Source organism: Bifidobacterium thermacidophilum subsp. thermacidophilum DSM 15837 (assembly GCF_000426425.1).
GTDB classification, from domain to species: domain Bacteria; phylum Actinomycetota; class Actinomycetes; order Actinomycetales; family Bifidobacteriaceae; genus Bifidobacterium; species Bifidobacterium thermacidophilum.
The window spans coordinates 1-115,343 of sequence record NZ_AUFI01000009.1 but is presented as its reverse complement, the minus strand read 5'-3'; the positions used below and the strand labels follow the sequence as shown (position 1 = coordinate 115,343).

The window sequence follows — 115,343 nt, the reverse complement described above, 5'->3', positions numbered from 1 at the left end:
CCGGAGAATCCGGTGAATCGCGGGTATCTGCTGGTTCGTCGCAATCCACGGAATCCACGGAATCGCCGGAATCCAAGCCGAGTGACGCCTCCCAAGCGAACGGGCGAACCGAGTCATGGGGTATCAACGAAACCGACGTGCTGTCGCGCAGGACGCGCGCCCTGCTGAACGATATGGATTTGCAACCGCAGGAATACCAACTCTCCACCGCCCCCGACGATCTTGACGACCAAGTGAAGCAGACCGCCATGCGTCTGATGGCGAACAGCCGTCGTTCGGTCACTTCCCTGCAGACGCAGGCCGGCCAGACCGACAACCGCAAGTTACAACAGTATTGGCGCGGTATGATTCGGCCGATTCCGCGTATCGCATCGCCGAGCGCCGAGGCAGGAACCCTGTTCCATGCTTGGGCCGAACAGTTCATGAACGCCTACGACGACAGCGGAATCATCGAAGACACCGATGCTTCCGGCATCGACGGACAGATGAACGACGCCGCCGTTCCGCTATCCGCCGCGACCACGCGTGAGGCGATGATCAGCGATCTCAATGCTCGCGCCGAGCTGCTGTCCGCTGCAAAGGCTGAAAACCCTGAAGGTTCTGTAGACGTCGCTCAAGGCTCTGCGGACGCTGTTCGAAGCGGTGCTTCCACTGCCGGCTCTTCCCCTGCCGGCACAAGCGCGAAAGCAGGCGCCAGTGCAACTGCAGGTACCAGTGCGAAAGGCACCGCGCTCGAACGGAAGCTCGTCACTTGGGAACGCCGATTGGTCGCATCCCGGTGGGCGAAACGTCGTCCCCAAGCCGCTGAGCGCCAAATCGTCATCTCACTGCCGCAACTGGATGACATCATCGTCCACGGCAAGCTTGACGCGGTCTTCTATGGTGGCCTCGATCCGCAGGACGATACCAAGCGGTTTACGGTCGTCGACTGGAAAACCGGTAGGAAACCGCGCAAACCAAGCGATATCGATGAGAAGCTCGCCCAGCTGGACATGTATCGGCTGCTGCTTTCGCGGGTCGAGAACATCCCGTTGAACTCCATCGACGCCACCCTGTACTATCTGAGTGAGCCCCAAGAGGCTGACCGCGAGCTGCATGCGAGCGGGAAAACAGAACAGGATATCCTTGCCGAGTTGAGCTCCGGAATCCCCGAAGAATCTGACAACGACTGACCTGCGCGTGGGCGCGGGCGGCGGTCCACGGACTGGAAAACGCGTCCGTGGACGGTCATGTCAGCGGGGCCGCGACCCTCGAGCAGCATGTGTGGGCGGGCACACGTGCCGGATGCTGAGTCGAAACGAAAGTGAGGAACATCATGGGCGCGATCCGCGACCATATCCACCATGCCAAGGCATCATCCCGGAACCATACCGATGGTGCCCGCACCGAGAACCGCAACCGCGTGTCAATACAGCGCTCACCGCAGGCCGTTGTCCCGTTGCAGACGACCCGAAGCCATGCCAAACCTGCCGTATCCGCCGCGCTCATGCCCGAGACGTCATCGGATGCCGCCACCGCAGGCGGCAACGTTGTCATTTACCGGCCGCTGACGGCAACTGACCTTCCCGCAATCATCGACGAATACGACCAGACATGGGGATTCCGTCCGCTGTCGGAGCGCCGCCCGCTGTCACAGATGGTCTCGAAACGATTTGTCATGCATTACCTCGAAGGCACTACCCGAGCGGAAGTCGCTGAACTCGACGGCCAGGTCCTCGGTCTGACTTTCGCCCAAGTGGATGGTGAACGCCCGCTGTATCCGCATGCGCAGGAAACACTCGCTGGCATCGACGATCGGCTGCGCGCCGATGACACCGGTTCCGTCGCCCTGCGTGAGACCCTGTACTGGCATCGCGCGGAAAACCGTCTCGAGCGCATCAGCCAAATCGGCAAAGTCACCCAAGCGGAACTGCGGTTGTTCCTTGTCTCGCCCAAAGCCCGTGGCCATGGCGTGGGCGGAGGTCTGTGGCGACGTCTGATGGCCTACTTCCAGCGTCAAGGCGTCAAACGCTACTTCCTGCACACGGACAACAGCTGCGATGTTGGCTTCTATGACCATCAAGGCTTGGTATGCAACGCGAAACGCATCGCCGCCGACCATCCGGAAGACCATGTCGAGAAGATGTACGGTCGCATGAACGATCTGTACATCTATTCCGGCGAACCGTCCCGAACCGTACGACATCGTCGGCGCGGCGGCAATTCCGGCGCGGGGCAGCAACCGAAACGGGGTGAGTGATTGGCCACGACGCCGTCAAGCGCCGCAACGGTCGGTCAGCAAGCCGGTTCGCCGTATTTGCGGCTGTTCCGTTTGCCGGGCGCGAAAGCCTTCTGCATCTCCGGCGCCATCGCACGCCTGCCGATATCCATGATGAGCCTGGGCATCGTGCTCGCGCTCAACCACCTGTACGACAACTGGACCATCGCTGGAACCATGAGCGCGGTGTATATCCTGGCCGTTTCGGCGGTCACGCCGTTCTACGCGCGCTTGTTCGACCGGCTTGGTCAGCGGCGTGTCGGATTCCCAGTGCTCGCTTTGCAAGTGGCCAGCATGCTCGTCTTCGCGTTCGCCGCGATGGCCCGCGTGCCGATTGCCGTGCTGTTCGTCCTCGCTGTACTCATGGGACTTTGCCAATTCTCCATCGGCGCGCTCGTGCGCACACGCTGGGCATACGCGTTGCGCGGCAATCCGGACGCGTCGTTGCTGAACACCGCATACGCGCTGGAAGCTGCAGTCGACGAAATCGTGTTCATTCTCGGGCCGATTCTTGCCGCTTTCCTCGCAACCTCCGTCAGTCCGGTCTCCCAGCTGTTCGTACCGACTTTCGCGGCCGGAATCGGGGGAGCGGTGTTCTTCTCGTTACGCAACACCGCACCGCCAGTCATCGAAGTGGTGGAGGTCAAACCCGCACCCTCCGACGACGCCGACGTGCTGCGTGCAGCCAGTTGCGGGCCTGAAACCGGCTCCGACACGGCCGTCACGCTTGACAGTGGCGGTTTGCGCACCCCGCGTCGCCACAATCGTAGCGTGCTCACCTATCCGGGTATCGGACCGCTGCTCGCCGTATTCGTTGTGTTCAACATCAGCTTCAACGCCTTCGACGTGTCGATGACCGCTGACTACAAGGCGCTCGGCATCGAGAAATTCCTCGGATTGCAGCTCGCCATGTTCGCCCTCGGCTCGTGCATCGGGGCGATTATCTTCGGCACACGCAAACTCAAAGGTTCGAACTGGTCGCATATGGTGGGCTTCCTATGCCTGTTGACCTGCGGATACGTGATGTTCCGCCTGAGCATGGATCATCTGATTGTGCTCGGTGTGCTAGAAGTCCTTGCCGGACTGTGCGTGTCGCCGTTGTTCGCGACCGGCAACCTTATTGTCAAGGACATCGTGCCGGAAGGCTCACTGACCGAAGGCCTGTCGTGGGTGACCACTGCCGGAACCGTCGGCACGTCGCTCGGCTCGACCATCGCCGGCGTGGTCGTCGATCATGCAGGTCCGCATGCCGGGCTCATGATCCCGTGGATCGCCACCGCGTGCGCCATACCGATCGCGCTGCTCGGATGGCGGCTGTCGCGGCGGGGCAGCGACAAAGCCGGCAAAGCTGTCGAAGCCGTCGAAGCGTCTCTTTAGATTCATAAGAGTAAGTATCCGTAAGGGTGTATTGATGATATTCGGGCGGTCCGATGCGATTCATGGCATACGGGCCGCCCGGAATCAGGCAAGGAGCGAACATGATCAAGGTTTCCGTCGTCGGCGCCAAGGGACGCATGGGGTCGCACGTGGTCGAAGCGGTGAACGGGGCGGAGGACACGAGCCTCGCGCTTGCGCTCGATGCAGGTGACGACCTTACGCAGATTACCTCTGAAAACACTGATGTCGTCGTCGAATTCACCGTGCCGACCGTCTCGCTGGACAATGTGCTTGCTCTCGTCGCCCAAGGCGTCAACGTGGTTGTCGGCACAACCGGATGGACCGACGAGAAACTCGACCAGGTCCGTGCTGCGCTCGCGAAGGCCCCGCGCGAAAACCAGAGCGTGTTCATCGCCCCGAATTTCGCGATTTCCGCGGTGCTGGCTGACTATTTCGCGAAGGTCGCGGCGCCCTATTTCGAATCCGCTGAGGTGATCGAGCTGCATCATCCGAACAAGGTGGATGCGCCTTCCGGCACGGCGATCCACACTGCGCACGCCATCGCCGAAGCACGGAAGGATGCCGGTCTTGGCGCTATCCCGGATAATACACAGACCGACGGCGGCTCGCGCGGCCAAGTGATTGACGGCATCCACGTGCATGCGGTACGTCTTCGCGGTCTCAACGCCCACGAGGAGGTCCTGTTCGGCAACGCCGGCGAACAGCTGACGATTCGCGCCGACAGCTTCGACCGCATTTCCTTCATGCCTGGCGTCCTTCTCGCTGTACGCAAGATCGCGTCCGGCAACTACCCCGGTCTCACCGTCGGCCTGGACCACTTCCTCGACCTCTAACCCCACTTCCCGTCCCTCTACCGACGCTGCGACCGTCCTGAGCGTCGGTAGAGGGTCCTCTCTCTGGTTCTGCCGACGCTGATCGGCGTGTGAGTGTCGGTCGAGGGTTTTGCCGACGCTGAGGCAGTCCTGAGCGTCGGTAGGAGGTTGTGTCGACGTTGAGCGCCCTGTGAGCGTCGGAGAGGGTTGTGCCGACGCTGGGTGGCTTGTAGGCCTCGAGAGGGGCTTGAGGACGATGGGGTCTGCGTCCCACCCCAGAGGTACGGTTACCAAGTATGAGTGACACCACCATGCATCTTCTTGATCCGGCCCCGTTCGGGCGTATTCTGCCCGCTATGGTGACGCCGATGAAAACTGACGGTTCCATCGATTATGAAGCAGCCCAGAAGCTTGCCAAGCAGCTGGTCGCGGATGGCGCCGACGGTCTGGTGGTCAACGGCACAACCGGCGAATCGCCGGTCACCCACATGGAGGAGAAAGTCGACCTCGTCACCGCGGTCAAGGAAGCGGTTGATGTTCCGATCATCTCCGGTGCCGGCTCGAACGACACCGCGCACACCGTACGCATGGTCGAGCAGACGCAAGAGGCGGGCTGCGACGCTGTGCTCGTGGTGGCGCCGTACTATTCTCGCCCTTCACAAGAGGGCATTTTCCGTCACTATCAGGCGGTCAACGAATCGGCGGACAAGCCGATCATCATCTATGACGTCCCGGGTCGCACCGGCGTGCACATCCAGCTGGAAACGTACCGTCGTATGGCCGAGCTGGATCACGTCAAGGCGGTCAAGGACGCGACCGGCGACATCGCTGGAGCGGTGCGCAAGCGTTTGGAGACAGGTTTGACTTGGTATTCCGGCGATGATGGTCTGTTCCTGCCGTTCCTGTCCGTCGGCGCTGTCGGCATCATTTCGGTGATTGCCCATGCGGCCGCCGGTCCGATGCGCGATTTGGCCAATGCGTTCGATCAAGGCGATATCCATACGGCACAGAAGATCGCCGTCCAGCTTTCCCCGCTGGTCGAATCGCTCAATGGCACCGGATTCCAGGCGGTCATGGCCAAAGCCGCGCTCAAGGTTCGCGGCGTGCTGGATTGCACGACGATGCGTCTGCCGAATGTCGGACCGGGCGAACCCGAGTTCGAACGCGCGCGCGAAGGCATGCGCGCCGCTGGCCTCCTGTGACGGGCACTACCTCGCCCACGTATAGGCGCGGGCACTAAGTAACAGAAACCCAACGAGGAAATGGCAAAAGAACAAGAACAGAATAAGAGCAATTCCCGCAGGCGCGGCCAGCATACCGGCCGCCGCGCCCGCATGTCGTCGGCCCGCAACACCGGCCGTACGACCACGCGCCGTGGATCGCGCCCACAGGAGTTCGCCACGGCCCCCCAGCAGGACGATGTGCTGATCGCCCCGCCGAAGTACCGCAAGGGCTCGATGCGTATCGTGCCGCTTGGCGGTCTCGGCGAAATCGGCCGCAACATGAACGTGGTCGAATACAACGGCCACCTGCTGCTCATCGATTGCGGCGTGCTTTTCCCTGAGGAGGAGCAGCCGGGCGTTGACCTGATCCTGCCTGATTTCCACTACATCAAGGACCGTCTCGACAAGGTCGAGGCCCTGGTGCTCACCCACGGCCACGAAGACCATATCGGCGGCGTACCGTACCTGCTCAAGCTGCGTCCAGACATCCCGCTGATCGGTTCCAAGCTGACGCTGGCCTTCGTAGAGGCCAAGTGCAAGGAACACCACATCAACCCGACGATGATTGAGGTCAAAGGCCGTGACAAAATCAAGGCCGGCCCGTTCAACCTAGAGTTCGTGACCGTCACCCACTCGATTCCTGACGCGCTTGCCGTATGCGTGCGCACGCCCGCCGGCTCGCTTATCGACACCGGCGATATCAAGCTTGACCAGCTGCCGCTTGACCACAAGATCACTGATCTGGTTGAGTTCGGCAAGCTCGGCGAACGTGGCATCGACCTGCTGATGATGGATTCCACGAACGCGGAAGTCCCCGGATTCGTGCGCCCCGAGACCACAATCGGCCCGGCGCTTGACCGCGTGTTTGCCGAAGCGACCCGCAAGATCATCGTCGCGAGCTTCTCAAGCCACGTGCACCGCGTGCAGCAGGTCGTCGATGCCGCCCACAAGTACGGCCGCAAAGTCGTCTTCGTCGGCCGTTCGATGGTGCGCAACATGTCCATTGCCGCCGATTTGGGCTACCTGCACATCCCCGAGGGCACGGTCGTCGACCTCAAGAAGGCCAAGGACATCCAGGACGACAAGATCGTCTACATGTGCACCGGTTCGCAGGGCGAGCCGATGGCGGCGCTTGGGCGTATCGCTGACGGCAATCACCGCGATATCACCGTCAACGAGTTCGATACCGTGATTCTGGCCAGCTCGCTGATTCCGGGCAACGAGAACGGTGTGTACCGCGTGATCAACAAACTCGTCCAGCTGGGCGCCCGCGTGGTGAACAAGGACAATGCGGCTGTTCATGTGTCCGGTCACGCGAACGAGGGCGAACTGCTGTACCTGTACAACATCATCAAGCCGAAGTGCGCGATGCCGATCCACGGCGAGAACCGCCATCTGGTCGCCAACGGCCTGATCGCGGTGAAGACGGGTGTGGCCCCGGACAACGTCGTGCTCGCAGAAGATGGCGATGTCGTCGACCTGTACCACGGCAAGGCATCGGTCGTCGGTTCCGTGCCGTGCGGCTATGTGTATGTCGATGGCGATTCGGTCGGCGAACTGACCGATGAGGATCTTGAGAAGCGCCGCATCCTCGGCACCGAAGGCTTCGTGTCGAGCTTCGTGGTGGTCAATACCGACACCGCGGACGTGCTCTCCGGCCCGAAGATCTATCTGAACGCCGTGGCCGAGGACGAAAGCGAGTTCGAGAAGGTCCGCCACCAGATCGTCGAGCAGTTGCAGGACGCGATGATGCAAGGCACCCGCGACACGCACAGGCTCCAGCAGATCATGCGTCGTACGCTGGGCAGCTGGGTCGCGCGTCAGCTGCATCGCAAGCCGGTTATCGTGCCGGTGGTCGCCGATATCGCGCAGCGCGACGAGGACGATCCGCTGCGCTGAGCAAGCGGCACAGCTTCGCGGCGATTTCGCGGCGACTATAGCTGTGATTCAACGGCAAGCCATCAGTGAGCGCCGTTCCGCCATTTCCGTGGGACGGCGCTCACTCATATATCATTGGCGGGATTGCTCTGTGATTGCGCTGTTGCTGTTCCATGATTTCCCTGCGGTCGCTTTGTGCTGACCTTGTGGTTTCCGTGTGGTCATCCTGTGATATCCCTGTGGTTGCCTTATATCTGACCCGCGTCCTCATGCACTTGCCTCGCGGTTTCCCTGTATTTTCTCTGTGATTTCCAACGGTGGCCTTACGGTCGTCTTATGGTCGTCTAGCGTTTCCCCGTGATTACAGCCCCCGCCAATATCATCTGCCGACGACTTTTCCCTTGCAGCGCACCCCGTTCTGTCGAATAATGGACATTGCCCGTACCGTGGCGTAGAATCGTCACGTTATCGACAACCAGTGCGGCAAGCACGGAAGAACAACCAACATCGCGGCGAGGCGTGGCTCACATGCCGAGCCGCGATGTTTTGCGTATACACGGCACTACGGCATCAGCCATGCGAATCTGCGATACCGGCCAGCAACCACGGACAGATACACCGTGCCAACCGGCGTATTTCTGCATGCAGCCAAAGCCGTACAAGGAAGGAGCGACATGCCAGGCGCGAACCTCACCAGAGAAGAAGCACAGGAACGTAAATCCATCGTCAAGGCGCCCATCCACTATGCCGTCAGCCTAGACCTGACCCAAGGCGCAACGGATTTCGGTTCGACCACCACCATCACTTTCGGCGCGAATACCGGAGCTCGCGCGTTCCTCGACCTGATCGCCGACGACGTCACTTCGATCACCCTCAACGGCAAGGAGCTTGACCCGGCGACCGCCTACCGCGACAACCGCATCGAACTGGCCGGGCTGCTCGAGCACAACGAGGTCACCGTCACCGCCCGCTGCCAGTACTCGCGTACTGGCGAAGGCCTGCATCGCAGCGTCGACCCCTCCGACGGCAACGTATACCTGTACACCCAGTTCGAGGTGCCGGACGCCCGTCGTGTCTATGCGGTCTTCGATCAGCCTGATCTCAAGGCGATTTTTGAGTTCCATGTGCTCGCCCCGCAAAGCTGGATTGTCACGTCGAATATGCCGGTCATCTCCGCGCAAGACGTGGACCATATCACTGCTGAAGGCACGCTCGGCGACCATTCGGCGGAAAGCTCCCGCCAGTGGACGTTTGAGCCCACCCCGGTGATGAGCTCCTACCTGACCGCGATCTGTGCCGGCCCGTATGCGCAGTGGCGCACTGAATACGCGAACGAGGACGGCCGTACCATCCCGATGGCGCTCTACTGCCGTCAGGCGCTCAAGGATGCGCTCGACAAGGACGCCGATTACCTGTTTGACATCACCAAGAAGGGCTTCGCGTTCTACGCCAAGACCTGGGGTGTGCCGTACCCGTACGCCAAGTACGACCAGATCTTCGTGCCGGAATACAATGCGGGCGCGATGGAGAACATCGGCATGGTCACTATCCGCGACCAGTACGTGTTCGAATCCAAGGTGACCGACGCATATGCCGAGCGCCGCGTGGTCACCGTGCTGCACGAGCTCGCCCACATGTGGTTCGGCGATTACGTGACCATGAAGTGGTGGAACGACCTGTGGCTGAACGAATCCTTCGCCGAATTCATGTCCACGCTCGCCACCGCGGAGGCGACTGAATGGCATGACGCGTGGGCGACCTTCAGCTCCGGAGAGAAGAGCTGGGGCCAGGCGCAGGACCAGCTGCCGACCACCCACCCGATTGTCGCGCCGATCAATGACCTGAACGACACCTATGTGAACTTCGATGGCATCACCTACGCGAAGGGCGCGTCCGTGCTCAAGCAGCTCGTCGCCTATGTTGGCCGCGACAAGTTCTTCGAAGGTATCAACCACTACCTCAACAAGCACGCGTACGGCAACGCCACGCTTGCCGACCTGCTCGCCGAACTGGAGCAGACCTCCGGTCGCGACCTTAAGGCCTGGAGCAAGCAGTGGCTGGAAGCCGCGGGTATCAACACCATCAGTGTACGCGTTGATGAAAACGCCGACGGCACCATCGCCGCGCTGACCCTCGATCAGAGCGCGCCCGCCGAGCATCCCGTGCTGCGGCCTCACCGTCTGGCGGTCGGCTTCTACAACGAGAACGCCGACGGGCAGATCGTGCGCACTGACCGATTCGAACTCGACGTGACCGGCGAACATACGACCGTCGAGGAAGCAGCCGGCAAGAAGCGTCCGGCGTTCATCCTCGTCAACGACGATGACCTGACGTACACCAAGTTGCGTTTCGACGCGCAATCCCTCGAATTCGCGGCGGAAAACCTCTACCGCTTCGCTGACCCGCTTGCGCGGTCCGTGGTGTGGCTGTCCCTGTGGGATATGACCCGTGACGGCGAATTCCCAGCTGAGCGCTTCATCAACACGAGCCTCGACGCGCTGGCGACCGAACATGAGTCCACCACCTTCCGCTATGCGCTCGCCCAGGTGTCCACGACGGCCCACCACTATGTCGTCCCTGCCCGCAGCGCCGACGTGGCGAAGAACACCGCCGAGCGCCTGTGGAAGCTCGCCGGCAAGGCACAAGCCGGCTCCGATGAGCAGTTCCAGCTGGTCGGCGCCTACCTCACCTACGGCGTGGAAGGCGACGAACGGTTCCTCGCCAACGCCGAAGGCCTGCTGGACGGCAGGGTCAAGCTTGAAGGGCTCGACATCGACAACAATATGCGCTGGACGATCCTCAAGGCGCTTGCCGGTGTGAACGCCGTCGACAACGCGCGCATCGACGAGGAGCTCGCCAAGCGCGATACGACCGAGAACCGTGAATTCGCCTACGGAGCCCGCGCGAGCCGCGCGACGGCCAAGGCGAAGGCGTGGGCGTGGGACCAGGCGCTGCACAATGGCGATTTGACCAACATGCAGCTCGAAGCGGTCGCCGCAGGCTTCGCATCCACCCCGCGCGAGGACCTTGCCAAGCCGTACGCCGCCGAGTATTTCAACCAGGTTGACTGGGTGTGGAAGAACAAGACCTTCCACATGGCCGAGGCCCTGCTCGAAGGGCTATACCCGTCCTATGCGGATCCGGCGGAACTCGTCCGGCTGGGCGACCAGTGGCTCAGCGAGCATGCTGATGCGCCGCGCGCGTTGCGCCGCATCATCATCGAGAACGTCGAATCCTCCCGTCGTGTGCTCAAGGTGCGCGCCTACAACGAGGCGCTGTGACCTTCTGACACAGACACCTTGAGGGCCGGTCGGCTGCCGTTTTGGTGTCGGCCAGCCCTCAGACGTTCGATTCGATATATATATAGCATATATGCTATAGTGGTGATATGGACACCATTGACGCATTGAAGGCCCGCCGTCTTGAGGCGGGGTTGAGCCAGCAGACGGTGGCGTCGCGGATGGGCACCACGCAATCGGCATTATCCCGGGCGGAACATGGCGGCAATCCGACCCAGGGTTTCCTGCAACGGTATGACGAGGCCCTTTTCGGGCTCACGACGACATCAGACCTCAGGGCGGCATCAAGTATCACAATGAAATCCGGCAGTACCGTCGATATCACGACGCTGAAGCTGATCACCGGTGCCATCGCAAAGAAATACGGTCTTGCACAAGTGTATCTGTACGGTTCATTCGCTCGTGGGGAGGCGGATGACGATTCCGATATCGACTTGCTGTATGTTTCGCGGGAGGCAAGCCAATCCGGCATGGGCGACCTTGCGCAATTGAAGAATGAACTGGAGCGGTCGTTTGGTAGGGAAGTCTCGCTGACCTCGCTTGCCTCATTGCGTCGGCACGCGCAGCGCAGCCGCGCAAGCAGACGGTTCTACGAGCATATTCAGCGCGATATGGTTCGGGTGGTGTGATGCAACGACGATATGCCGACCAGCGATTCAGGGATGACACGAATCTCATCCGTCTCGCCGAGCATCTGGCCCGCGCAAGCCGTGATGCCAATGCGGTTGCTTCGGCTCAGGAGCTGGAAGCGGATTATATGAGATTCAATTCGGTCGCTATGGATATGGTCCAGGCCCAGGAGGCTGTGCGCAAGCTGTCCGACGGGTTTCTCGAGGAGGTCCCGCAGCTGCCGTGGCATGAACTTCGGGGATTGCGCAATGCCATCGTCCATGAATACGACGAGATCGACCCTGACGCCCTGTACGTCACCGCCACAGTGGATGTTCCCCGGCTGCTTGCCCAGTTGCAGCCGTATCTTGACGCCATCGAGGATTGAACGCCGGTGTCGGCAACGGGGTTCTTGCGGGCATGCAAGTGGCGGGCCATCCGACCGTTGCGATAAGATGACCCGCCACTTGCGTCACCGGTACGGCTTACTTCGCGAGGGCCGCCTTGAGGGACTCTTCGAAGATCTCCAGACCGCGCTTGGTCTGCTCATCGGTCATGACGAGCGGCGCGAGGAAACGGATGACATTGCTGTCGGTGCCTGCGGATTCCATGAGCAGACCGCGCTGGAGAGCCTCCTGGATGAGGTTGGCAACGAGCTCGGTGGCAGGCTCCTTGGTCTCACGATCCTTGACGAATTCCACGCCGATCATCGCGCCAAGGCCGCGGATATCGCCGATGACGTCGTACTTCTCGGCCATCGCTTTGAAGCCCGCGGTCACCTGCTCGCCGATGTGGCGTGCCTTGGCCGGGAAATCCTCTTCCTTGTAGATCTTCATCGCAGCCAGACCGGACGCGCAGGACAGCGGATTGCCGCAGAAGGTGCCGCCGATGGTACCTGCGGGGGCGGCGTCCATGACCTCGTCACGGCCGGTGATCGCCGAAATCGGCATGCCGCCGGCGAGGGACTTCGCGGTGGTCACGATATCCGGGGCGGCGCCCGCCTCGGCCCAGTATTCGGAGGCGAAGTACTTGCCGGTACGGCAGTTGCCGCACTGGACTTCGTCAGCGATGAGCAGGATGCCGTTCTCGTCGCAGATCTTGCGCACGGCCTTGACCCACTCGATCGGGGCGGGGATGAAGCCGCCTTCGCCCTGGAGCGGCTCGACGAGCAGACAGGCGACTTCATTGGCAGGAATGCCCTGGTCGAACACCTTCTTCAGGCCGTCCACATAGTAGGCGATGGCCTCCGCCTCGGAGTAGCCCTTCGGCGCGCGATACAGGTACGGGTACGGAGCACGGGCGATATCCGCCGGGAACGGGCCCATACCCTTGGAATAGGCCTTCTTCGCGGTGAGAGCCATGGTCAGGTTGGTGCGGCCGTGGAATGCGCCGGAGAAGCAGATGACACCCTGCCGGCCGGTGTAGGACTTGGCGATCTTGATGGCGTTCTCATCGCATTCGGCGCCGGAGTTGGCGAAATAGGTCTTCTTGTGCTCACCGCGACACGGAATTGTCTCGTTCAGACCTTCTGCCAGATCCACGTAGCCTTCATGGCCGATGACGTTGAAAATCGTGTGGAAGTACTTGGTCGCCTGGTCTTGCACGGCCTTGACGAGCTCCGGACGGGAGTAGCCGATGTTGAGCACGCCGACGCCGCCAACCCAGTCAAGGAACTTGTTGCCGTCGAGGTCTTCGAACATGGCGCCTTCGCCACGCTTGATGCAGATTGGATACGTCGAAGAGCACAGTCCGACGGGGACGTTCTCGTTGCGCTTCTTGAGGAATTCTTGGGTCTTGGGGCCCGGAACGCTTTCAGTGACAATCTGGGGCGTGTCTTCAGCCAATGTCATCGCGGTATCTCCTTGACTATGTATTTCGCAACAACGGTGGCGGAATACTGCGGATTTCGTCGCCGTCTTACCTGACAAGGAAATGTTTAACACCCGCGTGTTGCTCTCGATTCGCTATTGCGAAACGACGTCGTTTCTTGGATGAAACAGGCGTGCATTCCTCGTAACATTTCCGGTTTATGACTTTCGGTGTCTTGCCGGTGACAGTGATGCCGTGTGCCTGACAATCCTTGGAATTGCGCGGATTGCCGGGGATTATCGGACGTATGGCGCAATCCGGGATCGCGGAGCGTCGCGGGCGCACGAGGCGAAACCGGCAAGGAACCCCGAATCCCGGCTGTCCGCATATTGAACATTTCAGCGAGATGACGGCAATTGCAGCTCGAACCCGTAACAGCTGCGCTCGAACCCGTACCTCTCATAGAATCGATGCGCGGCCGTACGTGGCAGACCGGAATCAAGTGTGATCGCCCGGCATCCGCGTTGTCTCGCCAGCTCGACCGCGTAATCGAGCAGCATCGTGCCGTAGCCCTTGCCTCGTTCACGCTCGTCCACAATAAGACTTGACACATAGCATGTCAGTCCGCACATCCAGAACGTCTCGAAATAATCGCCATGGCACATGCCTACATAACGCCCCTCATCGTCAAGCAGAAACACCGCGAAACTCGCGTTATCGGCAAGCACCCGCTCATACACGTTGCGAGTGGGCGTATCCTCATACGTGTTGTAATCCCATAGCGCGCGGATGAAACGCAACGCTTCAGGGAAGTCGTCGGATTCGGCGTTCTTGATACGCATGGTATTCCTTCTCCTTGAATCGTTCGGAACATGACAACACGGCGGCCGTCGTACCATGAACGCGTTCGCGTCCTCGTACGACGGCCGCCGCCCGCCGGCAACCTTTACAGCGCCTTGCGATACAGTTCGGCGATATCTTCCGCGCCGATTTCGGTGCGCGTGTTGGCGATATTGGCCGGGGAGACCTTCATGGCGTTCTGGGTGAGCCACGGGATGTCGGATTTGCTGATCCCCAGGTCGCCCAGCGTCACGTCGAGCCCGATATTGCGTTCGAACCCGCGGATCTTCCCGGCGCAATCCTCAGCCGTGTAACCGCCCATGAGCCGCGCCAGACGGCCGAACTTGAACCGGTCGCCCTGCCATGTGGCATCCACCACGGTCGGCGCGAGCGCCGCCAGCCCCTTGCCGTGCGTCACGTTCTTCAAGCCGGAGACCGGATGCTCCATGGCGTGCGTCAGCGTGATGCCCGCTGTGCCAATCACCAGGCCGCCGATTGTGGCCGCTTCGGACATGTGCTCCCAATCCTTGAGCGTGCCCGTGCCTGCGACAAGCCGTGGCAGGCTGTCGAGGATCAGCGGAAGTGCGTACAGCGCGAGCGCATCGGTGAACGGCTGCGCGTTCTTGGCTGTGTACGCCTCGAAGCAGTGGCAGAACGCGTCGAAACCGACCGCCGCCAGCTGACCCTTCGGCATGGTCATCATCGCTTCCGGATCCACAATCGAGCGTTTGGCCATGATTGCCGGGCATCGCAGGGACTTCTTGTCGCCGTTCTCCGGGTTCGTGAGCACCGCGAAACCATTGGCTTCGGAACCCGATCCACAGGTGGTGGGGATGAGCACGAGCGGCAGCGCTACATCGCTGGACTTGCGTCCATAGATGTAATCGTTGACATCGCCGTCGTTCTTCGCCATGAACGCGATGCCCTTGGCGCAGTCCATCACTGAGCCGCCACCCAGGCCGACGACCATGTCATAGCCGCCGTCCTTCGCGAAGCGCGCACCCTCCTCGACCGTCGTCGTCAGCGGGTTGGCCGACGCCTTGTCGAACAGGCCGGTGGTGATGCCCGCCGATGTGAGTGAATCGTTGACCTTGTCGTACACGCCGGTTTTCTTGGCGCTGGAACGGCCGGTCACAATAAGCGCCTTGGAACCAAGCGGTTTGGCGAGTTCGCCCGCCTTCGCCAGCGTGCCTGCACCGAAGGTGAGATTGACCGGCGCATAGTAGCTGAACGTGCGTGCCGTGGGCTCGGTTGCCGTGTCCGTAGCTGCTGCGGTGACTGCGGATATCGCCGCCGTGACCTCCGCCTGGCCGATGGTCGCGACTTTGGCTGCTGGTGCGGCCCCGACGGCCTCGCCGGCCGCGATGGAAGCGGCTGCGGAGCGCTCGCGAGCGTAATCCTGGTCAAGCTCGTCATTGGCGACTTCGACCAGTGTACCGAACTTCTTGCCATAGCGGGCCTTGCAAGCGAAGTAGAAGACCACGCCGAGCAGCGCCCACCCGCCGACGAACGCCCATTCGGTGGGCACGAGGGCCGCCGCGCTGCCGGGGATGCAGTACATGACGACCATGAAGCCGGACATGACGATGGCCATGAAGCCTACGAACTTGTAATGCTTCACCTTGTACGGGCGGGACATGTTGGGCATCTTCTTGCGCAGGATCACGAAGGAGATCGCGACCATGCAGTAGGCGACGCAGCACGCGAGGTTGCCGGCGTCCACGATCCACACGAGCATCTTGCGGCCGAGCAGCGGGGCGAGGCAGCTGAGCAGACCGATCAGGCCGATCGCCACCCACGGGGTCTTGTAGGTCTTGTGCAGCTTGCCGAACACCGGCGGGATCATGTAGGACTCGGCCATGGAGTACATGGCGCGGCTGCCGCCGATCATGAAGGAGTTCCACGAGGTCACCACGCCGCACAGGCCGCCGACGATCAGCACTTTGGCCATGACATCGGTGTGGAAGGCGCGGGCCATGGCGTCCGCGGTCACCAGGCCGCTGCCGGAATTCTCGGACTGCGCGATGGCCGCGGGGTTCAGCACGTAGCCGACGGCGAAGATGATCAGCACGTAGAACGCCACGGCGAGGAGGATTGACAGCAGCAGCATCTTCGCGATCTTCTTGAGCGGCACGTTGATTTCCTCGGCTGCCTGCGGAATCACGTCGAAACCGATGAAATAGAACGGTGTCATCATCGCGACGCGCAGGATATTGCCGAATACGCTCGCGGTGTTGCCGCCGACGAACGCCTGTCCTTCAAGGTTTGACGGATTGCCGCTGATCACGGAGCCGGCGATCAGCAGGATGCCTGCGCCGCCGATGACGCAGGTGAGCACGGTCTGTACGATCGCCGCCGTTTTCGCGCCGCGGATGTTGATATACGTGATGAACAGGGCCATGATGATGGCCACCGCGAGCCAGGAAGCGTAGATGTCGAATCCGGCGACCGTGTACAGATAGCCTTGCAGGAAGCCGGGGAACAGGTAGGTGATGATCGTCGGCATCGCGCATGCCTCGAAGCATACTACGCTTACATAGCCGAGGATGATCGCCCACGTGCATACGAACGACCCGGTCGGCCCCATGGCGCGGTGGCTGAATACGTGTTCGCCGCCGCAGTCCGGCATGGCGGGTGTCAGCTCCGCGTAGGTCAGGCCGATGAAGAAGATCATGACGCCGCCCAGCACGAAGCCGAGCATGGCGCCGACCACGCCGCCGCGGTCGATCCAGTCGCCGCTGGAGACGACCCAGGCCCATCCGATCATGGCGCCGAAGGCGATGACGAGAATGTCCCAGACGTTGAAGACCTTGTCGAATTCCGATGCTTTCTTGTCAGCCATCTGTCTCACTCCCTCTCGTCACTCGCCCAGCATCTCGACGAGCGTCAGCAGATATTTCGCGGTCTTGTCCCACCCGAGCAGGCTGGTGTCGAGCAGCAGGTCGCGTCCACGCCGGTCGCCTCGGTGGGTGCCGGTAATGTACTTGTGCCGCGAATGGTTGAGTTCGTCGTTGTATTCGACGATTTCCTTGGCTTTCTTGGCGTCTACGTGGTCCTGTTCCATGATGGATTCGATGCGCACGCTCTTCGGCGCGTACAGGAACACGTCAAGCACGTCGTCGCGTTCACGCAGCAGATAGTTGGCGGAACGGCCGATGATGACGCATGACGACTTCTCGGCAGGGTCGTTGATGACCTCGGACTGGGTGAAGATGACGCGGTTGCTCAGGTTCGCGTAGCGCGGGCCGAGCGATGTCTCGAAGGCGTATTGGACGTTCGGCTTTTGGTCGGCCTGCTCGACGAGGCCGCGGCTGACGCCCAGCTGGCTGACGACCTTGTCGACCAGGTCGCGATCGTAGTATTCGATGCCCAGAGCGTCGGCGAGCATCTTGCCGATTTGCGGGCCGCCCGCGCCGTATTCGCAGCCGATGGTGATGATGACATGGTCCGGATTGAAGTTCATCGTGCCATCTCCTTGATATGCTTGGTTTCTTTGGTTTCCGAGGTGATTGTGCCGGTCGTGTGCAGGCCAAAAGGGGGTATCGGGTTGCGGCAGGTATCGTTCGGGGTTATGGATTGCATGTGCCCGCCGGTGCCGAGCCGGGTCGATATGAAGCCTCCATTGGGTGGTACACGCGTGGGATGTGCTTAGATCTCGTCTGCCCGCGACGATCTTGTGGACCGGTGGAGGACCTGTGAAATCTTTGATTTTGTTATAAGAGCGGAAGGTTTCGGGTGTTGTGTGCCATTCATACGCCGATTACGTGGGCGGAATGCGGACGTAACATTGAGTGTGAGCAACGGGCTGATTCGTTGTCGTGATTGACTTCGCGCGGAATCGGGGGTATCCGCGGGGTGGTTCGGGAGCGTGGGAAAGCTGTTCGAAGACGTTCCACATGTTGGACATGCTCAGACTCGTGGAATGTCAGCGGCAGGTTCCGGCGGTGGACTTCGCAAATGTTCACCCACACCGGCGGCGGGTTTGGGAGCACGGGTAGGTACGATGGTGTGCAGCATATTCATGTCAAAGAAGCGAGGACTACTACCATGCCGAAAATGTTCGGAACCGATGGTGTGCGCGGGTTGGCGAACAAAGACCTTACCGCCCGACTGGCATTGGATCTGGGGGACGCCGCCGTCCGCGTGCTCGGTCAGGCCGATGCGCCGAAAACCAAGGATGATGACGTGCATTCCGAAGGACGGCGTCGCGCGTTGGTGGGGCGCGACACCCGTGTTTCCGGTGACTTCCTGTCATCTGCGCTGTCGGCGGGTATGAGCGCCGGCGGTTTCGACGTCATCGATGTCGGCATCATCCCGACTCCGGGCATCGCGTTCCTCACCTCCGTGCTTAACGTTGAGATGGGCGCGGTGATTTCCGCCTCCCACAACCCGATGCCTGACAACGGCATCAAGTTCTTCGCACGCGGCGGTTTCAAGCTTCCTGACAGCAAGGAAGACGAGATTGAAGCAGTCCTGGGCCAGGATTGGGACCGCCCGACCGGAGCCGGGGTAGGCCGCGTCAGCCACGACACCGTGACCGCCACGAACCTGTATATCGACCATCTGGTATCCACGATCGCCCCAGTCGTCGGACCGGAGAAAACCCAGCCGAAGCCGCTCGCAGGCCTGCGTCTGGTCGCTGACTGCGCCAACGGCGCCACATCCGTGGTCGCACCGGAGGCGCTGCGTCGCGCCGGTGCGGAAGTCATCGTGATCAACGCATCCCCGGACGGCTACAATATCAACGATCATGCAGGGTCCACGCATCCTGAGCAACTGCAGGCCATGGTCAAGGCAACGGGCAGCGCGATGGGCGTCGCCTTCGATGGTGACGCGGACCGCTGCCTGGCTGTGGACGAGGACGGCACCATGGTCAACGGCGATCAGATCATGGGCATCCTCGCGCGCGCCAAGAAGCGCGAAGGCAAGCTCAACCACGACACGCTCGTGGTGACGGTGATGAGCAACCTCGGCTTGAAACTCGCCCTCAAAGACATGGGCATCAAGACCGTGCAGACCAACGTCGGCGACCGGTACGTGCTCGAGGAGATGCTGCGCGGCGACTATTCGCTGGGCGGCGAACAGTCCGGCCACGTGATTAACCGCGAGTTCGCAACGACCGGCGACGGCACACTGACCGCGCTGACCTTGTGCAACGAAGTCGTCAAATCCGGCAAGAGCCTCAAGCAGCTCGCCGCTGACTTCCCACAACTGCCGCAGCAGCTGGTCAACGTCCGGTGCTCCAACAAGCAGGCGGTTACCACGAACGCTGCCGTGCAGAAGGCCGTTGAAAAGGAAACCGCGTTGCTGGGGGAGACCGGTCGCGTGTTGCTGCGCCCGAGTGGCACCGAACCATTGGTGCGTGTGATGGCCGAGGCCGCCACCCAACAGCAAGCGGACGAGGTGTGCGACCGTCTCGCCAAGATTGTCGCGGAGGAACTGGCATGAGCATGTTCACACGAGGCTCGAGTATCGATTTGGGGCTGAACCGTGCGGTTGAAAGTCTGCTCAGATCCGGCGATAGTGAAGGCATCCTCCCAATCGTCCAGGTGGGTGAGCCGGTGCTGCGCCAGCCGACGCGCCGCTACAACGGGCAACTGAGCAAGAACACCCTCACCAAACTCGTCCAGGCGATGCGAACCACCATGCTCGAAGCGCCAGGTGTCGGTCTTGCCGCCCCGCAAATCGGGCTTGGCATCGCGCTCGCCGTGGTCGAGGACCATATCCGTGACGACCAGGACGATCCGCGTGAGATATCCGAATTCCCGTTCCACGCAATCATCAACCCGTCCTACCAGCCGATTGGTACCGAAACGCGCAGCTTCTACGAAGGTTGCCTGAGTTTTGACGGCTATCAGGCGGTGCGCAAGCGTTGGCGCAATATCACCGCGCGTTGGCAGGATATGGACGGCACGTGGCACGAGGAGCAACTGCACGGATGGCCGGCTCGTATCTTCCAGCATGAGACCGATCATCTCAGTGGCGAGCTGTACATCGACCGGGCTCAGATTCGTTCGCTGGCAACCGATGAGAACGTCGAGGATTACTGGTGCGACGATCCGGTGCCGATTGCCGCGGCAAAGGAACTCGGCTTCAAGCTCAACTGAGCCAAGTGACACGCGCGTCTTGCCGCACGGCTCACTGCCCGTGCGCGAGCTCGTATTGTGCCAGATCGAGAATGGTGTGCCATTCGTCAGGGGCCAGCTGCGGCGGAATCAGCGCCATCTGCTGGTAGGGGTCGTCGGCGAGCACGCGCCCGGCGAAGTCCCGCAGCTGCCGCCACTGTCCGCGCCTGATGAGCTGCGCCGCATACGCGTCGGCCATCGGCTCGATGTCACTGTGCTCGCTGAGCATGCGGTCGGCCTGCTCGTCCTCCCCGCACATGCGCAACACGTCATGCCGCAGCATGAGCATCGACATGTCGAACTGCTCGCGGATGCCGCCCGCCGACACATCGACAAGATTCCCCTCGGAATCCATCATGAGATTGCCTGCCGGGTCGTCCTTGTCATTGGAGCGGATATCGCGCTCGACCGATGCCATGGTCGCTTGCGCCCGGTCGATCGCATCGTAGACAAATACCCGCGTGTCATCCCATTGTGCAAACGGCAGTGAGCACGAGATAAGCTGAACCATCTGCACCGGGTTGAACCGGAAATCATCCTGACAAGCCGCTGATACGATACTGGAGAGCGCTTGCCCGCCGGTGACCGGATCCGCGTGCTGGGCCACGCTGTCGAAGTAAATGCGCGTCTCATCAATCAGGCGCTTGAGATAGGAGAGTCCTTCGCCTTCCCGGTCGGCGATGCTACCGAGGAACGACGACGTCGTAATCAGCGCGGTGGCGAGATTGCCGGCCGCGTCGCACCACCTCGTGCTCATCAGCGCGTTTCCGACGACCGCCTCGACCCCGGACAGCGCTCCGGTGCTGTAGTAGAAGGTCGGCATGTCCGTGCGGTTGATCCCGTCGGTGCCGTCGGCTTGCGGAGTCGGGCTGAGCGAATCCATGGCGCGCAAATACCAACGAATCGGCGCGTCGATGGTCTGCTCCGCCTCCTCAGGGGGAGCCACGGGTATGTCTTCGCGCTCGGCGTCATCGCTTTGCGCGTCATCATGAATGGAACGATCCCACAGGAACGTCGGCCCTTGCAAGCCGGAATGGCTCAGCAGGTCATTGGCGAAGTCCCGTAATGCTTCGAAATGTTGGGGTGGTGTGGTGGGTTCGGTCATGCCGGTCCTTCTCATGTCGGTTGGTTCAAGCATAGCCGACTGGTGAGCATTGCGCGATGGTTCGCTTGTCTGTGACGGCTGGCGGGCGTTGGCGCATTACAGTGGTGAGGATACATGTGGTGAGGATATACGACAAGGAAAACGGAGATGTGATGGCTGGAACACCCAATTCGTCAGCGCCTGCGGTGAAGCCGAAACGTAAGCGCGTGCTTTCTGGCGTGCTTGCGGCATTGCTGATGATTGTCGCCGTCTTGGGGACGATTGCGCGGGCGCTGCCTGCTGATTTGCAGTCGCTGCCGTATGTTCCGGTCGTCGTCTCGCTGACCCCGTGGTTCGTGCCGCTCGCCGTGGTGGCGTTGCTGCTCGCACTGTTCTCGAATCGTTGGTTTGTGGCGCTGATTGCGTTGGTGTGCGTCGCGGCGCAGGTGTGGTGGCAGGCGCCGTTTTTCCGCTCCCAGGCCGCGTTGTCACAGGATGCGGTGACGGCGGTCGGTCAGGCGCATGCGGTGACCGGCGACCATTATGCGAGGGTGATGACGCTCAACGTGTTCAAAGGGCAGGCCGACCCGCAGGCTGTGGTCGATTTGGTGCGTGATGAGCGTGTTGAGGTGCTCGCGTTGCAGGAGACCACGGATGCGTTCGTTAAACAGCTGGAAGCGGATGGTATCGGCGATTATTTGCCGTATTCGCAGGTCTCATCGTCTGACGGCGTGTACGGCAACGGCCTGTGGTCGGCGGTCGCACTTGACGACCCCGTGGATGACGAGGTCCATTCGAGCGCCTCGTTCATGCCGGCGGGAACGGTTGATATGGGCGGCGTGCAGGTGCGGTTCATCTCCGTGCACACCACGTCGCCGCAGCCCGGGTATTGGTCCCAGTGGAACAGAGCGCTAAACGAGCTGTCCCTGATGCAGCAGAAAACCGGTACGGCGTATGTGATGATGGGGGATTTCAACGCCACATACGACCATGCCGCTTTCCGCGGTATCCTCGGTTCGAGGTTCTCTGACGCCACACGCCAGGCAGGGCATGGTTTGGTGTTCACATGGCCGGCGAACCATACCGGCGTGCCCGCCTTCGCCGGCATTGACCACATCCTGATTGACCAGGGCATGGTCGCCGGGCAGGTGCAGTCCAAGCATGTGGCCGGTTCGGACCATGCGGCGCTGCTCGCCACATTGCAGGTGGCATAACAGCGCATTCACAGGTGGCGTGACGGCGCATCGCACCGGGTATGGCGATGCGCCTGCGGGGTGTCATCTGTGGGGCGTCGCGTGTGGAGTGATTGCGGTTGCGCATGGTACGGCAGCGTAGACGCGCATCGGCTCACGTTGCTTGGCGGGCCCCGCAGCTAGACGGGCGCGCACCCGGCGGACGGCCATTCGGCTAACGGCCGCCCCGCTTCGGCTTGCCGCCGCACAGCTTCGGCTGGCCCCGCCTGCAAAACGCCCGCCAAGCCGGCGGTCACTCAAGGTTGGACTGGGTTCCCGCGGTGTCGGCGGAAGTCTGCTGCTGGGCCTGCGCGGCGTCAAGTTTGGCGCGGACTTGGTCGAGCAAGGTCTGGGCGCGCTTGGCAAGCGCTTCGCCGAGCTCCCACTGGCGCATGGACTGGTCGAGGTTCAGCCCGCCGGCTTCGAGCGCCTGTACCGCTTGGATCAGCTGGTCGCGCGCCTCCTCATAGGACATGGACGCGATGCGCTCGCGCTCCTCTTGGGTCAGGCTGGAAGCCGTGGTGTCGGTCTTCTGGGGGTCCTGTGCTTCAACTGTCATCGGTGTTCCTTCCATGGGTGTTGATGATTGATAGTGGTGATTGATGTCGATGATTGATAGGCGGATTGTCGGTTGCGTTGCGCGGGCGATGCTGTGCCTGCTGGTGGCCATATGGCGGCAGGCACCAAACAAGCACCACACGGGCACTGCACGGGCACGCCGCAATCGCGTCAGTCGCCGGTGTCGATGTGGTTTCCGCCCGCCTGCCCTTTGACTTCGGCGAGCAGGGTGCCGTGGTGCAGGGTGATCGACAGTTGCTCTCCCATGCTCGCATCGGCCGCGTTGTCAAGCACATGCCCATCAGCGGTCTGCACGACGGCGTACCCGCGGTTCAAGGTCGCCTGCGGGCTCATGGCGGTGAGGCTGGCGTGGAGCTTCTCGACGGTCATGCCGGCGTCGTCGATGATTCGGGTCAACCCATATCGCATGCGTTGCACGGCGTCGTCAACCAGCCGCTGATGCGGTTCGAGCATGGTACTCGGGTTGGTCAGGCTCGGCCGGTTCGCATAGCCTTCGATAAGCCGCTGCTCGTTGCCGACCAAGGCGTCCATCCGTAGGTTCATGCGTTGCCAGGCGTTGGTGATGAGCTGCCACTGCTCACGCACGTCCGGTACGACCTTCTTTGCCGCATCCGTCGGCGTCGAGGCGCGAAGATCGGCGGCCAAATCGATGAGCGTCCAGTCGTCCTCATGCCCGATTGCCGAGACGATTGGTTTGCGGCATGCCGCCGTGGCACGTACCACGTTTTCGTCGGAGAAGCCGATGAGGTCTTCGAAACTGCCGCCGCCACGCGCGACGATGATGACGTCCACTCTCGAGTCGTCGTCGAGCTTGCGGATCGCTTGGACCACCTCCGGCGGGCACTGCGCACCCTGGACGTGCACATGCTCAATCACGAAGTCCACCGCCGGCCAACGCAGGTTCACGTTGGTGATGACATCGCCTTCGGCGCGGGCCTGGGGCGCACAAATCAGGCCGATGCAACGCGGGAATTCCGGAAGCGGAATCTTGTTTTCGGCGTCGAACAGGCCTTCGCCTTTGAGCTTCTTGCGCAGTTCGTCGATTTGCGCCTTGAGGTCGCCGGCTCCCACGCGGCGGATGTCGTCGGCGATGAAACTCAGGCGTGTCGCCTTCACCCACACTTCCGGCTTGCCATGGATGACGACGCGCTCGCCCTGTTTGAACTCGCGGGCCATCGCGACGAAGTTCCTGAACCCCATGACGGACATCGAGATGTCCTGGGTGTTGTCGCGCAGTGTGATGTAGCCAGACGTACTGCGCCGCATGTTGATTTCGACGATCTGGCCTTCGACCCACGACGCCGGCCAGCGTTCGACGGCATCATGGTATTTCTGGCTGACCACGCTGACCGGCCAAGGGTTCTCCGCGGTGGTGTCGCGCGCCAGGCGCGGCAGCTGGTCGAGTGGCTTGGGCGCGCCGGCGTTGCCGGGGGCTGCCACGGCATTGCCATAGCCGTAATTCGCTTCCTGATACCCGTACTGCATATGCCTTCCCTTCGCGCCGTGGGCGTGGCGTGCCGCTTGCGTGCGTGGCGTGACTGCCCTACCCCGTCCGCCGTCGGCTGACGTAGCCTGACGGATGTTTGATGGCCTCTACTGTTGCGCATCGAACGGACAATTTCATTGCGCGCGCGCCCGCGTATATCACTCTTTCATGGGTGGTGGTGGCGTGTCGGAAACGACACGCTGAGGTGCTCGTGTAATCCTCATCACATTTGCCGCTTATCGGCGGAACGATGCGGATTGCTACTATATCTTGGGCAACACGCGGTGATTGTGCACTATATCTCGTGGTACAGTCGATGTGGCAAATACAGAACGATGAAGGCCGGGAGGCGCCCGGCCAAGGGAAAGGACGGAACTCAATGGACATGCAGGTTCTTGATGTGCCTCGGACCGCCACCCCGGACAGCGATGTGGCAGACACCGTCGCGGAAGGGAAGTCGGATATGGGCAAGGTGCTCGTCGAGAAGCGTGACGGCCGAATCGTCGAATTCGACCCGATTAACATCATCAGTGCCGTCAAGTCCGCCTTCAAGGATCTCGACAAGGAGATCGGCCCGGAGGAGGAGCAGCTGATTCGCGACCTCGCCAACCAGGTCGAAGGCGAAATCAAGGAACGCTACAACGGTCCTGCCAAGATCGAGGACATCCAGAACCTGGTCGAGCACGGCCTCATCGAAGACCATCTGTATGAGGTCGCCCGCAACTACACGACCTATCGTCTGAACAAGGACATCGAGCGCGCCAAGGCCACCGATATCAACGAAGCGGTCAGCCGTCTGGTCAACCGCGACGAATCCCTCGTGCGTGAGAACGCAAACAAGGATTCCAACGTCTATGCCACGCAGCGTGACTTGCTCGCCGGCGCCGTCTCCAAGGCGTCCGCGTTCTCCATGCTGCCTGACGCCGTGTCCAACGCCCATATGAAGGGCGACATCCACTTCCATGATGCCGATTACTCGCCGTTCACTGCGATGACCAACTGCTCGCTGCCGGACTTCGGCGACATGCTCGCCCACGGGTTCGAGCTTGGCAACGCGATGATGGACTCCCCGAAGTCCATCGGCACCGCCGCCACGCAGATCACGCAGATCATCAAGGACATCGCGGGCGCACAGTACGGCGGCCAGACCGTCAACCGCGCCGACGAGATGCTTGAGCCGTATGCGAAGCTCGACTATGAAAAGCATCTGAAGATGGCCCATGCCATGTTCCCCGACGATATGCCGGTCGAAGCCGCGAAAACCGTCGTGCGCGGACTCAAGGCCCAGGAGCCGTCCGGTCTGCATTTCGAGAACCGTGCCCCGCTGCCCGACGACGTCCCGTTTGACACGGATGCCGAGCCTATCCAGCAGATTCGCGAAATCTATGCGAAGATCATGACCCGCAAGGCGATTTATGACGCCATGCAGACCATGGAATATCAGATTAATTCCAACCGTGTGTCCAACGGCCAGACCCCGTTTGTGACTGTCGGTTTCGGCCTGGGCACCTCGTGGTTCGCCCGCGAAATCCAGCGTTCCATCCTGCTCAACCGTATCCGCGGCCTGGGCAAGGACCGCCATACCGCGATTTTCCCGAAGCTCGTGTTCACCATCAAGCACGGCATCAACGCCGACCCGGGCGACCCGAACTACGACATGAAGCAGCTGGCGCTCGAATGCTCCACCAAGCGCATGTACCCGGATGTCGTTTTCTATGACAACATCGTCAAGATCACCGGCTCCTTCAAGGCCCCGATGGGCTGCCGTTCCTTCCTGCAGGGTTGGATCGACCCCAAGACCGGCAAGGATGTCGAGGACGGCCGCATGAACCTCGGCGTCGTCACCGTCAACGTGCCGCGCATCGCCCTTGAATCCCACGGCGACAAGGACCGCTTCTGGAAGCTGTTCGACGAGCGTATGGAAGTCGCGCACCAGGCGCTGCAGTTCCGCATCATGCGCTGCAAGCAGGCCACCCCGGTCAACGCGCCGACCCTGTTCCGCTATGGCGCCTTCGGACGCCTCGGCGCCAACGACAACGTCGACCAGCTCTTCCGCAACGAGCGTGCCACCGTTTCTCTGGGCTACATCGGCCTGTACGAGGCGACGGCTGTGTTCTACGGTAAGGACTGGATGCGCGACCACAGCTGGGATCCGGAAGGCAAGGAGTTCGCGCTGTCCATCGTCAAGCGCATGAACCAGCTGTGCAAGCAGTGGTGCAAGGCCGAAGGCTACCATTACTCGGTGTACTCCACGCCGGCGGAAAGCCTCACCGACCGCTTCAACCGCATGGACCGCGAGAAGTTCGGCCGCGTCGAAGGCGTGACCGACCACGACTTCTACACCAACTCCTTCCACTACCCGGTGTGGCTGTCCCCGACGCCGATGGAGAAGCTTGACTACGAGAAGGACTTCCCCTACTACGCGTCCGGTGGCTTCATCAACTACTGCGAGTTCCCGTGTCTGCAGGACAATCCCAAGGCACTCGAGGCCGTGTGGGATTACGCCTACAAAATCGGCATCGGCTACCTGGGCACCAACACCCCGATCGATCACTGCTTCGTGTGCGGCTTCCAAGGTGACTTCGAGCCGACCGAAGAGGGCTTCAAATGCCCCGAGTGCGGCAACTCCGACCCTGACAAGTGCAATGTGACCAAGCGCACGTGCGGATACCTCGGCAACCCGGTCCAGCGCCCGATGGTGCATGGCCGTCACGAGGAAATCGCCCATCGCGTCAAGCACATGAGCGGCGAAACCGGCCATGTGACGCTCAAGGACGGTTCCGAGCGCGAATGGTTCGAGGAGACCAAGTAGCCCGGAGCGCATAATCCGGAGCGCAACATCCGGAAAACATAGCCCGGAAAATACCGGGAGCAGGCCGCCAGACGGATATCCGGAGGCGGCGAACCGGGAAACAATGATGACGGCCGTGATGCACGCTGCACACGGCCGTCATTGCCGTGCGGGCAAGCTTCGGCGGCGTGCCCGGAATACAACAAGAAGCTAAGGAGCAGGGGAGTACAGATGGCAGCAACGACATTGCACGATTTCGCGGCGGGGGAGACCGACCGCGGTCCGTTCATCCCGACCAACCGGTCGAACAACCCGAAAGCCGGGCAGTGGACGAACCGGATGAGCCACAATATGATCGCCGACTACAAGCGGTTCCTTATGACCGATGGCGAAGGCATCCGCTGTTCCCTGTACGTGTCCGGATGCCCGTTCCACTGCGTGGAATGCTACAACAAGTCGATCTGGGATTTCCAAGCAGGCCATGAATACAATGACGCGCTCGAGGCGCAGATCATGGACGACCTGTCCCAGTCATACGTGCAGGGCATCACCTTCCTCGGCGGCGAGCCCTTGCTCAACACGGGCGTGTTGCTGCCGCTGGCACGCAAAATCCGCGAACGTTTCGGCCATACGAAAGACATCTGGTGCTGGACCGGCTACACGTGGGAGGAGCTCATGCGCCCCGGCGAAACCCCGGACAAACTCGACCTGCTGCACGAGATGGATATTCTCGTCGACGGCCGGTATATCAAGGACCTGCACGATTCTTTGCTGCAATTCCGCGGTTCGAGCAATCAGCGGATCATCGACGTGCAGAAATCCTTTGCGGCGGGCGAGCCTGTCATCTGGAGCAAACTGCACGACCAGGAGCGCTTCATCCCGGAAATCTATGGCAAGGATCGCGCCGCCGGGGAAGGTAACGACAGCATCTCCGCCGAACAGTAAATCACCCGGCGTGCGTCCGTCTTGCGCCTGTTTCCCACAAACTGTCTACGCTGGGAGGGCTGTTTGCTTAGCTGGTTTGTGAGGGATGGGCGATTGCAGTGGCGAGGGTGATGAAACGAATCAGGTACGCGCTGTAATGCGGCGTCGCTGAGCGTGATCGTCCTTGCGATTGCTGTGCTGTTCCTCGTGGTGGAGAACACCGCGGTTACGCTGATTTGGGAGGTGCGGGCGGTCCGTGTGCCGTCGCGATGGGCGTACGCCGTGTCGGTCGCGGTCGTGGGCACCCTGCTGCTGGTCTGGGGCAAACGACGCTGGGGTGACATTCCACACACCACGCGTGATGTTCTCGGCGCCCTGAAACGCGGGGAAGCTATCAACTATCACACCGCATGGCGTGACCTGCTCATCGCGCTGATTATCCTCGCCGCCGGCGCGGGCGTCGGCCCGGAAGCCTCACTCATGGGCGCGGTCATCGCGTATTCCGTCTGGCGATGCGACAAACTGCGGTACCTGCGCACGCATGCCGACAGCGTCCGCGCCACGCCGATACCTACACGGTTGCGCATGCTCTACCATCCCACGCGATGGATTGAGCCAGCCACGGCGACCGCAACTGCCGCTGAGCCTGCAAGCGACTCGTCCGGCCCCGCCGATGCCGCATCCTGCGATGCATCCGCCACAACCTCCGAAACCGCGCCCACCACTGCCGACACCAAGCGCACCATCCGCGCGCTGTCGGGGCGCATCGACGTGCCGATGACCGTGCGTCTGCTAGTCGGCGGCGTGCTCGTCGCGCTCGTAGTCACCCTGCTCGCCTGGGGCGCTATGCGGGCGACCGCCGCGGTGTCGGCCGCGGTGAAACGCCGGATGCCGGCAAAGACACCGGCACGCTCCTGACCGGGCATGCGCGTGTTCCAACTCGCGGGTAGCACAAATCCGCGGGACAGATACCCGACATCTGTCCTGTTTCGCTGGGGGCGAGTTCTGCTGACGTCCGTATGCGTTAGCATTCACTAGAGGAAATTCGGCGGGGCGGGCAGGTGCACGGTTTGATGTCGGCACCGCCCGGCACTCCGCCGACAATGGATATGAGGTGCAGATGGTGGAACAGGGAGAACATGTCATGACCGGCGAACACGGGAGGAAACCGTTGCGTGTCGGTCTCGACATCGGATCGACCACGGTCAAGGCGGTCGTGCTCGATCAGGGCGACACGCTTGACGATGTGTTGTTCTCCGATTATCGGCGCCATCACGCCAACGTCCGCGCCACAGTGGCCGGGCTGCTTGAGGACATCCGCACTGCGCTCGACAAGCTCGGACGCGGGAATGAGCCGATTCGGCTCGCAATCACCGGCTCCGGCGGCCTGACGCTCGCCGACAACATCCACGTGCCCTTCATCCAGGAAGTCATCGCCGAAACCCGCGCGATTGACCAGGAAATCCCGCAAGCTGACGTCATCATCGAACTCGGTGGCGAGGATGCAAAAATCACGTATTTGAAGCCCACCCCTGAGCAGCGCATGAACGGTTCGTGCGCGGGCGGCACCGGCGCATTCATCGACCAGATGGCCACCCTGCTGGATACGGATGCGGCCGGCCTCAACGAAATGGCCAAGCATTACCAGACCTTGTACCCGATTGCTTCGCGTTGCGGCGTGTTCGCGAAATCCGATTTGCAGCCGCTCATCAACGACGGCGCGGCGAAACCCGATCTGGCGGCTTCGATCTTCACCGCCGTCGCCACGCAGACGATCGCGGGCCTCGCTTCCGGCAGGCCAATCCACGGCAACGTCGTCTTCCTCGGCGGGCCGCTGTTCTTCATGTCCGAGCTGCGCGAAGCCTTCCACCGTGCGCTCGAAGGCAAGGTCGACGAGTTCATCACTCCGAGCAACGCCCATTTGTATGTCGCGTTCGGTGCCGCGCTCATCGCCGGCGACGACAACGACGACGATGACGACACAAGCACCGCCACGGTCGCCGAACCACGCACTTGCACGCAGATTCTTGATGATTTGGAGCGACTGAAGAACCTGCCGAGCAATACGAAGACCATGCCGCCGCTGTTCCCCACCGAGGCGGACCGCGAGGCGTTCAATGCCCGTCACCATCGCGAACACGTGCATGTGGGCACGCTCGAAGGGGCGTCCGGCCCGCACTTCCTTGGCATCGACGCGGGTTCGACCACCATCAAGGCGACCCTCGTCAACGACGACCGCGAAATCGTATGGTCCTCCTACGCCACGAACGAAGGCAGTCCGCTGACCGCCGCCGTGGATATCGTCAAACGCATCCAGGCTCGGCTGCCGCCTGAAGCGTGGATTGCGCGTTCTTGTGCGACCGGCTACGGCGAAGGCCTGATTTCCACTGGCCTGCATCTGGATGAGGGCGTTGTCGAAACGATGGCGCATTACCGCGGTGCCGAAATGGTCAGCCCCGGTGTGACGGCCGTCATCGATATCGGCGGTCAGGACATGAAATACCTCGCCATCACCGACGGGGTTATCGACTCGATTGCCGTCAACGAGGCCTGCTCGTCCGGCTGTGGGTCCTTCCTGCAGACTTTCGCCCAGTCCATGGGGTTGAGCATCGAGGAATTCACGCAGAAAGCCCTGAACTCCACACATCCGGTAGATCTGGGCTCCCGTTGCACCGTGTTCATGAACTCCTCGGTCAAACAGGCTCAGAAGGAGGGTGCCTCCATCGAGGACATCGCCGCCGGCCTGTGCTATTCGGTCGTGCGCAACGCACTGTACAAGGTCATCAAACTGCGTGACGCCGACGCGCTCGGCGACACGGTCGTCGTCCAAGGCGGCACCTTCCTCAACGATGCCGTGCTACGCGCTTTCGAACTGCTCACCAAACGCGAGGTCACCCGCCCGAACATCGCCGGTCTCATGGGCGCGTACGGCGCCGCCCTGACCGCCCGCATGCATTATGTCGACGCTGCGGACGATGATCCGGCCGCCGAGCATACGCGTTCCGGCATCCTGAGCGGTCAGGCGCTTGACAATCTGTCAATGACCACGTCTCGTGACGTGTGCAAGCTGTGCCAGAACCACTGCAAGCTCACCATCACGACCTTCCAGGACGGTTCGCGCTACGTGACCGGCAACCGGTGCGAACGCGGCGGCGACGCGAAGAAGAAGCGTTCCGACCGGCCGAACCTGTACGACTACAAGTACAAGCGCTGCTTCGCCTACCGCCGCCTGACCGACAAGAAGGCGACCCGCGGCGAAATCGGCATTCCGCGCGTCCTCAACATGTACGAGAACTACCCGTTCTGGTTCACCCTGCTCACCAATCTCGGCTTCAAGGTCATCATCTCCGGGCGTTCCAGCCACGAACTGTTCGAAACCGGCATCGAATCCATCGCCTCCGAGAACATCTGTTATCCGGCGAAGCTGGTGCACGGCCATATCAAATGGCTGCTCAACAAGGGTGTCAAGACGATTTTCTACCCGTGCGTGAGCTACGAGGAGAACCTCGTGCCCAACACCGACAACCACTACAATTGCCCGGTCGTCGCGAACTACCCGGTCGTCATCGGCGCGAATATGCCCGAACTGCGCGAACCCGGCATCCGCTACATGCGCCCCTATTTCAACCTCGCCAACCATGAGCTTATGGCTAAGCGCATCGTCGAGGAATTCGCATGGGCGAACGTGACGATGGACGAGGCCCAAGAGGCGGTCAAGGCCGCATACGCCGAGGATAAGCTGTTCAAGCATGACGTGCAGCAGGAAGGCTTGCGCGCGCTCGCGTACATGAAGGAGCATGATTGCCGCGGCATCGTGCTCGCCGGGCGGCCTTACCACATCGATCCTGAAGTCAACCACGGCATTCCCGAGACGATTTGCTCGCTGGGTATGGTCGTGCTTTCCGAGGATTCGATTTGCGAGCTGCAGCCCGGTGAGGACTTGCATCTGAGCGACTATCTGGCCGCGGGGGAGAAGAACCCCCGTGCCAAGGATTCTGCGGGATTCCGCGAGGTGGGCGACCGCAAGGTCACACGCATGCCGTTGCGCGTGCAGAACCAGTGGGCTTACCATGCCCGCTTGTATGCGGCGGCGCGCTTCGTGTCCTCCTATCCGGGGCTTGAACTCGTGCAGCTCAACTCCTTCGGCTGCGGCCTCGACGCCATCACCACCGACCAGGTCAGCGAAATCCTCGCCGACAAGGCCGACGTGTACACCGTGCTCAAAATCGACGAGGTCAGCAACCTCGGCGCGGCCAAGATCCGTCTGCGTTCGCTGAAAGCCGCCGTCGAGGAGCGTGAACGCAACTCCGAATTGCGCGACGGCCACAAGTCGTCGGAATCTCCCGAATCGCTGGGATCTCCTGAATTGCTGGAACCGCAGCCCGCGCAAACCGCATCAGACAGCGGCTTCCGCCACACCGGCGGCTCCGCTCCGACCCCGGGACGTCAGGCGATGCTCGACGCCGTGATGGCCGAGAACCCGAAGCTCACCGAGGCGGTCAGGAAGGCCGCGCGCCGCAATGCCCAAGCATCGCAGCAGGACGGCGCGAAGACTGGCAAGCGCGGCGGATCCGCTCGCAACGAGGCCACCATGAGCCGGTACGCGCACAAGGTCCGCTTCGAGAAATCCATGCGCGACTACACCATCGTCGTACCGCAGATGAGCCCCGTCCACTTCTCGCTGGTTGAATCCGTCATCCGCTCAGGCGGCTACAAATGCGACGTACTTAAGCACGCGAGCAACGAGGACGTGGAAACCGGCCTCAAATACGTGAACAACGACGCCTGCTATCCGGCGATCATGGTCGTCGGACAACTGGTGGATGCCATCATCCAAGGTAAGTACGATCCCAACCATGTGGCGCTCGCCATTTCGCAGACCGGCGGCATGTGCCGAGCCACCAACTACTACGGTCTGATCCGCAAGGCGCTGATTGACGCCGGATATCCACAGATTCCGGTCATTGCGCTGAGCTTCCAGGGGCTGGAAAGCAACCCGGGCTTCAAGGCGACACCGGCGATGCTGGAGCGTGCCGGCAAAGCGCTCGTGTACGGAGATTTGCTCATGAAATGCCTGTACCGCGTCCGCCCCTACGAGGCGGAACCGGGCAGCGCGAACGCCCTATACGAACAGTGGGATACGATCCTGCGCGAGACCATCGAACACCACGGGTATTCCAAGACCGCCAAACGCGTGTACGGCAAGGGGTATTGGGTTTATCCGCAGCTGCTCAAGAAGATCGTGCGCACTTTCGACGAGCTGCCGCTGAGGGATATCCCGCGCAAGCCGCGTGTCGGTGTGGTAGGTGAGATTCTCGTCAAATACCATCCGGACGCCAACAACCATGTCGTTGACCAGATCGAGGCGCAAGGTTGCGAGGCTGTGGTGCCGGGCATTATCGAATTCATGACCCAGCACCCGTACACCGACAAGTGGAACGAGGACCATCTGGGCACCGGCGGTAGCCAGACTATGGACGCGATCATGCGGTGGGCCCTTAATCGCGGGCTTAATCCGGTGCGTCGCGCCATCGCCACCGCGCACGGCAAGTTCAGCCAGGACGAACGCATGGAGCAGCTTGTCAAGACCGCCGACGAGGTTACGTCAGTCGGCGTGCAAGCGGGCGAAGGATGGCTGCTGACCGCAGAAATCATCGAGCTGATCGAATCCGGCTGCCCGAACATCGTGTGCGCCCAGCCGTTCGCGTGCCTGCCTAACCATGTGACCGGGCGAGGCATGTTCGGCAAGATCCGCCGCCTGTACCCGCAGGCCAACATCGTGTCGATCGACTATGATCCGGGCGCGTCCGAGGCGAACCAGCTCAACCGGCTCAAGCTCATGATCGCCGCCGCCAAGAAGAACCACAAGGCTCATCTTGACGAGCCGATGCACGGTGCTGCCGGCAACCGGCCGGGGCAGGGAAGCGATGCGCAAGCTCCGCTGTCCACCGCGGACTGAAGCGAGCGAACGAACTGAGCCGGATGAAGCATACAACCCGCCCGACCCGGCTCAGCGTTCAAACCTGCCCAACCGTATAACAACCCGCCCGACCCGGCATCATCCGAACGGTCTGTACGCGCCCTGAGCAAGCTGAACGGCATGCTGAACGTGGCGGACAATCCGGAACGGTTTGCAAGCCGCCATCAGTTTTTCGTAGAGCGTACGGCGCGGCAATGCGCGCGTGACGACGGTATTTCGCCTACGATGGCACCATGAGCACACCACGCATCAGCTATGCGCATATGAATGCCACCGTCAACCCCAAGCACGTCGACAGCCTGGTCCGTTTCTTCGAAAGCGGTGCCAAGCCGGAACGCGATGACGGCTACGGGGTGGAAATCGAGCATCTGCCCATACGCAACGGCACCGACCAGGCGGTCAACTATTACGAGCCGAACGGGGTTGAGGAGTTGCTCAACCGTATGCGACCGTATTATGACGCCGACAAGGAATATTGGGAGAACGGTCGGCTTGTCGGACTCGCCCGCAAGGGTATTTCAATTTCACTGGAGCCGGGCGCCCAAATCGAATGCTCGATCGGCGTGCTGCACAGCCCCGAGGAACTGGCTGTCGAATACGGTCGGTTCCGCCAGGAGATCGATCCGATCCTCGATGCGCTTGACTTCCGCCTGGTCAACTACGGCTACCAGCCGAACACCAGTTACGCCGATATTCCAGTGAACCCGAAAAGTCGCTATGAGGCGATGACCGATTATCTGGGACGCGTCGGCCAGTACGGCCTGTGCATGATGCGCGGATCCGCCTCCACACAGGTGAGCATCGACTACCAGAGTGAGCAGGACGCAATCCGCAAGCTGCGCGTGGGCACGGCGGTCGGACCGATTCTGGCGTGGTTCTTCCGCAACACCCCATATTTCGAAGGCGTGGAGAACCCGTTCCCGCTGTTGCGTCAGCGGATGTGGGATTTCCTCGACTGCCAGCGGACCAACCTGATCCCTGGGCTGTACGATGACCGTTTCGGTTGGGAGGATTACGCGGTGGACGTGCTGAGCACGCCCATGATGTTCGCCGATTTGACCCACACCCCCGAGGCTGAGGGCCTGCCCGAGGCGCAGAAGCACCGCGCCGCGTTCCGCGATAACGCCGGCGAGATCTACCCTGACCGCGAACTCAACGCGTACGAGGTGAATCACGTGCTGTCCACGCATTTTAACGATGTGCGCTTGAAGAACTTCATTGAATTGCGTCATTGGGATTCGCTGCCGGTTGAGCGCGCCCAACGGTTGACGGAAGTCATCGGCGCGCTGTTCTACAACGATGCGAACCTCGATCGTTTGACATCCTACTTCGATGGGCTCAGCGACTTGGATGTGCTTGAGGCGAAGGCGAACCTGCAAGCCCATGGCGCCGAATCGACGCCCTACGGCCAACCGCTGGACTTCTGGCAGGAATTCCTCGGGCTGGAAGGCCTGCTCGCCGACGTGCCGGGCGACCCCGCCCACCCCGACGTGTTCCAGGCCTGAACGACACGCCTGTTGTTGCGCGGCCGGCTATGCTATCCGGTAAGACCGGCCGCAGCATGGCGGCATCCACGTCGGAAAGCGAGGAAGCATGGACGCGACAACAGGCACAAACAAGGCACCGGCTCCGGCACAAGCGCGGCAGGGGAACGGCCGTGGCGGCAATGAAGGACGCAATGCTTCCGAAATCCGCCACCGTGTTGACGACCTCACCCTGGAACAGAAGGCATCGCTCACCTCAGGCGCTGACGCATGGCATGTGCAAGGCATCGACGAGTGCGGCATCCCCGGTTACATGATTACCGACGGCCCGCACGGCCTGCGCAAGGCGCGACCCGCCGAGGAGCAGAAGACGGGACTTGGCGATGCCGTGCCGGTGACCTGCTTCCCGCCTGCCGCCGGATTGTCCAGTTCTTGGGATCCGGGGCTCGTCCGTGAAGTCGGCGAAGCGATGGGTGAGGAATGCATCCAGGAGAAGGTCGCGGTCATCCTCGGTCCGGCCGTCAATATCAAACGTAATCCGCTCGGCGGCCGCTGCTTCGAATACTGGTCCGAAGACCCGTTCCTCGCCGGGCATGAAGCCGTCGGCATCGTCGAAGGCGTCCAATCCAAGGGCGTTGGCACATCACTCAAGCATTTCGCGGCAAACAACCAGGAAACTGACCGGTTGCGCATCAGCGCCACCATATCGCCGCGCGCACTGCGGGAAATCTATCTGCCGGCCTTCGAATACATCGTGAAAACCGCGCAGCCGTGGACCGTCATGTGCTCATACAACCGTATCAACGGCGTCCATTCCGCGCAGAACCGCTGGCTGCTGACCGACGTGCTGCGGCGTGAATGGGGATTCCAGGGCATCGTGATGAGCGATTGGGGAGCCGACCATGACCGCGTTGCCTCGCTGAACGCCGGACTCAACCTTGAGATGCCGCCATCCGGCACGGACGACCAAATCGTCGCCGCGGTACGCGACGGGCGGATTGCGCCTGAGCAGCTGGACAGCATGGCGCAAGGCATGATCGACCTCGTCGCCAAGGCGCAGCCGGCCATGAGCCGCGACGGATACCGCTACGACCGCGACCGGCATTACGACATCGCGCGGCGCGCCGCCCGGGAATCCATGGTGCTGCTGAAAAACGAGCAGGGGACACTGCCGGTGCGCCCGGGTGTGCGAGTGGCGGTCATCGGCGAATTCGCGCGCACCGCACGCTATCAGGGCGGCGGATCATCGCATATCACGCCGGACAGGATGTCCTCGTTCCTTGATGCCACTGCCCGTCGCGGCGAACAGGTTGATTTCGCGCCCGGATTCACCCTCGACCTTGACCCTGCCGACCCGGTGCTCGAAGCGCAAGCCATCGAAACCGCGCGTCACGCCGACATCGTACTCATGTTCATGGGGCTCCCGGAAGCCGCGGAATCCGAGGGGTTCGACCGCACCAGCCTCGACATCCCCGCCAAACAGACCAGCCTGCTGCACAAAATCTCTGCCGTCAACCCGCATGTTGCGGTCATCTTGTCCAATGGTTCGGTGGTCTCTGTGGCCCCGTGGTGCGATGACGCCCAGGCGATCCTTGAATCTTGGCTGCTCGGTGAGGCCGGCGGGGATGCGCTCGCCGACGTGGTATTCGGCGATGTTAGCCCGTCAGGCAAGCTCGCGCAAACCATCCCGCTTGATATTAACGATGATCCGACCATGCTCAACTGGCCTGGTGAGGAAGGGCATGTCGACTACGGCGAAGGCGTGTTCGTCGGATACCGCTATTACGACACGTACCGCAAGCCGGTCGCCTACCCGTTTGGGTTCGGGTTGAGCTACGCCACCTTTGACGTGCATGACGCTCGCGTGCGGCGTTTGGGGGTGGATGACGCAGCGCGGGTTGCTGCTGAGCGGGCTGCCGGCGACGCGGCGCAGGGGAACGATGTTGCGCGAGCGGATGGTGCCGCGCATGTGGATGGTGCGTGTGGAGCCGTCGTGCGGGTTGACGCGACGGTGACGAACACGTCAGATGCACCGGGTGCACAAGTCGTCGAGATCTATGTCGCCCCCGGCAAGTCGCAGGTCGCACGGCCGGTTCACGAGTTGAAAGGTTTTGCGCGTGTCGATCTGGCGCCGGGGGAGTCCAAGGCGGTGTCCATCACGCTCGACGAACGTGCGTTCGCCTACTGGTCGCAACGGTTCGACGACTGGCATGTGGAGGCCGGCGATTACACGGTCGAGGTGGGTACGTCGAGCCGGGATATCGTCGCGCGTATTCCGGCGCACCTTGACGGGGACGGGAAAACCATGCCGCTTGACGAATGGTCTACGTTCGGCGAGTGGGCTGCCGATCCGGTCGGTGCGCGCGTGGTTGAAGCGGTTGGACGGGAAGCGGATCAGGGGAGACTACCCCGGTTGCCGCAGAATGGGGTCATGCGGATCTTCCTCATGGCCGCGCCGGTCAACTCGCTGCAGATGATTCTCGGCGAGGAAGGATTGGAGGTCGCCCGGTTCATGCTCGACGAATACCGGCGCATCCGCGGGTGACGGTTGTTGGCGGGTGCGCTGTGGTCGGTGGTCGGTGGTTGGTTGCCGGTTGTCAGTGGATAGTGGCGCCCCAGTGTTCGGTTTGTTGTACCTTCTACCGACGCTGAGGCAAATCTGAGTGTCGGTAGAAGCAGTTCCGTAACCTTCTACCGACACTGAGCGCCAGTCAGCGTCGGTAGAAGCGGGGCGCGGGGTATTTGCCGGCGGTGTGCGCTCGCAGCATCGTGCAGTGTCGGCCGTCCACACCGTGACACGCTGATTGTTGCATATACAACAAATGCCTATGCTGGACGGTATGAGCACGTTACCATCGTCACCATCGTCGCCAGCGGAATCGTCGTCACCATCATCCGTACCCGCACCCGCCACGCCGGTATCTGCGGGCAAATCCGGTCCTGCACGCCGTCAGACCATGGGTGAAAAACGGCTCATCGTCGTTGTCATCGCCTTGTCCGTCCTCACCTTCCTCGGCATCCTGTCGGAGACGTCGCTCAACATTTCGTACGCCACCCTGATGAGTGAATTCTCGCTGTCTGCCGACGTGGTGCAATGGCTGACCACCGGGTATCTGCTGCTGTTGTCGGTGGCGATCCCGACCTCGCCGTTCCTCGTGCGCACCTTCCCCACGCGTGCGTTGTTCGTCGCCGCCGTAGCTCTGTTCGGCACGGGCACGCTGATCGGTGCGCTCGCCGTGAACTTCCCGATGCTGCTCGCCGCCCGTTTGGTCATGGCCTTGGGCACCGGCGTTTCGCTGCCCCTGCTGACCACCATCATTCTTGATCAGGCCCCGTTCGACCGACGCGGTATGATGCTTGGCCTGGTCAGTCTGGTCACATGCGCGGCGCCCGCAATCGGCCCGGTGTTCGGCGGGCTGGTTATGGAATTCCTCAACTGGCACTGGATTTTCTACACCATGATTCCGTTTCTGGTGGTCTCGCTCATCCTCGGCTCGGCGACCGTGCCTGATGTGCGGCACGGGGAGCGGGGGGTATCTATCCCTGCCATCCCTGCTGTTGATCGCCTTGGGATTGTCCGGACTGATTCTTGCGATGAGTTGCTATACGCAATGGCGTGGCGATTGGCGCTTCTGGGTGATTCTGGTCGGCGCAATCGCGGTGTTGGCCGTGTTCGCCGCGGTGCAGCTGCGCATGGAACATCCGCTGATTCAGGTGCGTACCTTCGCATACCCTGGATTCACGCTCGGTATGCTGATTCAGCTGATGGCATCCGGCTGTGTGCTCGCCGTGAACTTCCTGTTGCCGATTCTGTTGCAGCGAGGACTTGGTCATTCGAGCATGATTGCTGCGCTGATTCTGCTGCCTGGGGCAGTTGCCGGGGCGGTGTCCGCGCCGCTTGTCGGTGGCTTGTTGCGTGACCATTTCCCACCCCGGTTCATTGCGGTTGGCTTCATGGGCATCGCGCTGATGGATGTGGACATGATGTTCGGATGCCGGCATGAATTGCCGGTCGCGATATCGTATGCGCTGTTTTCCGCGTTCGCCAGATGCGTGCTCGTGCCCGACCAGACGCACGCGCTCAACCAGTTGCCACAACGCATGAACGCAGACGGGTCGGCGGTGTTGAACACCGTCCAGCAGATGGCTGGGGCGATCGGCACGGCGCTCGCATCGGCGCTGATCGCCAGCGGATCGCAAGCTGCTGCTGCCAGAGGATTGGGACAAGCGCAGGCATATATCGCCGGATTCTCCTCCAGTATGCGCGTGTTCCTTGGCATGGCGGTCGCCGGCGAAATCATGGCGCTAATTATGTTCCGTGTGACCCGATCCTCGCGTGACGCCGCCTGATCCAACCGAACCGGCCTGCTGGAGCAGCCCGGGCCGTGATTGTGTGAGTGGATCCTCGCACAACCGCACCCAGCCAGGCTGCATTGCCCGTCCGGGTGTGCCTGGACCGTGATTGTGTGAGTGGATCCTCGCACAACGCCGTCTATCCCGACCAGACCAGTCTCCCGGAGTTGTCCAGACCGTGACTGTGCGAGCGAATCCTCGCATGATGACGCTCGACCCAATCGGGCCAGTCGCCAGCCACCGCTCGGACCGTCACTGTGTGAGCCAATCCTCACATGGTGCCGTCTATCCCGACCAAATCACCCGCCGTGCAATCCTCGGGCCGTCATTGTGTGAGCGGATTCTCGCACAACGGGCGGGCCTCGGGAAGTCGGTGCGGGCGACGTCATGATTCGGTCTGCTGACTGGCGTCGTCGTCGGTTGCCCGTGAAGCATGCCGCGGGTTCGTATCTCGTTTATCTGTAGTACTTCCTGAAGCGCATCTCCGCTATCTGTGTTCTTGGTGGCCGCAACCTCGAAGTGCGACCCGCAGAATATCAACAGCGCTACCGCGGGTATCGGACGTCGGCGAACACAAATACGCGAGATAGTCTCCAGCAGGTACTGCAGATAACGCAGATAGCAGTGTCCGGCACGTGATACACAGATGTACCAGCCGGCGGCTCTCGATGGATACCGATCAAATGCCATTGCCGACCGATCTCAAACAATGAGTGCCGGGGATGCGTCGCGAGCGTGATGTGGTCGTGCCTAAGCTCGATGCCGACCCATCTGATGAGCTATGTATGTCGGCGGATGCATGGCGTGAGTGGTGCGATGTGGTTTCGGTGGTATTGCTGAGGGTCTGTTGTGTTGTGTGTGTCAGGGCATGCGTGATGGGGGTGATGTCGTGTGGTTGGGTCGGTTGAGTGGTGCGGTTGTTGTTTGCGTATGCCGTGGGATGCGCGGCGGCCGTGATGCAGTGGGGGTTGGGGCTCTGAGTAGTGCATCTGCTGCGTCATGTATGTCGTGGCATGCGTGATGGGGGTGATGTCGTGTGGTTGGGTTGGTGGGGCGATGCATCTGTCGTGTTGCGTATGTCGGGACATGCGTTGCAGGCGCGATGCTGCGGGATGACTGGGGCTTGCCGGGGTGCGTATGCGATTGCATACATGATGCGGCGGAGGCGCGCGCGGCGTTGGCATCAGGGTGAATAAGGGAGCCGACTACCAGCAACAAACCGGTTCGACACGCCAAATGTTGCATATACAACTGTTGTATGAGCTACCTATTAGGATGTGATTCCAAGACGGCGCATAACAATCGACGGCAGTCGTCAATTGCAAGCCCGGCCTTACAACAATCAGACAGGAGCAGGTCGCATGGTCACAGGCACCGATTCCATGGATGCGCGCAATCCTGCGGATACGCACGTTACCGCAGACGACGGCGCATATCCGCGGCAACGCACCGCATCGGAGACTACCCAGCCGCCAGATGCCGATGCCTTCCCCAGCGGTGCCCTCCCGAAGGCCATGGCCTCGCCCGGTTGCGATCCGCTTCCGCTGGCCATTGAAATCCAAGGACTCAGCCGGGTTGTCCGCCGCTATCTTGGCCTGACCATGCCGGCCAACGCGCGCGTGGCAACCGACGGCAACGCCAATATCATCATGTATCTTGACCGGCACCGCGACCGCGAGGTGTTCCAGCATGACATCGAATCATGCTTCCGCATCACCAGGTCCACCGCCTCCCGAGTACTGACCCGCATGGAACGCAAGGGGCTGATTGTGCGCCAGCCGGTCGCCCGTGACGCGCGGCTTAAGCGCATCGTGCTCACTGAACAGGCCGACCGGATTGTCGCCGACCTCGCCGCCAACGGTGATCGCACCGAAGACATCCTCGCCGATGGTTTCACGCCCGGCGAACTTGCACAATTGAGGGACTATCTCGGCAGGCTCCGTCATAATATGGACGCCGCGCTTGATGTCGCCGCCCGCGCCCAGCCCACACGGGCGCCGTCGCAGCAGCCGATCGAGAACCAAGAACCTCAGTACCAAGAACAGCGACAGCCCCAATACCAAGAGTCTCTGCGGATTACCCGCGGCAAATCCATTGGCCGCCGGCCGAGCCAAGAGCCCCTCTAATGCCCGCAGAACACCAAGGAAGGAAAGGAACGCAACCAGTGACCACGAGCACACCCGCGACTACGCGCGCCGCCGCCGATGCACCGGCGAAACCCACGCACGTCATCCGTACCCTGCTGCACAGCCTGCGCGAATACAAGAAGGAAAGCCTGCTTACACCGCTCGCCGTCGCAGTTGAGGCGATTATGGAAATCGTCATCCCGACGGTCATGGCGAACCTCATCGACCAGGGCATCTCCGGCGGCTCCATGCCCGCCGTGTGGAAATTCGGCCTGATCCTGTTCCTGTGCGCGCTCGTCTCGTTTGCCGCCGGCACGCTTGCCGGCCGGTTCGCCGCCGTCGCCTCCGCGGGCTTCGCGAAGAACCTCCGCCACGACGTGTTCGCCAAGGTGCAGGGCTTCAGCTTCACGAATATCGACCGTTTCTCCACCGGCTCGATCATCACCCGCAGCACCACCGATGTGACCAACCTGCAGAACTCCTACCAGATGATCGTCCGCATCGGCGTGCGCGCCCCTGTCATGATGATCGCCGCATGGATCTGCTCGTTCCGCATCAGCAAGCCGATTTCGCTGGTATATCTTGCAATCATCCCGATTCTCGGCATCGCGCTGTTCGCGATCGTCCTTCTGGTGCACCCGATTTTCGAGCGCGTCTTCCATACCTATGACAAGCTCAACAACGACGTGGATGAAAATCTCCAAGGCGTCCGCGTGGTCAAGTCATACAACCGCGAAGACCATGAGATCGAGAAGTTCGGCCGCATCTCCCGCGCCATCTACCGTGATTTCGTCAAGGCGGAACGCATACTGAGCTTCAACGCCCCGCTTATGGACGCGTGCATCTACATCGCCCTGCTCGCGGTGTCCTGGATGGGTGCGCAGCAGATCGTGGCCTCCGGGAACAATGCGGCGCACGGCCTGACCACCGGCGGCCTGACCGCACTGGTGACCTACGCGCTGCAGATCCTCATGGCGCTCATGATGATCTCGATGGTGTTCGTCATGTTCATCATCTCGCAGGCGTCCGCCGAGCGTATCTGCCAGGTGTTGCAGGAGCGCAGCACCGTCACCGACCCCGACCACCCGATTGAGCAGGTGCCGGACGGTTCCATCGAATTCGACCATGTGACCTTCCGCTATTCGCGCAATTCGGAAAAGCCGGTGCTTGACGACATCAATCTTGATATCCCCTCAGGTTCGGTGGTCGGCATCATCGGTGGCACGGGCTCGTCCAAATCCAGCCTCGTGCAGCTGATTCCGCGTCTATACGATGTGACTGAAGGCTCGCTGAAGGTCGGCGGGCATGACGTGCGTGAATACGATCTGCAAGTCTTGCGCGACCAGGTCGCCATGGTATTGCAGAAGAACGTGCTGTTCAGCGGCACCATCGCCGATAACCTGCGTTGGGGCAACCCGGACGCCACCGACGAGCAGATTCGACACGCCGCTCAGATTGCGCAGGCGGATGGCTTCATCCAGGAATTCCCCGATAAGTACGACACCATGATCGAACAGGGCGGTACGAACGTGTCCGGTGGTCAGCGTCAGCGCCTGTGCATCGCCCGCGCGCTGCTGAAAAACCCGAAGATCCTGATTCTTGACGATTCCACCAGCGCGGTGGATACCAAGACCGACCAGTTGATTCGCGAAGGCCTGCGCTCCGAGGCGCCGGATGTCACGAAGATCATCATCGCCCAGCGGTTGAGTTCCGTGCAGGACGCTGACATGATTCTGGTCATGGCGGACGGCTGCATCATGGACAAGGGCACGCATGAGCAGCTGTTGAAGACCAGCGATGAATACCGCGCGATCTATGAGCTGCAGACCAAGAACCACGGCGAAGCGGATGCTACGGAAATAACGGATTCCAAGGATTCCCAGGCTTCCGCTGATTCCCATGCTTCCGCCCCCGCCGCCGCCGAGGCAACCGCAAGCACCACCCAGGAAGGAGAGGCACGATGAGCACGCAGAACACCACGCAATCCACGGATACCAAGCCAGTCAAGCCGTCTGACGCGTCGGCGCAGCCAGGCGTCTCCGACACTGCGACCCCCGCAACCGGCACCGGCCGCAAGCCGCGCCCGAAAGTCACGCGCGGCACCGTGAAACGCCTGTGGGGCTACATCTCCCAATACCCGGTGCGTCTGGTCATCGTCGTCCTGTCGATCATCGTGTCTGCCGCCGCGCAGGCGCTGTCCATCGCGTTCCTGCAGCGGCTCGTCGACACGTACATCATCCCGCTGGTCACCGCCACCCACCCCGACTGGGGCCCGCTGATCCGCGCGCTCACGCTGCTGTCCATCATGTACGCGGTCGGCACGTTCTGCGCGTGGCTGTGGGGCTGGCTGATCATCGACATCGAACAGGGTACGCTCAAGAAGATCCGCGACGACATGTTCGCCCACCAGCAGCGTCTGCCGATCCGCTACTTCGACACCCACGAGCACGGCGACGTGATGAGCCGGTACACCAACGACACCGACACCTTGCGGCAGGCGATTTCGCAGTCCTTCCCGCAGATGTTCTCCTCGCTGCTGTCCGCGCTCGCATCCCTGATTGCGATGATGTGGCTGTCCGTGCCGTTCGCGCTGTTCACCCTCGCGTTCGCGATTATCCTGTTCGTGTTCGTCAACAAGCTCGTCGCCCGCTCCGGCAGCCAGTTCGTGCGTCAGCAGCGCGTGCTCGGCGATGTCAACGGTTTCGTCGAGGAAGCGGTCAACGGTCAGAAAGTCATCAAGGTGTTCAACCACGAGGACGCCACGCAACGCGAATTCGACCGCCGCAACGCCGAACTGTTCGATGCGGCCGCCAAGGCGAACACCTACGGCAACATCACCATGCCGATCGTGAACAACTCCGGCTACCTGCTTTATGCCGCCACCGCGATTCTCGGCGCGTGGGCGGGCCTGTCCGGCATGCACAACTTCGGCTTGGGCGGCGCCGGGACCATGACTCTCGGCACGGTCATCGCCATGCTCACCCTGTCGCGCGGATTCATCAACCCGCTCGGCCAGGTCTCCATGCAGTTCACCATGGTCATGATGGCGCTCGCTGGTGCCTCGCGCATCTTTGCGCTCATGGACGAACCGGTGGAAGCCGACGGTGGGCACGGTCACACTCGTCAACGTCGAACTCAGCGAAGACGGGCGCACGATGACGGAAACCGACCGGGAGACGCAGCATTGGGCGTGGAAACGTGCCGCGGATGATGACGGAACGCGTTCGCTCGCCGCCGCAGCGAAACTGCGCGGCCAGGCCCGTGAAGTCACCGCCAAGGCCAAGGAGAGTGCAATCACTTCGCCGGACGGCCGGTACACGCTGCTGCGCGGCGATGTGCGCTTCACCGATGTGACCTTCGGTTACGATCCGTCCAAGCCTGTGCTGCATGACATCACGTGGTTCGCCAAGCCGGGTCAGAAGGTCGCGCTGGTTGGTGCGACGGGTGCGGGCAAGACCACGGTCACGAACCTCATCAACCGCTTCTACGACATTCAGGAAGGCCAGATCCTGTATGACGGCATCGACGTGCGCAACATCCGCAAGCCGGATTTTCGCCGTTCGCTCGGCATCGTGCTGCAGGACGTAAACCTGTTCACCGGCACGGTGATGGACAACATCCGCTACGGGCGTCTTGACGCGACGGATGAGGAATGCATCGAGGCGGCGAAACGCACGAATGCGGACGGGTTCATCCGCATGCTGCCGGAGGGCTATCACACCGTGCTGTCCGGTGATGGTTCCGGTCTGTCGCAGGGCCAGCGACAGTTGATTTCGATTGCGCGCGCTGCTGTGGCCGATCCGCCGGCGATGATTCTGGATGAGGCGACCAGCTCGATCGATACCCGCACCGAAGAGGTCGTGCAGGCGGGTATGGACGCGTTGATGAAGGGCCGCACGGTTTTCGTGATCGCGCACCGGTTGTCCACTGTCCGCAATGCGGACGTGATCATGGTACTCGACCACGGCCGGATCATCGAACGTGGCAACCACGATGAGCTCATCGCTCAGCGCGGCGAGTACTACCAGCTGTACACCGGAGCGCTCGAACTCGAGTAGTCTCGGGTTCGCCGCCGCCCGCGCCGCCTCCTGCACCGCACAGCCCCGCGGGCGAGCACACACAAACCGTCTGCAGCACTGACACCCCGCTCAGCGTCGGTAGACGGTTTTCTTTCTGTTTCTGCCGACGCTCAGCACCCCGCCGTCGTCGGTAGAAGGTGGGGGAGGATGGGGCGAATCGCGTGTTCGCGGTCGGTTGCGGTCTCGTCCCGCCCGCGGTGCTATCATGGCGGCTGTATGAGACGATGATCCGTTATCAGCGGGGAGTCTTCGGAAGAACAGGGCCCGGCAAATCGACGAATCGGCGAATGCCAAGCTCCCAGTAGAACCGACGGGTCCGGCCCGACACAGCCGGACACAAGCGGTCGCGCACAACCGGCAATCCGGCGATACGCGGCAAGCGAGGTGGTACCGCGGCGCGGGCACAAGCCCCGTCGTCCTCGTGGCAATGTCAACCAGCCAGTCGAGGAGAATATGGTGAGCGAAACCACCGATCACGTGTATCCCAAGGCATCAACCGGCGATCAGAGCGCCAAAGTCGCGCCGAACCCGGACTTCCCCAAACTCGAGGAATCGGTCCTCGATTATTGGGACACCGATGACACCTTCAACAAATCCGTGGAACGCCGCCCGTCCGGCGACCACAGCCAGAACGAGTTCGTGTTCTTCGACGGCCCGCCGTTCGCCAACGGTCTGCCGCACTACGGCCATCTGCTGACCGGTTATGCGAAGGACGTCATCCCGCGCTACCAGACCATGAAGGGCCACAAGGTCAACCGCGTATTCGGTTGGGACACGCACGGCCTGCCTGCCGAGCTCGAAGCGCAGAAGGAACTCGGCATCGACTCGGTCGATGACATCAACAAGATGGGCATCGCCAAGTTCAACGACGCCTGCCGCGCCTCCGTGCTCAAATACACCAACGAATGGCGTGAATACGTGCACCGTCAGGGCCGCTGGGTGGACTTCGACCACGGCTACAAGACGCTCAATATCCCGTACATGGAATCCGTGATGTGGGCGTTCAAGCAGCTGTACGAAAAGGGCCTGGCCTATAAGGGCTACCGCGTGCTGCCGTACTGCCCGAAGGACCGCACCCCGCTGAGCAACCACGAGTTGCGCATGGACGCGGACGTCTACCAAGACCGTCAGGACACCACCGTGTCCGTCGCCGTCAAACTGCGCGACGAAGACGACGCCTACGCCGTGTTCTGGACCACCACCCCGTGGACCGTGCCCACCAACCTCGCCATCGTCGTCGGCGCTGACATCGACTATGTCGAGGTGCGCCCGACGCAAGGCAAGTTCGCCGGCAAGAAATTCTATATCGGCAAGCCGCGTCTCGATGCCTATGCCAAGGAACTCGGCGACGACTACGAGATCGTGCGCGAGTTCAAGGGCGCCGAGATGGAAGGATGGCGCTACTGGCCGGTCTTCCCGTATTTCGCCGACGACAAGGCGCTCGCCGAAGGTGGTACCCCCGGCCCGAACGCCTTCCAGATCTTCACCGCCGACTACGTCGACACAGTCGAAGGTTCCGGCCTTGTACACCAGGCGCCATACGGCGAAGACGATATGAACACGCTCAACGCCAAGGGCATCAAGTCTGTGGATGTGCTCGACGAAGCCTGCGTGTTCAACGCGCTCGCCCCCGACTATGAGGGCATGTACGTGTTCGACGCGAACCTGCCGATTCTGCGCAACCTGCGCGCCGGAGACGGCCCGCTCGCGCGCATCCCCGAGGAGCATCGCGCTCTGCTGTTCCAGGAGAAGAGCTACGTGCACTCCTACCCGCACTGTTGGCGTTGCGGCACCCCGCTGATCTACAAGCCAGTGTCAAGCTGGTTCGTCTCGGTCACGAAGATCAAGGACCGCCTGCTCAAGCACAATCAGGAAATCAACTGGATTCCGTCCAACGTCAAGGACGGCCAGTTCGGCAAGTGGCTCGCCAACGCGCGTGACTGGTCCATCAGTCGCAACCGCTTCTGGGGCTCGCCGATTCCGGTGTGGGTGAGTGACGACCCGAAGTATCCGCGCGTCGACGTGTACGGTTCGCTTGACGAGCTCAAGGCTGATTTCGGCGATTACCCGCGCGACGACAAGGGCGAGATCAACATGCATCGCCCGTATATCGACCGCCTGACCCGCCCGAACCCGGACGATCCGACCGGCAAGAGCCATATGCACCGCATCACCGACGTGCTCGACTGCTGGTTCGAATCCGGCTCCATGCCGTTCGCGCAGTTCCATTACCCCTTCGAGAACAAGGAGTATTTCGAGCAGCACTTCCCGTGCGACTACGTGGTCGAGTACATCGGCCAGACGCGCGGCTGGTTCTACACGCTGCACATCATGGCAACCGCACTGTTCGACAAGCCGGCGTTCAAGAACGTCATCTGCCATGGCATCGTGCTCGGCTCCGACGGCCAGAAGATGAGCAAGCACCTGCGCAACTACCCGGATGTCAACGGCGTGTTCGACAAGTTCGGTTCCGACGCCATGCGTTGGTTCCTCATGAGCTCCCCGATTCTGCGCGGCGGCAACCTCATCGTTACCGCGGACGGCATCCGCGACACCGTGCGCCAGGTCATGCTGCCGGTGTGGAGCTCGTACTACTTCTTCACGCTGTACGCGAACGCGGCGAACGGAGGCAAGGGCTTCGACGCACGTCGTCTGCGTGCCGACGAAGTTGACGGTCTGCCTCGCATGGACCAGTATCTGCTGGCCCGTACGCGCCTGCTGGTTGAACGCGTCGAGAAGTCGCTGGATGATTTCGCGATTTCCGATGCGTGCGAGGCGGTCACCGATTTCATCGACGTGCTGACCAACTGGTACATCCGCAACACGCGCGACCGCTTCTGGAACGAGGACGAGAACGCGTTCAACACGCTGTACACTGTGCTGGAAACCTTCATGCGCGCACTCGCCCCGCTCGCCCCGATGGAGGCGGAAACCGTGTGGCGGGGTCTGACCGGCGGCGAATCCGTGCATCTGGCGGATTGGCCGTTCCTTACTGACGAGAAGACCGGCGAGTCTACGGAGCTTGGTCTTGTGCTCAAGGCCAATGATGCGCTTGTGTCCGCGATGGACCAGGTGCGCGAGGTGGTTTCCGCGACCCTGTCGCTGCGCAAGGCGGAGCAGATTCGCGTGCGTCAGCCGCTGAGCAAGCTCACCGTCGTGGTCGCCGACCCGGAGGCGGTTGAGGATTACGTTGAGATTCTGAAGTCCGAGCTCAACGTGAAGTCCGTGGACTTCTCGACTCTCGAGGATGCGCCGGAACACGGGCTGAAGATCATCCACCAGCTCAAGGTCAATGCGCGCGCCGCCGGCCCGCGCCTGGGCAAGCAGGTGCAGTTCGCCATCAAGGCGTCCAAGACGGGTGCCTGGCATGTGGATGCCGCGACCGGCGCTCCTGTGGTCGAGACGCCGAACGGCGATATCGTGCTCGAGGATGGCGAGTTCGAGGTCATCAATCGCGTGGAGGAGCAGGATGCCAAGCAGGCCGCTAATTCGGTGTCCTCGGCGCTGCCGTCCGGCGGGTTCGTGATTCTCGACACCGCGCTCGACGACGATCTGCTGGCCGAAGGCTACGCGCGTGACGCGGTCCGTGCGGTGCAGGATGCCCGAAAGGAAGCCGATTTCAATATCTCCGACCGGATTGTGCTAACCCTGACCGCACCCGCGGTGGATGCGCCGAAGCTTGAGCAGTTCCGTGACCTGATCGCTCACGAGACGCTCGCCACGACGCTCGACATCAAGCCGAGCGATACCGCCAAGGAACTCGAGGTCGCCGTCGCCAAGGCCTGACGCCTCGGGGGCGCCGTGCCTGTGGGCGTGATGCCCGCTGGTTCGACACCCCAAGGGGTGCATCTTGTTGAGTATCGACGCTCCCAACCTCACAAACTGGTTACGCTGGTGAGTCCGCTAGCGTAGCCAGTTTGTGTATCTGCCCACCCGCATCCCTGTTTCTACCGACGCTGAGACCACTGTCAGCGTCGGTAGAAGGTTGGGGGAGAGACAGGAGTCGGGGGCGGCGGGTACACCGGCAGCGATGACGCCGTGGCGTCCTACCATGGGGAAGTCGGGCGTCGCCCGGCGCTTTCCACCGACCGACAGGAGCATGATGAAGCAGATCGTCGCGGGCGTGCTCGCCCACGTGGATGCGGGCAAGACCACACTTTCCGAGGCGATGTTGTACGTGTCCGGCGAAGTGCGTCGGCTTGGCCGCGTCGATCATGGCGACGCGTTCCTCGATACCGACGCGTTGGAAAAACGACGTGGCATCACCATCTATTCCAAAGACGCGATCATCGACTATCCGGGTATGCGCTTGACCCTGCTCGACACGCCCGGGCACGTGGATTTTGCCGCCGATATGGAACGCACACTGGGTGTGCTCGATGTCGCTCTGCTCGTCATCTCAGCCGTCGATGGCGTGCAAGGTCATACCGAGACTCTGTGGCGATTGCTGGAGCGCTATCATGTGCCGACCTTCATCGTCATCAATAAAATCGACGCGCTCGCTCCCGGCATTTCGCGCGATGACGTGCTCGCCGGCATCCGCAAGCGATTTGGCGAGGTGTGCGTGGATACCGGATTGCCGCAGAATTCTGCCGATATCGCTGAGAATGCGGATACCCCGGTCACTGCGGACACCCCCGTACCTTCGGATGCTTCAGTTACCGCAGACGCCCATGCAGCCACGGGCGCATCGACTGGCATGATTGTCGGCGGCTCGTCCGCCCACGCCCAGATTTCCGCCGGTTCCCGAATGGAACACGATGAAGATGTCGCCGCGCTCGACGAATCCGCGCTCGACGAATATTGCGACACCGGCCGCATCAGTCCTGGAACCATCAGCCGGATGATCGCGCAACGCAAGCTCGTCCCATGCCTGTGGACGTCGGCGCTGCAATTGCAAGGCATCCGCTATCTGCTGGATGCGCTTGCCGCGTACGCTCCTGAGCCGCGCTATGACGGATACGGCGACAACTCTTCCGACAACACTTCCGTCAATCATGGCAAAGATAACGCCGATAACAGTAGTGATCGCAGCAATGACAAGGATTTCGGCGCCCGCGTGTTCCGCATTTCGCATGACGCCCAGCACAACCGGCTCACTTGGCTGAAAGTGACCGGCGGCGAATTGCCTGTGAAAAGCGAGATTGAACCGTACGGAAAAATCGACCAGATCAGGCGATATTCAGGCGCGAAATACGATATCCTGCAATCCGCCCCCGCCGGAACAGTATGTGCGGTGACCGGTCTGGAAGGCACGGTGCCAGGTCAGGGGCTCGGCATGCAGACGGACGCCTCGCATCCGCTGCTTGAACCTGTGCTCACCTACACGGTTACGGCCACCGATGGCACGGATACGCACAAGCTGTTGGGTGCGCTGCGTGAACTCGAGGACGAGGAACCGCTGTTGCACGTGCGGTGGATCGAGCGTCTTGAGGAGATTCACATCCAGCTCATGGGCGCTGTCCAGCTGGAAATCGTGCAGGAACTGCTGCGCACGCGCTTCGGCATCGAAGTCGCGTTCGATCGCGGGGGCATCGTATACCACGAGACCATAGACACGCCGGTCGAAGGGGTGGGTCATTTCGAACCGTTGCGGCACTACGCGGAAGTCCACCTGCTGCTGGAGCCGCTCGAGCGTGGCCGCGGACTCCAATTCGCCAGCGATTGCAGTTTGGATGTGCTCGACCGCAACTGGCAGCGCCTGATCATGACGCATATGCGCGAACGCGAGCATCTGGGCGTGCTTATCGGCGCGCCAATCACCGATATGCAGATTACGTTGCTGACCGGTCGGGCGCATGACAAGCACACGGAAGGCGGGGATTTCCGCCAGGCGACGTATCGCGCAATCCGCGAAGGGCTCATGCAGGCGCGTCAGGGCGGGCATTGCCATGTGCTTGAACCGTGGTACCGCTTCCGTCTGGAGCTGCCCGCCGATCAGGTGGGGCATGCGATGGCTGATATCCAGCGGATGAGTGGTACGTTCGACCCGCCTGACAATGACGGCACGACGGCGGTGCTGGAGGGCGAGGCGCCCGTCGAAGGCATGCGTGATTACGCGATGGATGTCAACGCGTACACGCACGGACGCGGGTCGCTGACCTGCGTGTCGGCGGGCTACCGACCATGCCACGACGAGGACGCGGTCATCGCTGCAGCCGAGTATGATCCCGAAGCCGATCTGGAAAACACTCCGGATTCGGTATTCTGCGCGCATGGTGCCGGGTATCCGGTCAAATGGTACAAAGTGACGGAGTTCATGCATCTGCCGTTCGCGTGGCAGCAGGCGTAGCAGGGTGGTTATTGCGGCCGGCGGAACTGCGGGATGATGAGAACGTGTGTCTCGTGGTCACATGACTTGCGCGCCGAACGGCCACAACGCGAGCTTCGCCATCTTGAATGACTGGATGCCGAACGGCACGCCGATGACGGTGATGCAGTTGAGTACGCCTGCGATCACGTAGCCGATTGCCATCCAGATGCCGACCAACACCACCCAGATGATGTTGGCGAGCAGTGAGCCGACGCCACCGCCATACACCACGGACTTGCCGAACGGGGTGAGTGTCAGGCCAGCCATTTTGAACGCTTGGATGCCGAGCGGGATGCCGACGATGGTGATGCACAGCACGATGCCGATGATCGCCCATGCCACAGCCAGTTCGAGACCGCCGAGAATCAGCCACAGGATATTGCCCAACGTATTCATGCGCCCATTATGCATGCGGTGGGTGACATGGGGGCATTGGCGTTGGCATTGGTACCGGCGTTGGTGTAGCGGTGCCGCTTGACGGTGATGACGTAGGGACATTCATGGGGTGTTGGCCTTGTTGTCCGGTCTACAGCGTGCCTTTCTCGGATGCGGGAATCCGGTCTCGATGGCCCGGGCGGGCGTATGGTCCGGCTGCGTATGCTTGGGCATGCGCAACTCGGCGGAACCGTATTGGCGGCCGCGTGCCCAGGTGGGATGCGACGCGTCGTGTATGCCATGGCATGCGTGGGCGGGGCAAACGCCACGGAAGACGGCGGTGTCCGGTGGTATCCGTCAGGTTGTGCATGCCCGCGCATACGAACCCGGGTGTATCGTCCTGTACGGCGGGGCTCCGGGCGGTATCGGTCGGGTTCCGTATGTCCGGGCATGCACAACCCGGTGTTGCATGGCAGGCGGGTGTGTCGCGCTGGCCTGACGTCCCGGTGGGCCGGGATTGATGCGCGAACCGATTGACCTCCCCGCGACGCCTCCACTCCTGTACTCCCGCAAGAACCCAGTCACATCGGAAGCACCATGATTTTCCTATGTGTCATGTCGCTGGATGGCAATGCCGGTGCTCGCATGGCAAGCTGAGTATTCCCTGTATGTATCTCAGGGTATTCACAGGGAAACGTATTGTGAACCCAAGGTGACATCCGTATGCTGATTCAGGTCAGCGGAAGTTGGCGAGATTCTCTTGTGAATCCCATAATTCAATCCCTTCTCTCTTCTTTTCTCTCCTTCTTCGGGGCCCGGTTTCCGCCGGGCCCCTTCTCTTTTGCGAAAGCCGGCGTTGAGTGCAGTGTTGATTGTCGCGGTGCGGATACTTACCGTCCGGTGTTTGCGATCCGGTCGATGGCGGTAAGCTCGTCATTGGTGAAATCGGCCGACTGCAGTGCGCCGATGCTGTCAAGCAGCTGCTCGGGTCGGGACGCGCCCACGAGCACACTGGTCACTTCGCTCTTGCGCAGCAGCCAGGCGAGCGCCATATCCGCGAGACTCTGCCCGCGCGCAGCGGCAATCGTATTCAACGCGACAATCGCGTCATGCGTGCGTGCCACGTCGGCTTCGGTGAGGAACCGGCCGTCCCTGGCCACGCGCGAATCCGTTGGAATCCCGTCCAGATACCGGTCGGTGAGCAGTCCCTGGTCGAGCGGGCTGTAGGTGATCAGCCCCTTGCCCAGCCGGCTGACGGCATCGAGCAGGCCGTTATGTTCCACGGTCCGGTCAAGGATGTTGTAGCGGTTCTGCGCGATGATGAACGGCACATGCAGTTCGTCAAGGATCGCCTTGGCCGCTTCGAGCCGCTGCCCGTCATAGTTCGACAGGCCCACGTACAGTGCTTTGCCGCTTGTGACCGCCTGCGCGAGCGCGCCCATGGTTTCCTCGAGCGGTGTGTCCGGGTCGGGGCAGTGGTGGTAGAAGATGTCGACGTAGTCAAGGCCGAGTCGCGTCAGACTCTGATCGAGGCTGGCGAGCAGGTATTTGCGGCTGCCGTGGTCGCCGTATGGGCCGGGCCACATGTCGAATCCGGCTTTGGTGCTGATGACCAGCTCGTCGCGGTGTGCGCCGAAATAATCGTGCAAAATCCTGCCGGCGTTGCGTTCGGCGCTGCCGGGTTCCGGCCCGTAGTTGTTGGCGAGGTCGAAATGCGTGATGCCGTGGTCGAATGCGGTGAAGCACAGCTGTTTCATCGTGTCGTATGACGAGAAATCGCCGAAATTATGCCAAAAGCCGAGGCTGATGGCGGGCAGTTTCAGACCGCTGCGGCCACTTCGCCGGTAGGGCATGGTCTCGTATCGGTCGGGGGATGGCGTGTATGTGCTGATACCGGTGGTGTTGGTTGATGATGGCATCGTTACCTCCTGCGTGCTGAGTTCGTGCACTGGGTTCGTGCGTGGTGTGCGGCGTGCGGTGGGTGGGTGGCTGGCGTTCGGTTGCGAATGCCTGACCGTGCCGTGTCGTGCCGCTGGTTGCGTCCTCATCATAGGCTGGAGCCGTGAAGTTTCTCATTGCGATGGATTCGTTCAAGGGCTCGCTTGATGCCGTGGCGGCGTGTCGCGCGGTCGTGCGCGGGGTGGAGGCGGCTTGCCCGACGGCGTGTTGCGATATCGCGCCGATGGCTGATGGGGGAGAAGGCACGCTGGATGTGCTGCTGGCTTCGGTAGGCGGACGACGTCGCAGTGCGATGGTCCGCGATCCGCTGATGCGGCTGGTCCGCGCGGAGTACGGGCTGTTGGACGCAAGGGATGTCTTGGATGCCCGGGATGTCGGGGATATGCAGGGTATCGAAGATGTGCTGCATACCGATGGTGTACGAAACACAGGGAACGCGAATCGCGTAGCAACAGCCGAGCCCGGGCGTGTCGCCGTGGTAGAGATGGCGCGTGCCAGCGGCCTGCAATACGTGGATGAGCATACGCGCGACCCGCTGCATGCCAGCACGTTCGGCACTGGCGAGCTGATCAGACACGCGCTCGATGACGGGGCGCGCACGATTATCGTTACGCTCGGCGGCAGCGCGACCAACGATGGCGGCGCCGGCATCGCCCAGGCGCTTGGCGCCCGATTACTGGATACGAACGGGCGGGAACTGGAACCGGGAGGTGCGGCGCTCGCGCGACTCGACCATATCGACACCGCCCGCATGGACCCGCGACTCGCGCATACGGTGATCCGCATCGCCACCGATGTCACCAATCCGCTGACCGGGCCGACCGGCGCATCCGCAGTATTCGGCCCGCAGAAGGGCGCGACCCTGACGATGGTCCGGCAACTCGATGACGCGCTCGGGCGGTTCGCACAGGTCATCGAACGCGATCTGGGACGTTCTGTCGCCGCGGTTCCTGGAGCCGGTGCCGGTGGCGGAACCGGAGCAGGACTGCTCGCCTTCACGAACGCGACCATCGAACCCGGCATCCAGCTCGTCGCGACGGCATCGCGGCTTGCGGACCGTGCACGGACGGCGGACGTGTGCATCACTGGCGAAGGGCGGATTGACGGGCAGACCGCCTACGGCAAAACCCCGGCCGGTGTCGCCCACATCGTCAAGCAAGCCAATCCGCGCATCGTGGTCGTGGCGCTCGCCGGAGCGGTCGCCCGCGGTGTCGCCGCAGTGCCGCAGACGGTTGCCGGGAGCCGGGGTGCGGATGGGTGTGCCGATGGCTCAGCCGCTCGGACTATTCCTCGGGATGATGCCGATGATTCGGCATCCGCGGATCTCTACGCGTGCGGCATCGACGCGGTGTTCCCGATTATCCGCGAACCGCAATCCCTTGCGGACGCGTGCCGCGAGACCGCCGACAACCTCTCTGCCACTGCCGCAAACGTCACACGGCTGTTCGCCGCTGCGGCGGGCGCAGACAGGTGAGAGCTCGCCGCGGGCTCCTTCGCAGACGGGGCGCCGTTGTGCGAGGACTGACTCACACGGTGACGGTTCCGTTGGTCGGAATCAGCCGATTGAGTTGATCAGGCACCCGCTGTGTGAGGATTGCCTCACACAACGGGCGGTACGGCGGCTGAAATCGGCTTCTGAGACGAGTCTGACCGTGGGTTTGTGAGGATTGACTCACACAACAGCGCTGTCCCAATAATGTTCTGAATCTACGTGAGTACCTGTATCGTCGTGCAACACCGCAACTCACGTCATCAAGCGAAAACCAGAGTGCCGTTGTCGCTGACGGTATACGTACCGTCGTCAAGCCGTTCGATTTCCTTGTGGATGAAATCGGATACTGTGAGATTGCCGCGATTGACGTATTGATATTCACAAGTCAGTGCCATTGAATCCTTGACTTCGGGATTATGACAATCAATGACTACTTGTGGCAAATCGGTGTTATATACAGTGAATGTAACATCCCAGAGGCACATCGCGCTAGTTCCGCCGTTGAAATCGGCGATATCTGTTGCATGCATAACGTTTGCCGGGAAAGGGGCACTGTTTTCGAACGAATCCCAGAGCGCGCACATCCGCTCAGTGAGTTGGAATGCAACGGACAGTGGCGGGAATCCCGATTCGGCAAAAATACCATACGAGCCATCGCATTGGTGATCGGGATTCCCGGGGCAGTAGGGGAGGGTGCCTTCGCCGTCATGCCACATCCACACGGCAAGCGCGTCCTCGGTGAGCGTGACGTCATACCCGGCGGCGATCCGCTGGGCATCCTCACGGGTGAGCCCTGGGCGGAGCCGGCGAACCGCGGCGCCGCCTTTTTCGGCGACCTTGGCCTCATACTCGCGCAATGCCTCGGTGACCTCATTGAACGCCATGACCGTCTCCCTCCTGAGCATCGTCAGCATTTCTGTCCGCTGCCTTATGGCTATGCTGTAACTTGTCTTGTTGCGCGGCTGCGGCAAAGCTCAACATCTCTTGGAGCGTGATACCTTTGCCGGACTGGTCGCCGGAATACACGGGATCTTTAATCGGCTTGCCGCCGTTGCGTTTGACACGTTCATGGTAAATGCTCATCTGCCGTGTACGATCGACCCTGATTTGCCCATCGGGGTAGATACGCCACAGGCCGGATTCGATGCATTGCTCGCACATGCTGATGAAATCAGGCAATGTCCAATATTCCCCGCGATACAGCGCATAGGCACCGTTCGCTCCGCCTCCGGGGTAGATGACGCATTGGCGCTTGATCGGCCAATCCACTATGGCGAGACGCGCCCCAAGAGAGTAATAGGCAATCGGTATCGCGTCACGTACGTGGTGTTGTATGCCGGCCTCATCGTCTCCGGGCAGGCTCAGCGGTGTTTCGCGGTCGGGACATTCTTGTTCCAGCATGGTGAGTGTGGATTCGAGGCTGGGGAAGGAATACCAGGCGACGATGCCGGGCTGGCCGGTCCACCCGTTGTCCTCCCATGGGCCTGCGGTATCGCCGTCATGCCACATCCACAACGCGCGCGCATCCTGCGGCAATACCGCGTTATGCTGCCGGCACAGGTCGTCGATCCGCTGCCTGTCCAACCCCGGACGCAGCCTGCGTACCACATCAGCGCCATGCGAGGCGAGGAAATCCTCATACCCGCGCAACGCATCCAACGATTCACTCATCGACATCACACACACCTCCCCGCGCGCCTGGCGCCGATACCGCCATCACATGTTTAAACTGTGTCCACGCCCCCAGTGTCCGGGCGGAACCATTGTGCCGCATCATCGCCTCCGATCCGCAACCGCGCGCCGCGACGCCGAACACTCCCGACCCCGACCCCGGCCCCGACCCGGGGCCATGCCGTGCCGGCCGCTCCCACGCGACCTTCTCTCGTCGCCTACGGCATACCGACCACCTGGAACGCGCACGGGGCGCACAGGGTGTTCCCGGGATGACGCAAGGCTGGTTCCAGTCTACGCCCGGGACACCGTCATACCGGCAGCGACACGCACCGAAACCAACAATCCACGCAAACGGCATGCCGACGGCCACGTCCGGTGCGCGGGGACCGGATCCGATTCCCGCATCCGATTCCCGGACCGGTCCATTCGGCCGGCCGCCGCCGCGCGTACCCGCGAACCGAGCCCAACCAGGCAAGGCGGAATATCATGGTTCGTTGATGATGACCGGCCGGTCGCACAGCAGGGCACACACTGATTCCAGTGTTCCCCTCGTACCGAATCCGATTTCGGCGCCCGATTCGCGAACCGATCCATGGAAACAAGCAATCCGGCAGACGGACACAATCCGCACCCATCCGGAAACGGCGGAATCCCAATGCTTTCGGAATCCGGTCAATCAGGAACGCAGCCGATTGCGCAGCCATGCACGGATCGAATCCGATTTCGATGTCCAATCTCCGAATCAGTCCACGGAAACAGGCGGTCCGACAGGCGACCGCAATCCGCACTCATCCTAAAACGGCGGAATCCCGCGGCCCCCGGACCAAGACCAGCCAGCCGCCGAACCGGCCACGGCCCCGAAGTCGGACCAAATCCAATCTTGGCCCCCGATTCCGGGTTCAGTCCACGGGAGCCGCCCCTGCCGCAAACCGCCACCGCCCGCAGCCAGCCAGAAACAGCGGAATCCCGCGGTTCGTTGATCATCGCCGACCAACCGCGCAGCCGGGCACTCATGGATTCCAGTGTTCCCCTCGACCCGAAGCCGATTTCGGTGTCCGATCCCCGAACCAGTTCACGGAAACAGGCCGTCCGGCAGCGGTAGCAATCCGCATCAATCCGATAACGGCCGAATCCCGCGGTCCCCGAAACCGGTACAAGTCATCGCATCGCCAGTCACCAACATCCCACGCGGACCCAATCCAATCTCGAGGTCCAATCTCCGAACCAGTCCACGACGGTGGTCCTTGCGGCAGACAATAACAACCCGTATTCATCCGGAAACGGCGGAATCCCGCGGTCCCCGAAACCAAGACAAGCCATCGTACCGGCAATCAAGACACCCTGCACGGACCAAATCCAATCCCGGTCCATGATTCCCGGTTCAGTCCATTGATAGGCCGGCACGGCTGTGGTCACAATCCAAAATCACACAGGAGCCGCGGAATACCAAGGCTTCCGCGATACGGCACATCGAAAAGACCATCGATTCCACCACCACCCGCAGACTGTATCGGATTTCGGCGTTCAATTCCCGAATCAGTCACGGCCATAAGCGGTGTCACATGCAAATCCAATCCTCATTCCCGGGAAACCATGGTATCGTGCGATTCCTTGCTGCGCACGGCTTGAACCCCAGGCTGTTCATTGACACGTTGATCCCCACTCATCGCCCTTCACCCGCCCCACTCGCCTCCCGCGTGTCGCGCTCGCCGGACCCCATCCGCCTAAGAGCAAAACCCCAATCGCTGCAACGGTTGTTAGCCGCATATAAGTATCCCGTATGCCTTGCAGTTTGTATCTGCGAGCCTTGCGCGATTAGGTTCGTAACCAACGCGAGGCCGAAAGGTCCCGCCGCCGGCAACACGGCAAGCAATCAACAACCAAACCAAACAATCAACCAAACCAAACAATCAACACAGCCAAACCAACCATCCGCCCGGCTTGCCCGCGGCGCTTGCGACACTACCTAGGGGGTGCACTATGACGAGGTTCAACACTCAGCTGGTCCACGGACTGCCGGTGAACGATAACACGACCGGGGCCGTGAATCCGCCTATCTACAACTCATCCACGTATGCTTTCGAATCGGTCGAGTCCATGCCCCGCTGGGATTACGCGCGCAGCGGCAACCCGACGCGTGACTTCCTCGAGCGCCAGATCGCGCAGCTCGAACACGGCACTCGCGGCTTCGCGTTCGCTTCCGGGCTCGCCGCCATCCACGCGGTCCTTTCGATCTTCAAGCCGGGCGACCGGATCGTCGTCGGCAGCAACGTCTACGGCGGCACCTACTCGCAGTTCAACGAGCATTTCACCCGCTGGGGCCTGGTCAGCCAGCCCGTGGATACCAATGATTACGAGGCGCTCGAAGCGGCGATCAGCGGTGTCGGCGTCGCCGGCGACGAGGATGGTGCCAGCGAACCCGCCAAGGCCGTCTATTTCGAGACCCTGACCAACCCGCTGTTGCAGGTCAACGATGTCGCTGCGATTGCGCGGATTGCCCACAAGTACGGTGCCATCGTGATTGTGGACAACACCTTCGTGACCCCGTATCTGCAGCAGCCGCTGGATTTGGGCGCAGACATCGTCCTGCATTCGGCGACCAAATACTTGGCCGGGCATTCGGATGTCATCGCCGGTCTCGCCGTCGTGCGCGACGACAAGCTGGGCGAGCGTGTCTATTATGCGCAGAACCGGCTGGGAGGCATCCTTCCGCCGGCTGAATCCGACTCCGTGCGTCGCGGTATCCAGACGCTCGGCCTGCGCATCGAACGTCAGCAGAGCAACGCCGTCGCCATCGCGAACTGGCTGCTGGACAACCCGCTCGTCGCGACCGTCCACTATCCGGGCGTCGCAGGTGGCCGCCAGCCCGGCGACACCGAGAAGGGGCTCAAGGGCTTTGGCGGCGTGCTCAGCCTCGAAGTCGTCAAAGGCATCGACCCGGCGGAAATCCTCAACAACCTGCACCTGTTCCGGCTCGCCGTCAGCCTCGCCGAACTGCCGTGTCGCATGACGCATTTCGAACTGCCGCGCGAGGAACGCCTCAAAGTCGGCATCACCGACGAGCTCATCCGCCTGTCCATCGGCATCGAAGACGTGAACGACCTCATCGAGGACCTCGACCAGGCGTTCGCGGTCGCGGCGAAGGCGGTGCAGCCGGAGCTCGCGGAGACGGTGCGGTAGGCGGGACGGCATAGGGAAACGCCCAGAATCAGCCGGACATCAGATTGGCCTGGTGACGCATGGTGCAATACCATCTGTCGCCGGGCCGATTGCTGTTCTGTCGGTTGGGTTGCCTCCGTCGAAAAACTTGTGATTTCGTGAACGGAATCCGGCATCATGGTGCAACTCGTGCGGTATTGCCTGCGCTGAAGCCCCAACGGTTTCTGAAAGACAGGCAATCGCACGCATCGTATTGCACGTTGCCGAATCGGACTTTCGCGCTTGATTTCCGATTCAGTTCGAGCAAACAGTCAACGCAGCGGATACGCAATGCTCGTCCAAGACCAGGAACGGCGGAATCCATCGGTTCCAGAAACCGGGAGAGTTGCCTTTCAACTCATCGCTGGTACTAGGCGCGGACCAAATCCAATCCCGTGCTTTAATCTTCGATTTGGTGCATAACAGGAGCATCCGCGGAAAACGGAATAATCCTGCGTGTGTGTGAAAATGGCCGATTGCCAAGGCATACGGAATTCGGGGCGCTTGGTCGCACGTCGGTTCCAGTGTAATCCATTGGGCTGAATGCGATTCCGTAGCCCAATCTTCGATTTGGTGCATAACAGGAGCATCCGCGGCAGATGATATACACCTGCATCTGTATGAAAATGGCGGAGTACCAAGGTTTCCATGATTCCAGCTACCGGGTGTGCAGCCAATTCCGCCGCCGCCTATTGGACTGGATCCGATTCTGGTGTCCAATTTCCGGTTCGGTCCGCGTGACAGACGACAACAGTGTCCGGGCGCACGCATGATATGCCGTACATCGGCGGAATTCCAAGCATCCACGATAAGCCGGGCGAGGTGTTGCATACCGTGTTGTGGACTGAATCGGATTTCGTCATCCAATTCTCGATTCAGACCCATCAACAGAGCTGGCAACAGCGTGGAAGGACATATCCGTGTTGACCGGAATGCTACGGAATACCACGGCATGCTTCTGCTTGCTTGGACAGGCAGATGGCGCAGCACACGCTCTTGGCCTGCATCCGATATCGACCATCGATGTACGGTTTGGGTCAAGGGCAACGACCTAAAAAGACCTGCGCGCCACGCCCAGGTCATAGAATCGGTCAATCGTCCCAGAATACCGGTCACCTCAGCTAACAAAGCAATGCTCCCGGAACGGTCGGACCCCAAGTATCCAATCATTCCGGGAACATCATCATGCAGCTATAGCAACCCGCGCCGTGTCATGCACACATTCACTACTACAGTGGCCCTGACCTCTGCAGCGGATGTGCGCATGACACGGCGCTTGCTATCACCTACTCCTGCCTACTGTGCCAGCGCGGCATCCCGCAACGCATCCGCCTTGTCGGTGCGTTCCCAGGTGAATTCCTCGCCAGTCCGACCGAAATGCCCGTATGCTGCGGTTTTACGGTAGATTGGCCGGCGCAGGTTCAGCTCGTCGATGATGGCGAGCTGACGCAAATCGAACACCTGCTCCACAGCCTTCTGGATCGCTTCGCGCGCAACCGTCTCGGTTCCGTAAGTTTCCACGTTGATGTTGACCGGAGCGGCGACATTGCGGAAGTATCCGAGCGAAACCTGCACGCGCCGCGCAAGTCCTGCGGCCACGATGGTCTTGGCCACCCAGCGTGCCGCATATGCCGCGGAACGGTCGGGTTTGCGCGGGTCCTTGCCGGAGAACGCGCCGCCGCCGTGAGCGGCGAACCCGCCGTACGTGTCCACGATGATTTTGCGCCCGGTCAGTCCCGAATCGGCTTTCGGCCCACCGGTGTGGAAGGGTGAGGCGTTGATGACGACATCGATGTCATCCGCCGCGATATTCGGGAAGGTCTTGAGCACGGGGTCGAGTACCTGTTCGCGCACTTGACGGCGCACCTCTTCAACGGAGATCTCGGGCGAATGCTGGGTGGAGATGAGTACGTGCCGGAAGGCGACAGGTCGCAGATCGTCGGTGTATTCCACGGTGACGAGCACTTTGCCGTCCGGACGCAGCTGCGGAATGACGCCGTTCTTGCGCACCCACGCGAGCCGTTCGGCGATACGGTTGGACGCGTAGGCGGGCAGTGGCATGAGCGCGTCCGTATCATCGTTCGCGTATCCAATCATGATGCCTTGGTCGCCGCCGAAGGTGTTGTATGCGGTTTCCTTGTCGGTGATTTTGTCGGTATCGCCGTAGTCGCCTTGTGGATTGTCGAACACGCGTGGCCGGATGTTGTTGATGATGCCGCAACCATCCGGGTCGATGCCGGATTCCGCTGTGGTATATCCGATGTCGTGCAGTGCCTGGCGCACGATAGCCACATGGTCGAGCACGCGCGGGACGCTCACTTCGCCTTCGACGACGACGAGCCCGTCTTTTGCGGTGGTTTCGACGGCGACACGGGAATCCGGGTCCAGCGTGAGATATGCATCGAGGATGGAATCGGAGATGATGTCGCAGACCTTGTCCGGGTGGCCTTCGGTCACCGCTTCCGAGGAGAAGAATCGTGCCATGGGTGGGTTCCTTTCATTGGGATTGACTGTGGGACTTCATGGTCTCAGGGTGTCGATTCATGGATAGTGATGTTGAGTGGATGATGGGTGGATTTGTCGTGTGCTTGTCGTGTGTGCTGCCACGTCAAAGCAGGAATATTGCTCAGTTCCGATTGAGTGTCGTTGCGCCCGGCTCATGCCTCGGCGATAATAGCGACATAGTTGCCGCTCTGATAACCGGGTACCGGATCATGTGGTTCATCATTGTGGTACGGCAGGTTCTCCAGCAATGTCTGCCAGTGGGAGATGCGGGAGAATCCAGCCGCGCGCAGAGCCTTGTCATACCAGGGGATTTCATGCCAGTATGGCTTGTAGATATGCGTGTCCACATTGAAGAATGCTGTGCCCTCCAGCAACGGCTTGACGAGCGAATCGTCCAATCCTGCGGCCTGACGCAGACGCAGCACGATGCCGAGCGCTGATTCCGCTGGCACATCGGTAAGCACAATCCGCCCATTCGGCGCGAGTGCTTCGCGATTGCGCCGGAATGCGGGGATGATCTCATCATCTGGGATGAATCCGAATGATGAGCCGTTGTACACGATGGTGTCGTACGGCGCTTGACTGTAATCGAATTCCTGTGCGGTCGTGGCGACGATGTCGAGGCCCTTCGCGCGTGCCTGCGCCCCGAGCGCAGGTGATGGTTCAATAGCTTGTCTGACGCGAATGCCATAGCGTTCGGCGAGCAGGGTTTCGAAGATCCCGCTGCCCACGCCGATGGACAGGATGGACCCAGGGTCAGCGTCCTCGCCGTCGGGCGTGGTGGTCAGGGCTTTGTGCAGTAGTCGCAGCCGGGATTCGTAGATGTTGGGGCGCAGTCGTTGCGTGTCGTCGAGGACGGTGTCATAGCCGGCGTACAGGTCTTCCTGTGGTTCGGTTGTACTCATGGTTCTCTCTCCTTGTTGTTGATGGATTATTGGGTGGTTGACATGTTGGTTGAATGTGTACTGATGTATTGGTGAATGAGCAGATCATTGAATTTGAAAGATGAGCTGTTGACTCACAATCGCGTATTGGCAGGTAAGAAGACTCCCGCCGGCGGGACAGTACGAAATTCGCAGACCTTCCCGCCGGCCGACCCAAGCCCTGTCGAGACGTCACGCCTGCCCATACGCCGCCTGGAATCCACGTTCCAGGTCGGCGATGAGATCTCGGGAGTCCTCCAATCCGATGGACAGGCGGATTGTGGTTGGTTCCACACCGATGGCGCGCTGTTGATCCGCGTTGAACTCGCGGTGGGTGGTTCGCGCAGGATCGACAATCAACGACTTGGAATCCCCGATATTTGTCAGATACGTGAACACCTGCGTCGCGTCAATAAACGCGTTCGCCTGTTCGACACCGCCTTCGAGCGTGAAGGCGAGCACTGTGCCGACGCCGCGCGGATAATCACGTTCCGCGAGCGCATGGTCGGGTGAGTCCGGCAAACCGGCGTAATCTACGCGCGTGACGTGCGGATGCGCATCAAGGAAACGTGCGACGGTGAGGGTGTTTGACACCGCCCGGTCGAGCCTGACATCAAGCGTTTCCAAGCTTTGCAAGGTCAGATAGCTTTCGAACGGGCCGGGCTCGGCACCGAGCAGCCGCAGGTATTTCAGCCGTAGCCGTTGGATGAACGCCTTGCGTCCGTAGGCGTCCACGAAGCTTCGGCGCTGCCCGTGCGCTTCATCGCTGATGTTATGCACGAAGGAGTTGAACTGCGGGTAGCGTGGTTTCACGCCTCCCTGGGTGGAGCGTTCCTCGTCATCGACATGGTTGTCCGGCCCGTAGTCGAGTTTCCCTGCATCCACCACCGCGCCGCCTACGGCATTGCCATGCCCATTGATTGCTTTCGTGGTGGAATAGACGACGATATCCGCGCCATGCTCGATTGGTCTGAACAGGTATGGCGTGGGCAGGGTGTTGTCCACGACGACGGCGACACCGTGCCGGTGAGCGACGCGGGCGACCAGATCGAGATCGGTAATCCGCGTGGTCGGGTTCGACACGCTTTCCAGGAAGACAAGGCGGGTGTCGGGACCGATTGCCGCTTCAAGCTGCTGTTCGTCATCGACTGTATCCACATAATCCACTCCTACGCCGAGCGCGGGGAGCAGATTGTTGATGAAATCGAAGGTGCCGCCGTACAGGTCGCGGGTTGAGACGATTCGTCCACCGTGGTCGGCGAGATTGAGGATCGTGGAACTGATGGCCGCCATACCGGAGGAGAAGGCTACGGCGGCGATCCCGCCGTCCAGCGAGGCAAGACGCCCCTCAAGGACTTCCGGTGTGGGGTTGCCCACCCTGGAGTACAGGTGCGCGCCTGGTTCCAAACCGTTGGCCGCACGCGATCCGCGGGCTGCATTGTGCAGGTCGTATCCCGCGGTCGCGTAGATTGGCACTGAACTGGAGTCCAGATGCCGAGGGGCGTCATAGCCGGCATGCAGCTGCCGGGTGGCGAATCCTTCATCTCCTTCACTCTCTTCGCGTCCTTCACCGCCTGCGACGCCGTCGCCTGCCAAAGCGGGATTATCGGTGATTTCATTGATGTTTCCCATACGGTCTCCTTAAATTTGGTCTCCTTGCCGATCGGATGCTTTGCCCGGTCGGTTGCGCTTGATGCTGCGAGCTGATCTGTCGCAGAGTTGTCCTCAACGGTATGCGCCAAATCGGCAGACACGCATATTACGGGTTCAACACGTTTGTTGTGCGATTCCATAACCCGGCTCTATAACGGGGTGTCTGCGCGCGGACGGCAACGCTTTTTGAACTTCCTATAAGCATCTTGTATGCCGTCATCCTTGCTTTCGCACACGGCGTGCGATTAGGTTCGAGGCTAATGCGGAACGGCCACACCATCACAGCCGAATCTGCCGCAGCGGAGAATCAAGGAGAACATATGTTGAACATCCACGGACGCGTCGTCAAAGGCGCGGCGATCCTATGCACGTTGATCGCCGTATTCGCCTTTGACGCATGCAGTGTCAAGACGTCCGGGTCGTCGTCGGCAAGCGGCGACTCGAAAGCTACCAGCACTACGTACAAGTACGGGACCATCGAGTTCCCGAAGTCGAGCTCGTTGTGCAGCTCGCCGATCGCCATCGCCTTGGAACTCGGGTATTTCAAGGCCGAAGGCATCAACGCGAAATTGGTGACCGCCGATGCGGAAACCCGCAAGGTCGGCCTGAACTCCGGGCGCTTCCCGGTCACGAACGGCGATTTCCAGTTCTTCCCATCGATTGAGGAAGGCGTGTCCGCCAGTGTGGTGGGCGCGCTGCATAAGGGCTGCATCGAGATCGCCGTGAAGAAGGGGTCCAGCATCAAGACCGCGAAGGATTTGAAAGGCAAGAAAATCGGTGTCGACGAAATCGGCGGCACCCCGTACATGGCAGCGAATATGTGGCTCGGCCAGGCGGGTCTCAACGTCGACAAGAACAACAGTGATGTGACCTATCTGCCATATGACGATTCGAGCTTGGAATTCCAAGCCTTGCAGAACGGAGATATCGATGCCGCGGCATTGTGGGACCCGCTGCCTACCGTTGAGGAGCAGAAGGGCACGGTCGACATCATCTTCGACCTCGGCTCCGACCCGACCTTCGCCAAGCACTTCTGCTGCTTCCTGTACGGCTCGAACAAGATCATCAAGGAGAAGCCCGAGGAGATGGCTGCCATCCTGCGCGCGTTGAATAAGGCCCGCAACTATATCGCGGCGCATCCGCAGCAGGCGGCGAAAATCATTGCCGAGAAGAAATACTCCTCGATTACCGATGTCACGCTCGCCACCAAGCTGTTCAAGGACTACGACTACAAGGTCCAGGATAACGAGGATGCGGCGATCAAGAGCGATGTGCAGTATTTCACTGATCAGCTCAAGAACATCGGCTTCCTCAAGACCAACGACACCACCAAGCTGGCGGACACAATCTACCAGAAGATCGACCTGTAAACCCAGGCGCAGGCCGGCCCCCGTAAGGAGGTCGGCCGCGTCGCCGGTCCCGGAAGCTCCCAGGACAAACCGGTTCGCATGCTCAATCATGCAAGGAAAGAAGACCCATGAGTAGTTTGATAACAGACCTGACTGTGCCACCGGCAGTACGGGCGACCCGACTGACGGCACGCGAGGCTGCGGATGCACACGGCACGCGGCGTCAATCCGCGGAAAATCCACGCATTGCCACCATGCCGTATCCGATGACCATCGTGTTCACCGTCGCAGGTTTCATCATCGCCGAGTTGGTGAGTCTGTTCTTCCCCCAAATCGCCCACGTGAGCTTCCCACAAGGGCAGTTGTGGATTTTCCTGCTCACCGGGCAGGAGGCATATCGAGCGCTGCTGGTCATTCTGGCTGTTGTCTATGCGATTGCCGGCATCGTTGACCTGCATGCGGCTGACAAACGCGAGTACTATCGCAGCCGGGCCCCGTTCCGTTTCGCAATGGGCGTGGCGCTCGCCTTGTGGGATATCGCGGGCACCAAATTGCAGACGCTGCCACAGCCGTTCTTCCCGGGTCCCGCGAAGGTGATGGAGGCATTCGTCACCGATGGCGGGTATATCGTGCTCAACACCTTGTATTCGACACGTCTGTTCATCGCCGGATTCATTGTCGGCGTGGTGCTCGGCGTGGTTACCGGCGTGCTGATCGGCTGGTTCGACAAGGCGTATTATTGGGTGTTTCCGGTGTTGAAAATCACCGGTGTCATCCCGTCGGTCGCATGGATGCCGTTCGCGCTGACCCTGATGCCGACTCCTTTCGCCGCAGCCGTGTTCCTGCTGGTCATCGCCTCGTGGTTCCCTGTTGCGTTCCTGACCGCACAAGGCATCAAGGGAACGCCGAAAATGCTGGTTGAAGCCGCCCGCACGCTCGGCGCATCCACTCCGTACATCCTGTTCCATGTGGCCATTCCAAATGCGACGCCGAGCATTTTCACCGGTATCGGCATGGCGAACAGTCTGTCGTTCTTGACCTTGGTGATTTCCGAGATGATGGGACAGCCCGGTGGCTTGGGCTACTACATCGACCAGGCAAAAGCATGGTCCTCCTACTACAAGATTCTCGCGGCGATTGTGGTGATGGCAATCCTGTTCTCTCTGATCATGAAGATCATCGAAGTGGTTCGCGGCCGTATGCTGCGTTGGCAGAAAGGACTCGTACGATGAGCGACACTGAACTTGACCATCTCACCGTAGCAAGTGGCAGGCAGACATTGGCGGATGTGCCCGCAGGCGTGAATCCTGAGCTGTTCATTGAGCATGTGTCCCGTGAATTCACGGCTCCTGACGGAAGTGTCGTTCATGCACTGTCGGATGTCAGCCTGTCCATCTATCCGGGCGAGCTTGTGTCGATTATCGGGCCGTCCGGGTGTGGAAAGACCACGCTGCTTCGCCTTATCGCAGTGCTTGACCATCCGCAGAGCGGAACCTTGAACCTTGCTGGTGAACCTATCGAGGGGCCGAATCCCAAGCGGGGCTATGTGTTCCAGCAGGGAAGCCTGTTTCCGTGGCTGACCGTGGAAGAGAATATTGCGTTCGGCCTGAAAGCACAGGGCATTTATAAGGAGCATAAGGCCGATGTTGCCCGGTATATCGAGATGGTCGGTTTGCATGGTTTCGAGCAGGCGTATCCGCATCAGATTTCCGGCGGCATGGCCCAACGTGTGGCGATCGCTCGTGCGCTGATTGACCATCCCGATGTGCTGTTACTCGATGAGCCGATGGGTGCATTGGATTCGTTCACCCGCGCGGATTTGCAGGACCGGCTGCTCGATATCTGGGAGCAGTACCACATGACGATGATTTTGGTGACGCATGACGTGGACGAGGCGATTTATCTTGGCAGCCGCGTGGTAATCATGACACCTCGACCGGGGCGGATCAAGGAAATCGTGCCAATCAATCTTGATGCGCGAGATCGTGTGTCCGACGAATTCGCCGCCTACCGCAAGCAATTGCTGACGAAACTTCATTTCGATGCGCGTGAGGAGCACGCGGGGGATGCCTTTGTTGGGGACGCGCAGGAACTGTTGCCAAACGAGACACCAGTGGACAAGGAGGATTAATATGGCCGAGGACGCGACAGACATTCAAACACAACAGGAGGCAGTGGAATTCACCTCGCGGCTGATTCAGTTCGACACGCAGAACGCAGGCGACAACCGGGCGCGCGAAACTGAAGCCGCGCAATGGGTCGCGGCCCGGCTTGCAGAAGTGGGCATCCGTTCCACGCTGGTGGACAGTGCCCCCGGACGCACGAATCTCATTGTGGATATTCCGGGAGAAAACCCTGATCTGCCGGTCCTGTTAATCCATGGGCATTTGGATACGGTGCCTGCGCGTCTCGAGGACTGGAGCGTCGATCCACTCGGGGGAGACATTCACCCGGATGCCGATGGAGTCGAATGCGTCTGGGGGCGCGGCGCCATCGATATGAAGGATATGGTCGGCATGTCGTTGGCTGCGTTGCGCGCGATTCTGCGTTCCGGAGGAAAGCCGCGCCGGTCGGTGCGTTTCATCCTGTTCGCCGATGAGGAGGCCGGAGGATTCAAAGGATCCGAATGGATTGCACAGCATCATCCCGAATGGTTTGACCATGTCGGTGCCATCATCAGCGAGACCGGCGGATTTGGTGGATACGTGGATGGGCGCCGCGTCTACTACGTGCAGGCAGGTGAGAAAGGCACGCAATGGTTCCGGCTCAACGCGCAAGGAACCCAATCGCACGGTTCGCAGATTAACAGGGACAATGCGGTGGTAAAGATCGCAAAAGCCGTCGCCCGGATCGCCGACTACTCGTGGCCTGCTGATGCCGGGCAAGTCGGGCAATTGCTGGTGAATCGTCTGCAAGATATCGTCCGTCAAGAGGAAGGACAACAGGCGAAATACGACACGGCAGCACTCATCGACCGGACCGGTCCGGCCAAGCCGTGGGTCGCTTCCTCGGTGCGCAACACGTTCAACGTCACATCAATTGATGCAGACAGCACAGTCAATATCGTCCCGGCGAAGGCGAGCGCACTGATTGACGGCAGGGCGTTGCCAGGGCAGGAGGACACGCTGCTGGAACGCTTGCATGAACTCGCAGGTCCTGAGGTAAGTGTGGAGAAGATTCATCGCAGTCGCGGCTACATCACGGATGTGCATGGCGAGCTGTTCACGGCGATTGAGCGTACGCTGAGCCAAGTCGATCCGGATGCCGTGGTCGTGCCGTTCCTGTCGTCGGGCGGTACGGACAGCAAGGCGGTGTTGAAGGTCAATCCGGATATCGAAGTGTGCGGGTTCATCCCGTTGCGGGTGCCGCAGGGGTTTGATGTCATCGGGAATTTCCATGGTGTGGACGAGCATGTGCCGGTTGATGCGCCCAAGTTCGGGCAGGACGTGCTGCAGCGGTTCATTGCCACGTTCTAGCCGGCTTGTGTGCGCACATGCGTGGTGTCGATGGCATGCGCGGGTGCGCGTGTTGTCATGAGAATGAAAGGGATTGAATAGGGAATGGAAAAGGATATGGGAACAGTATCGGGAATGCGACAGCGGGCGATGTCGGAGAAGCCGCGTGCAGTCGGGCTCGGATGGGCGGCGCGGGTGCTCGCGTCGGCGGTGTGCGTGATGGCGTTGACAGCTGCGGCAGGCTGTGGCGCTGCGGATAGCGCGGTCATCGTGGGCAGGAATGCGGGTGGTTCGACGAGCCAGTCGACCACGAAGAATGCGCATGGCTCGGGCGATACCACCGATTCTGCGGATTCTTCGGATTCCGATGATGCGGCTGATACTTCGGGCAACTCGATGGACGATATGACGATGGACAGCAACGCAGACAGCGGCAATGGCAACGACCAAGGGACTTCCGCCGGCACGTCGTCTGATACTTCTGCTTCCCCATCCCCATCATCCTCGTCATCATCGATGGATATGGACGGTGATTGCTGCCACCACTGAACAGGGGAGGTGCAAGCACCTAGTCCAATCCCGAACCCCGCATCCAACACTACGGATTGATACGCCGTGCCGGATGTGGGGTGTTCATCTGTTGGCATATGAGTAGTATATTCTTGCTTATCATATGTTATCATTGTTGACATGCAGGTTCGTGAATGGGCGGAACGGGAGCACCTCAACCCGTATACCGTGTGGAAGTGGTGCCGGGAAGGCAGGATGCCCGTCCCGGTGGAACACACGCCCACGGGCATGTGGCTCATCCACGACCCCAATTACGAGACCACGCCCAGCCCGATGGCCGCAGGGCGCACCGTATGTTACGCGCGCGTCTCATCGAGCGACCAGAAGGCCGACCTGCAACGTCAGGCCGACCGGCTCAAGGCGTTCGCCGTCAACCTTGGCGTCAAGGACGTGCAAGTGGTCACCGAGATCGGGTCCGGCACGGACGACAGGCGGCGCAAGCTCAACCGCCTGCTCAAGGACCCGACCGTCACCACGCTCATCGTGGAACACCGTGACCGGCTCGCCCGCATGAACGCGGGACTCGTCGAAAGCGCGTTGGAAGCATCCGGGCGCAGGCTTGTCATCGTGGACGACACCGAACTCGACGGCGATCTGGTCCGTGACATGACCGAGGTGCTGACCTCGTTCTGCGCCCGCCTGTACGGGCGCCGCTCCGCCAAGCATCGCGCGGAACAAGCGTTGGAGGCGATACGCGATGACCGCGTATGAGGCCGTCAAGGTCAGGCTCGACCCCACGCCCCGGCAGGAGAGGATGCTCGCAAGCCATGCGGGGGCCGCCCGGTTCGCGTACAACCTCATGCTCTCCCGTATTTGCCGGCAACTGTCCCTCGGCGAACGGCCGGACTGGACGATGTACGCCATGCGCCGCTGGTGGAACGAATGGAAGGACGAGATCGCCCCATGGTGGCGGGAGAACAGCAAGGAGGCGTACAACAGCGCCTTCGAATGGCTCTCCCAGCGTTGAGGAACTGGTCGGACAGCCGCAAGGGCCGGCGCAGCGGGCGTCGGGTGGGCTGGCCGAAATACAAGTCGAAGAGGACGAGCATCCCGCGGTTCGCGTACACGACCGGGAGCTTCGGGCTCATCGACGGCGACCCGAAAGCCCTGCGCCTGCCGCGCATCGGGCGCGTCCACTGCATGGAGGACACCGCAAAGCTCGTACACGGCAGGCGTATCGTGCGCATGACCGTCAGCCGCCGGGCCGGCGCATGGTACGCGGCGCTCACCGTCGAACAGCAGCCCGGCGCCCATCCCGCGAGGAAAGCGCGCCGCCGCGACTACCCGGTGGGCGTGGATCTGGGCGTCAAGACACTCGCCACCCTGTCCGACGGCACCGTGCTCCCCAACCCGCACGGGTATGTCCGCGCGCGGCACAGGCTCCGCCACGCCCAGCAGACGCTGAGCCGCCGCGACAAGGACACGAACCACGGGCGCGGGTCGAACCGGCGGTACAAAGCATTGGACCGCGTGCGACGCATCCACGCGCGTATCGCCGCGCAACGCGCCGACCGTATCGGCAAACTCACCGCATGGCTCGCGGCTGCCTACCCCGACATCAGCATCGAGGACCTCAACGTGCGGGGCATGACCCGCAACCACAGGCTCGCCAAGCATGTCCTCGACGCGGGTTTCGCCGAATTCCGCCGCCAACTCGAATACAAGACCGCACGCGCCGGCACGAGACTGCATGTCATCGACCGGTGGTATCCAAGCAGCAAGACATGCCACCGCTGCGGGACAGTGAAAGCCAAACTGTCCCTAGGCGAACGCGTCTACCATTGCGACGGGTGCGGCCTGACCATGGACCGCGACCTGAACGCGGCCATCAATATCATGGTCGCCGGGAGTGCCCCGGAGACTTTAAACGCGCGTGGAGGGGACGTAAGACGACCCGGCTCGTCCGAGGCGACGCAGACCCCTGTGAAACGCGAACCAAGCGGGCATGAGAGTGCCGTGAGACTTGGAGCTGCCCCGGGCGACCGGGGCATGTAAGCACGGGTTAACGATAACCAACATGCTTACAACGGTTTCGTATATGTCAAACCGGGTGAGTGCGGGACGTGGGGTTTGTGTGTCGCGAACGGGTGTGTGCTGAGGAGGAGAGGTGCATCATCGCCGATGGCGGATTCGGCCAATCTGTCTGCCGGACGGGTCAAGTGGTCAAGTCTGTCGTTGTGTGAGTGAATCCTCGCATCGTGCTCCTCATGCCATCTGTCCCCACGTACCAAAGGCAGAACACCGAACCCTACCTGCCGTAGCTACTGCTGTCGCAGGCATGGCCACTGCCATCACACCAACAACGCGGGGGTGCCGCCGAGTTCAACCTCAGCGACACCCCCGCGTCTTGCGCTTCAAGAGTCTTTATCTCGGCTCACCACACCGGGATTTCAGCTCCCTTGGAGTCCTTCTTCATATAAGACCGCACGTTCGCCTGCTGGTAGGCCTTGATAATCGCCTTGTAATTCGCGTTGTCCTTGTCGGCGGTCCGGGCGACGATTACGTTGATCCACGGCTTGTTGACCGTTTTCTTCGGATCCGGATTCACCGCGAAAATCGCGTCACTGATGCTCTTGCCGTAATCCACGACGGCGTTCGCGTTCGCGATGCCCGCGGCCGCGTCATCCAGTGAGCTCATGATCAGGTTGCGGTCGGTGGGTACGATCTGGATGTTCTTCGGGTTCGATGTGATATCTTCCTCGGCAGGATACACACCATTCGCCGGATTGTTCTTCTTCGGATCAATCTTGATCACTCCCGCTTCCTGGAGTACAATAAGCGCCCTGCCGCCATTGGTGACGTCATTGGGAATGAGCACCTTGTCGCCCTTCTTCAGCTGTGAGATCTTCTTGATGGAATTCGAATAGATATTTAGCGGGCTGATATATGATTCGCCAATCACGGTGAACTTGTATTTTTTCTCTTTGATTTCACCGTTGAGGAAGGCATAATGCTGCTGGGCGCTCAGATCCACGTCGCCCGAGGAAAGGGCTTGATTGCCGAGCACTGCGCTTTTCATGGCCACGGTCTTCACGCGGACTTTCGATCCGGCTTTTTCAAGATTCTGGTTGACCAGCTTCCACAGTGGTTCATCGGTGGCGGTGGTCAACGCGACTTTGACGGTCGTGGTGCCCGCGGACGACGATCCGCAAGCACTTGTGGAAACGACCAGGCCAGCAGCGGAGACTACAGCGAGAATCGCGGCGATCGCCTTGCGGCGGATACGGTGTTCAGTGTTCATTCTTCCTCCCTATGATGGTGCCGATGGTCTGGATGATGGTGATGAAGACCAGCAGCGTGATGACGGCGGCGACGGTGATGTCGAGCTGATTGCGCTCGAATCCATACCGGTTGGCGTAGTCGCCGAGCCCTCCCGCCCCGATTGCGCCGATGACGGCGATTTCGGAGTTGAAGCTAATGCAGGTGATGGTGGTAACCCGTGCGAGTGCGGAGATGCTCTCGCGCAGGTAGACGCTCCAGATGATCGACCACGGTCCGAGTCCCATCGCCTGCGCGGGCTCGATGAGCACGGGGTTGAGACCGTTGAACACGGATTCGACTTGTCTGGAGAAGAATGGGGTGATACCGACGATGAGCGGGAAAATCGCGCCCCTGACGCCGATCGCAGTGCCACTGATCAGCCGGGTCAGCGGGAACAGCAGCGCGATCATGATGACGAACGGGATGGATCGGCACAGATTCGTCAGCTTGTCGAGAAACTGGAAGACCGCCCGGTTCTCCCACATGCCGCCGGGCTTGGTCAGTGCGAGCGTCAGTCCGAAGACAATGCCGAGAATGAACCATTCCGGGGTCGCAATGAGGAACATCTGCAGGGTTTCGAGAATGGATTGGACGAAGACATCCGGATTTTCGAAAACGTGTGGGAACAATTGCTCGAATATGGTCATGCGATATGCTCCTTCGGGGTGGATGCTGTTGTGTTTGAGGCTGCATCCGTGGTTGTGGCCGCGCTCTCGACGGTGTTCTCTTCGCTATCGGTTTGGACGGCGGTGATGCGTATTCCTTTGTCTCGCAAGTAGTCCAGAGCCTGGCGGATATGTTCCGGATCGCCGGAATATTGGGCGACGATGCTGCCGAGCGGATAGCCATCGACGATATCCAGCGATGCGAACAGGATGTTGACGATGACGTGGAATCGTTCGGTGATCGCGGAGACCAGGCCTTCGGCGACGGTCTTGTTCGCGTAGCTCATGTGGATAAGCTGGCCGTTTGGATCAATCCCCGCCGTCGTGCCCTGCGAGCGTAGGGTTTCGATGACATGGTTGAGCCCGGTGTAGTCGCCGACGAAACGACGGGTGAGTTCGGCTTGTGGATTGGCGAATACGTCAAAGGCTTCACCCTGTTCGACGATGGTCCCATGATCGATGACGGCGACATGCGAGCAGATGGATTTGACGACATCCATCTGGTGGGTGACCACGATGATGGTCAGATGCAGCTCACGATTCAGCCGTTTGACAAGTTCGAGGATTGTTTTGGTGGTGTCCGGGTCGAGTGCGCTGGTCGCCTCGTCAAGCAGCAGGATACGCGGGTTGTTGGCGAGCGCGCGGGCGATGGCGACTCGCTGCTGCTGTCCTCCGGACAGTTGTGAAGGGTGGGATTCGGCGTGCTTCTCGAGTCCTACCAGGCTGAGCAGTTTGCGTGTCTTGTCGCGCTTTTCCGCGGAGCTGAGCCCCGAATGGCGCAAGGCAAGTGCCACATTGCCTTCCACAGTGCGTGATGGCATGAGATTGTACTGTTGAAAGACCATGCCGATGGATTTGCGCAGTTGCCGCAGCTGCTTGGCAGACAGGTCAGGGACGGATTGGCCGAGCACGTTGACTGTCCCACCGGAGATGGGTTCAAGTCCGTTGATGCATCTGACGAGCGTTGATTTTCCGGCTCCGCTCAGTCCGATGATTCCGAAGATCGATCCTTCTTCGATGCTCAGGTTGACGTCATGCAGTGCGGTGTATGCGCCTTCGGGGGTGTCGTAGCGTTTGCTCAGTTGGGTGATTTCGATGATCGCGTTGCCCACGGGTACCTCCTTCGCGGCTTGGTGGAGAGCGTCACGGCAGTGGCAGTGCTGTGGTTGTTGCATTGCTGTGGCGCTGTTGATGATGTATTGCTGCGAGTCTATTGGCTCATCGCAGGCCAATCGCGGGTTTGCTATCGGTGTCGGTTATCGCCGGTTACAGTGTGGTGCGGCAGTAAGTAACTGGGGGATATCAACGGTGGTTATCGCGGGCATATCATGTGGCGCGCCGAGGGACACGGATAATGAACTTGTGCCACAGACAAGGAAAGGGTGGCGAACCCCGGCAGTTGTCGGTGATCGCCACCCTTTCCTGAAGCGTTCGCGGATGAGCGGTTGTGCCACTGGTTGCTTGCGGGTTGCCCGGCTCACAGATCGTGGTCGAAATACACCACGTCCGGACGTGTCTTCCAGCCCTGATGTTTCCAGAACCGCTTGCCGTCCTCATTATCGGCGACGACGAGGATACCGACTTTGACGATGCCGACCGCTTGGAACGCGTCTTCGATGCGGTGGACGAGCGTGCTGCCGATGCCTTGGCCGCGCCATTGCTCGTCGACGGCGATGTGGTACAGGTACCCTTTCCGCCCGTCGGTAGCCCCGAGGGCGGTCGCGACGATGGAGTCATTCCCGTCGACCGCTACCAGACAGGTGTTGGGATTGGCATCAAGTAAACGCACGATGCCCCCGTAGGTGTTGTTGAGCGAGTGCAGATGCATGCCGGGCGTGCGATCTCACAGGGCGTATGCGTCGTCGTAGTCCTCAGGTGTCATGCGGCGGATCCGCCATGTTGTGTCGTTCTTGGAATGTGCGGTGTCGGTCATCGTGCTCTCTTTCTCATTGCTGGATATGGATGTTGCCCGTGTATATGTGCCGGATTGTGTTGAAGGTCAGTCGAGGTGGATTTCGTGTTCGCTGGTGCCGCCTTGAATGATGGTGAGCGCGTCGTTGAGCGACTGCTGGGCCATGTTGCGTACGGCGATGTCGGTGAAGAACGCAATATGCGGGGTGATGGCGACGTTCGGCATCGCGGCGAGCGTGTCATACGCCGGATTCCCGGTCGGCTCGCCCGGTTTGAGCGTATGCCCAAACAGTGTCGCTTCACCTTCGATTACGTCCAGCCCGGCTGCTGCGATTTCATGGCGTTGTAGGGCGTCAATCAACGCCTGCGTATCCACGATGGGTCCGCGCGAGGCATTGATGAAAATCGCCGTCGGCTTCATCTGGGCGAACCTGTGCGCGTCCATGAGATGGTAGGTGGTCTCGTCAAGGTACGTGTGCATGCTGACCACGTCGGCTCGTGCCAGCAGATCGTCCTTGCTAGTGAAGGTGACGATGCCGTCAAGGTCGTTTCGTTCGCGGATATCGTTGCCAAGTACGGTCACGCCGAGCGCGTGGAGCATCCGCGCGAGTGTCGAACCGATGCGACCGACACCGATGATACCGACCGTCAATTCGCTCAGTTCCCGGGACATGAGACCGGTGGCTGCGAAATCCTGGTGCGTATTGCGCTCACGGTATTGGGGGACATGTCTGAGCAGTTGCAGGATGTGGGTGAGTGCAAGCTGAGCGACCGCGCTGGGGGAGTATGAGGGGACGTTGGTGATGCGGATGCCGTGCTCGTTGGCGGCTTTCACGTCGATGGAGTCGATACCGGCGGAGCGCAGCGCGATTTGGCGTATGCCGTAGTCATCGTGTAGCTTGCGATAGAAATCGGGGTTGTTGCTGGGACGGAAGCGTTGTTTATAGGAGATTCCGTCGAAGCCATCGACGGTATGCAGTGTTTCATCGGTCAGCTCGAACGGGAAGCAGGTGACGTCAACGTGGTGCTCCTCGGCCCACTGTTCGGCAAACGGCTGCTCTTCAGGCAGGGTGTGATAGAAAACGATGGATGTCATGATGATCTTTCGGTATGAGGTTGATATGTACGTAATGTGGCGTGTTGCCGTGTGGCGATTGCCGGGTCCGGAGTGTACGGACCGGTGTGTCGGGTCAACGGTCCTGGCGGTTGTTGTCCTGCCTATCGGCGAACGCGCGAATCCTGTCCGCAGCCTGATGCAGGGTGTCCAGGCTTGCCGCATAGCTGAATCGCACGTATGGTGAGGGGCCGGCGGCGAAGGCTGTGCCGAGAATCGCGGCGACTTTGGCACGTTGGGCAAGATCACGGGCGAATTCCAGACCGTTGGCATACCGTTCGGGCGCTCTCACGTACAGGTAGAACGCGCCTTGGGGGTTTACGGTCCGGTATCCGGCGGCGTTGAGCGCCCCGGCAAGGAAGTCCCGGCGACGCCGGTATCCCTCAACCATCTCATCAATGGCGTCGTCCCCATGCTCGTAAGCTTCCTGAGCGGCGTCCATGCTGAACGTGGCCGCGCAGGAGACCGCGAGCTGATGGTACTTGAGTATCGCCGGTGTGAGCCATTCCGGCGCGGCGAGCCAGCCTAGGCGCCAGCCGGTCATCGCGTACGTTTTCGATGCGCTGTCGATGACGACGGTGCGTTCCGGAATGAATTTGGCGATGGAAGGCGCCGGCCGGTTTTCAAAACTGATTTCCGCGTAGACTCCGTCGCTGACCACGATGGCGTCATGACGGTCGATGACACGCGCGAGATCGCGTAGCTCATCCTCGTTCAGGACTGTGCCTGTCGGGTTCGACGGCGAATTGAGAACAACAACCGCAGGTCCACGGGTCTGGCCGAGTACACGGTCAAGGGCTGCAGGATCAGGTCGGAACTCGTTGCTGGTAGTGTCGATAGCAGTGAGTTTCGCCCCATGGATGCGGGCGAGTGACGCATACTGACCGAATGCCGGCGTGAACTCGATGAGTTCTGCCCCCGGCGCCTCCAGGAGCGTGCCGAGTGTGCTGCTGAGGGCTTCGCTTGCCCCCGTGGTCACAATGATGCGATCCGGAAGGACGCCAAATCCGCGGCGCCTTGAGAGGTACGCGCTGATGGCGGTTCGCAAGCCTTCGGTTCCCGCGTTTGGCGCGTAGTGGGTGCGGTTGGCTTCCAATGCGCGCACGGCGGCCTGCTTGATGAACTGTGGGGTGGGGAAATCCGGTTCGCCCAATGTGAGCTTGATGATGTCCGGAATCCGGGAGACTTCCGCATCGAAGGCGCGAATCGCGGATGGGGCAAGATGTGCGATGGCCTGCGGAATGACCCGGTCGGGGGACGGGTGGCTAAGAATCTCCCCAGTATGGCTGGTGAGGTCGGGGAGCTTGGTTGGATTGGCGGGGCCAGCTGGATGTGCGGGATTTGCTTCGTCGTGAGCGAAGGTTGCCGTCGTCGTTGGTGTTTCTAATGTCGTTGGTGTGCTCATCGTTACCTCGTTGTCCATGCGGTTGCGGTCTCGCTGCTGTGGTGCGTAGGATCGCCTGTTGTGCCGGTGTCTTCGGTTTCGTTCGCGATGGTTGTCCCACTGTCGGTGGTGGGATAACCATCCCCATCCGCCCCCTCAACCCGCACAATCTGCGGTTCGTCGATATCCAGCCCCCATGCGATATCCCGCACCTGCCGGTAGGTCACGTCGTCGATCGGCACACTGTCGTGGTGCTGGGCGATTGCGGCGCGTTCCTTGTCGCCGGGGAACAGCACGGGATGCCCGTCGCTGGAGGGCAGGGAACGCAGGCGTTTGGCGAGTTGGGAGACCCGCGCGGCAAGCGCATCGCTGCCTCCGTAGGCTTCCGGGGAAATCACGAGGATGCTGTGGCTGATGCGCGTGCCCTTCAAGTCGATGGATGCGGGCGCGTCTCCGAGCAGTCCGGTGAGCAGTTCGACCGCAAGCCCCAGGCCGTAACCTTTGTACCCGCCGCCGTTTTCGCCTGGCCCGCCGAGCGGGGTCAAAGCAGCCCGGCGTGGATTGGAACGTATGCCGTCCATAATGGCCGCCGGATCGTGAGATACGGTTCCGCGCGCGTCGACCGCCCAGTCGGCGTCGATGGGCGTGCCGGTCTTTTCATGCACCTCGACTTTGCCGAGCGACACCGTGCTGGTCGCCGCGTCGTAATCCAGCTGGTCGTCCCCGTATCCGGCGGCCACGGCGATTGGGTTGCTGCCTAGGGCGGGGACGGCGGTGTGTGTTGGCGCGACGATCGGGTTGGAATTCGTCGAGACGATACCGATGAACCCGGAATCGGCGGCTTTGCGCGCGTATTGCCCGGCGGTGCCGAAATGGTTTGAATTGCGCACGGTCACCAGACCTACACCGTGCGATTGTGCCAGGCCGATGGCCAGATTGGTCGCCTCACGCATGGCGAGTTGGCCCATGGCCGCGTGGGCGTCGATGAGCAGGCTAGCCCCTTTGCTGCGCACGATGCCGGGGCGTGCGTGCGGGTCGATGATCCGATGTCGGATTTTCGCGTCGTACATGGCCATGCGCTGCGTGCCGTGCGAGCTGATCCCCCTCTGGTCGGCGTCGATGAGCGTGCCGGCCAGATACAAGGCGTCAGTCGAATTGAAGCCTTGCTTGCGGAAAATGGAGGACAGCGTGACCCGCAGGGACGGAACGCTGACCTGGAAGATACGTGGCATGCGGAACCTCCTTGGATGGGACATGCGGCGTGCCGGCGTCACGGTGCGATGATGCGCGCCGCATCCGGCAGTGCGGTATGGCTGTGTGACCGCAGATGGCTGCAGTCAGTGTGAATGCGTTGATTGTCTTTGACCCTAACAACCTGCACGCTTTCGTGTGGTGGCGTTGCGTTCGCAAAAATCGATAGCCGGCTCTCAGCTTTTGGGAAGCGTGTCTTGAAAATGGCCGGATTCCGGCATTCTGTTCAGTTTCTGATACGATGGAGACGGCTGTTCGCGCAAAGATTGCGCGGAATCGGATGAAAGGAATCCCCCATGCCGTTTGCTATCGCTTTGATTGTCATCGTGCTGCTTTTGCTGTGCTCGGCGCTGTACGTGGTCCCGCAGCAGCAGGCCTATATCATCGAACGATTCGGTAAGTTCCATAAGGTGCAGTATGCGGGCCTGCGTATGAAAATCCCGTTTGTCGACCGCATCGCCATGAAAACGAATATGCGGGTCAGCCAGCTGAATGTGAAGCTGGAAACCAAGACCCTTGACAACGTGTTCGTCACCGTGGTCGCCTCCACACAGTTCCGTGTGGCTCCGGAATCCGTCGCCACGGCATACTATGAGCTGCAAGATCCGGCCGGCCAGCTGCGCAGCTACATGGAGGACGCCCTGCGTTCCGCAATTCCGGCGCTCACCCTTGATGACGCATTCGCCCGCAAGGACGATGTCGCCGCCGACGTGCAGAAGACCGTCGGCACGGAAATGAGCCGTTTCGGCTTCACCGTCGTCAAGACCCTCATCACCGCGATTGACCCGAGCCCGCAGGTCAAGAACGCGATGGACTCCATTAACGCCGCCCAGCGTGAGAAGGAAGCCACCCGCCAGCGCGCCGAAGCACAGCGCATCCAGATCGAAACCCAGGCCGCAGCAGAAGCCGAGAAGACCCGCCTGCAGGGCGAGGGCCAGGCGAACTACCGCCGTGAAATCGCCAACGGCATCGTCGACCAGATCAAGAGCCTGCAGGCCGTCGGCATGAATATCGCCGATGTCAACAATGTGGTCCTGTTCAACCAGTACCTCGACGTGATGCGCTCGCTGTCTGAGTCCCGCAACGCGAAGACCGTGGTGCTGCCTGCCTCCACACCTGGCGGATATCAGGATCTGTATGAGCAGGTCACCAAGGCCATGCTCACCGCCAGCGAAGTCCCGTCCGATGCGGCTGCTGCTGCGTCCACGGCAGCGGCTTCCGCGCGCCCGGCCGGTATGGCTCCGCTCAATTAGTGCAGAGCACGGATGTCCGCGCCCTCGCTCAAATTCGGGCGCGACGCGGATTCCTTGCCAGTGGCGGGTTCCAGACGCTTGTGATGTCTGGAACCCGCCACTTGTCATGTGTGCCGATTCATGTGTATCGGTGTGTGCCGGCGTGTGCCGCGTCAGACTCGGCGCCTCGCTCGCGCCTATTTCGGGTCAGCTGATTGCGGGGCGGCCGATTCCATGGTTGTTGATTCCGGTGCCTCGCCTTCCAGATTGCGCTGGCGGGTTGTCAGGATTTTTCGTCACCAACCCGCCAAATCGGCCTCCATCAGCCGGGCGTGATCAGGATTCGCAGCGCTCAGCTCTCCAGGAACTCCGGAATTGCCTCGGCGGCGGCATACCCGGCACGGTACATGCGTTCCAGCCCCTCGAATTTCTTGGTCAGCGTGGACAGCCCGTACAGGGATTCCGGTGCGATGATCAGCGCCTTGCCTTCCTGCTCGTACCGTTTGGCCAGCGCCACCTCGTCGTTATACGTCTGGTACCGGTTGAGCAGCCGGTCGGCTGCGGCCGGGTAGGTGCGTTCCAAGATGCGCGAGGGCATGATGTCTTTCTTCTGCTCGCGCAGCACATCCTTGAGCCGGGTGAGAATCACCACGACCCGGTCGTACCCGTCGTCGATGGCTTTCTGCACGGGGATGGGGTCGGCGATGCCGCCGTCAAAATAGGGGACCCCGTCAATCACGTACGGTTCGCAGGCCACAGGCACGGCAGAAGAGGCCTTCATGATGTCGAAATCATCGAAATGGACATCGGACTTGTCGAAATACTTGGGCTGACCGGTTTCGGCGTTGCATGCGACGACGGTGAAACCCGTCGGGTTCGCCTCGAACGCTTCGAAATCCACCGGATACTCGCCGTCATGGTTCGACAGCGTGCCGTACACGTAGTCAAGCGCGACGAAATTATGGTTCTTCCTGAAGTTTTGAACGCTTGCGTATTCCTTGCGATTGGCGTACTCGGTGTAGAACTTGTGGCTGCGGTAGGGCTGATGCGCGATGTACCCGACCATGTTGGTGCTTCCCGCGGAGACGCCGTAGCAGTGGTCGAAGTCGATGTGCATTTCCATGAGCCGGTCCATGACGCCTGCCCCGAAAATCGCACGATACCCTCCGCCGACATCGATAAGCGCCGTTTTTGCCATTTCGTCTCCCTCACACCTGGTAATCTCACCGGGCGCATGCTTGACATGCGCGCATATTGGCGAGCTTACGGGTGACGCGTGGACAAAGTGACGACCGATGGCGGAAACCGGGCAGATGATACTGAAGTGTCGCATAGGAGCGCATGGAGGTGCACGTGGTGCATCGGGATGTATGTGGTGGGCCGACTGATGACCACGGTGTTGCGGCTGGTGTCGCCGCTTATCTGCTTGTGGTGCGGCTGCGCGGTTGCACGGCCGGGTGATATGGCGGCGGTTTCGTCGATTGCCCGGGCTATCTGCCCGTGGTGCGACTGCCTGATCGCATAGCGGACAGATGCTTCGTTCAGCAGACAGACAGCCGTTGCGGCCCGTCCGATACGACTGGGCAACTGCCCCGGCCATCCGGCCATCCGGCCGCCATGCGGCTCACTGGTTGATAACTACCGTGTCAACAGTTGATGCATCAACGTGGTCATCCGTTCGCTTGGGTCCGAATTGGACAGCACGATTGTGCCTTCCGCATCTTCGGGGGCGAGCTGGCCGAGCGCTTCGAGCACCACGCGCAAATGGTTCACGGTTCCCACGTTTCCGTCGATGATCGCCGTGCTGCTGGGCATGAGCCGACGGAAGTAATCGCGGAAGAACGGGAAATGCGTGCAGCCGAGCACCACGGAATCAATCGTCTCGAGGTCATATCCGTCAAAATACCCGTGCAGCGTGCGTTCGACCAGCTCGCTGTCGTCAAGCTGCCCGTGCTCCACAATCTCCACCAGCGCCGGGCAAGGCTGTTTGTAAATGACGTTGGTCGAGTTGAACCGAGCCATGAGTTTGGCGAACTTCTGTTCACGCAAGGTCAGTGGGGTGGCGGCAACGATGACATGCTGAGGGACGCCGTGCCCACGGTCGCATGCGACCTTCAACGCCGGTTCCATGCCGATAATCGGGATGGCGAACTGTTCCCGCAGCGCATCGACCGCGGCGGATGTCGCCGTATTGCAGGCGATGACCACGGCTTTGACGCCTTCGCGAATGAAGTTGTTGACAATGGCGAATGCGAGTTTCCGCACTTGTTCGGGAGTTTTCGTGCCGTACGGGGCGTTTGCGGAATCGCCGAAATACAGGACTTGCTCATTTGGCAGGTCTTTCGCGATTTCACGCACAACCGTGATGCCGCCCAACCCGGAATCGAACACGCCGATCGGTGCAGTGGAAGTCATGGTTCCTCCTCAACGATTCATTCAACGACGATGCCGCGTGTCCGCAATCCGAACTGCACGCGCTACCGCAGATAGTAGCATCGTTCCCCAACGGCGTGTTGTAATTGACGTCTGATGATATGGGCGGATTGGACGGTGCCGCTCGGTACAATAGCGCATGGATATGCGCAGATGGGTGAACCCGGCTTCGCATGTAGCGAGAATACCTTCGATACAGTGAAACTCTGGGCGTGTCGCATTGATAATGTCGAATTATCGGCTTTCGGATGTCGTCGTATCCGGGCCATAATGAGTGGCAGAGCAGGACATTGCCAGGTGAAGACATTCTCGCCGGCAAGTGATAGGGGGAAAGATGAAGCACATCAGGTACGTTATCGCGGTTGTCGCGGCCATGGCGTGCATGCTGCCGGGAACTGCGTTCGCAGCGGGATTCGGAGAGAAGGCAGGCAAGGGAACCTCTGAAGTTCCGCCGTTATCGAGTGTGTCGTCGGAGAGCACGTCATCAGATGCGAAGAGCAACGCCAAAGCCGCGGACAGCGCCTATGAATCTGCGAAACATGACTTGACCGAGGCCCAGAGCGCCTATGATCAAGCAGTTACTGACAACAAGAATGTGAAACAAGCCGCAGATGCCGCGCAACAGCGTGTGACTGCCGCATCAAAAGCGGTTGCCAGCGCGAGCGCAGGGCAGAGGCAGGCCGCCGCAGCCGCGGTGTCGTTGGCAAGCGCGGCTGCAGCATTACAAAGTGCCGAAGCTGCGTATGCGAGGGCTTTGGCCAATGATGCCGCAGTCAGGCGGAACAATGCCGCGGACAGCGATGCCGTCAAGCAGGCGGATACCCAATTGCAGCAGGCAACGCAGAATCGTGATTCCGCACAAGCCGCCAATGATGTGGCACTGGCTGCCAAGCGCGCTGCGGACAGCCAGAGGGACGCCGACGCGCCCGCGCTGCGTGCGGCAGCAGCTGAACTGGCAGATGCCACCAAAGCAAAGGCCGATGCCGATGCCAAGCTTGTCAAGAGTGCTGCGACATTAGCGCAGAGCAAGGAACAGTTGATGAAGGCCAAAGCCGCGCTCGCCCAAGCGGCGACAAACAAGATCGCCGCTGACGCGATGGTCAATCGCGAAAACGCGCCAAACAATAAGACATCATCGAAAGGCACGGTGAACGCCGCTGCGACGGCTGCTCCGTCTTCCGCCACAACGAGCAACGGCAAGAGAAGTGCTGCGTCTTCCGATGCCAAGAAGACTGCCACATCAACGCCCGGTGGCATCGCAGGGGTTTTGGCGAAAACTGGTATCAGTGCATCAGTGCTGGTGCTGATCGTTGTAGCGCTCGCCGGCGCGGTTGCACTCATCTGGTACGCGCGCAAGATCGGTGTGATGCACGCGCAAAGCAAGGAGCACGGCGAGCTCAAACACGCGTGACTGTGGTATGACTGCTGGACCGTCTGCTCCCGGGGGGTCGGTTCGCGCAAGTTCCGGGGCAACGGTTCCATTAGATTTTCGCAAGACGTTGCCGACGATGAAATGTATTACGCGGTGTTCATGTGCAAACAGACCATGAACAAGCCGGTGAGTATCGGGGTGGAGGATGCCAATGGCTCCGGCCATACCATTCTTCAGGAGGACTGGTGCGTCGAGGGTGTCCAGGCGACTGGGTTGCCTGCCTCGCTGTTCCCGGACGGCACGGCGATGACCGTTACTGCGGCAGGGGCCACCGAAGTCGTCATGATTGTGTACAAATTCAAGGCGAAACTTGCCAACCATGAATAAGCGGTATGTCGTATTCCTGAAGTTGCTCGCTTCTCGATTGTTGGATTGTGGCAACCATTGCGATGGGCGCGGGGCACAGGGACTGTGAATGAAATTCACGTCATCCGAGATTACCGACTGGCAACCGTTGTGACACCCGACGCTGCAGTGCTTCTCGTCTGTCTATGCTCATTAACATCCCCATCGCCCGCCATGCGATGCGCTGTCAGCAATCCTCGCGTCGAAACGCTACAGTGATGGCATGAGCATTCCACACACGGTATACAAAGCGCACGCCACCGGTAATGATTTCGTTATATACGCCGATCCCGACGGTGAATTCGAGCCGACGGCAGACGAGATCCGTTTCCTGTGCGACCGGCATTTCGGCATCGGCGGAGACGGCCTGCTGCGCCTGACCCACCCCGAGCATGTGGGAGACGTTTCCGCTGATACCGCCGCAGACCTTCATGCCCAAGGCGCTGAATGGTTTATGGACTACCGCAACGCGGACGGTTCCCTCGCTGAAATGTGCGGCAACGGTACGCGTGCTACGGCCTTGTTCGCGCAACGGCTCGGATATGCGCAAGGTGTAGGCGGCGAGCCATTTCGTCTGGGAACCCGTGCTGGGGTGAAAACGCTCGTCTCGCTCGGCGATATGGCCCCATGCGGTCACGATGTGTTCCGCGTGGACATGGGCCCGTGGAAACGCGGGGAGACGGATGCTTTCAACGTGATGATTCCGGGGACTGACGGGTCCGCCCGCGGAACATTCGTGGATATGGGCAATCCGCACGTGGTCAGCGTGCTTGAAGACGGGGAATCCACCCTGCCAGCGGTTGAAGTGCTGGATCTTGCGACCAAACCGGTGGTGGCTCCGGTGCTGGGGTCCGATCAGAACGCTGAATTCGTCGGCATCGATTCCCAAGACACCGGTACGGATACCGGCAAGGCCACTATGCGCGTCAACGAGCGCGGAGTAGGGGAGACCCTGTCATGCGGAACCGGGTTGTGCGCCACAGGCATCACCTTGTTGGCCAAAACCGGCATCCACCATTGGACGATTACCGTGCGCGGCGGCACCCTGCAAGTTGATGTCCACGACGACCGGGTGTTCCTCACCGGTTCGGCGACGCTGGTCGGTCGCATCAATCTGCTGTAACTCGCCTGGTGTGCTCCTCTAATCCTCGCAACGAGCGGAAGCAATCATAGGGCGCATTCAGCACGCACGCTTGAGATTGGGGCAGCCCATGTGCCCGACGACAACCGTGCGATACTGCCGAATACGGCTCAGCTTACCTGAAAATTGCGCTGCCGTCCTTCACCAAAATCAGCGCGATAATCGCCAGCACCCACACGACATCCGCCATCAGGTCATAATTCAGACGGTAATAGGTGCGCAAACCGCGTTTGTCATGGGGGATATCCTGCACCGTAACCGTCGCATGACTCAACGCCATGAACTGGATGGTCGTCGAGAACATCAGAGCCAAGCACCACGGGCACAACGCGTGGATCACGAACAACGACTGCGTGGTCAGCCAGTAGGAGAACAGCAGCGCGGCAAGCCCGCCGAGCCACGTGCAAGTCGCGAACCAGCGCGGCACGCGCACACGAGCCAGACCAATCACTGCTATGGTCACGAACACGCTTTCCGCCGCAATGCCGAAGAAGGCGTTCGGGAAGCTCAAATCGCCCAGTTTCACCAGCTCCGCTTGCCAGGATTGCGCGACCTGCGAGCAGGAAACCACATTGTTGATATCGCAGGCGAGCAGCTGATTCGGCCGGCGTGCGAGTCGAAGCGTCTCGGCGGACAGCATGAACGAAACAAACAGTGCCGACGCAGAAGCGATCAGCATGATCAGATACGTCCATGTGCTGCCGTGTCGCCAGCCGGGAATCACCGCGTCCTGCTCTGCCGAAGCGCTCGAATTCCGCTGCTGTTGTGGCTTTGGTGTCGTCTGTTCGCTCACGATGCCGCCTTCCTCGCTGGTTACGCTGATTACCGATGTGCCGTGCGCGCCGCGCTTCTGCGCGTGTCGTTGGCCGGTTGCGAATATCCAGCTTACGATGGTGATATGACTCTTGCACATATCGCTGATAATCCGCCATCCGAGGGGTGGGATTTGCACTGTCACACCGTCTTCTCCGACGGGCGGCAGACACCTGCGGATATGGTTCGTGAAGCGTGCGCATTGGGGCTGCACGGGGTTGCGATCACTGATCATGACACCACCGCAGGTTGGAATGATGCGGCAACGGCTGCCACGGAGTACGGCCTGCATCTGGTGCGGGGCACTGAAGTGACGGCGGATGCGGATGGCGTGTCGGTTCATATGCTCGCATACCAGTACGATCCACACAATCGCGAAATCAGCGGATTGTTCGCCAAACTTCGTCGAGCCAGACTTGAGCGCACGAAGCGTATGGTCGAGCTGATTTCCAAGGATTACCCGATTACTTGGGATGATGTGCTCGCTCAGATTCGCGAAGGCGATGAGACGACAGTCGGCCGGCCGCATATCGCGGATGCGTTGGTCGCTGCGGGGGCGTATCCGGATCGCTCGGCGGCGTTCGACGGCGCTGTCGGTTCGCGCAGCCCTTACTACATTCCCACTCCGTCGCCGGATGCCGTCGATGTGGTTCGTGCCGTCAAGCAAGCTGGGGGAGTCAGTGTCATCGCGCATGCCGGCGATCCCAGTCGTAATCCCGTGCTGTTGTCGGACGACCAAATCGGGCAGCTTATCGATGCCGGACTGGACGGGCTTGAAGTGTGGCATCGCGGCAATCCGCCCCAGCAGCGTCGGCGGCTGCTGGATATCGCCTCACGCCACCATCTGCTCGTCACCGGCGGCTCCGATTGGCATGGGCAAGGTGGCAAACCGAACCGATTGGGGGAGAACCTGACCGATGATGAAACAGTCAGGAGCATCGTTGAGCGAGGCGCGATTCCGTTGATTTGATTCGTGGCCCAGAGTGTCGGGGGCAATGGCGGCGTGCCTGTGTCCGTGGCGACCCAAGTCCAACGTCCGATTCAATTCGACGGCAGGATGGCGGAAAAACAACGACGTAACGCAATGATGCGAGGCGACAACGTACGGTAATGACAATGCCCGGCCTCCCGGTGAGGAGGTCGGGCATTGTTGTCATTGCTGTGCAACCACGGTCTGCGCAATACCGTCCGCGCAACGGGGGTCGCATAACACAATCAGCGAAGCCCCGCACAGGCCCCGCTGCAGCCCAGCCCTGCAGCAGAATGCGTACCGTATGCCTACTTGAATTGTGTGATTACGTACCTTGCGCAGCTCACGTATATCCAGAAACTATGCGCGCCGCATGCCTCGGCGCTAACTCACAGCGCGCCGAAACCGACCGCGTGCTTGGTCTCGGAACCGATCAGCGCATAGCCGAGCGCCGCGCCCGGAACCACGATATGCCGTCCCTTGGTGTCCACGAGGTCGATGATCTTGCCATTGGCGACCGCGTCGTCGATGATCGCGCTGATATGCTCGGCGGTGTCATCGGAAGTGAAGCTCACCGGCCGTGCCACGTTCTGGATGCCCAGTTCGATGTCCATGTCTGCTCCTGTCGTTGATCCGCGCGCCCATCCTGTGCCTTCCCGGAAGGAAACCGGGGTGTCGTGCGGCTATGTCCTGTGATTCTTGTGTTCTATTGTGCCCGTTGGCGTGCGGTTACGCTTTCGGCGTGGTGTCGGACTGCCCGGCGGCAGCCTCTTCGTCATGGTTGGCATCGGTCGGTTGCCCGGCTGGGAGGTCTTGCTGATTGAGCTGTTCCTGCTCGGCCTGATCAGCTTTGTCTGCCTGGTCGGCATGGCCATGGCTGTCGTCTGCGCCGCTTGAAATAACGGGTTCGCTGTGATCGTCACCGTTGTCGTGAGCGTCCGATCGCCCATCAGACACCTGATTGCCGGCATCTTGCGGCTTGTCGGAAGCATCGGATGCTTCGTCGCGGTGGCGTTGCTGACGGGACGCGGCCTCAAGGCTTTCCCGGGCGTCCCGCATCGCGCGCTCCTCACGCTCAAGCAGGGGGATGAGAATGGTTTCCGGAGCATGCTCATCGTCGTCGGACTGCCCGTTCTGCCTGTCATCCTGCCCGTTGGACTGCTGCCCGGCGGGCCGGAACGCCACGGTTTCGGCGTCGCTGTCGGCGAACCTTTCGACGTTGGCATCACCGTCTTTGCGTACCCGGACGCTAGCGGAAACATACGACTGCGTTTCGCTGATCACATTGCCGTTCTGCCCAATGTGCCGGGTCGCTTCCTGCACTTGGAACTGCGCTGATTGCGCACTGCGTGCGGAGGGCTGTGCCAACTGCCCTCCACGACCTTCCTCCGGGCGTGCTGCATCAGTGCCGCCATCGTTCGTCTGGTGTGCAGTTCCGGCTTGGACATCGTCTCGGGCAACGCTTTGCGTGCCCTGGGCGTTTGCAACCGTGATTGTCTCGCTGCGTGTGTCGTCGTCGATGGTCTGGATGGTGCCCGACGCGTTATTCACCTGGATGCCGCGAATTGCGAAGCTCGGTGGTTTGATGGCAATCGTCGGTGCCTCGCTGTGCGGGTTGGTAACAGGGCGGCTTGCCGTGCTGTCACCGGTGTCTTCGCTACCGTTTCTGGCGTTTCCGGCGTGTGCCGGTGAAGATTTCGTGCTGTCCGCTGTCTCGTCGCGTTTGATGGTCGCACGCGCGATTTGCGCTGAACCGGTGCGGTCGGTCTCATTGGTCTGGTCGCCTGGCTCACCGTTGCCGGCGTTCCCGGCTTGTGCCAAAGCATCATTGGTGTTGTCCGTTTCCTGCGCAGCCGCCTTGCGTCGGGCTTCCTCGCGCAGCATCGCGTCACGCCGCTCCCCCGCATCCAGCAGAGTGCCGACTGTGATGGTGCTCGGCGGCTTGCCATCGGAACGGTGAATCGACGCGGCAGGGGACCGTGATCCGGTCGCAAGGCTCAGCTGGTGGGCGAGCCGCTCGACTTGAGCCTTGAACTGGATGATTTTCTGGCTATCTGCATCGCTGAGCGCCTGAATGAATTCGCCGACCTGCTCCATTTGCAGCCACAGATTGGCCCGCAACATGATCAGGCTATCCAGACGCGAACCGAGTATCCGTCCGTATGCCGCCAACACCGCATTGCGATGCGGTTCGTCAAGCTTGCCGAAAATCCATGCAAGATCGCGTGCCGGATCGTTGATTTGCATATCCTGCCAGTTGACGATCGAGGTGATCGTCGAGCCGGAGAACAGAATGTCACCATCATGGAAGCCGCCATGCACCAGGCAAGTGGAGAACGACCACAGGCCATCCGTATCGAGTACCGCCGTCCAGCTTGACGTGATTTCCTGGGGGATATGCCCGGCTTGCCTGAGACGCTTGATCCACGCGACCAGTTGCGCCCTGATTTGGCCGGTTGCATACGCTGGATAATGCTCTTGCGGAATGAACGCCGGATTGAGCCGGTGAATCGCGCCAATCGCCGTGCCGACGCTGGCGCAATCATCCAAGGTCAGCAGGTCAAGTGGCCGTGACATGCCATCGAAATGCGGCGAAACCATGACCGCGGTCGTGCCGGTCGGGCCATGCTCGTCGTCCCCGTCGGAGCTGGCGAGTACACGGTCGACGGCGAAACCGAGCGCAGCAGGCTCCTTCGCCCGCTGCAGCGCCTGAGCTGCCTTGATACGCCCGCGCAGATGCTTGCGACCCGCTTCGGTGTCGCTGGCATGCACGTCATACAGGCGTCCTGAGGAGTCCTGTACGACGGCATGATCGATGCCTCGGGCTTCGTCGGTGGCGTTGCCTTGGTTGCTGGCGCGTACGCCTGCCACGGAAATGTCCGGCATGACGGCCGACGCCAAGGCCGCCAGCATAAAATCGCTTCGCTGATTCACAGTTCCACAGTAATACAGGCAATCGCCTGAATCGAGCAGGATTCGGCATGTTGGGCGGAAAAACCGTGTACGGGCATGCGGGCGCGGCATGGATGGAATGACTTGATGGCGATTGTCGGTAAAGTCCGGTTTGGCGTGGTATGGCTCAATTGCGGTCTGCCGGCTCGGCCGGGTATGCATCGATGATTGTCATTCGGCTGGGCTTTCCCTAGGTATTCCGGCTTTTTTCAAGTCGGATGCCTTACATGTATGGGTTCCGTTCTGTTTCTGTGGACTGGATTCATGTTCGGCCGCCGATTTCGGATTCAGTCCTGATACATGTCCTGCCGCGGAATGGCCGGCGGGCTTCATATGTTGGTATTCCGCCGTTTTCCTATGCCCGGCATTCTCGCGCATACTGGTTTGTGTCCTGTTCTGCGGACTGGATTCATATTCGAGCCTCGATTTTGGATTTGGTCCAGCCGCATGCCCTGCCGTGTGATGGCCGGCGGGCTTCATCTGTTGGTATTCCGCCATTCCTTATGGTCCTGTACTCCCGTGTCCGCGGGTCTCTCGGACTGGATTCATGTTCGGCCGCCGATTTCGGATTTGGTCCTGGCACATGTCCTAGCATGGAATAGCCGGTGGATCTCATCTCTTGGTATTCCGCCATTTCCTGGGGTCGGCGCTCCCATATCCGACGATTTGCGCCCTGCTGCCCGGACTGAATCGCTGATTGGCATTCGACAACGGGTATAGTCCAAGATTCCAACTGAGCGCCGCTTCAACTCTTGGCTTCCCACCGCCCGCCGTGCGCCAGCTCGCAATCGCCATGCGCAACACCAAGCAGGGACACCATCCACCATCCCGCCATCCGTGTCAAGCTTGCACGCGGTCCCGCCGGCTGACACAATAGCGAGGTATGAATGGTTCGGTTGAGGATGATGCGCTCGCAGGCCTCGATGATGCGCAACGCGAAGCTGCCACGGCGTTGGACGGCCCGGTGCGGATCGTGGCATGCGCCGGCGCCGGTAAAACGCGCACCATCACGCGGCGCATCGCCTACGGCTGCCGAACGGGCGCCTGGGATGCCCGAGGAGTCCTCGCCGTCACCTTCTCCGTGAAAGCCGCCGCCGAGATGCGTGCCCGGCTCGGCACGCTTGGTGTCGGCGATGACGTGACCGCGGCGACATTCCATTCCGCTGCCCTCCACCAGCTTCGTCGCGTATGGCCGGATGTCTGCGGCGCGCCGTTCCCTCATGTCACCGACCGTCCGCAGGAGCTTACCGCGCGGGCGTTGCGTCGCACGGTGAATCCGGAAGGTCTTGACCCCACCCAGACCGGATTGCCCGCAGTACGCGATGTGCTCGCTGAAATCAACTGGTGCAAAGTGCAGCTCATCGCACCCGACGATTATGGCAGGGTTTGTGCCGCCACTCACCGGCAGCCGCCTATCGGCTTGGAACCTGACCGTTTCGCTGACGTATATACAGCGTATGAACAGGAGAAATCGGCGACAGGGCATATTGATTTCAATGACATTCTGCTCATGGCGTGTCATGTGATTGACGATGATGCGGATGCCGCGCGTGCCATCCGCCGTTCAATCCGGTGGCTGACCGTTGACGAATATCAGGATGTTTCGCCGCTTCAGCATCGTCTGCTGACCCGCTGGCTGGGCGACAACCGGAACATCTGCGTGGTGGGGGACCCGGCGCAGACCATCTACTCGTTCGCCGGGGCGAGCAGTTATGACCTGTTGCATTTCACCGAGGAATTCTCGCCTGTCGCTGCGGATATCAGTTTGCGCACTGATTATCGCTCGACCCCGCAGATTGTGGGGTATGCGAACCGGATTCTTGCCGCTTCTCCCGAACGCGAGCACTACTTGCGTCTGGAATCCGGCCGTGGTGCGGGGGTGCGCGTGGTTCGTACCCAATACGATGACGACGAGCAGGAAGCCCAGGGTGTCGCCGCCCGGATTGCAAGGCTTGTCGCGCAAGGCGTGTCGGCGTCTGATATCGCGGTGCTGACGCGCATCAACGCCCAACAGCAGCATGTATGTGCCGCGTTGCGAGCGCAAGGATTGCGGTTCCGTGTACGACGTGATGCCGGTTGGCAGTCGTCGCCGCTTGCCGATGAAACGCAGGAACAAGCGGCGCTGCTTGAGGCCAAGGGGATTGTGAAGGATTCCTCCGCTGTAACGGTGTCCACGATTCATGCGTCGAAAGGTCTGGAATTCCCGCACGTGTTCATTGTCGGCTGCTCGGAGGGGCTGTTGCCGTACGGGTCTCCGGCGCCCGGTGAAGCGCTTGAGGAGGAACGCCGGTTGATGTACGTGGGGGTCACTCGTGCTGAGGATACATTGCACTTGTCGTTTGCAGCTCGGCAGTCGAGCGATACGGGCGCACGGCGACACCCGAGCCGTTTTCTGGTCTGACTGCCGACATATGCATTTAGACGACCGGCGGCTGACCAGCTGCGGCAGGTAAAGGTTGATGACGCCTCAAGACTTGACGGGATGATGCCGCCGAACGGTCAAGCGGTGGGCTGTGACCGCAAGTGACAACATCATCCCGTCTATCGTTATGGTCGCCGGAGTCTTAGGAATTAGTCGTCCTCGCCGGTGTCATTCCCATTGTCGGCGCCGCCTTGAGCGGTACCACTTTGAGCATCACCGCCTTGAGCAGTGCCCCCCTCACCGGCGCCATCCATGTGATTGCCGTTGTCCTGGGCCGGATGCCCCGGATTCTGGCCATCCTCGCCATTTGGGCTGTGCTGATTGTTCTGGGCGGATTCCGCGTCCGACCCCGCTTCGGATTGGTTCTGGCTGCGCGCGTCCTCATCCAACAGTTTGGACAGTTCCGTATCCCAATCGATTCCTGTGCTCTCAGCTCCTTGAGCACCCGTCTGTCCTGCAGCATCCGTATCAGCGCCGGAAGCCGTGGCACCCGACGTAACTTCGTCGCCGGCATGCTCGCCGGGCAGTTTCGGCAGCAGATCAGGGTGCGACCACTTCGCGTCACGGCGTTCCATACCGAAATCCGCGTCGATTCGCGCCCACAGATCCGCCGCTTCCCTGATGCGCTTGGGGCGCAACTGCAATCCCAGCAGCGATTCGAAAGTCCGTTGCGCCGGCCCGCCGACCGCGCGCTCGCGACGCATCATTTCACGCAATTGATCCAAATGCGGCAGGTGCGCCATGCCGGCCTTCCACGTGACGCAATCGGTCCAGCCCTCCACGAGCGTCAGCAGCTCCTCGAGACTTGCCAGCGCCTCACGCTGCTCCGGTGTATCGGGGATGGCCACGTTGGTGAGGTTCACCGCGCCGGAGAAGGAATCCGGGTTCATGATTTCCGCATCGCGCAGCTGCTCCTCCATCGCGTCCAAATCAATGCGTGTTCCGCGTGCGTACTTGCCGATAAGCGCCTCGAATCGAGGCATAAGCCAAGGAACCGAAGCGAACAGCCTGGCATGCGCTTCTTCCTGCAACGCGAGGAAGGCGAGCACTTCGCTTTGGTCGATATCAAGCGAACGCGCGTATTCAATGGCGTTTTGCGCGATCAACCCGCCCGCCGGATTATTGAGCAGCGGCACGCCCTGGTCGAAACTGCCGCGGACTTCATGCGACAAATCGCCGGCGGCATGGCCCAATTGCATGGCGAATGACGTATTCGCCAGTAGTTTGACAATTTGTGACGGATTCTTGAGATTTTCTGGAATCGGCAGCGGAATCGGGCCCGCGTAAATGCCTGCGATATCGCCGTCGAACGCGTCCCCGAGCCGTTCGGAAACCACCGATGCCAGGGCCTCGTTCATCGCGGATGCGACTGGCCCGGCGAATTTCGCCCATGAATCAAGCGTGCCGTTGACCCAGTCGGCACGGGTGAGCACTTCGGTTTCGCCCGGAGCGGGGTCGAATGCGCAGGCACTGTCCAGCCACAGGTTCGCCTCGCTGGCGGCACGCCGAACGCTGGCGGCGTCTTGCGCGTTGACGGATTGCCATGATGATTCGTCGTTTGCGCGGTCGAGCGCGATGGTGGCCGCGAGCTTCACATTGATCGGTCCGCGCTCGACGGTCTGCTGCATTTCGGCCAGTGAATTGAGCCCGCCTTCTGTGAAGGCTTTCATCATCGCCCGCACTTCGTCAGGCTTCGGCAGCTTCTGTGGATCCTGCTGCGCCAGTTGGTCACGGATCTCCTGCGGCAGTTGGGAAAGCTGCTGCCAAGCCATCTCTCCCTGGATCGGGCCAAAACAATCGATGAGCCACTGGTGTATCGCGTGTTCGTCCATGACCTGCCATCCTTCGGTTGAGAGTGGGCGCGTAAGTATCCCTAATGATACAGTCAGCCGCCTCATTGTTCGCTGATGGTGAGGGGATTGCGGCGAGAGCTGTGAAATGCCGCCATGCGGATGGTGATGGACAGCAATTCATGGTGGTCGGTGGAGGAGCCGGCGTTTGGCAATGGCAATTGCCTGCCATGCCGCCCGCATATGGCAATGACGGCAGGTGACTGGCTAGTATGGCGGTATGAGTTTCACACGCGCCATTCAAGCCGCCGCAGCGTTCCTGCGTCGCGCACGCAACGATTTCGACCGACGCAGCCTCGGCTATTATGTAGGCGCGTTCTGCGTTCTGCTGTGCGGGCTTGTCCTGCTCATGCCCAGTCCGTATGTGATTGAAACGCCTGGTCCTACACGTAACGTGCTCGGCACGTCGTCAGGTAAGCAGATCATCGCGATATCCGGCGCTCGCACACACAAGCAGTCGGGCAAACTACTCATGGTAACGGTCAACGCTTCTGGCGTGCCGGGGTATCCGGTACCCAATATCGCGACGCTTGTCATGTATTTCCGCCCCGACACGACCGTGCTACCAAGCGAGGCGGTGTTCACTCCCGGCCAGACCTCCGAGGAATACGATAAGGAAGCCAATAAGGAGATGTCCTCGTCGCAGAAAGCGGCCACCAAACAGGCGCTCGCGTATGCCAAGAAACTCGGTGTGGATGTTTCCGGCGTCAACGTTGATATGCATATTGACGATATCGGTGGTCCGTCCGCCGGCATGATGTATACGCTCGGTGTAATCAGCAAGCTGACAGCCCGCGATGAGACGGTCGGCAAGACGATCGCGGGGACGGGGACCATGGAAAGTAACGGCAAAGTCGGTGCTATTGGCGGAATCCGGCTGAAAATGCAGGGTGCCAAGCGTGACGGCGCGACGTGGTTCCTTGCTCCCGCGTCCAACTGTGACGAGGTTGTCGGCCATGTGCCGTCGGGGCTGCGCGATGTGAAGGTGTCCACACTCGACGAGGCGTACAAGGCGCTTGTCGCCATCGGTGAAGGCAAGGGGAACAGCCTGCCGCATTGCACGGTGTGAGCTGCGATGTGCGGTGACATGGCAGGTGACTTGGTAGGTAAAGTGTCCAAAAACAGCCGTAAGTAACCAATAAGTTCGCGTGTCTTGCTATATTGTGCAACGTGATTGAAACGGCATTTCAAAACGCTGAAGAATTCGGGTTCCGTTCCGGGGACATCGTGCAGGAATGGCTGTGGGATGATGACGTCGACGATTCGATTCGTGAGAAGATCGAACAGTTGACGGGTGAGGAACTCGTTGACGAGGATTATGATTCCGCGGTTGATGGGGTCATCATCTGGTGGCGTGACGGTGACGACGAGGACGAGCTCGCCGACACGATTGTCGATGCGTACGCGGTGCTTGGGGATGACGGCCCGATGTGGGTGCTGAGCCCGAAGCCAGGTCGTGAAGGCGCTCCGAATGCAAGCACGGTGCAGTCCGCAGCGCAGACCGCGGGCATGAATGCCGCTACTCCGTTGACGGTCAGCAAGGACTGGAACGGCATTCAGCTGCGTGCCTTCGGCAAAGGCTCCTCCCACTGATTCCTAGCGAGCAACTGCGCCAGCGGCGTCTTAGTCATAGCTGGTTCGTGGTCATATCCAAACTGGTGACGCTGGCGAGGTCCTTGGCGTAGCTAGTTTGTGGAAGTGGCGGATGAGACGTGGGTGCGTGTCCTGCTCTTGGAATTGCTTGTCAGCTGACCTTTCCCGGGCGCTTGCCCGTGCCTCTCCTCCTGCTTCTACCGACGCTGAGAGCGTTCTGACCGTCGGCAGAAGCTCTACCGACGCGAGGAGACGGAAATCCGTAAATCATGCAATCCCAATGTTTGCAATGGCTGCGGGAAAGTGGGCGATGAGGGGCTCGAACCCCCGACATCCACCGTGTAAAGGTGGCGCTCTAGCCAACTGAGCTAATCGCCCGCAAATCTCCACTCTACTGCATGACACGCCGCGAGTGCCGCATCCCGGCGTGTTCCCGTCCGGACGCACCGCTGGGAGCGTGCCGAAACAACGCGCTTTTCGGTATGGTTTATGGGTTTTCCCAGCAAAAGAGTCTAAACAATCACGTACAGTTGAGCCTAGGAATATACGTCTAGGAGGTCGGTAGTCAATGGCTAAGAAACCTGAAACCGAACAGGGTGCGTCAGGTATTGCGCTCGTAAGCAAGCGCAAGTGGGGCTATGACGTGCCCCAGGTCGACGAGTTTCTTGAGCGTGCGCACAAGCTGTATGACAGTGAAGGCATGCAGCTGACGCAGAAGGACATTCAGAACGTATCCTTCGAAATGCGCAAGGGCGGCTATGCGATCGCCCAGGTGGACGCCGCGCTGGCGAGGCTTGAGCGTGCGGTTGTGGACAAGCAGACGACGTGGGAAATCACCCAGCATGGTCGTGTGGCATGGAAAGCCCAGACAGAAGATCTGTACCGCCAGATCGCCACGCATGCGCAGCGGCCTGAGCGTAAACGTTTCGCTGCGGGGGAAGGCAAGCAGCCGTCCTATGACCGCAAGCAGGTGGATCGTCTGGTCGACCAGATTGTCGACAAAGCCGCCGCAGAGCTTGGCGTTGACGGTGCCGATCGTGATCAGCCCAAGAAAGACATCGATTTGAACGCCCAGCGTGTCGCGAACGTGATTTTCACCCAGCGCCGCGGCAAGCGCGGGTATGACGAGCGACAGGTGGATTATTACATCAACGCGTGCGTTCAGCTGCTCAGCCGCATTGAATCCTATGCCCGTGTCGCGGATTATGTGGGAGGACCGGAAGAACAGGCCGCTCAGCCGCGAGCTGATGGCGGGGTCAAGCCGTTGTTCGCGCAGCAGGGTGATGCCGCTCTGCCGCAATTCGTCCCCGGCTCAGGCGCCGCAGCATATGCCGCCGCGTCCGCGACCCCGCAGTCGTTTGACGCGCTGCATGAGGCCGAACAGGCTATTTTCACCCCAAGCCAGACTGATCAGCCGGCTTTCGGCGCGGGAGCATCGGCAACGCCGGTGTCCCCGGTCACGCCTCAGGGTCAGCAGAACACCCCGGCCGGTGGTGCGTTCGCCGATTCAGGTACGGAGTATCTGCCGGTATTCGGCGCATCATCCTTCGGCGCTACCGGTGCAGGGCAGCAGGCGGGCGTGCAGCAGACCAACGGCTCGTTGTTCGGTGCGACGGCAAGCCCTGCGTCTCAAGCCGTTGCATCCGTGAACGCCCAAGGCAGCCCGTCACTGGCGGCGTTGGCCAGCAGCAACCAGTCGATTTTCTCCCAGAACACGCAGCAGACAGCCCCTGCCGCGGCGCCCGCCGAGCAGGGCAATCCGGCACCGGCATATACCGATTCTCCGGCAGTCGTACCGCCGTCATTCCAACCGACGTCGCCGTTGGCGGCTCAGTTTGCCCAGCAGACCTCTGGCTCTGTCCAGCCGTCTGATGCATATGCCGTTGCAGCAGGTTCGGTTCCTGCCGCACAGCCCACGCCGGCTCCCTCGATATTCCCATCCGGGAATGCCTCCGGTTTCGGCGGTGCTCCCGCCGCTGCCCCGGCATCCGCAAGTGCATCATCCTCCACAATTCCGGCTTTCCCGGTAGGGGATTTCTCAGCAGGAACCCAATCGCAGTCTGCTGCACAGCCGAGTGTGTTCTCCGGTGCAGCCGCTTCGACACCAGCGTCGGCAGCGCCTTCATTCGCGCCTTCTTCCTCGTTCGAACCCGCGCCGACCGCTGCTGCGGCCCCGACACAGACTTCCGCGGCGCCCGCAGCTGGGACTCCAGCATCGTTTGCAGCGCCTCAAACCGATGACCACGCTGAAACCGCGACACCTGCGCCTTCCGTGAATCTGTTCCCGGATGCCGGTGAAGAAAATTCCCACGGTACTACACCCGCATCGGGTTTCGGCTTCGATATCCCCGATTTGTCGTTCCCATCCTTGGGTGACGACGACCAGCCGGGAAGCAAGCAGGAGTAACGAGAATCGCCGGATTCGTTCATCGAACCGGGTGCGCAGGAATCCATATTCGTCGCAAGTGAAGTGAAGGCGATCTGCGATGCATTGCGGAGATACCGTGAGCCAATCAGGGGTGGGGCATTCTGATCGACAATATCAGGAATGACACATCCTTGGATTGGTTTGCGTGCGGTGATGGACTGACTGCGTTGTTCGAAATCCCATGCCCACCATCCCGCGCCGCCGTTGGAAATCCTTGATTGATGGCCATCTGAGTGTATCATGTGAAACGGTAGGGGAGTCGTGCACTCCCGGAGGCGAATACCGACCTGCTGGCGCCGAACATGGAGCTTCTAGCCGGTCATGAGGAGTAGGAAGCACCAACTGTGATCAGACAATCCACTGTCATCGTGCTAGGGTCAACAGGATCGATCGGCACGCAGGGGCTTGACGTCATCGCCCGTCATCCGGACCGGTTTACGGTGACCGGTCTTGCCGCAGGAGGTGGTCATATCGACCTGTTGGCCAAGCAGGCGGCGGCATTCCACGTCCCGCAGGTCGCGATCGCGGACGAATCCAAGGTCGGGGCGCTGCGTGAAGCCCTCAAACAGGCTGGTGCCTCGAATACGGCCATTCACGCCGGGCGTCAGGCGGTTATCGCACTTGCCGGGTGCGGAGCCGATACCGTACTCAACGGCATCACGGGATCCATTGGCCTTGAGCCGTCCATTGCTGCATTGCAAGCGGGATCGCAACTGGCGTTGGCCAACAAGGAATCCGTGGTCGCAGGCGGGCATCTGCTCTTCAGCGCCCAGGTGCGTGACCAGCAGATCAACCCGGTTGATTCCGAGCATTCTGCGATTTGGCAGTCGTTGCGTTCGGGGCGCCACAGCGAAGTCTCGAAGCTTATCGTCACCGCTTCAGGCGGGCCGTTCCGCGGGATGCGCCGCGAGGATATGACCGAAATCACCCCTGAACAGGCGTTGAACCACCCCACGTGGCATATGGGCCCGGTGGTGACGATCAATTCATCGACCCTGATGAACAAAGGCCTGGAAGTCATTGAGGCGAGCCGGCTGTTCGATATTCCGCCGGAACGCATCGAGGTGACGGTACACCCTCAGTCCATCGTGCACTCCATGGTCGAATTCTGTGATGGCGCGACCATTTGTCAGGCGTCGCCGCCGGACATGCGCCTGCCGATTGCGCTCGGACTGTCCGCGCCCGAGCGTCTCGGAAACGTGGCTGCTGCGTGCGATTGGACGCAAGCCGCGCAATGGACTTTCGAACCTCTTGACAACGAGGCGTTCCCCGCGGTGAACCTTGCCCGGCAGTGCCTCGCCGCCTCCGAGAAACATACCGCGGTGCTGAACGCGGCGAACGAGCAGGCTGTTCATGCGTTCCTCGACGGCCGGCTGCCGTATCTGGGCATTGTGGACACGGTTAAGGCGGTGATCGACCAGATGGATGCGGAGCTTCGCGGCGATCCGCTGTTCGCATCCGTGGAGGAAATGGGGCAAGTTGAGCATGAAGCGCGCCAACGTGCCGATGTTTTGATAAACAAGCAGGTGTGAAGGAAAGCATCAGCATTCAAGACGATGAATTGACCGCAAGCGGCGAGACGGGGTTCCGCAAGACAGGCGCCCCTGATATCAGCGAAAGCCCGTTGCATCCGAGGCGCAAGTCCCGCCGCATTATGGTCGGTCCGGTGCCCGTCGGCGGCGGCGCCCCGATTTCCGTGCAGTCGATGACCAACACCCCGACGGTGGACGTGAACGCCACGCTGCGCCAGATCGGTGAGCTCGCGCAGGCGGGTTGCGACATCGTCCGCGTCGCCGTGCCCAGTCAGGATGATGCGGACGCGCTGCCCGCCATCGTCGCGAAATCCCCGCTTCCGGTGATTGCCGACATCCATTTCCAAAGCAAGTATGTTTTCCAGGCGATTGATGCCGGGTGCGCCGCGGTACGTGTCAACCCGGGCAATATCCGCAAGTTCGACGAGGTCGGGCCTTCGATTTGCAAGGCGGCCACGGATGCGGGCATTTCGCTGCGTATCGGTGTGAACGCCGGGTCGCTCGACAAGGAGCTGTATGCGAAATACGGCGGACCGACCCCTGAGGCCCTCGTCGCTTCGGCGTTGAAGGAAGCCCGCATGTTCGAGGATGTTGGTTTCCACGATTTCAAGATTTCCGTCAAACACCATGATCCGGTCACCATGGTCCAGACGTACCGTCTGCTCGCCAGCAAGGGCGATTGGCCGCTGCATCTGGGCGTGACCGAGGCCGGGCCTGCGTGGCAGGGCACTATCAAGTCGTGCCTTGCGTTCGGTGCGTTGCTCGCTGAAGGCATCGGGGACACGATTCGCGTGTCTCTGTCCGCGCCTCCGGTCGAGGAAGTCAAGGTTGGCTGCAAGATTCTTGAGTATCTTGGTCTTCGCCAACGGCATTTCGACATCATCTCCTGCCCGAGTTGCGGGCGCGCGCAGGTCGATGTGATTGAGCTCGCCAAGCAGGTGACGGAAGGGCTGAAAGATATCAAGGCGCCGATTCGCGTGGCGGTCATGGGCTGCATCGTCAATGGCCCAGGGGAGGCGCGCGAGGCTGATTTGGGCGTGGCCTCCGGCAATGGCAAGGGTCAGATTTTCATCAAAGGTAAGGTCATCGAAACCGTTCCGGAAGACCAGATTGTTCCCACACTGCTCGAGCATGCGCGCGAGATCGCCGGACGGATGGAGAGCGAAAGCGCGGCAAGCGGCACGCCCGTCGCGAAAAGCGGCCCGGTCGTCATCCCGATTACCGGCGGGACCCACCCTAACGCGTAAGTGAATGGAGCGTCCCGGTCGCATACCCAACACACCGTCGACCCCCACCTTCTGCCGACGCTGAGGGTGTCGTGAGTGTCGGTGGAGGCTTCTGCCGACACTGAGTGTGCTGTGAGTGTCGGCAGAGGGTTGTGGTTCTGTTTCTGCCGACGCTGAGGGTGCTGCGAGTGTCGGTAGAAGGTTTTGCCGACACTGAGGCACTGCTGAGCGTCGGCAGAAGCTGAGGGGGAGCGCGGGATTGCCGATTTAGGTGATTCCGGTCTGGTTCTTGCGACCGGCTGAACGGCCATGGTCCTCGTTAGAATAGTCGATGTGTCGAATCAGGAAGAACGCCAGAGCAGCTCCGCAACCGGCCAAGAAGCCGTCCATCGGTCCGATATGCATGCCGCTGAACCGACTGCTCGCCAGACCGGCACACTACCCGCCGACACGCTACCCACCGATACAACCGCCGAGCGCGCCCGCCAGCCCAAGCAGGAGCCCGTCGCATGGTCCCGCGGGCATCGTCTCGCCGTCAGCGTTCCCATTTTCATCATTCTTCTCGGCATTCTCGTAGGCGTCTCCCATATCACCGCAGTGAGCGCGAATATACAGCCCATCGGTCAAACCATGTCCATGCTGACCAGCGACACATCGGTCACCTTCAACAACACCACAGGCAAAGCCCTGCCGTCCGTCGGCACCTACAAGGTAACCAAGCATTACATCACCATCAGAGCGAAGCGGCCGTCCACCGGCGAAATCCAGAACATCCGCGTGCTGATCCGCGAACCGAAAGGCGCCGGATCGAACCGTCCTGGAGTCGTGTTCATGCATGGCGCCGGCTACGGCACGTGCGACAACTCCTTCGGCGATGTCGCCTATGCGCTGTCATCAGCCGGTTTTGTGACCGCCGTCATCGACAAGCCCGTCTGGTCGACAACCGACATCACCAGGGATTACCCCGCTTCTGCGAGGATATACGACCAGACCATCAATTATCTGCGATCGCTCGACCAGGTCGATGCCGCCAAAGTCGGGATTTACGCGACATCTGAGAGCACATGGATCAGCTCGTACCTGCTGCAGCAGGACCCGAAGGTCGCCTTCCAGGTGCTGCTCAGCCCAATGGTGTTCTCTCCGAGGCAATCTCTCGGCTTCCTCGCATCGCAGGACTTCACGCTGGTGGGCGCGCATAACGGGTATCAGTCGATTGTGCGGCGGGTTCTCGATATGGACGGTACGGTGTTCGGATTGACGAATTTCGACCTTGACATTGAGAAACCCGCAGCCTATTCGATACCCACTTTCGTCGCGTACGGTTCGAAGGACGTGATGACCGCGCAGGTCGAAGGCGCGCGCGAGATTCTTGATTTGGCGCATAAGTCAGACAATTGGGATGTGACCATCCGCAGCTACCCTGTGGCGAACCATGTGCTGCGATTAGGCAACGAGGCAGATTCGGGCACCGGATTCGCTGACGATTACGTCAACGATATGGTCTCGTGGGCGGTCGGAACCGCCGCCGGGCTTGACCAGACCAGCGAGCGGGCAGCCGGTTCGATGCTGTACCAGTCGATCGCGGTGCCGAAAGACCTGCACGCTGACCGCGGACTGACCATCTACGGGGCATGGATTCACATCGCGATGCTAATCACCTTGCTGCTTACACTGATCATTGCTCTGGCGGCGTTGGTGCGTAAAATCGTGTTCATGATCCGCCGCAAAGGCCCGGCGCTCGGCTTCAAATACGGGTTCGGCGGGGCGCTGCTGAGCCTGACGATCACTACGCTGGCCACATTCCTCCTGTTCTGCGGCGGCTTGGGCCAAGTGGTGATGGGTATTGTGCAACTCGCGTGGGGCGGCGCTCCGGCGGAGAATCCGGGCATGATGTTTTGGAGTTGGCCGGTCATCCAAGTGGTGTGTACGTTGGTTGTGTGGGCGTGGTCCCGTGTGTTCACGCGGCTTATCGAAGTCATGCAAACCCGCGGTCTTGCCCAGTTTCCGCCCCGCAAGGGCGCAATCGGTGATGTCGTCAGCGGTCGTGAACCGGTGCTCGCCTCGACGCGTTTCGCGCGCGTGTTGTTCTGGGTGACGGCGTTCGCCATGTTCCATGTGCTGCTGTTCTTCGCGTTCTGGGGACTGTTCATCTACTGAGATGTCACAGATTGCTGATTATCGCCCGAGCGGGCGGGCGCGCGCCGCTTGCCGAACGCTGAAAGGTCGCCAACATGCCGCTGTATCGTGACGAGGGCGTGGTGTTGCGCACTATCAAACTCGGCGAGGCGGACCGCATCGTCACCATCCTCACGCGTAATCACGGCAAGATTCGGGCGGTAGCCAAGGGTGTCCGTCGCGTGAAATCAAGATTCGGCGGCAGACTCGAGCCGTTCATGCGCGACGATCTGCTGATTGCTGAAGGCCGTTCGCTTGATGTCGTTTCGCAAGCGGCTTCGATTTCAGCGTATGCGGCCGGCATTGTCGGCGATTTTGAGGCGTATGCTGCGGCGTGCGAGATAGTCGAGACCGCGGACCGCCTGATCTCCACGGAAAATGAGCCTTCGCCCGCCCAGTATCTGCTGCTGGCGGGGGCGTTGAACGCATTGTCCCGTCATGCGCACCCGTGCGCGGCCATCGGCGACTCGTATGTGCTGCGTGCGTTGTCACATGCGGGCTGGACACCGCGGCTTGACGCGTGCGTCGTGTGCGGTGAACGTGACAATCTGGATTTCTTCTCCGTCCCCGCGGGCGGCGTGATGTGCGTGAAAGACCATGTCCCCGGCTCGCAGCGTATTACGCTCGACACCCGCGAACAGCTCCAGGCCTTGGTTGAAGGTGATTGGGCGATTCTCGACATGGTCGAAGAGCGTGCCGACACGCGCAAACTTGTCGAGGAATGGGGTGAATACTACATGGAACGCCCGATTCGTTCGCTGCGCTTGTTAGATTCATAACTATGGCTTTCGAACATGTGGATTACAAGTCGCTGGATGTGCCGGCGGCTCCGTTCTCAGACCCGTCAATCATCCCGGATTTCCCGAAGGACAAAGTGCCGCGTCACGTGGGCGTGATCATGGACGGCAACGGCCGCTGGGCCAAACAACGCGGATTGATCCGCACCGATGGTCATCAGGCCGCCGAACCGGTGGTATTTGACACCATCGCTGCTGCAATCGAATGCGGGGTGCGGTATCTGAGCCTGTATACGTTCTCCACGGAGAATTGGAAGCGCTCGCCGCAGGAAGTGCGGTTCCTCATGGGCTTCTCCCGTGACATCATCCACCGCCGCGTCGCCCAGATGGACGAGTGGGGCGTGCGTGTGCGTTGGGCCGGCCGTCGTCCGAGGCTGTGGAAGTCGGTGATTGACGAACTCGAAATGGCCATGGAACGCACGAAGAACAACAAGGTCATCGACGTGGTGTTCTGCATCAACTATGGCGGGCGTGCAGAAATAGCTGATGCGTGCGCGGATATCGCGCGTGAGGTGCGCGCCGGCAAAATCAAGGGCGATCGCGTCACCGAGAAGATGATCGCCGAGCACCTGTACAACCCGGATATTCCGGATTGTGATTTGGTGATCCGTACGTCGGGCGAGCAGCGTACCTCGAATTTCTTGGCATGGCAGGCGGCTTACGCGGAATACGATTTTGTGCCGGAACTGTTCCCGGACTATGGGCGTGAAGCGTTCTGGCGGTCAATCGACCATTACATCCACCGCGATCGCCGGTTCGGCGGGGTAAAGAAGTAAGCTGCGGCGTTCTCTCTCACAAACTGGTTACGTTAAGCGGTGCCTGAGCGTAGCTGGTTTGTGAAGGGGCGTGTGTCGGGCATCCAGCGCAAGCCGTGGGACGGTGATTTCGTCGAATCGTTGAGAACATGGGACCGGCGGATCGCGCGATTTGGAGGTTCCGGGAATTCTCGCCAGCATGCCCCGGAAATCCAAAACTTCCGTATGACACCTCAGACCCTTAGAAAACCAAGCCCTACGAGACTTCTCCGACAACCGACTGTTTGGCAATGATTGCGCAGGGGATGAGCGCCGGCGATTTGTCCCCGCTAACTGTCGGGATGGTGACAGCATGGTAAGCGGGTGTTGCGCGATTTTCGGTAATCGGGTCGCCGCCTTCGATCATGGATATGACTTTGCAAGCTCCCCAGAACCCCATCTCGTAGTGGGGAAGTTCCACGCTGGTCAGCGCAGGCACCGTGGTGTCACAGATGACTTCGTGGTTGTCCACACCAATCACTGACAGGTCGCTGCCGATGGTGAGTCCATGTTTGAACGCATAGTCGTACACGTACACCGCCCGGGCATCGTTGAATGCGAACACGCCATCAGGTTCGGTCTCATCAAGCAGCCGTTCGACCGCCCCGAACGCTGGCGTGCCCTGCGATACCCGGACAATGAGTCGATTGTCAAACGGAATTCCCGCGTCGTGAAGCGCGTTCTCGTAGCCAGTCATCCGACCGGTTTGTGCAAGCGTTCCGACGCCGACTCCGATGTAGGCGATGCGCCGGCAACCGGCGTCGAGTAGATATTTCGTTGCGCTATAGCCGATGCCGACCTCATCGGGTGCGATGCTTGGATGTGCGCCGTTGCATTCCGTAGCGTTGACAACGACCACGGGCCGGTCGTTGAGAGCATGGGGAACGGATACCAGTCGGTTTGCGAATTTCGCGTAGATGTATCCGCCGACGCCCCAACCGAGCATGTGACTGAGGTCCTGTTCGAGATTCCGTTTGCCGTCCGCGTCGATGATGAACATCATGTAGCCGAGCTGGCGTGCGGCATCTTGCGCTCCGTGAATGATTTCGCCGGCGTACGGCGTAGTGGCGACTTGATCGCTGATGAAGGCGATAGTATGCGTGGCACCTTTGCGTAGGGACGCCGCGAGTTCGTTGTAGTGGTATCCCATTTCCTCGGCAGTACGTAGGATATCGCGTGCCAGATCAGGCCGCACGCGCTTGTCGTAGCGGTGATTCAGCACAAGCGACACCGTCGATGTCGATGTGTGCATCTTTGCTGCGATATCTTTGATTGTTACCACAGTCCTATTGTACTGAAATTCCGAGAGGGAGCATGGAGAATCCTGCGGAGTTTCGTATGATGACCACGTGTTGGACGACCTGTGACATCCTGCCCGCTCCGGCACAGATGGTGGCCCGCTGTTGTGCGACTATGGCGTCGCACAACAGCGGGATATGGCTTCCTGGCGCCGACGCTCGGCCGTCACTTGCCTTGGTCCTGCTTTCCGTCGAGAATCTCGTTGACCAGCTCCTGCTTGGCGTGAATCTGCCCGCTGAATCCAGGGCGAATATCCAGCCGGATGACCACGTCGGTGCGGTAGCCCTGTCCCGCGAGCTTCATCGTCGCATCGCGAATGGTGGCGAGCACCTGATCAAGATCGCCTTCGATGTTGGTGAACATGGCGTTGGTCTCGTTCGGCAGTCCCGACTGACGAATCACATCAACCGCTTGTGCCACATACGTTGATTTCTCAGGGCTCGCTCCGGCCGGGCTGATGGCGACAGCTGCGACCGTGTTGATGTACGGCTTGCCGGTTTCCGGGTCGACCGGCACTTCCTGACGTTCCGCGTTGCGATCGAGGGTCATAGTGATAGTGTTCCTTTCTGTTGGGTTCTGCTCAGGAGGCATCCGTGCTATCCGCGGGATCCCTCCGTCGATGCCTCATATGGTGGATTACCTGATGTTACTTTCTGATTATCGCCGGTCACAATGACGAGTCACTCGGCGTCCTGCGGACGAAGGTCAGCGCGTCCGCCACCGCCACGCGTGATCCATCGGCCCGGACCCGTGCCCGAGGTCCAGCCCCGCGGCGATGGCCCCGGTCAGATATGCCTTACCATCGCGAATCGCCGATGCCAGCGTCTCTCCGCGCGCCAAAGCGCTCGCAATCGCGCTGGACAACGTGCAGCCGGTGCCATGCGTATTGGGATTGTCGATATGCTCGCCACGGAACCACACCAAATTCCCGTCCGTGTCGGCGAGTACGTCGCTTGCACCCTGAACGCTGTGCCCGCCTTTGACGAGCACAGCGCATCCATACCGCGAAACCAGATGCCGGGCGGCATGAGCCATGGCATCCGGTGTGCTGATGGAACCCTCGCCGAAGTCCTGCCCGCACAGCACTTCCGCCTCGGGAATATTAGGGGTGATGAGCCGGCACAACCCAAACAGTCCGGTCAACGCGCTCTCGGCATTCGCGTCGAGCAAGCGCGTGCCGCTGGAGGAGACCATGACCGGATCGAGCACCACATTCGGTGCTTGGTACTTGCGCAATGCATCACCGATGACCGCGATGAGTCGTGCGTTGGAAACCATGCCGATTTTCGTGGCTGCCGGCGGAATATCGGTGTATACCGCATCCAGCTGGGCAGCGAGGATATCCGGGCTCACATCTTCGACCGCGCTGACGCCTTGCGTGTTCTGCGCGGTGATGGACGTGATGGCGCTCATGCCGTAGACCCCACACGCGAGCATGGTTTTCAGGTCCGCTTGAATTCCCGCCCCGCCGGAGCAGTCGCTGCCGGCAATGGTGAGTACTGCGGGCACCTCATCGGCGTTCCCCACGGATGATGTCCCCGCTGCCGGGGCATGCGAGAGCGTACGCGCCGCATACCCGTGATGTCCGCTCCCGCGAACACTCCGCCATGCATCCACCATGGCTTGTGTGGTGGCTTTCGGATCGTCCGCCCCTGCAATCGCCGACACCACGAACCAGCCGGCTGCCTTGGATGCGGCCAAATCGCGCATATCGGCAAGCGTCACGCCACCGCCGATAACGACCGGATAATCGCTGGCAGTACAGATGGTGTTGATCAAGTCGATGCTCAGGAAATGCTTGCTACCGTCATCCTCGACGACGATGGCATCAGGCTTGGTGGTGGAGGGGTGCAGCGGTGCGGCGCCGATGTAGTCGATGCAGCCGCTCGGCAGTTCGTTGATGAGTTTGACGAGGCTTTCGGTTTCCGCGCTCAGGCCGATGATGGCGTCGTCGCCGAGCAGTTGTCGCGCCTCGCGCGGGTCCATGTCGTCCTGCCCGATATGCACGCCGTCGACCTTGATACCCAGATTGCGGCACTGCCAGACGACGTCCACGCGGTCGTCGATGACGAAGGCGACCGTGTCGGACTTGCCGTTGTCTTCGATAATCTGCGCGATATCCCGTGCTGTTTCGGTGAGCTGCTTGGCGTCCGCGGTTTTGTCTCGCAACTGGATGAACGTGGCGCCGCCCTGCAGCGCGTCGTCGACGATATCGCCGACCGGGCGTCCCTTGGTATCTTGCGACCCGAGGATGCAGTAGGCGGTCAAGTCGAAGGTATCGCGCATGGAGACGTAGGGGTAGTTGGTCATGGTGTTTCTTTCTGTTATTGGGCCGATTGTGACCCTTGGTTCTGAAGTTCCGAAGTATCGTACTGGGGCATACTGCCGAATGTATAGATACTATGCAAACGATTCATTCGTTCAATATCAGCAATATCTCACTAAAATATGCCGGTGGGATGATTACGTTTGCGTAATCGTTGCTCGCCGCTGGTCTCACCGCGTCGGTGTTGCGGGCATGCCGGGCGTGCCTCTTGACGGTGGAGCAACGTCTACATTCTTGGCGCGGTTCGATTGCGACTTGTGTCAGGCCGTGCCCGCGGTGTCTGACGATACGCTGTTTTGCGACGCAGGGACTTGCAACACGATGATTGGCGATGCGGCGATGTCTTCGGCGGTGACGTTCCACAGCGCGTCAAGGAATCGGGTTTGGAAACTTCCCGGTCCGGTGCAGCCTTCCGCAGCCTGCTCGGAGGCACGGTTGTACAATGCGCTCGCAGCCAGCGCGGCGGTAAGCGGATCGGCTACGGCGAGATAGGTGGCGGTGACCCCGCCGAGCGAGCATCCGGCACCGGTGATTTTCGTCATCATCGAGCTGCCGCCGGGCAACCGGTACACGGTGTCTCCGTCGGTGACAAGATCCGTGGCGCCGGACACGGCGACAGCGGCACGGTGATTTGGCGCGTAGTTGCGCAAATATCGCGCCATCACGATTGCGGCATTTGTGGCGCTGTCCACGTCATCTACGGCTTCGACGCCTGCCGGTCGTGTGGTTCCCTTCTTGGCTCCTGTATCGGAACCTGCGGATGGGACGTTAAGATCCCAGATTCCCGCCAACGCGATGATTTCTGATGCATTGCCCCGCACAATGGTCGGGGGAGCGGAGCGGAATGACCACAGAATGGCAGAACGGGTGCGCCCGATGCCGGCGGCGACGGGGTCAAGCACCCACGGGTGGTGCATGGCTTGCAACGACCGCGCAATATTGCCGAGCACGTCCCTGAAGAACGGCAGCAGGGTGCCGACGTTGATGTAGGTGGCCTTGGCGATTGCCGCGGTGTCGATGATGTCGTCCGGCAGGTAGCTCATCGCCGCGGTGCCGCCCGCCGCGAGCTGCGCGTTGGCGACGAGGTTGACGGTCACGAAGTTCGTGAATGATTGGGCGAGCGGAGTGGTTTCCTTCACTTCACGCACAGCCTTCGCAATCAGCTGGCGCTCGGGGTCGTCCGCTGACAACGGTGTTCCGTTCAGGGCTGCGCTGGTACTGCCGGTGATATCTGGTGATGCGTCTGTGCTCATCATTGCTCCCTACGCTGGTTCTAACCAACAGGTTCTAAGGGTCAGGCACGGTGCCTTTCTCAGCCTTGCCTTGCGGCGGGCTCCCCTGCATTGGATTACTCGAGTCATCGTATGGATGCCCGTGGACACGGGGTGGATTCAGGGCGGATTGGCGCGTGCAGGTTGCACGCCGCTGAGGTTCAGGGTTCCGGATAATATTAAGAGGTTACGTATGTCCTGCCGAGTCCGAATGACGTAGGTCTTTTCCAGGCGTTGCTGACAGCGCTGAGGCTCCCCGGGGCGCTGACACGGTTGTCTTCCGGTCGCCTTGCGCCGCCGTGGATGTGTGGTTGCTGTCGGTCTTGGGATTGCCGCCCCTGTTTGGCCGAGACCCAACATGTACGACAGCGGTTTGGACATGCTTGTGGATTTCCCTTTGCCCAGTGCGTGGCAGATGGTGTTGCGCTTCTGGTTCTGCCTGCCCTCAGAAATGATGTTCACTTCAGTGTTTTCAGATGCCATGATGAGTTTTATTTCCGCATCCATCTGGGAGTGGGTAATGATGGTCGTCATCTCCAGTCTCGTCTGGGCGGTGTTTATCCATCTTGCCTATCGACGCAAGGAACTTGGTCTCCTGCTCTTCCCATATGCGATGATGAGTGTGCTGGGAGCTCGATATTTTGCCGCTCATCATGAAGGAATCATACTTGGGTTCTTCATCATGATGTTGTGTGTCCTATACCGTGACAGCCCTTTGAATACGGATGATGTTCCGGCATGGATGAAGGCCCTGGGAGCCCGCGCATTCGCACACATGAGTGAACACGATCGTGCGCTGGTAATTAATGCCGGCAAATGCGTGGGAGTGCTTCTGCTCAGCATCAGCGTCTACTGGAATGTCTACGCCTGCGTTACGGATGTGCTGTACCCGTATTCCCAGGCACGTGCCTTGAGCTCGCTGATTGAGCGTGGAAACCTGCAGAACGAGAGAATGATGTCCGGATGGACGCGATTGGAGGCGACGAAAGAGGAAAGGCAGAAATGGGAGGGCGCCTACTGCGGCGGCGGAGACAAGTGCATCGATTTCACCACATGGTATCCGGCCGACCTCATTGTCGCGAATCCGTATTTCAGCAAGAATCTGATATCGAATTCGCAAGACGGATCAAGCTATCTGTTGTGGTATCAGCCTGCGGGACAAGCCAAGAAAGACCTCGAAACGTGGAAGAACGAGGAAGAGCCGGCGCTGTATTTCACGCTATATCAGCCCTTCTATTTTAAGGATCTGGGATACAACCGTGCCGATTACATTGAGGTACGGTACGTGCACTTGGTACGTCCATGGAAGGACCAGTACAAAGCCTCGACGTGCAGCGTGTATATGCGTCGCGATGTGTATCGCAAAGTGTTCCACAAGGAGGCGCCGAAAGGGATGGTCGTCGATATCAGTTGATGTCGACGACTGATTGCTCCGGTGTTGGTCGTCAGTGTTGATTGGCGTTGATTGGCATGGTCGGCGGTGGCCGGCGGTGGCCGGGCGGGTGATGTGTCGTGTTGCGCATGCCGGCGCATGCGTGTCGTGGGGTTGGTCATGATGGTGGGCGTGACACGCGTGGGTTCTGTTGAGTTGCGCATGCCGGCGCGTGCGTGGCCTGGTGGCGTATGTGGTATTGGGGCTGCGGATGGTGGGTTCTGTCGAGTTCCGTATGCCGTGGCATGCGTGTGGTGACGGTTTGTCATGGTTGGCGATGGTTGGATGGCCGTTGTGTCGTGTTGCGTATGTGGGGACATGCGCTAATTTCCCGATATTGTTCCGGGCGTCGGTTTGTGAGGATTGGCTCGCACGATGGCAGTCCGGGTTGCCGGGGGTATGGTTCGGCCCCCGCCCGCATGGTGTGGACGGGGGCCGAAACCGGATTGGGCGCCGCTAGGGACTCAGACGCCGGGGCTCGGTAGGAGACACGTGGCTCCTACCGCCGCGGCTCAGTAGGCGACGCGGGATTGGACGAGTTTCTCGAACTCCTTGCGGTCCTGGCACCGCTGCTCGGCCACGTCGAGCTGCACGTCGCCGCGGTTGACCAGCCGCGCGAGGTCCTGGTCCAGGGTGTGCATGCCCAGGTCGCCGCCCGACTGCAACTGCGTGCGTACCTGGTGCGTCTTGCCCTCGCGGATCAGCGCGCTGATCGCCGGCGTCGCGTACATCACCTCGGTCGCCGGGACACGCCCGTGCCCGCTCGCCTTCGGCAGCAGCGTCTGCACGATCACCGCCCGCAACGTGGACGCGACCTGCACGCGGATCTGCTGCTGCTGGTTCTCCGGGTACACGTCGATCAGACGGTCCACCGTCGAGCCCGCGTCCTGCGTGTGCAGGGTCGCGAACACCAGGTGACCGGTCTCCACCGCCGTCAACGCGGTGCTGATCGTCTCCAGGTCACGCAACTCGCCGACCATGATGATGTCCGGGTCCTCACGCAACGCGTGCTTGAGCGCCTCCGCGAAACTCAACGTGTCCGTGCCGACCTCACGCTGGCTGACCACGCAGTTCTTGTGCCGGTGCACGAACTCGATCGGGTCCTCGATCGTGATGATATGGTCGTGCCGCTCCGCGTTCGCCTTGTCCACGATCGCGGCCAGCGTGGTCGACTTGCCCGAACCCGTCGGCCCGCACACCAGCACCAGGCCGCGCGGCAGGAGCGCCAGGTCCGCGATCCTCTGGTCCAGGCCCAACTGGTTGACCGTCTTGATCTCCAACGGGATCGTACGCAACGCCGCGCACACGCCGTTACGATCCTGGTACACGTTCACACGGAACCTGACCAGGTCACCGATCGCGAACGACACATCCAACTCGAGCTCCTGCTCGAACCGCTGCAACTCCTCATCCGTCGTCATCACCTGCACCGCAGCCAACGTCCGCTCCTTATCCCAGAC

The 115,343-nt window shown here is 60.8% G+C and carries 78 protein-coding genes, 1 tRNA gene, 3 pseudogenes and 1 riboswitch (1 of these 83 running past the window's edge); of the genes and pseudogenes, 49 read left to right on the top strand and 33 right to left on the bottom strand.

Features of this window, described 5'->3' with window-relative positions:
• The 9 genes from K315_RS0105980 to K315_RS0105940 all read left to right on the top strand — a co-directional run.
• Nucleotides 1–1,172, top strand: the 3' end of a protein-coding gene (locus tag K315_RS0105980; protein ID WP_029576632.1) for an ATP-dependent DNA helicase. It extends 3,265 nt beyond the left edge of the window; the window shows 1,172 of its 4,437 coding nt (coding positions 3,266–4,437); its start codon lies beyond the left edge, outside the window; it ends in the stop codon at nucleotides 1,170–1,172.
• A gap of 143 nt (nucleotides 1,173–1,315) precedes the next feature.
• On the top strand, nucleotides 1,316–2,239 hold the full coding sequence (locus tag K315_RS0105975; RefSeq protein WP_029576631.1) for a GNAT family N-acetyltransferase: 924 nt from the start codon (nucleotides 1,316–1,318) through the stop codon (nucleotides 2,237–2,239).
• The gene (locus tag K315_RS0105970) at nucleotides 2,240–3,634 is read left to right on the top strand and encodes an MFS transporter (protein WP_029576630.1); all 1,395 of its coding nucleotides are present in this window, start codon (nucleotides 2,240–2,242) and stop codon (nucleotides 3,632–3,634) included.
• Nucleotides 3,635–3,735: 101 nt separating this feature from the next.
• Complete coding sequence (gene dapB / locus K315_RS0105965; RefSeq protein ID WP_029576629.1) at nucleotides 3,736–4,488, top strand: 4-hydroxy-tetrahydrodipicolinate reductase; 753 nt, start codon at nucleotides 3,736–3,738, stop codon at nucleotides 4,486–4,488.
• Nucleotides 4,489–4,763: 275 nt separating this feature from the next.
• On the top strand, nucleotides 4,764–5,669 hold the full coding sequence (gene dapA / locus K315_RS0105960; protein ID WP_029576628.1) for a 4-hydroxy-tetrahydrodipicolinate synthase: 906 nt from the start codon (nucleotides 4,764–4,766) through the stop codon (nucleotides 5,667–5,669).
• Nucleotides 5,670–5,729: 60 nt separating this feature from the next.
• Nucleotides 5,730–7,589: a ribonuclease J gene (locus K315_RS0105955; protein ID WP_029576627.1), complete on the top strand. Its 1,860-nt coding sequence runs from the start codon at nucleotides 5,730–5,732 to the stop codon at nucleotides 7,587–7,589.
• A gap of 653 nt (nucleotides 7,590–8,242) precedes the next feature.
• Nucleotides 8,243–10,849, top strand: coding sequence for an aminopeptidase N (gene pepN / locus K315_RS0105950; RefSeq protein WP_029576626.1), 2,607 nt, complete (start codon nucleotides 8,243–8,245; stop codon nucleotides 10,847–10,849).
• Nucleotides 10,850–10,956: 107 nt separating this feature from the next.
• The gene (locus tag K315_RS10015; protein WP_029576625.1) at nucleotides 10,957–11,496 is read left to right on the top strand and encodes a nucleotidyltransferase domain-containing protein; all 540 of its coding nucleotides are present in this window, start codon (nucleotides 10,957–10,959) and stop codon (nucleotides 11,494–11,496) included.
• Nucleotides 11,496–11,864, top strand: coding sequence for a HepT-like ribonuclease domain-containing protein (locus K315_RS0105940; RefSeq protein WP_033520618.1), 369 nt, complete (start codon nucleotides 11,496–11,498; stop codon nucleotides 11,862–11,864). Before K315_RS10015 ends, K315_RS0105940 begins: the two co-directional genes overlap by 1 nt.
• 97 nt (nucleotides 11,865–11,961) lie before the next feature.
• Here K315_RS0105940 and K315_RS0105935 read toward each other — a convergent pair whose 3' ends face one another.
• The 4 genes from K315_RS0105935 to K315_RS0105920 form a co-directional block, all read right to left on the bottom strand.
• A complete protein-coding gene (locus K315_RS0105935; protein WP_029576623.1) occupies nucleotides 11,962–13,326 on the bottom strand; it encodes an aspartate aminotransferase family protein in 1,365 nt (454 codons plus the stop codon).
• A 357-nt stretch (nucleotides 13,327–13,683) separates the two neighbouring features.
• The gene (locus K315_RS0105930; protein ID WP_029576622.1) at nucleotides 13,684–14,127 is read right to left on the bottom strand and encodes a GNAT family N-acetyltransferase; all 444 of its coding nucleotides are present in this window, start codon (nucleotides 14,125–14,127) and stop codon (nucleotides 13,684–13,686) included.
• A 104-nt stretch (nucleotides 14,128–14,231) separates the two neighbouring features.
• On the bottom strand, nucleotides 14,232–16,967 hold the full coding sequence (locus K315_RS0105925; protein WP_029576621.1) for a bifunctional amino acid transporter/iron-containing alcohol dehydrogenase: 2,736 nt from the start codon (nucleotides 16,965–16,967) through the stop codon (nucleotides 14,232–14,234).
• Nucleotides 16,968–16,985: 18 nt separating this feature from the next.
• On the bottom strand, nucleotides 16,986–17,588 hold the full coding sequence (locus tag K315_RS0105920; RefSeq protein ID WP_029576620.1) for a cytidylate kinase-like family protein: 603 nt from the start codon (nucleotides 17,586–17,588) through the stop codon (nucleotides 16,986–16,988).
• Between the two features lie 584 nt (nucleotides 17,589–18,172).
• Between K315_RS0105920 and glmM the strand changes: the two genes are divergently transcribed.
• Both glmM and K315_RS0105910 read left to right on the top strand, forming a co-directional pair.
• Nucleotides 18,173–19,573 carry a phosphoglucosamine mutase gene (gene glmM, locus K315_RS0105915; RefSeq protein ID WP_029576619.1) on the top strand — a complete coding sequence of 467 codons (1,401 nt, stop codon included), beginning with the start codon at nucleotides 18,173–18,175 and terminating at the stop codon, nucleotides 19,571–19,573.
• Between the two features lie 2 nt (nucleotides 19,574–19,575).
• The gene (locus tag K315_RS0105910; protein WP_029576618.1) at nucleotides 19,576–20,232 is read left to right on the top strand and encodes a peptide deformylase; all 657 of its coding nucleotides are present in this window, start codon (nucleotides 19,576–19,578) and stop codon (nucleotides 20,230–20,232) included.
• 31 nt (nucleotides 20,233–20,263) lie between these two features.
• Here K315_RS0105910 and K315_RS0105905 read toward each other — a convergent pair whose 3' ends face one another.
• On the bottom strand, nucleotides 20,264–21,355 hold the full coding sequence (locus K315_RS0105905; protein ID WP_052316559.1) for a hypothetical protein: 1,092 nt from the start codon (nucleotides 21,353–21,355) through the stop codon (nucleotides 20,264–20,266).
• Between the two features lie 152 nt (nucleotides 21,356–21,507).
• Between K315_RS0105905 and K315_RS0105900 the strand changes: the two genes are divergently transcribed.
• Nucleotides 21,508–22,548: an endonuclease/exonuclease/phosphatase family protein gene (locus K315_RS0105900; RefSeq protein ID WP_081666415.1), complete on the top strand. Its 1,041-nt coding sequence runs from the start codon at nucleotides 21,508–21,510 to the stop codon at nucleotides 22,546–22,548.
• 271 nt (nucleotides 22,549–22,819) lie between these two features.
• Here K315_RS0105900 and K315_RS0105895 read toward each other — a convergent pair whose 3' ends face one another.
• On the bottom strand, nucleotides 22,820–23,125 hold the full coding sequence (locus tag K315_RS0105895; protein WP_029576615.1) for an exodeoxyribonuclease VII small subunit: 306 nt from the start codon (nucleotides 23,123–23,125) through the stop codon (nucleotides 22,820–22,822).
• A 170-nt stretch (nucleotides 23,126–23,295) separates the two neighbouring features.
• On the bottom strand, nucleotides 23,296–24,630 hold the full coding sequence (gene xseA / locus K315_RS0105890) for an exodeoxyribonuclease VII large subunit (protein ID WP_029576614.1): 1,335 nt from the start codon (nucleotides 24,628–24,630) through the stop codon (nucleotides 23,296–23,298).
• 464 nt (nucleotides 24,631–25,094) lie between these two features.
• Here xseA and nrdD point away from each other — a divergent pair, with 464 nt between their 5' ends.
• From nrdD to K315_RS0105830, 13 genes and pseudogenes are all read left to right on the top strand, one after another.
• Nucleotides 25,095–27,443, top strand: coding sequence for an anaerobic ribonucleoside-triphosphate reductase (gene nrdD / locus K315_RS0105885; protein WP_412170976.1), 2,349 nt, complete (start codon nucleotides 25,095–25,097; stop codon nucleotides 27,441–27,443).
• 210 nt (nucleotides 27,444–27,653) lie between these two features.
• The gene (gene nrdG / locus K315_RS0105880; protein WP_081666414.1) at nucleotides 27,654–28,367 is read left to right on the top strand and encodes an anaerobic ribonucleoside-triphosphate reductase activating protein; all 714 of its coding nucleotides are present in this window, start codon (nucleotides 27,654–27,656) and stop codon (nucleotides 28,365–28,367) included.
• Between the two features lie 153 nt (nucleotides 28,368–28,520).
• Entirely contained in the window at nucleotides 28,521–29,264 is a 744-nt protein-coding gene (locus tag K315_RS10010) for a hypothetical protein (protein WP_029576611.1), read from the top strand.
• A 202-nt stretch (nucleotides 29,265–29,466) separates the two neighbouring features.
• Entirely contained in the window at nucleotides 29,467–34,305 is a 4,839-nt protein-coding gene (locus K315_RS0105870; protein WP_029576610.1) for an acyl-CoA dehydratase activase-related protein, read from the top strand.
• A gap of 254 nt (nucleotides 34,306–34,559) precedes the next feature.
• Nucleotides 34,560–35,831, top strand: a complete 1,272-nt coding sequence (locus K315_RS0105865; protein WP_029576609.1) for a glutamate-cysteine ligase family protein — start codon at nucleotides 34,560–34,562, stop codon at nucleotides 35,829–35,831.
• Nucleotides 35,832–35,919: 88 nt separating this feature from the next.
• Complete coding sequence (locus K315_RS0105860; protein ID WP_029576608.1) at nucleotides 35,920–38,355, top strand: glycoside hydrolase family 3 C-terminal domain-containing protein; 2,436 nt, start codon at nucleotides 35,920–35,922, stop codon at nucleotides 38,353–38,355.
• 277 nt (nucleotides 38,356–38,632) lie between these two features.
• A pseudogene (locus tag K315_RS10720) lies at nucleotides 38,633–39,283 on the top strand (MFS transporter); the annotation flags it as partial.
• A 121-nt stretch (nucleotides 39,284–39,404) separates the two neighbouring features.
• Nucleotides 39,405–40,160 (top strand): MFS transporter, encoded by a 756-nt coding sequence (locus K315_RS10715; RefSeq protein WP_238556491.1) that lies wholly within the window; start codon nucleotides 39,405–39,407, stop codon nucleotides 40,158–40,160.
• Nucleotides 40,161–41,524: 1,364 nt separating this feature from the next.
• Complete coding sequence (locus tag K315_RS10005; protein ID WP_029576607.1) at nucleotides 41,525–42,289, top strand: MarR family winged helix-turn-helix transcriptional regulator; 765 nt, start codon at nucleotides 41,525–41,527, stop codon at nucleotides 42,287–42,289.
• A 185-nt stretch (nucleotides 42,290–42,474) separates the two neighbouring features.
• A complete protein-coding gene (locus tag K315_RS0105845) occupies nucleotides 42,475–44,253 on the top strand; it encodes an ABC transporter ATP-binding protein (protein WP_238556488.1) in 1,779 nt (592 codons plus the stop codon).
• A pseudogene (locus K315_RS09550) lies at nucleotides 44,250–46,347 on the top strand (ABC transporter ATP-binding protein). The gene K315_RS0105845 and the pseudogene K315_RS09550 overlap by 4 nt, the downstream one beginning before the upstream one ends.
• Nucleotides 46,348–46,821: 474 nt before the next feature.
• On the top strand, nucleotides 46,822–50,154 hold the full coding sequence (gene ileS / locus K315_RS0105835) for a mupirocin-resistant isoleucine--tRNA ligase (RefSeq protein ID WP_029576605.1): 3,333 nt from the start codon (nucleotides 46,822–46,824) through the stop codon (nucleotides 50,152–50,154).
• A 316-nt stretch (nucleotides 50,155–50,470) separates the two neighbouring features.
• Nucleotides 50,471–52,660 (top strand): elongation factor G, encoded by a 2,190-nt coding sequence (locus tag K315_RS0105830; protein WP_029576604.1) that lies wholly within the window; start codon nucleotides 50,471–50,473, stop codon nucleotides 52,658–52,660.
• 57 nt (nucleotides 52,661–52,717) lie between these two features.
• Here the strand turns inward: K315_RS0105830 and K315_RS0105825 are convergent, their stop codons facing one another.
• Both K315_RS0105825 and K315_RS0105820 read right to left on the bottom strand, forming a co-directional pair.
• Nucleotides 52,718–53,077, bottom strand: coding sequence for a YccF domain-containing protein (locus K315_RS0105825; protein WP_029576603.1), 360 nt, complete (start codon nucleotides 53,075–53,077; stop codon nucleotides 52,718–52,720).
• Between the two features lie 869 nt (nucleotides 53,078–53,946).
• Nucleotides 53,947–54,975, bottom strand: coding sequence for an aldo/keto reductase (locus K315_RS0105820; protein WP_029576602.1), 1,029 nt, complete (start codon nucleotides 54,973–54,975; stop codon nucleotides 53,947–53,949).
• A gap of 143 nt (nucleotides 54,976–55,118) precedes the next feature.
• On the opposite strand from K315_RS0105820, the gene K315_RS0105815 reads away from it, so the two are divergent.
• On the top strand, nucleotides 55,119–56,489 hold the full coding sequence (locus tag K315_RS0105815; RefSeq protein WP_029576601.1) for a glycerate kinase: 1,371 nt from the start codon (nucleotides 55,119–55,121) through the stop codon (nucleotides 56,487–56,489).
• Nucleotides 56,490–56,767: 278 nt separating this feature from the next.
• On the opposite strand, the gene K315_RS0105810 is transcribed toward K315_RS0105815, so the two are convergent.
• The gene (locus tag K315_RS0105810; RefSeq protein WP_029576600.1) at nucleotides 56,768–57,391 is read right to left on the bottom strand and encodes an SMI1/KNR4 family protein; all 624 of its coding nucleotides are present in this window, start codon (nucleotides 57,389–57,391) and stop codon (nucleotides 56,768–56,770) included.
• Nucleotides 57,378–58,178, bottom strand: coding sequence for an SMI1/KNR4 family protein (locus tag K315_RS0105805; RefSeq protein ID WP_155804621.1), 801 nt, complete (start codon nucleotides 58,176–58,178; stop codon nucleotides 57,378–57,380). Before K315_RS0105805 ends, K315_RS0105810 begins: the two co-directional genes overlap by 14 nt.
• A 1,983-nt stretch (nucleotides 58,179–60,161) precedes the next feature.
• On the opposite strand from K315_RS0105805, the gene K315_RS0105795 reads away from it, so the two are divergent.
• A complete protein-coding gene (locus K315_RS0105795) occupies nucleotides 60,162–61,361 on the top strand; it encodes a trans-sulfuration enzyme family protein (RefSeq protein WP_029576597.1) in 1,200 nt (399 codons plus the stop codon).
• Nucleotides 61,362–62,675: 1,314 nt separating this feature from the next.
• Here the strand turns inward: K315_RS0105795 and metK are convergent.
• The 3 genes from metK to K315_RS0105775 form a co-directional block, all read right to left on the bottom strand.
• Complete coding sequence (metK, locus tag K315_RS0105785) at nucleotides 62,676–63,863, bottom strand: methionine adenosyltransferase (protein ID WP_029576596.1); 1,188 nt, start codon at nucleotides 63,861–63,863, stop codon at nucleotides 62,676–62,678.
• A gap of 173 nt (nucleotides 63,864–64,036) precedes the next feature.
• Nucleotides 64,037–64,789 carry a class I SAM-dependent methyltransferase gene (locus tag K315_RS0105780; protein WP_029576595.1) on the bottom strand — a complete coding sequence of 251 codons (753 nt, stop codon included), beginning with the start codon at nucleotides 64,787–64,789 and terminating at the stop codon, nucleotides 64,037–64,039.
• A gap of 210 nt (nucleotides 64,790–64,999) precedes the next feature.
• Nucleotides 65,000–66,439, bottom strand: a complete 1,440-nt coding sequence (locus K315_RS0105775; protein ID WP_029576594.1) for an O-acetylhomoserine aminocarboxypropyltransferase/cysteine synthase family protein — start codon at nucleotides 66,437–66,439, stop codon at nucleotides 65,000–65,002.
• A gap of 341 nt (nucleotides 66,440–66,780) precedes the next feature.
• Between K315_RS0105775 and K315_RS0105770 the strand changes: the two genes are divergently transcribed.
• The 7 genes and pseudogenes from K315_RS0105770 to tnpB all read left to right on the top strand — a co-directional run bounded on the left by K315_RS0105770 (nucleotide 66,781) and on the right by tnpB (nucleotide 73,829).
• Nucleotides 66,781–67,830 (top strand): ABC transporter substrate-binding protein, encoded by a 1,050-nt coding sequence (locus K315_RS0105770; RefSeq protein WP_029576593.1) that lies wholly within the window; start codon nucleotides 66,781–66,783, stop codon nucleotides 67,828–67,830.
• A 107-nt stretch (nucleotides 67,831–67,937) separates the two neighbouring features.
• Entirely contained in the window at nucleotides 67,938–69,041 is a 1,104-nt protein-coding gene (locus K315_RS0105765; RefSeq protein WP_152571493.1) for an ABC transporter permease, read from the top strand.
• On the top strand, nucleotides 69,038–69,940 hold the full coding sequence (locus K315_RS0105760) for an ABC transporter ATP-binding protein (RefSeq protein ID WP_052316558.1): 903 nt from the start codon (nucleotides 69,038–69,040) through the stop codon (nucleotides 69,938–69,940). The genes K315_RS0105765 and K315_RS0105760 overlap by 4 nt, the downstream gene beginning before the upstream one ends.
• Before the next feature lies 1 nt (nucleotide 69,941).
• A complete protein-coding gene (locus K315_RS0105755; protein WP_029576590.1) occupies nucleotides 69,942–71,285 on the top strand; it encodes a M20/M25/M40 family metallo-hydrolase in 1,344 nt (447 codons plus the stop codon).
• A gap of 96 nt (nucleotides 71,286–71,381) precedes the next feature.
• Nucleotides 71,382–71,813, top strand: a complete 432-nt coding sequence (locus K315_RS10430) for a hypothetical protein (RefSeq protein ID WP_152571492.1) — start codon at nucleotides 71,382–71,384, stop codon at nucleotides 71,811–71,813.
• A gap of 141 nt (nucleotides 71,814–71,954) precedes the next feature.
• Nucleotides 71,955–72,545, top strand: a complete 591-nt coding sequence (locus K315_RS0105745; RefSeq protein ID WP_029576588.1) for an IS607 family transposase — start codon at nucleotides 71,955–71,957, stop codon at nucleotides 72,543–72,545.
• Nucleotides 72,532–73,829, top strand: a pseudogene (gene tnpB, locus K315_RS09540) (IS607 family element RNA-guided endonuclease TnpB). Before K315_RS0105745 ends, tnpB begins: the two are co-directional and overlap by 14 nt.
• 379 nt (nucleotides 73,830–74,208) lie before the next feature.
• On the opposite strand, the gene K315_RS0105735 reads toward tnpB, so the two are convergent.
• From K315_RS0105735 to K315_RS10000, 7 genes are all read right to left on the bottom strand, one after another.
• Nucleotides 74,209–75,075: a MetQ/NlpA family ABC transporter substrate-binding protein gene (locus tag K315_RS0105735; RefSeq protein ID WP_029576587.1), complete on the bottom strand. Its 867-nt coding sequence runs from the start codon at nucleotides 75,073–75,075 to the stop codon at nucleotides 74,209–74,211.
• Nucleotides 75,065–75,742 (bottom strand): methionine ABC transporter permease, encoded by a 678-nt coding sequence (locus K315_RS0105730; protein WP_029576586.1) that lies wholly within the window; start codon nucleotides 75,740–75,742, stop codon nucleotides 75,065–75,067. The genes K315_RS0105735 and K315_RS0105730 overlap by 11 nt, the downstream gene beginning before the upstream one ends.
• Nucleotides 75,739–76,872 carry a methionine ABC transporter ATP-binding protein gene (locus K315_RS0105725; protein ID WP_052316557.1) on the bottom strand — a complete coding sequence of 378 codons (1,134 nt, stop codon included), beginning with the start codon at nucleotides 76,870–76,872 and terminating at the stop codon, nucleotides 75,739–75,741. Before K315_RS0105725 ends, K315_RS0105730 begins: the two co-directional genes overlap by 4 nt.
• A 365-nt stretch (nucleotides 76,873–77,237) precedes the next feature.
• Nucleotides 77,238–77,588, bottom strand: coding sequence for a GNAT family N-acetyltransferase (locus tag K315_RS09535; protein ID WP_202962327.1), 351 nt, complete (start codon nucleotides 77,586–77,588; stop codon nucleotides 77,238–77,240).
• Between the two features lie 171 nt (nucleotides 77,589–77,759).
• Nucleotides 77,760–78,767, bottom strand: a complete 1,008-nt coding sequence (locus tag K315_RS0105715) for a D-2-hydroxyacid dehydrogenase (RefSeq protein WP_029576584.1) — start codon at nucleotides 78,765–78,767, stop codon at nucleotides 77,760–77,762.
• Nucleotides 78,768–78,861: 94 nt separating this feature from the next.
• Nucleotides 78,862–80,190 carry a pyridoxal phosphate-dependent aminotransferase gene (locus K315_RS0105710; RefSeq protein ID WP_052316556.1) on the bottom strand — a complete coding sequence of 443 codons (1,329 nt, stop codon included), beginning with the start codon at nucleotides 80,188–80,190 and terminating at the stop codon, nucleotides 78,862–78,864.
• 2 nt (nucleotides 80,191–80,192) lie between these two features.
• Nucleotides 80,193–81,401 carry an Ldh family oxidoreductase gene (locus tag K315_RS10000; RefSeq protein WP_029576582.1) on the bottom strand — a complete coding sequence of 403 codons (1,209 nt, stop codon included), beginning with the start codon at nucleotides 81,399–81,401 and terminating at the stop codon, nucleotides 80,193–80,195.
• Nucleotides 81,402–81,716: 315 nt separating this feature from the next.
• Between K315_RS10000 and K315_RS0105700 the strand changes: the two genes are divergently transcribed.
• On the top strand, nucleotides 81,717–82,673 hold the full coding sequence (locus K315_RS0105700; RefSeq protein ID WP_029576581.1) for an SPFH domain-containing protein: 957 nt from the start codon (nucleotides 81,717–81,719) through the stop codon (nucleotides 82,671–82,673).
• Between the two features lie 331 nt (nucleotides 82,674–83,004).
• Here K315_RS0105700 and K315_RS0105695 read toward each other — a convergent pair whose 3' ends face one another.
• Nucleotides 83,005–83,850, bottom strand: a complete 846-nt coding sequence (locus tag K315_RS0105695) for a patatin-like phospholipase family protein (RefSeq protein ID WP_029576580.1) — start codon at nucleotides 83,848–83,850, stop codon at nucleotides 83,005–83,007.
• A gap of 440 nt (nucleotides 83,851–84,290) precedes the next feature.
• Nucleotides 84,291–85,067 (bottom strand): glutamate racemase, encoded by a 777-nt coding sequence (gene murI / locus K315_RS0105690; protein ID WP_029576579.1) that lies wholly within the window; start codon nucleotides 85,065–85,067, stop codon nucleotides 84,291–84,293.
• Between the two features lie 352 nt (nucleotides 85,068–85,419).
• Between murI and K315_RS0105685 the strand changes: the two genes are divergently transcribed.
• From K315_RS0105685 to dapF, 3 genes are all read left to right on the top strand, one after another.
• Nucleotides 85,420–86,496 carry a hypothetical protein gene (locus tag K315_RS0105685; protein WP_029576578.1) on the top strand — a complete coding sequence of 359 codons (1,077 nt, stop codon included), beginning with the start codon at nucleotides 85,420–85,422 and terminating at the stop codon, nucleotides 86,494–86,496.
• 120 nt (nucleotides 86,497–86,616) lie between these two features.
• A complete protein-coding gene (locus tag K315_RS0105680; RefSeq protein WP_152571490.1) occupies nucleotides 86,617–86,844 on the top strand; it encodes a hypothetical protein in 228 nt (75 codons plus the stop codon).
• A 241-nt stretch (nucleotides 86,845–87,085) separates the two neighbouring features.
• Nucleotides 87,086–87,985, top strand: coding sequence for a diaminopimelate epimerase (dapF, locus tag K315_RS0105675; RefSeq protein ID WP_029576576.1), 900 nt, complete (start codon nucleotides 87,086–87,088; stop codon nucleotides 87,983–87,985).
• Between the two features lie 133 nt (nucleotides 87,986–88,118).
• Here the strand turns inward: dapF and K315_RS0105670 are convergent, their stop codons facing one another.
• Nucleotides 88,119–88,916, bottom strand: a complete 798-nt coding sequence (locus tag K315_RS0105670; RefSeq protein WP_152571489.1) for a vitamin K epoxide reductase family protein — start codon at nucleotides 88,914–88,916, stop codon at nucleotides 88,119–88,121.
• Here K315_RS0105670 and K315_RS0105665 point away from each other — a divergent pair.
• On the top strand, nucleotides 88,902–89,786 hold the full coding sequence (locus tag K315_RS0105665) for a PHP domain-containing protein (RefSeq protein WP_029576574.1): 885 nt from the start codon (nucleotides 88,902–88,904) through the stop codon (nucleotides 89,784–89,786). The genes K315_RS0105670 and K315_RS0105665 overlap by 15 nt on opposite strands.
• A 389-nt stretch (nucleotides 89,787–90,175) precedes the next feature.
• On the opposite strand, the gene K315_RS0105660 is transcribed toward K315_RS0105665, so the two are convergent.
• Nucleotides 90,176–90,400: a DUF3107 domain-containing protein gene (locus K315_RS0105660; RefSeq protein WP_015450064.1), complete on the bottom strand. Its 225-nt coding sequence runs from the start codon at nucleotides 90,398–90,400 to the stop codon at nucleotides 90,176–90,178.
• A gap of 115 nt (nucleotides 90,401–90,515) precedes the next feature.
• The gene (locus K315_RS09995) at nucleotides 90,516–92,699 is read right to left on the bottom strand and encodes a phosphotransferase (RefSeq protein WP_029576573.1); all 2,184 of its coding nucleotides are present in this window, start codon (nucleotides 92,697–92,699) and stop codon (nucleotides 90,516–90,518) included.
• A gap of 922 nt (nucleotides 92,700–93,621) precedes the next feature.
• Here K315_RS09995 and K315_RS0105650 point away from each other — a divergent pair.
• Nucleotides 93,622–95,139 carry an ATP-dependent helicase gene (locus K315_RS0105650; RefSeq protein WP_029576572.1) on the top strand — a complete coding sequence of 506 codons (1,518 nt, stop codon included), beginning with the start codon at nucleotides 93,622–93,624 and terminating at the stop codon, nucleotides 95,137–95,139.
• 170 nt (nucleotides 95,140–95,309) lie between these two features.
• Here K315_RS0105650 and K315_RS0105645 read toward each other — a convergent pair whose 3' ends face one another.
• Nucleotides 95,310–96,992, bottom strand: a complete 1,683-nt coding sequence (locus K315_RS0105645) for a zinc-dependent metalloprotease (protein ID WP_029576571.1) — start codon at nucleotides 96,990–96,992, stop codon at nucleotides 95,310–95,312.
• A 238-nt stretch (nucleotides 96,993–97,230) separates the two neighbouring features.
• Between K315_RS0105645 and K315_RS0105640 the strand changes: the two genes are divergently transcribed.
• Both K315_RS0105640 and K315_RS0105635 read left to right on the top strand, forming a co-directional pair.
• Nucleotides 97,231–98,079: a YlbL family protein gene (locus K315_RS0105640; RefSeq protein ID WP_029576570.1), complete on the top strand. Its 849-nt coding sequence runs from the start codon at nucleotides 97,231–97,233 to the stop codon at nucleotides 98,077–98,079.
• Between the two features lie 92 nt (nucleotides 98,080–98,171).
• Nucleotides 98,172–98,603: a DUF3052 domain-containing protein gene (locus K315_RS0105635; protein ID WP_420796742.1), complete on the top strand. Its 432-nt coding sequence runs from the start codon at nucleotides 98,172–98,174 to the stop codon at nucleotides 98,601–98,603.
• Nucleotides 98,604–98,907: 304 nt separating this feature from the next.
• Here the strand turns inward: K315_RS0105635 and K315_RS0105630 are convergent.
• Nucleotides 98,908–98,981 (bottom strand) — tRNA-Val (locus K315_RS0105630).
• Between the two features lie 190 nt (nucleotides 98,982–99,171).
• On the opposite strand from K315_RS0105630, the gene K315_RS0105625 reads away from it, so the two are divergent.
• The 6 genes from K315_RS0105625 to K315_RS0105595 all read left to right on the top strand — a co-directional run bounded on the left by K315_RS0105625 (nucleotide 99,172) and on the right by K315_RS0105595 (nucleotide 107,537).
• Nucleotides 99,172–101,010 carry a DivIVA domain-containing protein gene (locus K315_RS0105625; protein WP_029576568.1) on the top strand — a complete coding sequence of 613 codons (1,839 nt, stop codon included), beginning with the start codon at nucleotides 99,172–99,174 and terminating at the stop codon, nucleotides 101,008–101,010.
• A 368-nt stretch (nucleotides 101,011–101,378) separates the two neighbouring features.
• The gene (dxr, locus tag K315_RS0105620; RefSeq protein ID WP_029576567.1) at nucleotides 101,379–102,563 is read left to right on the top strand and encodes a 1-deoxy-D-xylulose-5-phosphate reductoisomerase; all 1,185 of its coding nucleotides are present in this window, start codon (nucleotides 101,379–101,381) and stop codon (nucleotides 102,561–102,563) included.
• Entirely contained in the window at nucleotides 102,560–103,810 is a 1,251-nt protein-coding gene (gene ispG, locus K315_RS0105615) for a flavodoxin-dependent (E)-4-hydroxy-3-methylbut-2-enyl-diphosphate synthase (RefSeq protein ID WP_029576566.1), read from the top strand. The genes dxr and ispG overlap by 4 nt, the downstream gene beginning before the upstream one ends.
• Before the next feature lie 378 nt (nucleotides 103,811–104,188).
• Nucleotides 104,189–105,946 carry an alpha/beta hydrolase family protein gene (locus tag K315_RS0105605; RefSeq protein WP_029576565.1) on the top strand — a complete coding sequence of 586 codons (1,758 nt, stop codon included), beginning with the start codon at nucleotides 104,189–104,191 and terminating at the stop codon, nucleotides 105,944–105,946.
• Nucleotides 105,947–106,020: 74 nt separating this feature from the next.
• On the top strand, nucleotides 106,021–106,743 hold the full coding sequence (gene recO / locus K315_RS0105600) for a DNA repair protein RecO (RefSeq protein WP_029576564.1): 723 nt from the start codon (nucleotides 106,021–106,023) through the stop codon (nucleotides 106,741–106,743).
• Nucleotides 106,744–106,745: 2 nt separating this feature from the next.
• Nucleotides 106,746–107,537: an isoprenyl transferase gene (locus tag K315_RS0105595; protein WP_015450077.1), complete on the top strand. Its 792-nt coding sequence runs from the start codon at nucleotides 106,746–106,748 to the stop codon at nucleotides 107,535–107,537.
• A gap of 235 nt (nucleotides 107,538–107,772) precedes the next feature.
• On the opposite strand, the gene K315_RS0105590 is transcribed toward K315_RS0105595, so the two are convergent.
• The 4 genes from K315_RS0105590 to thiM all read right to left on the bottom strand — a co-directional run bounded on the left by K315_RS0105590 (nucleotide 107,773) and on the right by thiM (nucleotide 112,433).
• Nucleotides 107,773–108,837 (bottom strand): LacI family DNA-binding transcriptional regulator, encoded by a 1,065-nt coding sequence (locus K315_RS0105590; RefSeq protein WP_029576563.1) that lies wholly within the window; start codon nucleotides 108,835–108,837, stop codon nucleotides 107,773–107,775.
• A 182-nt stretch (nucleotides 108,838–109,019) separates the two neighbouring features.
• A complete protein-coding gene (locus tag K315_RS0105585) occupies nucleotides 109,020–109,403 on the bottom strand; it encodes a thiamine-binding protein (RefSeq protein ID WP_029576562.1) in 384 nt (127 codons plus the stop codon).
• A 156-nt stretch (nucleotides 109,404–109,559) separates the two neighbouring features.
• Nucleotides 109,560–111,164 (bottom strand): bifunctional hydroxymethylpyrimidine kinase/phosphomethylpyrimidine kinase, encoded by a 1,605-nt coding sequence (gene thiD / locus K315_RS10890; protein ID WP_029576561.1) that lies wholly within the window; start codon nucleotides 111,162–111,164, stop codon nucleotides 109,560–109,562.
• A 276-nt stretch (nucleotides 111,165–111,440) separates the two neighbouring features.
• Nucleotides 111,441–112,433 (bottom strand): hydroxyethylthiazole kinase, encoded by a 993-nt coding sequence (gene thiM / locus K315_RS0105575; protein ID WP_029576560.1) that lies wholly within the window; start codon nucleotides 112,431–112,433, stop codon nucleotides 111,441–111,443.
• Nucleotides 112,423–112,530, bottom strand: a riboswitch (TPP riboswitch). Its footprint overlaps the gene before it by 11 nt.
• 402 nt (nucleotides 112,531–112,932) lie before the next feature.
• On the opposite strand from thiM, the gene K315_RS10420 reads away from it, so the two are divergent.
• Complete coding sequence (locus K315_RS10420; RefSeq protein WP_211219729.1) at nucleotides 112,933–113,865, top strand: hypothetical protein; 933 nt, start codon at nucleotides 112,933–112,935, stop codon at nucleotides 113,863–113,865.
• A 530-nt stretch (nucleotides 113,866–114,395) separates the two neighbouring features.
• Here the strand turns inward: K315_RS10420 and K315_RS0105565 are convergent.
• The coding region (locus K315_RS0105565) for a type IV pilus twitching motility protein PilT (protein WP_029576030.1) at nucleotides 114,396–115,343 on the bottom strand (948 nt) is incomplete at its 5' end.

Bases quoted from the DNA above. Each gene is read 5' to 3' on its own strand.
- K315_RS0105975 (WP_029576631.1), top strand. From the start codon at position 1,316: ATGGGCGCGATCCGCGACCATATCCACCATGCCAAGGCATCATCCCGG.
- dapB (WP_029576629.1), top strand. From the start codon at position 3,736: ATGATCAAGGTTTCCGTCGTCGGCGCCAAGGGACGCATGGGGTCGCAC.
- dapA (WP_029576628.1), top strand. From the start codon at position 4,764: ATGAGTGACACCACCATGCATCTTCTTGATCCGGCCCCGTTCGGGCGT.
- K315_RS0105955 (WP_029576627.1), top strand. From the start codon at position 5,730: ATGGCAAAAGAACAAGAACAGAATAAGAGCAATTCCCGCAGGCGCGGC.
- pepN (WP_029576626.1), top strand. From the start codon at position 8,243: ATGCCAGGCGCGAACCTCACCAGAGAAGAAGCACAGGAACGTAAATCC.
- K315_RS10015 (WP_029576625.1), top strand. From the start codon at position 10,957: ATGGACACCATTGACGCATTGAAGGCCCGCCGTCTTGAGGCGGGGTTG.
- K315_RS0105940 (WP_033520618.1), top strand. From the start codon at position 11,496: ATGCAACGACGATATGCCGACCAGCGATTCAGGGATGACACGAATCTC.
- K315_RS0105935 (WP_029576623.1), bottom strand. From the start codon at position 13,326: ATGACATTGGCTGAAGACACGCCCCAGATTGTCACTGAAAGCGTTCCG.
- K315_RS0105930 (WP_029576622.1), bottom strand. From the start codon at position 14,127: ATGCGTATCAAGAACGCCGAATCCGACGACTTCCCTGAAGCGTTGCGT.
- K315_RS0105925 (WP_029576621.1), bottom strand. From the start codon at position 16,967: ATGGCTGACAAGAAAGCATCGGAATTCGACAAGGTCTTCAACGTCTGG.
- K315_RS0105920 (WP_029576620.1), bottom strand. From the start codon at position 17,588: ATGAACTTCAATCCGGACCATGTCATCATCACCATCGGCTGCGAATAC.
- glmM (WP_029576619.1), top strand. From the start codon at position 18,173: ATGCCGAAAATGTTCGGAACCGATGGTGTGCGCGGGTTGGCGAACAAA.
- K315_RS0105910 (WP_029576618.1), top strand. From the start codon at position 19,576: ATGTTCACACGAGGCTCGAGTATCGATTTGGGGCTGAACCGTGCGGTT.
- K315_RS0105905 (WP_052316559.1), bottom strand. From the start codon at position 21,355: ATGACCGAACCCACCACACCACCCCAACATTTCGAAGCATTACGGGAC.
- K315_RS0105900 (WP_081666415.1), top strand. From the start codon at position 21,508: ATGGCTGGAACACCCAATTCGTCAGCGCCTGCGGTGAAGCCGAAACGT.
- K315_RS0105895 (WP_029576615.1), bottom strand. From the start codon at position 23,125: ATGACAGTTGAAGCACAGGACCCCCAGAAGACCGACACCACGGCTTCC.
- xseA (WP_029576614.1), bottom strand. From the start codon at position 24,630: ATGCAGTACGGGTATCAGGAAGCGAATTACGGCTATGGCAATGCCGTG.
- nrdD (WP_412170976.1), top strand. From the start codon at position 25,095: ATGGGCAAGGTGCTCGTCGAGAAGCGTGACGGCCGAATCGTCGAATTC.
- nrdG (WP_081666414.1), top strand. From the start codon at position 27,654: ATGGCAGCAACGACATTGCACGATTTCGCGGCGGGGGAGACCGACCGC.
- K315_RS0105870 (WP_029576610.1), top strand. From the start codon at position 29,467: ATGGTGGAACAGGGAGAACATGTCATGACCGGCGAACACGGGAGGAAA.
- K315_RS0105865 (WP_029576609.1), top strand. From the start codon at position 34,560: ATGAGCACACCACGCATCAGCTATGCGCATATGAATGCCACCGTCAAC.
- K315_RS0105860 (WP_029576608.1), top strand. From the start codon at position 35,920: ATGGACGCGACAACAGGCACAAACAAGGCACCGGCTCCGGCACAAGCG.
- K315_RS10715 (WP_238556491.1), top strand. From the start codon at position 39,405: ATGAGTTGCTATACGCAATGGCGTGGCGATTGGCGCTTCTGGGTGATT.
- K315_RS10005 (WP_029576607.1), top strand. From the start codon at position 41,525: ATGGTCACAGGCACCGATTCCATGGATGCGCGCAATCCTGCGGATACG.
- K315_RS0105845 (WP_238556488.1), top strand. From the start codon at position 42,475: ATGGAAATCGTCATCCCGACGGTCATGGCGAACCTCATCGACCAGGGC.
- ileS (WP_029576605.1), top strand. From the start codon at position 46,822: ATGGTGAGCGAAACCACCGATCACGTGTATCCCAAGGCATCAACCGGC.
- K315_RS0105830 (WP_029576604.1), top strand. From the start codon at position 50,471: ATGAAGCAGATCGTCGCGGGCGTGCTCGCCCACGTGGATGCGGGCAAG.
- K315_RS0105825 (WP_029576603.1), bottom strand. From the start codon at position 53,077: ATGAATACGTTGGGCAATATCCTGTGGCTGATTCTCGGCGGTCTCGAA.
- K315_RS0105820 (WP_029576602.1), bottom strand. From the start codon at position 54,975: ATGCCATCATCAACCAACACCACCGGTATCAGCACATACACGCCATCC.
- K315_RS0105810 (WP_029576600.1), bottom strand. From the start codon at position 57,391: ATGGCGTTCAATGAGGTCACCGAGGCATTGCGCGAGTATGAGGCCAAG.
- K315_RS0105805 (WP_155804621.1), bottom strand. From the start codon at position 58,178: ATGAGTGAATCGTTGGATGCGTTGCGCGGGTATGAGGATTTCCTCGCC.
- K315_RS0105795 (WP_029576597.1), top strand. From the start codon at position 60,162: ATGACGAGGTTCAACACTCAGCTGGTCCACGGACTGCCGGTGAACGAT.
- metK (WP_029576596.1), bottom strand. From the start codon at position 63,863: ATGGCACGATTCTTCTCCTCGGAAGCGGTGACCGAAGGCCACCCGGAC.
- K315_RS0105780 (WP_029576595.1), bottom strand. From the start codon at position 64,789: ATGAGTACAACCGAACCACAGGAAGACCTGTACGCCGGCTATGACACC.
- K315_RS0105775 (WP_029576594.1), bottom strand. From the start codon at position 66,439: ATGGGAAACATCAATGAAATCACCGATAATCCCGCTTTGGCAGGCGAC.
- K315_RS0105770 (WP_029576593.1), top strand. From the start codon at position 66,781: ATGTTGAACATCCACGGACGCGTCGTCAAAGGCGCGGCGATCCTATGC.
- K315_RS0105765 (WP_152571493.1), top strand. From the start codon at position 67,938: ATGAGTAGTTTGATAACAGACCTGACTGTGCCACCGGCAGTACGGGCG.
- K315_RS0105760 (WP_052316558.1), top strand. From the start codon at position 69,038: ATGAGCGACACTGAACTTGACCATCTCACCGTAGCAAGTGGCAGGCAG.
- K315_RS0105755 (WP_029576590.1), top strand. From the start codon at position 69,942: ATGGCCGAGGACGCGACAGACATTCAAACACAACAGGAGGCAGTGGAA.
- K315_RS10430 (WP_152571492.1), top strand. From the start codon at position 71,382: ATGGGAACAGTATCGGGAATGCGACAGCGGGCGATGTCGGAGAAGCCG.
- K315_RS0105745 (WP_029576588.1), top strand. From the start codon at position 71,955: ATGCAGGTTCGTGAATGGGCGGAACGGGAGCACCTCAACCCGTATACC.
- K315_RS0105735 (WP_029576587.1), bottom strand. From the start codon at position 75,075: ATGAACACTGAACACCGTATCCGCCGCAAGGCGATCGCCGCGATTCTC.
- K315_RS0105730 (WP_029576586.1), bottom strand. From the start codon at position 75,742: ATGACCATATTCGAGCAATTGTTCCCACACGTTTTCGAAAATCCGGAT.
- K315_RS09535 (WP_202962327.1), bottom strand. From the start codon at position 77,588: ATGCATCTGCACTCGCTCAACAACACCTACGGGGGCATCGTGCGTTTA.
- K315_RS0105715 (WP_029576584.1), bottom strand. From the start codon at position 78,767: ATGACATCCATCGTTTTCTATCACACCCTGCCTGAAGAGCAGCCGTTT.
- K315_RS0105710 (WP_052316556.1), bottom strand. From the start codon at position 80,190: ATGAGCACACCAACGACATTAGAAACACCAACGACGACGGCAACCTTC.
- K315_RS10000 (WP_029576582.1), bottom strand. From the start codon at position 81,401: ATGCCACGTATCTTCCAGGTCAGCGTTCCGTCCCTGCGGGTCACGCTG.
- K315_RS0105700 (WP_029576581.1), top strand. From the start codon at position 81,717: ATGCCGTTTGCTATCGCTTTGATTGTCATCGTGCTGCTTTTGCTGTGC.
- K315_RS0105695 (WP_029576580.1), bottom strand. From the start codon at position 83,850: ATGGCAAAAACGGCGCTTATCGATGTCGGCGGAGGGTATCGTGCGATT.
- murI (WP_029576579.1), bottom strand. From the start codon at position 85,067: ATGACTTCCACTGCACCGATCGGCGTGTTCGATTCCGGGTTGGGCGGC.
- K315_RS0105685 (WP_029576578.1), top strand. From the start codon at position 85,420: ATGAAGCACATCAGGTACGTTATCGCGGTTGTCGCGGCCATGGCGTGC.
- K315_RS0105680 (WP_152571490.1), top strand. From the start codon at position 86,617: ATGTGCAAACAGACCATGAACAAGCCGGTGAGTATCGGGGTGGAGGAT.
- dapF (WP_029576576.1), top strand. From the start codon at position 87,086: ATGAGCATTCCACACACGGTATACAAAGCGCACGCCACCGGTAATGAT.
- K315_RS0105665 (WP_029576574.1), top strand. From the start codon at position 88,902: ATGACTCTTGCACATATCGCTGATAATCCGCCATCCGAGGGGTGGGAT.
- K315_RS0105670 (WP_152571489.1), bottom strand. From the start codon at position 88,916: ATGTGCAAGAGTCATATCACCATCGTAAGCTGGATATTCGCAACCGGC.
- K315_RS0105660 (WP_015450064.1), bottom strand. From the start codon at position 90,400: ATGGACATCGAACTGGGCATCCAGAACGTGGCACGGCCGGTGAGCTTC.
- K315_RS09995 (WP_029576573.1), bottom strand. From the start codon at position 92,699: ATGCTGGCGGCCTTGGCGTCGGCCGTCATGCCGGACATTTCCGTGGCA.
- K315_RS0105650 (WP_029576572.1), top strand. From the start codon at position 93,622: ATGAATGGTTCGGTTGAGGATGATGCGCTCGCAGGCCTCGATGATGCG.
- K315_RS0105645 (WP_029576571.1), bottom strand. From the start codon at position 96,992: ATGGACGAACACGCGATACACCAGTGGCTCATCGATTGTTTTGGCCCG.
- K315_RS0105640 (WP_029576570.1), top strand. From the start codon at position 97,231: ATGAGTTTCACACGCGCCATTCAAGCCGCCGCAGCGTTCCTGCGTCGC.
- K315_RS0105625 (WP_029576568.1), top strand. From the start codon at position 99,172: ATGGCTAAGAAACCTGAAACCGAACAGGGTGCGTCAGGTATTGCGCTC.
- K315_RS0105605 (WP_029576565.1), top strand. From the start codon at position 104,189: ATGCATGCCGCTGAACCGACTGCTCGCCAGACCGGCACACTACCCGCC.
- recO (WP_029576564.1), top strand. From the start codon at position 106,021: ATGCCGCTGTATCGTGACGAGGGCGTGGTGTTGCGCACTATCAAACTC.
- K315_RS0105595 (WP_015450077.1), top strand. From the start codon at position 106,746: ATGGCTTTCGAACATGTGGATTACAAGTCGCTGGATGTGCCGGCGGCT.
- K315_RS0105585 (WP_029576562.1), bottom strand. From the start codon at position 109,403: ATGACCCTCGATCGCAACGCGGAACGTCAGGAAGTGCCGGTCGACCCG.
- thiD (WP_029576561.1), bottom strand. From the start codon at position 111,164: ATGACCAACTACCCCTACGTCTCCATGCGCGATACCTTCGACTTGACC.
- thiM (WP_029576560.1), bottom strand. From the start codon at position 112,433: ATGAGCACAGACGCATCACCAGATATCACCGGCAGTACCAGCGCAGCC.
- K315_RS10420 (WP_211219729.1), top strand. From the start codon at position 112,933: ATGATGAGTTTTATTTCCGCATCCATCTGGGAGTGGGTAATGATGGTC.